This window comes from Sinomonas susongensis (genome assembly GCF_005877005.1).
In the GTDB taxonomy this organism is placed as follows: Bacteria; Actinomycetota; Actinomycetes; order Actinomycetales; family Micrococcaceae; genus Sinomonas; species Sinomonas susongensis.
The window spans coordinates 1-91,348 of sequence record NZ_SSNH01000012.1 but is presented as its reverse complement, the minus strand read 5'-3'; the positions used below and the strand labels follow the sequence as shown (position 1 = coordinate 91,348).

The 91,348-nt window shown below is 69.1% G+C and carries 91 protein-coding genes, 2 tRNA genes, 2 other RNA genes, 2 pseudogenes and 1 riboswitch; of the genes and pseudogenes, 47 read left to right on the top strand and 50 right to left on the bottom strand.

Features of this window, described 5'->3' with window-relative positions; genetic code table 11:
• Positions 1-215: 215 nt before the first annotated feature.
• Positions 216-1,409, bottom strand: a complete 1,194-nt coding sequence (locus E6A21_RS15220) for a TerC family protein (RefSeq protein WP_138445001.1) — start codon at positions 1,407-1,409, stop codon at positions 216-218.
• 310 nt (positions 1,410-1,719) lie between these two features.
• Between E6A21_RS15220 and E6A21_RS15215 the strand changes: the two genes are divergently transcribed.
• Positions 1,720-3,711, top strand: coding sequence for a S53 family peptidase (locus E6A21_RS15215; RefSeq protein WP_138445000.1), 1,992 nt, complete (start codon positions 1,720-1,722; stop codon positions 3,709-3,711).
• A 99-nt stretch (positions 3,712-3,810) separates the two neighbouring features.
• On the opposite strand, the gene E6A21_RS15210 is transcribed toward E6A21_RS15215, so the two are convergent.
• Entirely contained in the window at positions 3,811-4,872 is a 1,062-nt protein-coding gene (locus E6A21_RS15210) for a LacI family DNA-binding transcriptional regulator (RefSeq protein WP_246036555.1), read from the bottom strand.
• A 144-nt stretch (positions 4,873-5,016) separates the two neighbouring features.
• On the opposite strand from E6A21_RS15210, the gene uriH reads away from it, so the two are divergent.
• From uriH to E6A21_RS15180, 6 genes are all read left to right on the top strand, one after another.
• Positions 5,017-6,003: a uridine-preferring nucleoside hydrolase UriH gene (gene uriH / locus E6A21_RS15205; RefSeq protein ID WP_138444999.1), complete on the top strand. Its 987-nt coding sequence runs from the start codon at positions 5,017-5,019 to the stop codon at positions 6,001-6,003.
• A complete protein-coding gene (uriT, locus tag E6A21_RS15200; RefSeq protein WP_138444998.1) occupies positions 6,000-7,421 on the top strand; it encodes a uridine transporter UriT in 1,422 nt (473 codons plus the stop codon). The genes uriH and uriT overlap by 4 nt, the downstream gene beginning before the upstream one ends.
• Complete coding sequence (locus tag E6A21_RS15195) at positions 7,418-8,368, top strand: ribokinase (RefSeq protein WP_138444997.1); 951 nt, start codon at positions 7,418-7,420, stop codon at positions 8,366-8,368. Before uriT ends, E6A21_RS15195 begins: the two co-directional genes overlap by 4 nt.
• Positions 8,369-8,484: 116 nt before the next feature.
• On the top strand, positions 8,485-9,507 hold the full coding sequence (gene fbaA / locus E6A21_RS15190; protein WP_138444996.1) for a class II fructose-bisphosphate aldolase: 1,023 nt from the start codon (positions 8,485-8,487) through the stop codon (positions 9,505-9,507).
• A gap of 18 nt (positions 9,508-9,525) precedes the next feature.
• On the top strand, positions 9,526-9,954 hold the full coding sequence (locus tag E6A21_RS15185; RefSeq protein WP_138444995.1) for a DUF3151 domain-containing protein: 429 nt from the start codon (positions 9,526-9,528) through the stop codon (positions 9,952-9,954).
• Positions 9,955-10,229: 275 nt separating this feature from the next.
• A complete protein-coding gene (locus tag E6A21_RS15180) occupies positions 10,230-10,865 on the top strand; it encodes a maltokinase N-terminal cap-like domain-containing protein (protein ID WP_138444994.1) in 636 nt (211 codons plus the stop codon).
• Positions 10,866-11,086: 221 nt separating this feature from the next.
• On the opposite strand, the gene E6A21_RS15175 is transcribed toward E6A21_RS15180, so the two are convergent.
• The gene (locus E6A21_RS15175; protein ID WP_246036557.1) at positions 11,087-11,752 is read right to left on the bottom strand and encodes a FadR/GntR family transcriptional regulator; all 666 of its coding nucleotides are present in this window, start codon (positions 11,750-11,752) and stop codon (positions 11,087-11,089) included.
• 252 nt (positions 11,753-12,004) lie between these two features.
• On the opposite strand from E6A21_RS15175, the gene E6A21_RS15170 reads away from it, so the two are divergent.
• Positions 12,005-12,526, top strand: a complete 522-nt coding sequence (locus E6A21_RS15170) for a gluconokinase (protein ID WP_138444992.1) — start codon at positions 12,005-12,007, stop codon at positions 12,524-12,526.
• On the opposite strand, the gene E6A21_RS15165 is transcribed toward E6A21_RS15170, so the two are convergent.
• The 16 genes from E6A21_RS15165 to E6A21_RS15090 form a co-directional block, all read right to left on the bottom strand.
• Positions 12,523-13,752, bottom strand: coding sequence for an NAD(P)/FAD-dependent oxidoreductase (locus tag E6A21_RS15165; RefSeq protein WP_138444991.1), 1,230 nt, complete (start codon positions 13,750-13,752; stop codon positions 12,523-12,525). The two genes, E6A21_RS15170 and E6A21_RS15165, sit on opposite strands and share 4 nt — an antisense overlap.
• 3 nt (positions 13,753-13,755) lie before the next feature.
• A complete protein-coding gene (locus E6A21_RS15160) occupies positions 13,756-14,112 on the bottom strand; it encodes a non-heme iron oxygenase ferredoxin subunit (RefSeq protein WP_138444990.1) in 357 nt (118 codons plus the stop codon).
• A complete protein-coding gene (locus E6A21_RS15155) occupies positions 14,109-14,903 on the bottom strand; it encodes a GvpL/GvpF family gas vesicle protein (RefSeq protein ID WP_138444989.1) in 795 nt (264 codons plus the stop codon). Before E6A21_RS15155 ends, E6A21_RS15160 begins: the two co-directional genes overlap by 4 nt.
• Entirely contained in the window at positions 14,900-15,223 is a 324-nt protein-coding gene (locus tag E6A21_RS15150) for a gas vesicle protein K (RefSeq protein WP_138444988.1), read from the bottom strand. Before E6A21_RS15150 ends, E6A21_RS15155 begins: the two co-directional genes overlap by 4 nt.
• The gene (locus E6A21_RS18330; protein ID WP_138444987.1) at positions 15,201-16,289 is read right to left on the bottom strand and encodes a gas vesicle protein; all 1,089 of its coding nucleotides are present in this window, start codon (positions 16,287-16,289) and stop codon (positions 15,201-15,203) included. The genes E6A21_RS15150 and E6A21_RS18330 overlap by 23 nt, the downstream gene beginning before the upstream one ends.
• A complete protein-coding gene (gene gvpJ / locus E6A21_RS18325; RefSeq protein ID WP_138444986.1) occupies positions 16,290-16,988 on the bottom strand; it encodes a gas vesicle protein GvpJ in 699 nt (232 codons plus the stop codon).
• Positions 16,989-17,057: 69 nt separating this feature from the next.
• The gene (gvpO, locus tag E6A21_RS15135; protein WP_138444985.1) at positions 17,058-17,762 is read right to left on the bottom strand and encodes a gas vesicle protein GvpO; all 705 of its coding nucleotides are present in this window, start codon (positions 17,760-17,762) and stop codon (positions 17,058-17,060) included.
• A gap of 3 nt (positions 17,763-17,765) precedes the next feature.
• Positions 17,766-18,014: a gas vesicle protein GvpG gene (locus E6A21_RS15130; protein ID WP_138444984.1), complete on the bottom strand. Its 249-nt coding sequence runs from the start codon at positions 18,012-18,014 to the stop codon at positions 17,766-17,768.
• Positions 18,014-18,763, bottom strand: coding sequence for a GvpL/GvpF family gas vesicle protein (locus E6A21_RS15125; protein WP_138444983.1), 750 nt, complete (start codon positions 18,761-18,763; stop codon positions 18,014-18,016). Before E6A21_RS15125 ends, E6A21_RS15130 begins: the two co-directional genes overlap by 1 nt.
• Before the next feature lie 2 nt (positions 18,764-18,765).
• Positions 18,766-19,167, bottom strand: coding sequence for a gas vesicle protein GvpJ (gene gvpJ, locus E6A21_RS15120; RefSeq protein WP_138444982.1), 402 nt, complete (start codon positions 19,165-19,167; stop codon positions 18,766-18,768).
• Between the two features lie 73 nt (positions 19,168-19,240).
• Positions 19,241-20,494 (bottom strand): SRPBCC family protein, encoded by a 1,254-nt coding sequence (locus tag E6A21_RS15115; protein ID WP_138444981.1) that lies wholly within the window; start codon positions 20,492-20,494, stop codon positions 19,241-19,243.
• Between the two features lie 24 nt (positions 20,495-20,518).
• Positions 20,519-21,271 (bottom strand): hypothetical protein, encoded by a 753-nt coding sequence (locus E6A21_RS17975; protein ID WP_171041432.1) that lies wholly within the window; start codon positions 21,269-21,271, stop codon positions 20,519-20,521.
• Between the two features lie 504 nt (positions 21,272-21,775).
• The gene (locus E6A21_RS15105) at positions 21,776-22,513 is read right to left on the bottom strand and encodes an SDR family NAD(P)-dependent oxidoreductase (protein ID WP_138444979.1); all 738 of its coding nucleotides are present in this window, start codon (positions 22,511-22,513) and stop codon (positions 21,776-21,778) included.
• Between the two features lie 124 nt (positions 22,514-22,637).
• A complete protein-coding gene (locus E6A21_RS15100; RefSeq protein ID WP_138445008.1) occupies positions 22,638-23,306 on the bottom strand; it encodes an ABC transporter ATP-binding protein in 669 nt (222 codons plus the stop codon).
• 104 nt (positions 23,307-23,410) lie between these two features.
• Positions 23,411-24,934 carry an ABC transporter permease gene (locus E6A21_RS15095; protein WP_138444978.1) on the bottom strand — a complete coding sequence of 508 codons (1,524 nt, stop codon included), beginning with the start codon at positions 24,932-24,934 and terminating at the stop codon, positions 23,411-23,413.
• Positions 24,935-25,185: 251 nt separating this feature from the next.
• Positions 25,186-26,223 carry a LacI family DNA-binding transcriptional regulator gene (locus E6A21_RS15090; protein WP_138444977.1) on the bottom strand — a complete coding sequence of 346 codons (1,038 nt, stop codon included), beginning with the start codon at positions 26,221-26,223 and terminating at the stop codon, positions 25,186-25,188.
• A gap of 272 nt (positions 26,224-26,495) precedes the next feature.
• Here E6A21_RS15090 and E6A21_RS15085 point away from each other — a divergent pair, with 272 nt between their 5' ends.
• From E6A21_RS15085 to E6A21_RS15055, 7 genes are all read left to right on the top strand, one after another.
• The gene (locus E6A21_RS15085; RefSeq protein WP_138444976.1) at positions 26,496-27,698 is read left to right on the top strand and encodes a Gfo/Idh/MocA family protein; all 1,203 of its coding nucleotides are present in this window, start codon (positions 26,496-26,498) and stop codon (positions 27,696-27,698) included.
• 27 nt (positions 27,699-27,725) lie between these two features.
• Positions 27,726-28,739 carry a sugar phosphate isomerase/epimerase family protein gene (locus E6A21_RS15080; protein ID WP_138444975.1) on the top strand — a complete coding sequence of 338 codons (1,014 nt, stop codon included), beginning with the start codon at positions 27,726-27,728 and terminating at the stop codon, positions 28,737-28,739.
• A complete protein-coding gene (locus E6A21_RS15075; RefSeq protein ID WP_138444974.1) occupies positions 28,736-29,434 on the top strand; it encodes a ThuA domain-containing protein in 699 nt (232 codons plus the stop codon). Before E6A21_RS15080 ends, E6A21_RS15075 begins: the two co-directional genes overlap by 4 nt.
• Positions 29,435-29,436: 2 nt before the next feature.
• Entirely contained in the window at positions 29,437-30,582 is a 1,146-nt protein-coding gene (locus E6A21_RS15070; RefSeq protein WP_138445007.1) for a Gfo/Idh/MocA family protein, read from the top strand.
• Between the two features lie 165 nt (positions 30,583-30,747).
• Positions 30,748-32,070: an ABC transporter substrate-binding protein gene (locus tag E6A21_RS15065; RefSeq protein WP_138444973.1), complete on the top strand. Its 1,323-nt coding sequence runs from the start codon at positions 30,748-30,750 to the stop codon at positions 32,068-32,070.
• A 72-nt stretch (positions 32,071-32,142) separates the two neighbouring features.
• Positions 32,143-33,117, top strand: a complete 975-nt coding sequence (locus tag E6A21_RS15060) for a carbohydrate ABC transporter permease (RefSeq protein ID WP_138444972.1) — start codon at positions 32,143-32,145, stop codon at positions 33,115-33,117.
• Complete coding sequence (locus tag E6A21_RS15055) at positions 33,114-34,001, top strand: carbohydrate ABC transporter permease (RefSeq protein ID WP_138444971.1); 888 nt, start codon at positions 33,114-33,116, stop codon at positions 33,999-34,001. The genes E6A21_RS15060 and E6A21_RS15055 overlap by 4 nt, the downstream gene beginning before the upstream one ends.
• A 140-nt stretch (positions 34,002-34,141) precedes the next feature.
• On the opposite strand, the gene E6A21_RS15050 is transcribed toward E6A21_RS15055, so the two are convergent.
• Complete coding sequence (locus E6A21_RS15050; RefSeq protein ID WP_138444970.1) at positions 34,142-34,963, bottom strand: hypothetical protein; 822 nt, start codon at positions 34,961-34,963, stop codon at positions 34,142-34,144.
• On the bottom strand, positions 34,960-36,030 hold the full coding sequence (locus tag E6A21_RS15045; protein WP_138444969.1) for a Gfo/Idh/MocA family protein: 1,071 nt from the start codon (positions 36,028-36,030) through the stop codon (positions 34,960-34,962). Before E6A21_RS15045 ends, E6A21_RS15050 begins: the two co-directional genes overlap by 4 nt.
• 81 nt (positions 36,031-36,111) lie before the next feature.
• On the opposite strand from E6A21_RS15045, the gene E6A21_RS15040 reads away from it, so the two are divergent.
• Positions 36,112-36,798 (top strand): TetR/AcrR family transcriptional regulator, encoded by a 687-nt coding sequence (locus E6A21_RS15040; RefSeq protein ID WP_171041431.1) that lies wholly within the window; start codon positions 36,112-36,114, stop codon positions 36,796-36,798.
• A gap of 56 nt (positions 36,799-36,854) precedes the next feature.
• A complete protein-coding gene (locus tag E6A21_RS15035; protein WP_138444967.1) occupies positions 36,855-37,754 on the top strand; it encodes a glycosyltransferase family 87 protein in 900 nt (299 codons plus the stop codon).
• Here the strand turns inward: E6A21_RS15035 and E6A21_RS15030 are convergent.
• Positions 37,751-38,965 carry an ROK family transcriptional regulator gene (locus E6A21_RS15030; protein WP_246036553.1) on the bottom strand — a complete coding sequence of 405 codons (1,215 nt, stop codon included), beginning with the start codon at positions 38,963-38,965 and terminating at the stop codon, positions 37,751-37,753. The genes E6A21_RS15035 and E6A21_RS15030 overlap by 4 nt on opposite strands.
• Positions 38,966-39,086: 121 nt before the next feature.
• On the opposite strand from E6A21_RS15030, the gene xylA reads away from it, so the two are divergent.
• The 3 genes from xylA (at position 39,087) to E6A21_RS15015 (ending at position 43,072) form a co-directional block, all read left to right on the top strand.
• Positions 39,087-40,274: a xylose isomerase gene (gene xylA / locus E6A21_RS15025; protein ID WP_138444966.1), complete on the top strand. Its 1,188-nt coding sequence runs from the start codon at positions 39,087-39,089 to the stop codon at positions 40,272-40,274.
• Between the two features lie 74 nt (positions 40,275-40,348).
• Entirely contained in the window at positions 40,349-41,788 is a 1,440-nt protein-coding gene (locus E6A21_RS15020) for a xylulokinase (protein ID WP_138444965.1), read from the top strand.
• A gap of 39 nt (positions 41,789-41,827) precedes the next feature.
• The gene (locus E6A21_RS15015) at positions 41,828-43,072 is read left to right on the top strand and encodes a D-arabinono-1,4-lactone oxidase (protein WP_138444964.1); all 1,245 of its coding nucleotides are present in this window, start codon (positions 41,828-41,830) and stop codon (positions 43,070-43,072) included.
• Positions 43,073-43,233: 161 nt separating this feature from the next.
• Here the strand turns inward: E6A21_RS15015 and E6A21_RS15010 are convergent, their stop codons facing one another.
• A complete protein-coding gene (locus tag E6A21_RS15010) occupies positions 43,234-44,097 on the bottom strand; it encodes a DUF1206 domain-containing protein (RefSeq protein ID WP_138444963.1) in 864 nt (287 codons plus the stop codon).
• A 176-nt stretch (positions 44,098-44,273) separates the two neighbouring features.
• On the opposite strand from E6A21_RS15010, the gene E6A21_RS15005 reads away from it, so the two are divergent.
• The 4 genes from E6A21_RS15005 to E6A21_RS14990 all read left to right on the top strand — a co-directional run bounded on the left by E6A21_RS15005 (position 44,274) and on the right by E6A21_RS14990 (position 47,617).
• Complete coding sequence (locus tag E6A21_RS15005) at positions 44,274-45,560, top strand: adenylosuccinate synthase (protein WP_138444962.1); 1,287 nt, start codon at positions 44,274-44,276, stop codon at positions 45,558-45,560.
• A gap of 237 nt (positions 45,561-45,797) precedes the next feature.
• Positions 45,798-46,349 (top strand): RNA polymerase sigma factor, encoded by a 552-nt coding sequence (locus tag E6A21_RS15000; protein WP_138444961.1) that lies wholly within the window; start codon positions 45,798-45,800, stop codon positions 46,347-46,349.
• Positions 46,346-47,251: a hypothetical protein gene (locus E6A21_RS17970; protein ID WP_171041430.1), complete on the top strand. Its 906-nt coding sequence runs from the start codon at positions 46,346-46,348 to the stop codon at positions 47,249-47,251. The genes E6A21_RS15000 and E6A21_RS17970 overlap by 4 nt, the downstream gene beginning before the upstream one ends.
• Before the next feature lie 9 nt (positions 47,252-47,260).
• Positions 47,261-47,617, top strand: a complete 357-nt coding sequence (locus E6A21_RS14990) for a VOC family protein (RefSeq protein WP_138444960.1) — start codon at positions 47,261-47,263, stop codon at positions 47,615-47,617.
• A 15-nt stretch (positions 47,618-47,632) separates the two neighbouring features.
• On the opposite strand, the gene E6A21_RS14985 is transcribed toward E6A21_RS14990, so the two are convergent.
• Positions 47,633-48,403 carry a FadR/GntR family transcriptional regulator gene (locus E6A21_RS14985; RefSeq protein WP_138444959.1) on the bottom strand — a complete coding sequence of 257 codons (771 nt, stop codon included), beginning with the start codon at positions 48,401-48,403 and terminating at the stop codon, positions 47,633-47,635.
• A gap of 202 nt (positions 48,404-48,605) precedes the next feature.
• Between E6A21_RS14985 and E6A21_RS14980 the strand changes: the two genes are divergently transcribed.
• The 5 genes from E6A21_RS14980 (at position 48,606) to E6A21_RS14960 (ending at position 52,897) form a co-directional block, all read left to right on the top strand.
• Positions 48,606-50,015: an MFS transporter gene (locus E6A21_RS14980; RefSeq protein ID WP_212745953.1), complete on the top strand. Its 1,410-nt coding sequence runs from the start codon at positions 48,606-48,608 to the stop codon at positions 50,013-50,015.
• Positions 50,016-50,121: 106 nt separating this feature from the next.
• Positions 50,122-50,559 carry a CoA-binding protein gene (locus E6A21_RS14975; protein ID WP_138444957.1) on the top strand — a complete coding sequence of 146 codons (438 nt, stop codon included), beginning with the start codon at positions 50,122-50,124 and terminating at the stop codon, positions 50,557-50,559.
• A 32-nt stretch (positions 50,560-50,591) separates the two neighbouring features.
• Entirely contained in the window at positions 50,592-50,990 is a 399-nt protein-coding gene (locus E6A21_RS14970; RefSeq protein ID WP_138444956.1) for an MmcQ/YjbR family DNA-binding protein, read from the top strand.
• Between the two features lie 39 nt (positions 50,991-51,029).
• On the top strand, positions 51,030-51,797 hold the full coding sequence (locus tag E6A21_RS14965) for an SDR family NAD(P)-dependent oxidoreductase (protein ID WP_138444955.1): 768 nt from the start codon (positions 51,030-51,032) through the stop codon (positions 51,795-51,797).
• A gap of 95 nt (positions 51,798-51,892) precedes the next feature.
• Positions 51,893-52,897 (top strand): aldo/keto reductase family protein, encoded by a 1,005-nt coding sequence (locus E6A21_RS14960; protein ID WP_138444954.1) that lies wholly within the window; start codon positions 51,893-51,895, stop codon positions 52,895-52,897.
• Between the two features lie 24 nt (positions 52,898-52,921).
• On the opposite strand, the gene E6A21_RS14955 is transcribed toward E6A21_RS14960, so the two are convergent.
• From E6A21_RS14955 to E6A21_RS14940, 4 genes are all read right to left on the bottom strand, one after another.
• A complete protein-coding gene (locus tag E6A21_RS14955; protein ID WP_138444953.1) occupies positions 52,922-53,422 on the bottom strand; it encodes a CoA-binding protein in 501 nt (166 codons plus the stop codon).
• Positions 53,419-54,792, bottom strand: a complete 1,374-nt coding sequence (locus E6A21_RS14950) for an O-acetylhomoserine aminocarboxypropyltransferase/cysteine synthase family protein (RefSeq protein WP_138444952.1) — start codon at positions 54,790-54,792, stop codon at positions 53,419-53,421. Before E6A21_RS14950 ends, E6A21_RS14955 begins: the two co-directional genes overlap by 4 nt.
• Positions 54,792-56,060, bottom strand: coding sequence for a dimethylsulfone monooxygenase SfnG (sfnG, locus tag E6A21_RS14945; RefSeq protein ID WP_138445005.1), 1,269 nt, complete (start codon positions 56,058-56,060; stop codon positions 54,792-54,794). The genes E6A21_RS14950 and sfnG overlap by 1 nt, the downstream gene beginning before the upstream one ends.
• 212 nt (positions 56,061-56,272) lie before the next feature.
• A complete protein-coding gene (locus E6A21_RS14940; protein WP_138444951.1) occupies positions 56,273-57,262 on the bottom strand; it encodes an ArsR/SmtB family transcription factor in 990 nt (329 codons plus the stop codon).
• A 93-nt stretch (positions 57,263-57,355) separates the two neighbouring features.
• On the opposite strand from E6A21_RS14940, the gene E6A21_RS14935 reads away from it, so the two are divergent.
• The 4 genes from E6A21_RS14935 to E6A21_RS14920 all read left to right on the top strand — a co-directional run bounded on the left by E6A21_RS14935 (position 57,356) and on the right by E6A21_RS14920 (position 59,944).
• Complete coding sequence (locus E6A21_RS14935) at positions 57,356-57,712, top strand: hypothetical protein (protein ID WP_138444950.1); 357 nt, start codon at positions 57,356-57,358, stop codon at positions 57,710-57,712.
• Positions 57,713-57,849: 137 nt separating this feature from the next.
• Positions 57,850-57,962: riboswitch (SAM riboswitch) on the top strand.
• Positions 57,963-58,000: 38 nt separating this feature from the next.
• Positions 58,001-58,486, top strand: a complete 486-nt coding sequence (locus E6A21_RS14930; RefSeq protein ID WP_138444949.1) for a flavin reductase family protein — start codon at positions 58,001-58,003, stop codon at positions 58,484-58,486.
• Positions 58,487-58,608: 122 nt separating this feature from the next.
• The gene (locus tag E6A21_RS14925) at positions 58,609-59,523 is read left to right on the top strand and encodes an oxygenase MpaB family protein (RefSeq protein WP_138444948.1); all 915 of its coding nucleotides are present in this window, start codon (positions 58,609-58,611) and stop codon (positions 59,521-59,523) included.
• Positions 59,524-59,650: 127 nt separating this feature from the next.
• Positions 59,651-59,944 (top strand): DUF503 domain-containing protein, encoded by a 294-nt coding sequence (locus tag E6A21_RS14920; protein WP_138444947.1) that lies wholly within the window; start codon positions 59,651-59,653, stop codon positions 59,942-59,944.
• A gap of 116 nt (positions 59,945-60,060) precedes the next feature.
• Here E6A21_RS14920 and purL read toward each other — a convergent pair whose 3' ends face one another.
• The 5 genes from purL to E6A21_RS14895 all read right to left on the bottom strand — a co-directional run bounded on the left by purL (position 60,061) and on the right by E6A21_RS14895 (position 65,331).
• The gene (purL, locus tag E6A21_RS14915; protein ID WP_138444946.1) at positions 60,061-62,391 is read right to left on the bottom strand and encodes a phosphoribosylformylglycinamidine synthase subunit PurL; all 2,331 of its coding nucleotides are present in this window, start codon (positions 62,389-62,391) and stop codon (positions 60,061-60,063) included.
• On the bottom strand, positions 62,388-63,173 hold the full coding sequence (gene purQ / locus E6A21_RS14910) for a phosphoribosylformylglycinamidine synthase subunit PurQ (protein ID WP_138444945.1): 786 nt from the start codon (positions 63,171-63,173) through the stop codon (positions 62,388-62,390). The genes purL and purQ overlap by 4 nt, the downstream gene beginning before the upstream one ends.
• A gap of 2 nt (positions 63,174-63,175) precedes the next feature.
• Entirely contained in the window at positions 63,176-63,475 is a 300-nt protein-coding gene (gene purS / locus E6A21_RS14905) for a phosphoribosylformylglycinamidine synthase subunit PurS (RefSeq protein ID WP_138444944.1), read from the bottom strand.
• 84 nt (positions 63,476-63,559) lie between these two features.
• Positions 63,560-64,486, bottom strand: a complete 927-nt coding sequence (locus E6A21_RS14900; RefSeq protein WP_138444943.1) for a 3-methyladenine DNA glycosylase — start codon at positions 64,484-64,486, stop codon at positions 63,560-63,562.
• 344 nt (positions 64,487-64,830) lie between these two features.
• A complete protein-coding gene (locus E6A21_RS14895; RefSeq protein WP_246036549.1) occupies positions 64,831-65,331 on the bottom strand; it encodes a MarR family winged helix-turn-helix transcriptional regulator in 501 nt (166 codons plus the stop codon).
• Between the two features lie 85 nt (positions 65,332-65,416).
• On the opposite strand from E6A21_RS14895, the gene E6A21_RS14890 reads away from it, so the two are divergent.
• Together E6A21_RS14890 and E6A21_RS14885 are read left to right on the top strand one after the other, a co-directional pair.
• Positions 65,417-65,641: a hypothetical protein gene (locus E6A21_RS14890; RefSeq protein ID WP_138444942.1), complete on the top strand. Its 225-nt coding sequence runs from the start codon at positions 65,417-65,419 to the stop codon at positions 65,639-65,641.
• Positions 65,642-65,715: 74 nt separating this feature from the next.
• Positions 65,716-65,964, top strand: coding sequence for a hypothetical protein (locus E6A21_RS14885; RefSeq protein WP_425471564.1), 249 nt, complete (start codon positions 65,716-65,718; stop codon positions 65,962-65,964).
• A gap of 100 nt (positions 65,965-66,064) precedes the next feature.
• Here E6A21_RS14885 and E6A21_RS14880 read toward each other — a convergent pair whose 3' ends face one another.
• The 6 genes from E6A21_RS14880 to E6A21_RS14855 form a co-directional block, all read right to left on the bottom strand.
• A complete protein-coding gene (locus E6A21_RS14880) occupies positions 66,065-67,378 on the bottom strand; it encodes an aspartate kinase (protein ID WP_138444941.1) in 1,314 nt (437 codons plus the stop codon).
• Positions 67,379-67,466: 88 nt separating this feature from the next.
• Positions 67,467-68,489 carry an isopenicillin N synthase family dioxygenase gene (locus E6A21_RS14875; protein ID WP_138444940.1) on the bottom strand — a complete coding sequence of 341 codons (1,023 nt, stop codon included), beginning with the start codon at positions 68,487-68,489 and terminating at the stop codon, positions 67,467-67,469.
• 65 nt (positions 68,490-68,554) lie between these two features.
• Entirely contained in the window at positions 68,555-69,154 is a 600-nt protein-coding gene (recR, locus tag E6A21_RS14870; protein ID WP_138444939.1) for a recombination mediator RecR, read from the bottom strand.
• A gap of 53 nt (positions 69,155-69,207) precedes the next feature.
• Positions 69,208-72,228 carry a DNA polymerase III subunit gamma and tau gene (locus E6A21_RS14865; RefSeq protein WP_138444938.1) on the bottom strand — a complete coding sequence of 1,007 codons (3,021 nt, stop codon included), beginning with the start codon at positions 72,226-72,228 and terminating at the stop codon, positions 69,208-69,210.
• A gap of 53 nt (positions 72,229-72,281) precedes the next feature.
• Positions 72,282-72,378, bottom strand: an RNA gene (gene ffs, locus E6A21_RS14860) — signal recognition particle sRNA small type.
• Positions 72,379-72,420: 42 nt separating this feature from the next.
• A complete protein-coding gene (locus E6A21_RS14855) occupies positions 72,421-73,035 on the bottom strand; it encodes a hypothetical protein (protein ID WP_138444936.1) in 615 nt (204 codons plus the stop codon).
• Between the two features lie 171 nt (positions 73,036-73,206).
• Here E6A21_RS14855 and E6A21_RS14850 point away from each other — a divergent pair, with 171 nt between their 5' ends.
• Both E6A21_RS14850 and E6A21_RS14845 read left to right on the top strand, forming a co-directional pair.
• Positions 73,207-73,926 (top strand): response regulator, encoded by a 720-nt coding sequence (locus E6A21_RS14850; RefSeq protein WP_138444935.1) that lies wholly within the window; start codon positions 73,207-73,209, stop codon positions 73,924-73,926.
• Positions 73,923-75,290, top strand: coding sequence for a HAMP domain-containing sensor histidine kinase (locus E6A21_RS14845; RefSeq protein WP_138444934.1), 1,368 nt, complete (start codon positions 73,923-73,925; stop codon positions 75,288-75,290). Before E6A21_RS14850 ends, E6A21_RS14845 begins: the two co-directional genes overlap by 4 nt.
• Here the strand turns inward: E6A21_RS14845 and E6A21_RS14840 are convergent.
• A complete protein-coding gene (locus E6A21_RS14840; protein ID WP_138444933.1) occupies positions 75,247-75,582 on the bottom strand; it encodes a YqfO family protein in 336 nt (111 codons plus the stop codon). The genes E6A21_RS14845 and E6A21_RS14840 overlap by 44 nt on opposite strands.
• 144 nt (positions 75,583-75,726) lie before the next feature.
• Here E6A21_RS14840 and E6A21_RS14835 point away from each other — a divergent pair.
• Together E6A21_RS14835 and E6A21_RS14830 are read left to right on the top strand one after the other, a co-directional pair.
• Positions 75,727-75,811 (top strand) — tRNA-Ser (locus tag E6A21_RS14835).
• A 342-nt stretch (positions 75,812-76,153) separates the two neighbouring features.
• Positions 76,154-77,266 (top strand): M23 family metallopeptidase, encoded by a 1,113-nt coding sequence (locus E6A21_RS14830; protein WP_138444932.1) that lies wholly within the window; start codon positions 76,154-76,156, stop codon positions 77,264-77,266.
• Positions 77,267-77,389: 123 nt separating this feature from the next.
• Here E6A21_RS14830 and E6A21_RS14825 read toward each other — a convergent pair whose 3' ends face one another.
• On the bottom strand, positions 77,390-78,280 hold the full coding sequence (locus tag E6A21_RS14825) for a Cof-type HAD-IIB family hydrolase (RefSeq protein WP_246036547.1): 891 nt from the start codon (positions 78,278-78,280) through the stop codon (positions 77,390-77,392).
• Positions 78,281-78,451: 171 nt separating this feature from the next.
• Between E6A21_RS14825 and E6A21_RS14820 the strand changes: the two genes are divergently transcribed.
• On the top strand, positions 78,452-78,751 hold the full coding sequence (locus E6A21_RS14820) for a type II toxin-antitoxin system VapB family antitoxin (protein WP_043122642.1): 300 nt from the start codon (positions 78,452-78,454) through the stop codon (positions 78,749-78,751).
• Positions 78,752-78,765: 14 nt separating this feature from the next.
• Positions 78,766-79,416 (top strand): LytR C-terminal domain-containing protein, encoded by a 651-nt coding sequence (locus E6A21_RS14815; RefSeq protein ID WP_138444930.1) that lies wholly within the window; start codon positions 78,766-78,768, stop codon positions 79,414-79,416.
• Between the two features lie 12 nt (positions 79,417-79,428).
• Here the strand turns inward: E6A21_RS14815 and E6A21_RS14810 are convergent, their stop codons facing one another.
• The 5 genes and pseudogenes from E6A21_RS14810 to E6A21_RS14795 form a co-directional block, all read right to left on the bottom strand.
• The gene (locus E6A21_RS14810) at positions 79,429-80,037 is read right to left on the bottom strand and encodes a TetR/AcrR family transcriptional regulator (protein ID WP_138444929.1); all 609 of its coding nucleotides are present in this window, start codon (positions 80,035-80,037) and stop codon (positions 79,429-79,431) included.
• A gap of 203 nt (positions 80,038-80,240) precedes the next feature.
• Positions 80,241-80,456: pseudogene (locus E6A21_RS18205) on the bottom strand (transposase); the annotation flags it as partial.
• 746 nt (positions 80,457-81,202) lie between these two features.
• Positions 81,203-83,092: pseudogene (locus E6A21_RS14805) on the bottom strand (DNA polymerase III subunit gamma and tau); the annotation flags it as partial.
• A gap of 53 nt (positions 83,093-83,145) precedes the next feature.
• An RNA gene (gene ffs, locus E6A21_RS14800) (signal recognition particle sRNA small type) lies at positions 83,146-83,242 on the bottom strand.
• Positions 83,243-83,284: 42 nt separating this feature from the next.
• On the bottom strand, positions 83,285-83,899 hold the full coding sequence (locus E6A21_RS14795) for a hypothetical protein (protein ID WP_138444936.1): 615 nt from the start codon (positions 83,897-83,899) through the stop codon (positions 83,285-83,287).
• A gap of 171 nt (positions 83,900-84,070) precedes the next feature.
• On the opposite strand from E6A21_RS14795, the gene E6A21_RS14790 reads away from it, so the two are divergent.
• Both E6A21_RS14790 and E6A21_RS14785 read left to right on the top strand, forming a co-directional pair.
• On the top strand, positions 84,071-84,790 hold the full coding sequence (locus tag E6A21_RS14790) for a response regulator (protein WP_138444935.1): 720 nt from the start codon (positions 84,071-84,073) through the stop codon (positions 84,788-84,790).
• Positions 84,787-86,154: a HAMP domain-containing sensor histidine kinase gene (locus tag E6A21_RS14785; RefSeq protein ID WP_138444934.1), complete on the top strand. Its 1,368-nt coding sequence runs from the start codon at positions 84,787-84,789 to the stop codon at positions 86,152-86,154. Before E6A21_RS14790 ends, E6A21_RS14785 begins: the two co-directional genes overlap by 4 nt.
• Here the strand turns inward: E6A21_RS14785 and E6A21_RS14780 are convergent.
• On the bottom strand, positions 86,111-86,446 hold the full coding sequence (locus E6A21_RS14780) for a YqfO family protein (RefSeq protein ID WP_138444933.1): 336 nt from the start codon (positions 86,444-86,446) through the stop codon (positions 86,111-86,113). The genes E6A21_RS14785 and E6A21_RS14780 overlap by 44 nt on opposite strands.
• Positions 86,447-86,590: 144 nt before the next feature.
• Between E6A21_RS14780 and E6A21_RS14775 the strand changes: the two genes are divergently transcribed.
• Both E6A21_RS14775 and E6A21_RS14770 read left to right on the top strand, forming a co-directional pair.
• Positions 86,591-86,675, top strand: a tRNA-Ser gene (locus E6A21_RS14775).
• Between the two features lie 342 nt (positions 86,676-87,017).
• Positions 87,018-88,130 (top strand): M23 family metallopeptidase, encoded by a 1,113-nt coding sequence (locus E6A21_RS14770; protein WP_138444932.1) that lies wholly within the window; start codon positions 87,018-87,020, stop codon positions 88,128-88,130.
• Between the two features lie 141 nt (positions 88,131-88,271).
• Here the strand turns inward: E6A21_RS14770 and E6A21_RS14765 are convergent, their stop codons facing one another.
• Positions 88,272-89,162: a Cof-type HAD-IIB family hydrolase gene (locus E6A21_RS14765; RefSeq protein WP_246036547.1), complete on the bottom strand. Its 891-nt coding sequence runs from the start codon at positions 89,160-89,162 to the stop codon at positions 88,272-88,274.
• A gap of 171 nt (positions 89,163-89,333) precedes the next feature.
• Between E6A21_RS14765 and E6A21_RS14760 the strand changes: the two genes are divergently transcribed.
• Together E6A21_RS14760 and E6A21_RS14755 are read left to right on the top strand one after the other, a co-directional pair.
• Positions 89,334-89,633, top strand: coding sequence for a type II toxin-antitoxin system VapB family antitoxin (locus E6A21_RS14760; protein WP_043122642.1), 300 nt, complete (start codon positions 89,334-89,336; stop codon positions 89,631-89,633).
• 14 nt (positions 89,634-89,647) lie between these two features.
• A complete protein-coding gene (locus E6A21_RS14755) occupies positions 89,648-90,298 on the top strand; it encodes a LytR C-terminal domain-containing protein (protein ID WP_138444930.1) in 651 nt (216 codons plus the stop codon).
• Between the two features lie 12 nt (positions 90,299-90,310).
• On the opposite strand, the gene E6A21_RS14750 is transcribed toward E6A21_RS14755, so the two are convergent.
• A complete protein-coding gene (locus E6A21_RS14750; protein WP_138444929.1) occupies positions 90,311-90,919 on the bottom strand; it encodes a TetR/AcrR family transcriptional regulator in 609 nt (202 codons plus the stop codon).
• A gap of 203 nt (positions 90,920-91,122) precedes the next feature.
• The coding region (locus tag E6A21_RS17965) for an IS30 family transposase (protein ID WP_171041428.1) at positions 91,123-91,348 on the bottom strand (226 nt) is incomplete at its 5' end.

Below are 91,348 nucleotides of genomic sequence, written 5' to 3'. Positions count from 1 at the left end.
GCCATCGCCTTCGAGATGAACAACCGGCCACGCAAGACACTAGGCTTCAAAACACCACGAGAAGTCTTCCTCGAAGACATCGAACAGGCCGTTGCCAACATGCCTTGAATCCGCCATCTTTCCCAATCGGTTTTGGGGGCGGCGCGTCGCCCGGACTCGGCGTCGGTGGCCGAATAAACGGGCTGGACGCGCGGGCCCCTTGGACGCGGCAGCCCCTAGCCGGTCGTCCTCAGGTACTCGGTGTGTCGCGCCTGGGCCTCGCGCACCTTGGCCCGGATGGCCTCGACGTCCTTCGCCCTGTCCCGGTACTTCCTGTCCATCAGCTCGATGGCTGCGACCTCGCGGGCGAGGTCCCCGTAGATGCGCTCGCGCTCGTTGGGGTCGGCGGTGTACCCGAGGTCGAGGTAGCTCTCGGCGTGCCGGCGCGCGTTGTTGATCGCGGTCTGCGCCTTGCCGGCGGGACTCAGGAGGGACGCGACGATGGTCAGCGCGAGGACGCCGATGATGACGCCGAGCGAGAGGCCGGTCGTGACCTCGAAGACCTCCACGTGATGGCCCCCGTTGATGAACGGGAGCGTGTTCTCATGCAGCGCATGGAGCACCAGCTTCACACCGATGAACGCGAGGATTGCGGCGAGCCCGTACGAGAGGTAGATGAGACGGTCGAGCAGGCCGTCGAGGAGGAAGAAGAGCTGCCGGAGGCCCATGAGCGAGAACGCCGTCGCCGTGAAGACGATGTACGCGTTCTGGGTGAGCCCGAAGATCGCGGGGATCGAGTCGAGCGCGAAGAGGACATCCGTGCCGCCGATGGCCACCATGACCAGGAGCATCGGCGTGAGGACGCGGCGGCCGTTCTCGATCGTGAAGAGCCTGTCTCCGTCGTAGTTCTGCGACGTCCGCAGGAACTTTCGTGCGAGACGCACGACGACGTTGTCCGCTTCGTCCTCTGCGTGGCTCGCGGGCCTGAGGAGATGGCCCGCTGTCAAGAGGAGGATCACCCCGAAGACGTAGAAGATCCAGGCGAAGCTGTTGATGAGCGCGACGCCGAGGAAGATGAAGACCGTCCGCGCGACGAGCGCGAAGACGATCCCGAACAGCAGGACCTTCTGCTGGTCCTCGCGCGGAACCCTGAAGCTCGCGAGGATCACGAGGAACACGAAGAGGTTGTCCACGGAGAGCGCCTTCTCCGTGATGAAGCCGGCGAAGTACTGGCCGCCCAGCTCGGTGCCGCCGACGGCGAGCACGACGATTCCGAACAGCACCGCGGCGCCGACGTACACCGACGACCACAGGGCCGCTTCCCTGAGCGTGGGCACGTGGGCCTTGCGGATATGGAAGACGTAGTCGAAGGCCAGAAGGGCCAGGATCACCAGGACGGTGATGGTCCAGACGAGAGGAGAGACGGACATTGAGTCCCTTTCGCAGGTAGGCGTGACCGCCACAAGTCTTTCCACCCGTCCGCTGAACGATTCGTCCGCTCGAACAGGCCGCCGCACCCGGCCAGGCTCCCGTGCCCGACGTGTTGACGTGTGCGGCGCACTGGATACTCCCCTGCGCACTTTCAAGGGTACCGGGCGCGCCGCCGATGCCAAATTCACAGGCATTTCACAAACTCATGGCAAACTCTCAGGTTTTCCGCCCTGACTGCAAAGTCTGTTTCAGGTCTAGTCTCGCTCCCAACCGGGATATTCACGAGAGTCCCGTGATGGGAGAAGATCCATGGCTGGACAGCACCGTTCCCCTCGGCTTTCGCTCCGCATCCTCGCCGCGGCCGCCGCCATCGCCTGCACGGCGGGCCTCGCGACGGCGGCCTCCGCGGTCGCCTCGCCGCCCAACCCACCGCCGTCGAACTCCAAGGCCTACCCGGGCTCCGTCCCGCCGTGGGCCGGCTCGAGGACGAAGACGGGCAACCCCCTCAGCAACACGACGGTCGAGGGAGAGATCTACTTCAGCCTCCGCGACCTCGCGGGTGCGAAGGCCACCGCCGACGGCGTCTCCACCCCGGGCAGTGCCGCCTACGGGCAGTACCTCACGCCGCAGCAGTGGATCGACACGTACGCCCCGACCCAAGCTGCCTTCGATGCGACTGTCAGCTGGCTCAAGTCGCAGGGCATGACCGTCACGGGCACTCCGCAGAGCCGGCTCTACGTCGTCTTCCGCGGCACCGTCGCCCAGATCAACGCGGCTTTCAGCACGAGCGAGCAGAACTACAGCTTCGGGGGCCAGACGCTCATCGGTCCTGCCACTGCCCCGTCCGTCCCCGCCGATCTCGGCAGCGCGATCCAGGGCCTCTCGATAGATCAGGGCCGGCTCCTCACCCACCCGACGAATGCGACTCCCGATTCCGGTGAGGCCGCCCCCGCGGCGAGCAAGCCGATCCAGCCACCGCTCAGCGTGCCCTGCTCCGACTACTGGGCGCAGAAGACGGCCACGCTGCCCGAGGCATACGGGACAACGAGCTTCCCGACCTTCATCTGCGGCTACACGCCGACTCAGCTGCAGGGTGCCTACGGGATTTCACCCGCTGGGACCGTGGACACGACGGCCGGTGCCGGCCAGAAGGTTGCGATCATCGACGCGTACGCGTCACCGACCATCGTTCAGGACACGAACACGTGGTCGGCCGCGAGCAGCGTCCCGCAGCTCACGACGGGCCAGTACCAGCAGATCGTCCCCGACTCCCAGATGTTCCTCGACAAGGACCTGTGCCAGGAGCCGAGCGGGTGGCAGGGCGAGCAGACCCTCGACGTCGAGGCGGTCCACGGCATGGCCCCGGCCGCCGACATCCTCTATGTCGGCGGCAACAACTGCGGCGGCGGCCTGGACCTCGCGATGTCGACCATCCTCGACGGCCACCTCGCGAACATCGTCTCCAACAGCTACGGCAACGTCGGCGAGGCGCTCTCCGCGAACGCGCTCATGGGTGAGCAGAACATCCACCTGCAGGCAGCAGCCGAGGGCATCGGGCTCTACTTCTCGAGCGGCGACTCGGGCGACGAGGTGGCCAACCTCGGCTACGCCTCGCCCGACTTCGCGGCGAGCTCGCCGTACGTCACCGCCGTCGGAGGCACGAGCCTCGCGGCCGGCCAGAACGGCAGCTACCTCTTCGAGACCGGCTGGGGCACTGCTCGCCAGCGGGTGGTCCCCGACTCGACGGGCCAGCTCGTCTACGCCGGCTCGCTGCCCGGACCGTTCCGCTTCGGGGCGGGCGGCGGCACGAGCGCCGTCTTCGCGCAGCCCGCGTACCAGGCCGGCACCGTCCCGGCGTCGCTCGCGCAGGGCCACCGGGTCTCGCCGGACGTCTCGTCCCTCGCAGACCCGTACACCGGCTACCGCATCGGCTTCAGCCCCATCACCAACGACAACGTCCTCAAGACCGGCTCATTCGCCTTCGAGGGGATCGGCGGGACTTCGCTCGCCTGCCCCTTGACCGCGGCGCAGATGGCCGTCGCGCAGGCCGCGTCCGGGAAGGTCATCGGGTTCGCCAACCCGACGATCTACGCCGCGGCGGCTTCCGGCGGCGCGCAGCGCGATGTAGCTCCGCCCTCGCAGGAGAAGGCTGTCGCGTTCTCGAGCACCGTCAGCGGCAACACCTACCTGGTGGGGATGAACCACGACTCGTCCCTGTTCACCGCACCGGGCTACGACGACGTCACGGGCGTCGGCAGCATGACCGAAGCCTTCGCCCAGCAGGTGGCGGCGCTGCACTGACCCGCGGCACACGAGGCCTGCTCTTCCCTTGGGAGAGCGGATGGAGGGCGACGACGGCGCGTGCAGCGCCGTCGTCGTCTTGTGTTCTGAACGTGGGGCCTAGGCGTTCCCGGCCGTCGAACTCCGCACGACGAGCTCGCTGCCGAGCACAGCATCGCGTCCGAGCAGGCTCCGCCCGTCGGTCCGGGACTCCCCGTCCGTGCCCTCGATGAGGGCTCGCAGCGCGCGTCCGGCCGCGGCCCCAAGCTCGCCGGAGGGGAGGCGCACGCTCGTGAGCGGGGGGCTCGTATGCCGTGAGTAGGGCAGATCGTCGAAGCCCGCGACCGCGAGGTCCTCGGGGATGGCGAGTCCGGCTGAGCGGGCGGCCTCGAGCACTCCGTACGCGTGGGTGTCCGTGCAGCACACGGCGGCAGTCACCCCGGCCGCCCGCCACTCTGGCCACGCCGCGGCGAATGCCCGCCGGGCGTCGTCGATCGCGGTGAGGGAGCGCGTGGCGTGGCTCGCCTCCATCCCGAGGTCCGCGGCCGCGGTGAGGAACGCCTCGCGCCGCACTCGGAACGTGGCCGCATCGATGACGCTGTCGACGTACGCGACGTGCCTGTGGCCGAGGCTTGCGAGGTGCCCGGCCAGCTCCGCGGCTCCGCCGGCGACGTCGAGATTGACGGTAGGCCAGGGCGTGTCGATGCCGGGCGCGTCGAGCAGGACTGCGTTCGTGCCCGGGGGGATCCCGTCGGCGAGCTCGGCGGACGGCGCGTCGATGAGGAACCCCGCCGGGCGCAGGGAGAGCAGCCTCCGGATGGCTTCCGGCCCCGCTTGGCTGCCCGGATCGTTCGCCGAGAGGAGGAGCTCGTAGCGCTCGCCGAGGGCGGCGCGGGCGGAAGCCGTGAGGTCCGCGTAGAACGGGTTCGAGATGTCCGTGGCGATGAGGACGACGACGGGGCTGAACCCCTTCGAGAGCGAGCTGCCGGCCGTGTCCACGATGTAGCCGAGGCGTGCGACGGCGGCCTCCACCTTCGCCTGGTTGGCGGCGGAGATGCGTCCTGCCGCCTTGCCGCTCACGACGAGGGAGACGGTTGCGGTCGAGACGCCGGCCTCACGCGCGACCATTGCCGCCGTGACCCGCCGCGATCCTTCGCTGCCCGTGCCAGCTGCCGAAACCATGGACGTCATCTTAGGCAGATACCGACTCTCCCAAGACATCAAGCGTTTGACGTTAAACGCTTGACGGAGTCAACGGCGCCTGCCAGAATCGTGAGGTATCCCACCGGCCGCCCAGGCCGATCCCCAACGATGTGGAGCCAACGCATGCCACCCATCCCCCGCAGCACCACCGCGCGGAAGATCATCCTCGACTGCGACCCCGGCCATGACGACGCCGTGGCCCTCCTCCTCGCCCACGGCAGCCCGAACATCGAGCTCCTCGCCGTCACGACGGTCGTAGGGAACCAGACCCTCGAGAAGGTCACGCGCAACGCCCTCGCCGTGGCCGCGATCGCCGGGATCACCGACGTTCCGTTCGCCGCCGGCTGCGCCCGTCCGCTGGTGCGCTCGATCGAGACGGCCCCCGACATCCACGGAGACAGCGGCCTCGACGGGCCTGAGCTGCCCGAGCCGGCCTTCGACCTCGATCCGCGCCACGCCGTGGACCTCATCATCGACACGGTCATGGCGCATGAACCCGGGACGGTGACGCTCGTTCCGACCGCCGGACTCACGAACATCGCGATGGCCGCGCGCAAGGAGCCGCGCATCGTGGAACGCGTCCGCGAGGTCGTCCTCATGGGGGGCGGCTACCACGTGGGCAACTGGAGCGCGGTGGCCGAGTTCAACATCAAGATCGACCCGGAGGCCGCGCACATCGTCTTCAACGAGTCCTGGCCCGTGGTCATGGTGGGCCTCGACCTCACCCACCAGGCCCTCGCGACGCCCGACGTCGTCGAGCGCATTGCCGCGATCGGCACCAAGCCGGCGAAGTTCGTCGTCGAACTCATGGACTTCTTCGCCGCGACGTACAGGGACGCACAGGGCTTCGACTATCCGCCCGTCCACGATCCGTGCGTGGTCGCGTACGTGATCGATCCGGGCGTCATGACGACGCGCCGCGTCCCCGTGGACATCGAACTCACCGGGACGCTCACGCTCGGCATGACGGTCGCCGACTTCCGGGCGCCCGCCCCGGCCGACTGCACCACCTCCGTGGCCATGGACCTCGACCGCGAGAAGTTCTGGGACCTCGTGGTCGACGCCATTGCCATGATCGGCGAGCCCTCTGCGGAGGTGACGGCAGCATGAGCCTCCGCGTCGGGACCCCCTCCTCCACCAAGAGCGTCGGCGTCCTCACCGCCGCCCTCCTCGTCGCCTGCATCGCGTTCCAGCTCAACGCGTCGATGCTCAGCCCGGCCCTCGTCTCGATGGGGAACGAGCTCCACGCCGACCAGGCCACGATCGGCCTCACCCAGACCTGGTTCTTCACGGCAGCCGCACTGTTCTCCCTGTTCCTGCCCCGGCTGAGCGATATCGTCGGCCGCAAGCGGGTCCTCGTGGCCATGATGGCGCTCATGGCCATCGGGTCCGTCGTCGCCGCCCTGGCTCCCGACGTGAGCTGGATCTTCGTCGGCCGCATCATCCAGGGCGTGTCCGGCCCCACCGTGCCGCTGTGCCTCATCATGCTCCGCTCGGCAACGGACGACCCCCGCCGCTACGGCTCCCTCCTCGGCATCATCACCGCCGTGAACGGCGGAGTGGCCGGCATCGACTCGTTCGTCGGAGGGTTCTTCACCGAGCACTACGGTTTCCGCAGCCTGTTCTGGATCATGGTGGTCCTCGCGCTGGTCGCGGCAGTGCTCGTCGCCGTCATGGCGCCCGAGAGCCGTCCCGCGCAGGGCACGTCGATGGACTGGACCGGTGTGTTCTTCATCGTCGTGGCGGTCGGCGCGATCCTCACCGCGCTCAACGAGGCGGCAAACCTCGTCGGGGCCTTCGATCCCGGGACGCTCGTCACGGCGCTCGTCCTCGCGGTCATCGGAATCGCCGCCTTCGCGGGATTCTGGGCGGTCGAGAAGAGGTCATCGCACCCCATGGTCGCCGTCGTCCATCTGCGGGAGCGCGCGACGTGGGCCCCGCTGCTCACGACCGTGCTCACCATGACCGGCATCTTCGCGGTGATCAACGGCATCGTGCCCGCGTACGTCCAGGCTTCAGCGCCGGGCTTCACGGTCGGCCCCACCGAGATGTCCCTCCTGATCCTCACGCCCTACGCCCTGCTCGGCTGGATCGCCGGACCGTTCAGTGGACGCCTGGCCCCCACGCTCGGCTACCGGAGGGTGCTGCGGATCGGACTCGTCGGGAGCCTCGTGGCGCTCGCCGTCATTGCGGTCCTGGGGCTCGGAAGCCTGCCGCTCATGGTGGCAGGCACGGCACTCCTCGGCATCGCCTACGCGGGCACCGCCAACATCATGCTCAACGGGCTCGGCGTCGTGCTCTCGCCCCGAGGCAACCCGGGCTTCCTGCCCGGCATGAACGCGGGCGCGTTCAACCTCGGGGCGGGGCTGAGCTTCCTCATCCTGCCAGCCGTGCTCCAGGCCACCTCGGCGCTCGGGGCAAGTGCCTCCTACTTCGTGGTCGTGGCGGTCGGCTTCGTGATCACGCTCGCGGCGCTCGGGGCCTCCTTCCTCATCCCGCGCCCCGCGGAGGCCGAGGTCGAGCGGTGAGCGGCGTCGTCGTCGTCGGCTCGCTCAACGCGGACCTGACGCTCTACACCGAGTGCCTCCCCCGCCCGGGGGAGACCGTCACCGGCACCGGCTTCGCCGTCCATCCGGGCGGGAAGAGCGCCAACCAGGCGGTCGCGGCCGCGCGCCTCGGCGCGGCCGTGCGCCTGGTCGGTGCCGTCGGCGACGACGCGCACGGGGCGATGCTCATGGCCTCGGCAGAGGAGGCAGGCGTCGACACGAGCGGGATCCGGAAGCTCGCGGGCGTCCCGACGGGCATCGCGGGCATCATGGTCGACGCGCGGGGCGAGAACAGCATCGTGATCGTCCCCGGGGCGAACGGCAGCCTCTCGCCAGACGACGTCGCCGAGGCGTCGGCGGCGTTCGACGGCGCGGCAGCCGTCTGCCTGTGCCTCGAGGTCGCCCAGCCGACTGTCCTCGCCGCGGCACGCGCGGGCCGGACGGCCGGGGCGGCCGTGATCCTGAACCTTTCGCCCTACGCCGACATCCCCCGTGAACTCGTCGAGAGCGTCGACATCCTCCTCGTCAACGCACACGAGGCGGCCCAGCTCCTCGGCCTCGACGCCCTCGACACCGCCGGACAGGATTGGGCTGCGCTGGCCGAGCGCTTCGCCCGTGCCGGTTTCGGCAGCGTGATCGTGACGCTCGGGTCCGAGGGCGCCGTCGTGCTCGACGCGAGCGGTGGGGCGAGCCCCGCCGTCGTCCGCGTGGCGGCAACGCCCGTCGCGGCAGTGGACACGACCGGGGCCGGGGATGCGTTCACGGGCGCCCTCGCGGCCCGGCTCGCGGCCGGTGACGGGCTCGCCGACGCCGCTCGGTACGCCTCCGTCGCTGCTGCCCTTGCGACCACCCGCCACGGCACCCAGGCCGCCTACGCGGGCGCCCGGGACGTGGAGGCGATGAGGGCGAGGGCAGGTGCCCGTCCCTAGGCGCCCTGTCATGTGGCGGGAGGCACGGCACCGCCCCGGCACCGCTCGCTAGGATGTGAAGTGGCCAGCACACCGCCGCGCAGTTTTGCCGCACGGACCTGAATCGAGGACATTCCATGCCTATCGCCACCCCTGAGAAGTACGTCGAGATGATCGACGCCGCCAAGAACGGCGGCTACGCGTTCCCGGCGGTCAACGTCACTTCGTCCCAGACGCTCAATGCGGCGATCCGCGGCTTCGCCGAGGCTGGCTCCGACGGGATCATCCAGGTCTCCACGGGCGGCGCGGCCTACTGGTCCGGCGCTTCCGTCAAGGACATGGTCGCCGGTTCGCTCGGCTTCGCGGCGTTCGCGCGCGAGGTCGCGAAGAACTACGACGTCAACATCGCCCTCCACACCGACCACTGCCCCAAGGACAAGCTCGACGGCTTCGTCCTGCCGCTCCTCGCGGCCTCGGAGGCCGAGGTCAAGGCCGGCCGCGACCCGCTGTTCAACTCGCACATGTGGGACGGCTCGGCCGAGACGCTCGAGGAGAACCTGCGCGTCGGGAAGGACCTCCTGGCCCGCACGTCTGCCGCCAAGATGATCCTCGAGGTCGAGATCGGCGCGGTCGGCGGCGAGGAGGACGGCGTCGAGAACGCGATCAACGAGAAGCTGTACTCGACCGTCTCCGACGGCCTTGCCACCGTCGAGGCCCTCGGCGCGGGCGAGAACGGCCGGTACATCACCGCGCTCACGTTCGGCAACGTCCATGGCGTCTACAAGCCGGGCAACGTCAAGCTCCGGCCCGAGATCCTCAAGGAGATCCAGGCCGAGGTCGGCGCCAAGATCGGCAAGGACCGCCCGTTCGACCTCGTGTTCCACGGCGGCTCGGGCTCGAGCGGGCAGGAGATCGCGGACGCTGTCTCTTTCGGCGTCATCAAGATGAACATCGACACCGACACGCAGTACGCCTTCACTCGCCCTGTGGCCGGCCACATGTTCAAGAACTATGACGGTGTCCTCAAGGTCGACGGCGAAGTCGGCAACAAGAAGACCTACGACCCGCGGGTCTGGGGTGCTTCGGCCGAAGCCGGCATGGCTGCCCGTGTCGTCGAGGCGGCCCGGCAGCTCGGTTCCGAGGGCAAGTCCATCAAGTAGCCCTCAAGAGGACCGACAATGAGCGACGAATTCCGCACCAACCTCCTCGGCCCTGAAGCCACGCGGCTTCCGGCCGAGACCGAGGTGTACCAGGCGCTTGCTACGGGGCAGTCCCCGCGCGAGCTCGTGGTGAAGCATCCCGAATCCTCACTCCTGTGGGCGCTCCTCTCGGAGGACGCGTGGTCAGCCGGTGATGTGGTCGAGGCCTATGCGTTCGCCCGCGTCGGATACCACCGCGGTCTCGACGCCCTGCGCCGCAACGGCTGGCGCGGGGCCGGGCCCGTGCCGTGGGAGCACGAGCCGAACCAAGGGCTCCTTCGGGCCCTGTACGACCTCGGGCGGGCGGCGTCCGCAATCGGGGAGGACGGCGAGCCCGAGCGGATCGAGAAGTTCCTCGACGAGTCGGACCCGACCGCCAGGAAGGCGATCCGGGAGCTCGGCCACTAGGAGCTGGGCGACGAGTGGGGTGCGGACCGCCACCCGTCCCCACCGACCGTCTCGGGTACGGACAATCCTGCCCCTGACCGTCTCGGGTACGGATAATCCTGCCCCAGACCGTCTCGGGTACAGATAATCCTGCCCCTGACCGTCTCGGGTACAGACAATCCTGCCCCTGACCCTTTCGGGTACGACGACGGAGGGTCCCTTCCCTGGGAAAGGCACCCTCCGTCGTCGTTCTCGGGGACAGGAAAGCCGCGGGCGCCCATGGCAGTATGAGCCGCGTGGCAGTCATTCATGAAGCAACCCTCGTCCCCGGCAAGCTCGAGCTCCTTGGGCAGTGGCTCGAATCCCAGCCTTGGGCTCACATCGAGGAGAGTTCAGAGCCCCTGTCGCTCGCGCGCCTGGGCACTTATCGCTTCGACGACCCGGAGGGAGAGGTCGGGATCGAGGGATTTCTCCTTGGTGGCTGCGGCGCCGTGCTTCACGTGCTGCTGACGTACCGTGGGGCTCCCCTCAAGGGCGCGGAAAGTGCGCTGCTCGGGACGATGGAGCACTCTGTCCTCGGCAGACGCTGGGTCTACGACGGTCTTGGCGATCCCGTCGCGGTCGCCGCACTGGCGAAGGCGGCCCGGGGCCAACAGGAGCAAGCCGTGCTCGAGCTGCACGCTGGGGCAGACGTTGTGGGGCGCCGCGAATCCGATGTGCGGCTTCGGTTCTCGGTTGATGGAAGCCGATCGGTACCGGGAAGCCAGTCGGCGGATGGGGCCCCTGGCGCAGCCACCGACGCTGTCGAGCAGCTGAGTGTCGGCGGCGGCCTCCTTCGTGTCGCTCGGAGACTCGGCAGGTACGTCGTCGGCAGCCCCGCGCTCGTTGCGGAATGGTCCGATGAAGCGGACGTCATCGCTGCGTTTGCCTAGACGACGGCCGTTTCTGTACCCGAGATGGGTTGGTGGGGGTAGGTTGTGTACCCGAGATGGGTCGGTGGGGGCCGTTTATGTACCCGAGATGGGTTGGTGGGGGGCGTTTGTGTACCCGAGATGGGTCGGTGGGGGCCGTTTATGTACCCGAGATGGGTTGGTGGGGGGCGTTTGTGTACCCGAGATGGGTTGGTGGGGGCAGTTTCTGTACCCGAGATGGGTTAGGCGTTGAGGTGGAGTGCGGCGCGGACCTCGTGGAGTACCTCGCGCATCGCGGACTCGGCGCGCGCGGCGTCCCCGTCGGCGATGGCCTGAGCCACCCGGTGATGGGCCTCCAGCGCCTCGTCCCGGGGATGAAACGGCATGAGTCCCTGACGGGTCCGGCTCGTGAGCACTTCGGAGACCATGCCGTCGAGGGCCGCGAACATCTCATTGCCGCTGCTGCGCAGGATGAGCCGGTGGAACGCGATGTCGGCCGCGAGGAAGGCCTCGAGGTCGCCGCCCTGGCCGAGGCGCTGGAGCTCGGCAGCCAGACGCACGAGCTCGAGGCGTTGGGTGCCGCTTGCCCGCCGTGCCGCCCCCCCGGCCGCGACGGGTTCGACGGCGATGCGGAGCTCGGTCAGCGACGCGTACTGTTCGTCGCGCCGGTCTGACGCGAGTCGCCAGTGCACGAGCTGGGGGTCGTAGACGTTCCACCGCGACGGGTCCTGAACCACGATCCCGACCCTGCGCCCCGACGTCACGAGGCTCATCGTCTCGAGCACACGCATCGTGTCACGGGCAACCGTGCGCGAGACGCCGTGCTCGCGCTGGAGCTCCTCGAGGGTGAGCCGCCGGCCGGCCTCGTACCGTCCCGAGCAGATCGCCTCGCCCACTGCGTCGAGCACGCGGCGGTGGAGGCCGACTGGGTCGGAGGGAGCCGCCGGGGTCGGGGCGAGCGGAGCGTCGTCGGCCGTCCCTTGAGGGGCGAGCGCGCCGTCGTCGTTCGCTGGGGGAGTGTTCACCGGTGCCGACCTTTCGAGTGAGTAGTCTCACGCAAAAGTATTACCTATTTCACCTAATGGTGATATCTTTGACAGGCGGCGCAGGCCGCATGGGCGCTTCTTCGGAAGCCAACGACGTCTTCTGCGGAGGTAGCAATGGAATCCCTGCATGTCGTGGTCATGGGTGTGGCCGGAGCCGGCAAGACGACTGTGTCGGCAGCACTGGCCGATCGGCTGGGCTGGGTCCTGGCCGAGGCTGACGAGTTCCACCCCCAGGCGAACGTCGACAAGATGGCGAGCGGCGTCCCCCTCACGGACGAGGACCGCTGGCCGTGGCTCTGCAGCATCCGCGACTGGATGACCGCCCAGGCCGCCGTTGGCCGCAGCACCGTCCTGACCTGCTCGGCGCTCAAGCGCAGCTACCGCCGGCTCCTCGACACCGCCGACGGCAGGGTCATCTTCGCTCACCTCGACGGCTCGCCTGAACTCCTTGCCGAGCGCATCGGAGGCCGGACCGGCCACTTCATGCCGACGGGCCTGCTCCCGAGCCAGCTCGCAACGCTCGAGCCCCTGACCGCGGAAGAGTACGCGACGGGAAGCCTGCGCCTCGACATCGCGCAGTCCCCCGAGAGCCTCGTCAACGCGATCCAAGCCACCCTCCACCTGCCCGTCGCCTAGGGCAGGAGCCTCCGAGCGGGCACCGCGGGGTCAGCGAGGGCTGCCCGGTCCGGGGTGAGGCCGCGGTCCATGATGCGCCGCGCCGCGCGGATCAGGAGCGGAAGGTCGACGGCGGCGGCTCCGAGGAGATGCCCGTCGTCGGCGAGGAGAAACGCTGCTTGGGGGACGCCATCGACCTCGCGCAGCACGGTGCTCCCGCCAGCGCGCCCGTCCAGCGTCCCGACCGCCTCGACGTGCACCCCGTAGCGATCCGACCAGAACCAGGGCGCTCCCGTCTCCGGGGGCGCCTGGCCGAGCATGCTCGCCGCGGCCGCCTGCCCCGAGCGGACGGCCGCCTCCCAATGCTCTGCCCTGCGGGCGAGGATCCCATCCGGCTTCCGAAGCCGCGAGACGTCGCCCGCCGCGAACACAGCGGGGTTGGTGGTCGCCCCGGAAGCGTCGACGAGGACGCCGTCGTCGACCTCGATCCCAGCCTCGGCCGCGAGGCGAGACGCGGGCACGATCCCGATTCCCGCCACGATGGCGTCGGCCTCTAGAGCGGAACCGTCGGCGAGCCGGACGACGTGCGACCCGTCGCCGGACGCGGAGATGCCGAGGGGAACCGACGCGATGCTGCGCACGCCATGCTCGGCGTGCATGGCGTGGAGCCGCCGCGCGAGTGCCTCGCCGACCGCGGGGACGAGCGGCGGGTCGACAGGATCCACGAGCGTCACCTGGGCCCCGAAGCTGACGGCGGCTGAGGCGACCTCCGTGCCGATGAGCCCGGCACCGACGACGACGACGCGCGCCTCGGGCACGAGGATGCCGCGGAGAGCGTCGGCGTCAGCGCGGTCCCGCAGCGTGTACGCCGCCTCCCCGCCGGGAATGGCGAGCGGCCGGGGGCGTGCGCCTGTGGCGAGGAGGACGCGGTCCGCGCGGAGCAGCGTGCCGTCGCCCAGCTCCACCGCGGCCTCAGCGGGCCGCAGCGCGACGGCCCGCTCCGCGACAACTTCGACCTCATGCTCGGCGTACCACCCCTCAGCCGCCAGGGCGATCTTCGCGGCATCCTCGGTTCCGAGGAGGTAGCCCTTGCTGAGGGGCGGACGGTCGTACGGCGCGCCCTCGGGCGAGAGGAGGGTCAGTGCGCCGTCATAGCCGCGCGCCCGCAGCTCGCTCGCCGCGCTGAACGCCGCGACCCCTCCGCCCACGGCCACGATCCGACGAGCGGATCCACCTGCCGGCTGCACGCCTCAGTCGGCGGCGCGGGCCGGGTCGGCGGCCACGCCCGGGTAGAGGACGACGCGGCCGTCCTCGACGGCGACCTTGTGCGTGCGAGCGTCCTCGGTCGCGGGCAGGCAGAGCACCTTGCCGGTGCGGAGGTTGAAGCTCGAGGAGTGCAGCGGGCACTCGACCGTGTCGCCCTCGATCCATCCCTCGGCGAGCGAGGCCTCCTCGTGCGTGCACGTGTCGTTGAGCGCGAAGAAGCAGCCTGATTCGGTGTGGAAGACGGCGATAGGGTCGACGAAGCCCGAATCCTCGGGTTCGACCACCCGCGCCGTGCCCGCTTCGATTTCGTCCGGGCTGCCGACGTCGATTCCCTCACTCATGCGGTCCACTCTACCGACGGCACGTCGGGCACGTCGGCGAAGGAAAACGGGGGCCACGGACCCAAGAAAGTCACACGAACGCCCGGCTCCTCCGCCTCGATATCCCCGAGCTCGGTACCGAGGCGGGGAATGTCCTCCTCGTCTGCGAGGACGGCGACGTTCAGCACGGTGACGCAGCCCTCAGGCGGATGGCCCCGGACGTTCTCCGTGAGGTCCCGGGCAAGCCGCGCGAGCCGGCGCCGATACTCGGGGTACAGCCGATCGGCGGCCTCCTCCGCGCTTGCCCTGCGGAGCGATTCGAGCCGCCTCCGGAGCAGGCGCTGGACTCCTGGCGGCCTCTCCCCGAGGTTCTCTTCGAGCTCGCGCACTTCGGCGCTCCCCACGCTCGAGGCGTCCTCGCGGAGCGAGATCTCGACGCGCAGCTCGACGAGCCCGCGCAGGGCCTCAAGCCGGCGCACGAGCGCAGGCGCGGAGCGATCGAGCCAGTCGACGAGCCGATCCTCGGCCGAGGCGCCGTCTCCCGGCGAGACGATGACGTTGAAGCCCATGGGCAGCACTGCCTTTGTCGCCGCCCAGCATCGCTCGATCACCTCCCCGTGCTCGAGGACCCGGCGCTGTGCGGCCTCGTCGGACCCGCTGTACGGCGGTTCGCCGTGACGGTGGGCGACGGCGGCCACACGCCCGCGGGCCGACAAGAGTTCGAGCGGGGCGCCGTCGATGCCCCGCCCGAGGGAGGCGGAATCGAGTCCCGGAGGGACGACGGCGTAGACGTACAGGCCTTCGGCGGTCATCCGAGTTCCTCCCGGCCTTCGTCCCAGCGCCCCGGATTCGTGACCTTGTCAACCAGATCCGCCACGATGTCGTCCAAGCCGCGCCGCAGCTCCTCGACCGACTCGTTGATCCCGTGGTCGCGCTTGAGCTGTGCCATTGCCTCGTCGAGCTCGAGGAGGGCATTCCCGAGGCGATCCTGTTCCTCCTCCGTGAGCGACCCGCCCTCGATGCGGCGCACGGCCTGAGCCTCGAGTGCCTCCTGGATGACCTCGACGAGCGTCACGACGAGCGTCAGGACCCCGTTCTTCAGGTTGTCCTCATCGATTCTTAGTGTGCTCATGGTCCACCTCCTCGGGTGTCAGCTGCCTGAGCCAGCCGAGCCACTGGTCTGGCTGCGCGGTCGCGAGGCGGACGACCTCTGATCGAGTCTCCACCTCGAGGGGCTGCAGGCCCTCCGGGACGTCGGAGGCGTCTTGGCCATTCCCGCCCCGGACCGCGAGGACGTCCGACGGCGGCAGCCTCACCGCCGGGCGGCGGTCGCCGTCGCCGCGCCATGTGAAGCCCGCGCTCCGGTCACAGCGTCCCGTTCCCCGGCGCCATGCTTCGCCGCCGGCTCTGGCCTCCGCGAACCAGAGCTCGCCCTCCCCGACGGTCGTGTCCGCCCGGTTCGGGACAGGGGTGGCGGTGCCCTCGGCTGGCGTGATCTCGGTCGGTCTGCCGTTAGTCGGCCTGCCCTCGGTCGGCGTGCCCTCGGTCGGTCTGCCCTGGGCCCTGCCGGACTCCCCGGTATGCGCACCGCGTGTCTGCTCGAGCAGTTCCCGGAGCTGGTCAGGCCTCGCGGCAGTGAGGTGAGCGGTGCCGCCGTCGTCCGTCCTGACGACGAGGCGCGAGGCGGCTTCGCCGCCGACCGTCCGCTCGCTGACGATCCCGACGTGGGAGATCCTCCCGAGCGGCGCCTCCCAGAGCAGCGCGGCAGGCTCCCGCCGGTGCACGATGAGCCTCTGGGTCGTCAGGTAGACGGTGCCCGGCTGCCAGAACCCGTTCGGAGGCTCGTCGCGGAACGACGAGCCGGGCATGCGCGTGACGACTTCTTCATGTTCGCCGAGCACCAGCCCCGCGGGGAGGGAACGGCGGGCCCAAGCGCGAGTGCGCTCGTCCCAGTCGTCCATCATCCCGTACTCGAGGAGGGTCTCCATTCCGGCGAGTGCCGCTCGGAGGCTGATGCCGATGAGGGGCACCTCCGCGACCGTGATGATCGCGTCGAGGTCGAGGTACACCCCCTTCGTGAGCAGGGTGTCGAGGAGACGCGACAGGGTGGCTTCCGAGTCGCGGCTCGGGGTGAGGGCCCGAGGGCGTGCGCTGCCCTGCGGCTCGTCGCGCGGCGGCTCGCCGGCGTCGCGCGGCATCTAGCCCTCGCCCTCCGGGCCGGCTTCGCTGTGGGCGCCCGACCCCTCTTCCTCGGCCGTCCCTCCTCTGGCCGTCTCGTCGCCGTCGGCCGTCTCACTGCCATCGGACCGCCCACCGCCGTCGGACCGCTCACCGCCGTCGGCCGGCTCGCCGTGCGAGCTCGCGCCGTCGGGCCCGCTGCCCTGGATGGCGATCGCGCTCTTCCACCCGCACCACGGACAGAATTCATACAGCAGCTGGTCGACGGGCGCAGGCTTCCCGCACTGCGGGCACGTCTCCTTGCGCTCCATGACGTCGTTCCACGCGGCAGTGTTCCGGTTCGTGCCCGAGGGGAAGTCGAGGCCGTAGCGGGCCGCCGTGTCGAACGAGGCGAGCGCAGCCCGGATCCGGATGCCGAGGAGTTCGACCCCTGCGAGTGAGACCGTGATGTCCGCGTTGATGACGAGGCCCTTGTCGAGGAGGGTCTCGATGACGTGCGTGAGGGTGCCCTCGCGGCTCCGTTCGGGCTGGAGGGGTGGGCGGGACGACGCCGGACGCTGCGCGTAGGGCGCCGACGACTGGCCGCGCGAGGAATAGGGGACGACGTCGGAGCGCGACGGAGAGGGGGAATTGGCCTCGCCGGGTGAGTTGGGCGCGCCCGAGCGCCCCGTCCGGGGCGCAGAATGCCCGGGCTCGGAACGCTCGCCTTCACTGCTCATCCGATTGCTTCCGCCTGTCTGTTGCGCCGACTCCCACTCTTCTCTGGCTGGTTGATGTTGATTCGGGGGTCACTTGCCGCTCGGGCGTCCCCGCTGATAGCGCGGTCCCCGCGAGTAGCTCACGAGCTCTCCTTGGGGATCGACCTCGACGGAGTACTCCGCCATGATGTCCGCCGAATCCGGGAAGTGGGCGCTCTCCACGACTTCAAGGATCACGGTGAGGTTGCCGTTCTCGTTGCGGGACATCCCGACCACGGCCTCGATCTCCCGTGTCGTGAGCTGCTGGAGCTGAGCGACCGCGCTCTGGGCCAGGCGCGTCGTGCTGAGCTTCTGCGGGGACGGCTGCTCGCGCTCCTGCTCGGGCTGCTCGTTCTCCCGCTCCTCGGGTTCGTGCTCCTGCTCGTCGGGTTCCTGCTCGCGCTCGTCCCGGTTGCGGTCCTCACGCCCTTGCGAGCGGTCGTCGTCGTCGGACCTCTCCTCGGCTGGCCTGCGCCTCGGCGGAGCCTCGGAACGCTCACCCTGCTGCTCGCGCCCCTCCTGCTGCTCACGCCCCTCCCGCTGCTCGCGTCCCTCCCGTTCCTCGGGTCTGGGACGGCGGGGGCGTTCGGGGCGTTCGTCCTGCTGCTCACGTCCCTCCCGTTCCTCCGGTCTGGGACGTGGCCGGCTGGGCCGCTCGTCGGGCGGTCTCGTCCGGCGTGGCGCCTCCTCCCGACCGCGTTCGCGCGCGGGCTCGCGGCGACGGGGCGGAGCCGGGCGTTCTTCTTCGTCTGCCATTGCTCAGCGTCCCTCCCTCCGCCGCGCATTGCCCTCGAGGAGGCGGGCCACGAGCTCCCGCTCGAGGTCTGCCGCCTCCTCTTCGGAAATGCTTCCCTCGTCACGGGCCCGGGCAACTGCCTCGAGCTCGCGGCGTATCGTCCCCGGGTCGTAGTACTGGCGCTCTGCCTCCTCCTGGAGGCGCTCGGCCACCCAGACGACCCCGCGCGCGGGAGCCAGCGGCAACCCGAAGAGGCCCGAGATGAGACCCATCAGACCTCCCCGGTGAAGTCGTAGGGCGCCTGCGGGCCGATGAGGCGGAAGGTGATGCGGCCGGCGCTCTCCTGGGCGAGGGACTCAGCTGCCTGTTCGAACTCGGCCTGGCGTTCCCGCTCGACGAGTGCCGCCAGATCGAGGATGTCCTCGGCCTGACCGATTTCCCGTTCGACCGTCTCCCGGGAGAGAGGTTCGAGAACCGAGCGGATGCGCGGCGCTTCGGCCTCGGCCTTGCGCTGGAGTCCCTGCACGATGAGTTCCCCGAGACGGATCCGCTCGTCGCGGGTCTCGTCTTCCGACGTCCCCGAGATAGCCTCCCGGAGCGAGGCTATCTCGGCCTCCTCCCGAATGAGCTCGCCCAGTACGGTGTCCCGGACGAAGCGCGCGTGAAGGGAGAACTGGGCGGCGTCGCCTATTCGGCGCAGGTTCTCCTCGTACAGGCCGTACTGCGGCTCCAGGACTTCGTCCGTGAGGGTCTCGACGTTGGGGACGACGGTCCCGAACACCATCGGAAGGACGGGGGCCGACGCGGCAATTCGGTCCAACACCGAGCTGTGCGCCAACAGGTCGTCCGGGGTGCCGATCGCCTCGGGATCCGGAAGCGGGGACACGAGTGCCGCATGCGCGTCCGAAGGGACGGTCATGATCTCTTCCCCCTGGAGGCCGGTGAGCCGGGGAATCTTGGCCTCCGCGGGAACGACGCCGTACACGTAGAGGTTCACGGAAATCTCCGATACGGGCTCCATTCCTACCCTTCATCCCTCCGCCGGCGGGAAGAACGCGCCTCTTCCTTGTCGTCGTCCTTGTCCCGGTCTCCGACCAGGGCGTCCTTGACGCCGCCGATCATGCCCTTGGTCTTGCCGTGGGAGCCCCCTTCGGACATGTCGCTGATCATGTCGGGAAGCCCTTTGCCGCCCTGCTGTGCGAGATCAAGGCGATTGGTGGCCTCGGCGAAGCGAAGGTAGGTGTCGACGCTCGCGATCACGATCCTCGCGTCGATGGTGAGGACCTCGATGCCAACGAGCGATACGCGAACGTACGCGTCGATGACGAGGCCCTTGTCGAGGATGACGTTGAGGACGTCTGCGAGGGAACTGGAATGCGGGCGATCGAGGTAACCGCCTCGCGGCTGCATGGCCGTGTTGCTCATGGTCCACTCCTAGCTTGGCTCTAGCGCGAAGGATTGCGGTGGGGCGTGATTGTGTCGGCTTCGGCGGTGGGACTCATCGGCGTCCACGGCTTCCGGAGGGCTCGCGGTCGTGGCTGCTGCCCTGATCGTCGGCCTCCTCGTCAGGCTCCTCTTCGTCCTCGTACTCGTCCTCGGGCTCTTCCTCTTCCTCGTCTTCGTACTCGTCCTCGGACTCCCCTTCGCCCTCGTCCGTTTCGGCGTTCCGCTGCCCGTCGCGAGTCTCGCCCTCGTCGTACTCGTCGTCGTATTCGTCTTCGGGCTCTTCCTCGGTTCCTTCGGTCTCCTCGCCCTCGGACTCGCCGCCTTCACCCTCCTCGTCGTATTCGTCGTACTCGTCCTGGCCCTCTCCCTCCTCGGGTTCCTCTTCGCCCCGCTGCTGATCCTCCTCGGCCTGACGCTGCTCGTCGGCTTGGCGCTGCTCCTCTTCCACGACCTCCTCGTGCGTGCGGACGATCTCGCCGTCACGGATCTCGCCGCGCCAGCCCTCGGCTGCCTCGGGATCGAGGATCGTCGACGTCATGACGTGGCGGACATAGCGCTTCAGCTCGACCCGCACACGCCGGCCGACAGCACGCCAGATCTGGCCTGTCTTCTCGAATAGTCCCTGCGGGTAATACTCGACGACGGCACAGATCTTCGTCAGGCGCGGTCCGTATTCGTGGAAAGTGACCGCCCCGTCAAGATGGCCCTTTTGCCCCTTCGACTTCCAGATGATCCTGTCGTCGGGAACCATCTCCTTGATCTGGGATTCCCAGGTGCGGTGGGAGAGGAATACCTGGCCCTTGAATGAGACCTTTCCGTTGTCCCTGTCGTGCTCGACGTTCTTGACCTTCTTCATGAAGTCGGACCACTCTTCGAATTCGGTCCACTGGTTGTAGGCGACCTTGACGGGAACACCTACGTCGACCCATTCGACGATATTGACCAGCTTCTGCTTCCGGCTGCCTCGGCCTCCCCTGCCGCCCGTGAGAGCTTGGGCGCCAGCGGCGACGGTGTCCTTCACCTTGTCCTTCACGCCGGTCAGCGCTCCCCCGACGGCGGCCATAGCAGGGCTCTTGCCCTGCAGCTTCGCCTTGATGCCCTCGCTGACCGCCTTGTCCTTGATGCTGGTCCCCGAGGACTTGCCCTCAGTGAAGTCACTGAGCTTTCCGGTAAGGCCCTCGACACGGTCACTGACCTTGCCGATGCCATTGTTCACGAGCGAGGACGCGAAGCTGCCCGCCGCGTCCTTCAGGCCGCCCAGACCGAGCTTGTCGGTCAGGGTTCCGGAGTCTGCCTTTGCCTCCATGGCGTGTCTCCTCTGACGACAGGTCTATTCGGACGACGGCTTGGAGGACCGCCCGGACGAGGTCGCACGCCGGGGACCTCCCCGCCGTTCAGCGGCGGGACGCGGCCCTGACGGACGGGGGCGGGCAGGGCGCTGGACTGGCTTCTGGCCGCCAGAACTGCTGCGGCCGTTCGGGGAGTCCTCGCCTTGGTCCGAGCCGTCACTGTCCGAGCCGCCGCGATCTTCACGAGCGGCCGGCTGCTCGGGCTCTTCCTCGGGCTCTTCTTCCTCGTCCTCTGGACCCTGCTCCTCGTCCTGGGGCTCCTCGCCGCCCTCTTCCTCGGGTTCTTCGGGCTCCTCGCCTTCGTCCTGGGGCTCTTCGCCCTTTTCCTCCGGCTCCTCGTCCTCCTGCTCCTCGTCCTGCGGACCCTGATCCTCGTCCCGGGGCTCTTCGTCCCGTGGCTCTTGGTCCTCGGGCTCCTCGGCCTCGGGTTCCTCCTCCTCGGGCTTGCGTCCCTTGGGCCGCTTGCGCAGCGCAGCAGCGGCGAGTCCTGCCGTGGACCCGACGGTCTGCCCTGCGGCGCCGGTTGCGGATCCGGCTGCCTGGCCTGCGGCGCCGGTCGCCTTTCCGGCGGTCTCCGTCGCGGTTCCGGCTGCCTGTCCGGCGGCCTCCTTGGGAGCCTTGAGCTTTTCCGCCCGGTTCTGCAGATTTTCGCTGAGGGATCCGACGCCCTTGGCCGCCGCGGTCATGGCCGCGCCTCGGGCGGCCTGTGCGAGGGTTCCAGTGATCTGGTCCACGAGATGCTTTGCCTCGGGGGACGAATCGAGGGCCTTGGTAGCCCTACCGACAATGTCACCGCGGTGGGCCATCAGTTGTCGGCCTCCAAGGGCCCCGGCCACCGTTATGGCCAGTCTCAGTTTTTTGGTCCTGCCCAGCAGGTAGCCGCCGAGCAATACGGCTGTTAATTTCGCCCTACCGTCCACGGGAGCCTCCATCCGTGTTAAGGCTGCATTAGATATGTATTTGCTCCGTCCAGGGCGGCGGCTCAGGCGGAGTCGGGCTCGAATGCGGAGCTATGCGCCGGAAAGCGAATGGCCTTCCAGCGTGACCTCACGATCCCACACGGCCTCTCTGCTCGCTAGGGTGCAATGGCGAGCCGAGGCTGCTGAAGGGCCTCGCGTACATGCACCCCTGTTACCCGCAGGCGGTGAGCCAAATCAAGCGATTGCGGTGCGACGAGTCTGGACTTTTCCCGTGGCTGGGCGTATTTGACGGCTTGGGGGCAGGCCGGTATTCCCTTCTCAGGCCGGCGAGCCCTCGCCCTCATAGGAGCCGCCGAACCTCGCCGGGATGAGGTCAGCTCGTTCCGCCCCTGACCGCACGAGATCGAGGATCACCTCGGCGACCTGCTCCGCCGTCTGCGGTTGCGGGCCTCCCGCGTGCCTCGCCGGACCGGCACCTGCGCGGAGAACCTGGTGGAACTCCGTCGCCGTGATGAAGGGGTAGACGGTGGAGACAACAACGCCCTCGTCCGCGAGCTCAGCCCGCGCAACACTCGAGAGCATGCTGAGCGCTGCCTTCGACGCCGCGTATGCGCCCACACCGGGCACCGGCCGCAGCACGGTGCCCGAACTGACATTGACGATGCTGCCGGAGCCCTGCGCACGCATGGTGGGGAGCACGGCCTGCATCGCAGCAAGCGGCGCCACGACGTTGAGTTCGAGGATCGCCCGGAAATCGTCGGGTGCCACGTGCTCGAGGGGTTCATGGAGGCCCTGGCCCGCATTGTTCACGAGGACGTCGATCCGTCCGTAGCGGTCGAGCGCCGCATCGACGAGCCCACGGATCTGGTCGCTGTCGGTCACGTCGCATCGAACGGCGATCGCGTCGGGGAGCTCCTCGGCGAGCGCCGCGATCCGCTCATAGCGCCGTGCCGCGAGGACGAGCCGAGCGCCCGCGGCCGCGGCCTCCCGCGCCGTCGCCGCTCCGATTCCGGAGGACGCGCCAGTCACGATCACCACTGCCTCGTTCAATTCCACCTTCGGATCCTCTCACAAGGGTCGAAACCCGGATCTCCGCACGACGAAGCGTCGAACACGGGGCCGGAAACGGCGGGCGGCGGCCTCCGAAAGGAAGCCGCCGCCCGCCGTCGTCCGTTTGCGCCTAACGCTTCTCGGTCAGCTTTCCGCCCGCGATCCGCAGGCGCCGCTCGGCGCGGCGGGCGACTGAGGAATCGTGCGTGACGAGCACGATCGTCAGGCCCTCGCGCCACAGCCCCTCGAAGAGGTCCATGATTTCGTCGCGCGTGCCTTCGTCGAGGTTGCCCGTCGGCTCGTCGGCGAGGAGGACCTTCGGCTGCTTCGCGAGCGCCCGAGCGATCGCGACGCGCTGCTGCTGGCCGCCGGAGAGCTCGCCCGGCCGGTGGCCTGCACGATCAGCCAGGCCGACCGACGCGAGAGCCTGAGTGGCACGTTCCCCGCGCTCCGCCGGCTTGAGGCGCAGCGGCTCGAGGCCCATCTCGACGTTCTCCTGAGCGGTGAGGGTAGGGATCAGGTTGAACGACTGGAAGACGAAGCCCACCTCGGTCGCCCGGATGTCGGCGAGTTCGCGGTCGTGGAGGCGGGAGATCTCCCGGCCCGCGAGTCGCACGGTGCCTTCCGTGGGCCGGTCGAGCGCACCGAGCATCTGGAGGAGCGTCGACTTCCCGCCGCCCGTCGGCCCCTGGACCGCGACGAGCTGGCCTGCCGGGATCGAAAGGGACACGCCGTCGAGCGCGCGGACCTCCCGCTTGTGCTGCTTGTACGTCTTGCCGACGTCCTCGAGCTGGAACATCGGGGCCTTGGTGGTCTGGCCCTCGGGAGCTGCCGCGACGGCAGGGTTCTGAATGCTGGTCTGATCCTGCACGGGTTCCTCCGCTGCTTTGTTCTCGATGCTCATCAGGCCAGGCTCCTCAGGGCTTCTGCGGGCTGCAGGCGAGCTGCGCGCCAGCCGCCGACGACGCCGGCGATCAGGCCGCCGAGGATTGCGATGCCCACCGCGATGAGGACGACGGCGGGGGTCACCGGGGCGCCCAGCGCGACGTGCGTTGCCGAGCCGCCGAAGCCGGCGAAGCCACCGCCCCCGCCGCCGCCGAAGCCGCCGCCCCCGTTCTGGGCCGCTGACCCTGCGGCGCTGCCCGCCTGCCGGGCAGCACCGCCGAAGGTGCGGCCACCGCTCGTCCCCGCGCTGAGCGTCGGGGCGAACATGTTGATGACCAGGACCGCGATCAGGCCCACTGCGATGCCCACGACGCCGCCGATGAGCGACTGGACGATCGACTCGCCCGCGACCTGGCGCACGATGCGGCCGTTGCGCCAGCCGATCGCCTTGAGCGTTCCGAACTCGCGGGTGCGGCGGGAGACGCCGGAGAGGGTGAGGAGCGCCGCGAGCAGGAAGGCCGCGGCGAGGACGGCCACAGAGAGCCACGTGCCGAGGCCCGAGATGAGGCCGGACGCCGTGGAAAGCGATCCGGAGACGTTCGAGGCGAGGTCGGCCTGGGTGTTGATCGTCTGCGACGGCAGCGCCTTCTGGAGGTCCGTCTTGAGGGTCGAGACCTGGTCCGAGGACGCAGCCTGGACGTACACGGTGCTGACCTTGCCGGTCTCGGTCGAGAGGGTCTGGGCGACGTCGAGCGGGATGTAGACGTCCGAGGCCGTCTGCGAGTCAGAGCCGGTGGCGGAGACGATGCCTACGATCGTGAAGTTCTGGCCGCCCACGTTGATCGTGCCGCCCAGCGAGAGGTTCGCGGTGGTCGCGTACGAGGAATCGACCACAGCGTTGTGCTGGCCGACGTCCTGCGCGCCGAGCGCGCGGCCCTTCGAGACCGTGGCCGAGGCGAGGGGCCCAACAGTACCTGCGTTGCCGTCGACGCCGAGCACGCTGAAGGAGTCGACGCCGAAGTTGCCGCCGAAGCCGCGACGGGTCGTGCCGCTCTGCGACTCGCCGGTCTGCGAGGGGGCCGTCGGCGCCGCCGTGGGGGCAGCGCCAGTGCCGTTCTGCTGCGCCACCTGGCCGTTGAGCGTGACGTTCGTGAGTGAGAGGGCCGCTGACGCGGCCTGCACGCCCGAGGTCTTCTGCACCGTGGCGAGCGAGGTTGAGTCGAAGGTCGCCGACCCGCGGCCGGAGATGAGACGGGACTGGTTGACCGACGTCGACGAGCCCTGGCTGCTGTCATTGCCTCCGTTGAACTGGAAGCGCGGGCCCTGGGTCCCCGAGCCGGGAGCCGCGGGGGCCTGGGTGACGGTGATGTCCGTCCCGACGCCGTACACGCTTGCCAGGGCTGCCTTCTGGGCGTCCCGGACGCCCGCAGAGAGGGCGTTGACGACGATGACAAGGGCAATGGCTAGTGCCAAGGCGATGGCGATGATGACGGTCTGTTTCCGTCTGCCTGACAGCTCGCGCCGCAGGTACCGAGCAAACATGGGTTCCTCCGTTGCGCGGACCCTCGCCGCGCCTACACCGACGGTAGGAAGGGACCCTATGGGGCGGACAGAAGGATGCTGTGCCCCCGCTGTGTACCCTCCCGTCTCTCCATCGTCTCGGGTACAGATACCCCTTCTTTTGAGCGTTTCGGGTACAGATGATCGCCCCCTTCTGTACCCGAAACGCTTGGGGGAGGGGAGTTGGTGTACCCGAGACGGTTGGGGGAGGGGAGTTTCTGTACCCGAAACGGTCAGGGGGTGGGGGTGGAGATGGGGGCCGTCGACTCGCGGACCACGAGCTGTGTCGCGAGCTCGACGCGGTGCGAGTCGAGCTGCTCCCCGCGGGCCTGGCGCAGGAGGGTCCGCAGGGCCGTGCGCCCCATGTCGTGGAGCGGCTGCGCGACCGACGTGAGCGCGGGGACCGAGTCCTCGGCGAGAGCCGTGCCGTCGAAGCCCACGAGGCTCAGCTCCTCGGGCACGCGGATCCCGCGCTGCCGGGCTTCGCGGAGCACGCCGACGGCGATCGAATCGCTCCCGGCGAAGATGGCGGTGGGTCGCTGGTCCAGTGCAAGGAGGGCGGTGAGGCCCTCGACGCCGTGCTCGGGGCGGAACTTCCCGTGGAGGATCAGCTCCGGGTCGACCTCGATGCCGGCCGACATGAGCGCGGACAGGTAGCCGTGGAGCCTGGCCTGGCTGCATTCGGCGGAGTCGGGCCCTCCGAGGTAGGCGATCCGACGATGCCCGAGGTCGAGCAGGTGTTCGGCGGCCGCCCTGCCCCCGGCCCAGTTGGTTGCCCCGACGCTCACGACGTCGGATGAGGGCGGGTTGAGCGGGTCGATGACGACGACGGGGACGCGCCGCCGGTGGAAGGCGGCCAGGTGCGACTCGGTGAACGCCGACGTGACGACGATGATGCCGGAGCGGTCCTCGTCGACCGTGTGCTGGGCTCGCCGCTCGAAGTCGAGGCCGCTCGACGGCGCACTCCCGGTGACGCTCAGCACGACCTCGACGCCGGCGGAGGCGGCCTGGGCGAGGATGCCGTCGAGCACGGACGAGGCGTAGTTCGAGTCGATCGAGTCGAACACGGCCTCGACTACGGAGGTGCGCGCCGTCGTCCGGCGCTGGGCCGGGGACTGGTAGCCGGTTTCCTCGAGGGCCGCGAGCACTTTGGCGCGGGTCTCCGCGGCGACGTCCTCGCGCCCGTTGACGACCTTCGACACCGTGGGCGTCGAGACGCCCGTGAGACGTGCGATTGCGGCGAGGGTGGGCTTCCTGCCCGTGAGGGTCATGAGGATCCTGAGCTTTCGAAAGGATTTCGCTGTGCACAGTCTGCGAGACATGTCCTCATCCGTCAACGCGCGGAATCTGATTCGTTTAGGTTCTGAACTTTTTCGCGGAAACCCCTTGACCGTGACGCGAGTCACGTCCTACCGTGACTTTGCTGCCGACAAATCGGCGAAAAGTTTCGATCGCCAGCGACCGGCAGCACGGAGCGCGTTCCGACCTCGTCGGGTACCGCTTTGACGAGACGTCGGATGAGCCTCCGTGGGAAGGGAGCAACATGACAAACCCGAAGCCGCTGCGCGTGGGCATGGTCGGGTACGCCTTCATGGGAGCTGCACACTCCCACGCGTGGCGGACGGCGCCGCGGTTCTTCGACCTGCCGCTGGCCCCCCAGCTGGCAGCGGTCGCGGGACGGGATCCCGAGCGTGTCGCGGCTGCCGCTTCGAAGCTGGGCTGGGAGTCGACGGAGACGGACTGGCACCGGCTGATCGAGCGGGACGACATCGACCTCATCGACATCTGCACCCCCGGGGACACCCATGCCGAGATTGCGATCGCGGCCCTCGAGGCGGGAAAGCACGTGCTGTGCGAGAAGCCGCTGGCGAACTCGGTCGCCGAGGCGGAGCGGATGACGGCGGCTGCAGACGCGGCCGCTGCCCGCGGCGTCGCGTCGATGTGCGGCTTCTCGTACCGCCGCACGCCTGCGCTCTCCCTGGCCAAGCGGCTCGTGGACTCAGGCGCGCTGGGGACGATCCGGCACGTGCGGGCCCAGTACCTCCAGGATTGGCTCACTGACGAGAACGCCCCGCTGACGTGGCGCCTCGACAAGGCAAAGTCGGGCTCGGGCTCCCTCGGGGACATCGGGGCCCACATCATCGACGCGGCCCAGTGGGTCACGGGCCAGAGCATCACAGGGGTTTCGGCGCTGCTGGAGACCTTCGTGAAGGAACGGCCCGTGGGCGGGGACTTCGTGGGCCTGGGCGGCCACGGCGGGACCGAGGGGCCGAAGGGCCCCGTGACGGTCGACGACGCGGCGATCTTCTCCGCGCGGTTCGACGGGGGCGCCCGCGCGGCTGGGGCGGGCTCGGCGGGGGCGATCGGCGTGTTCGAGGCGACGAGGTTCGCGCTGGGCCGGAAGAACGCCATGCGGCTCGAGCTCAACGGCTCGAAGGCCTCGCTCGCCTTCGACTTCGAGGACATGAACTCGCTCTGGTACTACGACGCCGCTGAGGAGCCGAACGCCGGCTTCCGGCGGATCCAGGTCACAGAGCCCCAGCACCCGTACACCGGCCACTGGTGGCCCGTGGGCCACGGGCTCGGCTACGAGCACGCGTTCACCCATCAGGTGGTGGACCTCGTCGAGGCGATCGCGGCCGGGAAGCAGCCCGCGCCGTCGTTCGCCGACGCCCTCCAGGTTCAGCGCGTCCTGGAAGCTGTCGAAACGAGCGCCGCGGACGAGTCGCGCTGGACCAAGGTCTGAGGCTGCGAAAAGGTTTTAGGAGGAGCAATGACACGACCGATCACCCTGTTCACCGGCCAGTGGGCCGACCTGCCATTCGAGGAGGTCGCGCGCCTTGCTGGGGAGTGGGGCTTCGACGGGCTCGAGATCGCCTGCTGGGGCGATCACCTCGACCCCGTCCGGGCCGCGGAGGACGACGCGTACGTCCAGGACCGGCTCGACATCCTCAAGCGCAATGGGCTCGAGGTGTTCGCGATCGCGAACCACCTCACCGGCCAGGCTGTGTGCGACGACCCGATCGACGAGCGGCACCGCGGGATTCTCCCCGACGCCGTGTGGGGCGACGGCGACCCCGAGGGCGTGCGGACGCGGGCGGCTGAAACGATGAAGGCAACGGCGCGGGCGGCCGCGCGGCTCGGGGTCAAGACCGTGACCGGGTTCACGGGATCCTCGATCTGGAAGGCCGTCGCCATGTTCCCGCCCGTCCCCGACGGGATGATCGAGGCCGGGTACCAGGACTTCGCCGACCGGTGGAACCCGATCATGGACGTCTTCGACGAGGTCGGGGTCCGGTTCGCGCTCGAGGTCCACCCGTCCGAGATCGCGTACGACTACTGGACGGCCAAGCGGACCCTCGAGGCGATCGGCGACCGCGAGGGCTTCGGGCTCAACTTCGACCCCTCGCACTTCATCTGGCAGGACCTCGACCCGGTCATGTTCCTGCAGGACTTCGCGGAGAAGATCTTCCACGTTCACGTCAAGGAGTCCATCCGCCAGCTCAACGGGCGCAACGGCCGGCTCGGCTCGCACCTCGCGTGGGCTGACCCGAGGCGTGGCTGGGACTTCGTCACCGCCGGGCACGGGCACGTGCAGTGGGAGCCGATCTTCCGGACCCTGAACGCCATCGGGTACGAGGGGCCCACGAGCATCGAGTGGGAGGACGCCGGGATGGACCGCCTCATCGGTGCACCCCAGGCGCTTGCGCTCGTCAAGGAGCTCGCGCAGATCTCCCCGCCGGCCGTGGCGTTCGACGCGGCCTTCAGCAGCAAAGGAAACCAGTGACGACGACGAAGAACGCGCTTGTCGTGCGCGGGGGCTGGGACGGGCATCAGCCCGTCGAGGCCACGGACCTGTTCATCCCGTACCTGAAGGACCACGGCTACGAGGTCAGGGTCGAGGAGTCGCCGAAGGTCTACGCGGACGCCGAGTACATGGCCGGGGTGGACCTGGTGATGCAGTGCATGACGATGTCCACGATCGAGAAGGAAGAGTTCGAGGGGCTCCGCGCGGCCATCGAGAGGGGCACGGGCCTTGCGGGCTGGCACGGTGGGATCGCGGACTCGTACCGGAACACCTCGGACTACCTGCACCTGATCGGCGGCCAGTTCGCGTGCCACCCGGGCAAGCACCCCGACGAGCGCATCGGCGAGCAGTCGGACAACTACGTCCCGTACACCGTGAACATGCTGCCCGCGGCGGCGTCGCACCCCATCACTGAGGGGATCGGGGACTTCGACCTCGTCACGGAGCAGTACTGGGTCCTGTCCGACGACTACATCGACGTCCTGGCCACCACGACGCAGAAGGTGCGGGAGTGGGACCCGTGGCACCGCGAGGTCACTTCCCCCGCGATCTGGACTCGCGAGTGGGGTGCCGGACGCATCTTCGTCTGCACACCCGGACATCGGGTAGAAGTCCTTCAGGACCCGAACGTGCGCACCATCATTGAGAGGGGCCTGCTGTGGGCGAGCCGGTGAACATGGACCAGCCGCTGAGGATCGGCATCGTCGGCTGCGGGAAGATCGTGGCCCAGTACCTCACGAGCTTCCGCCGGCTCCGCAGCGTGCGCCTCGTTGCGGTCGCGGACATCGACATGGGCCGGGCGCAGGCCGTGGCCTCCGAATGGAACGACGGCGGGGCGGACACCGAGGTGCGCGCCGTCAGCGTCGAGGAGCTCCTGGCCTCGCCCGACGTCGACCTCGTCCTAAACCTCACCATCCCTGCCGCCCACGCCGACGTCGCGCTCAAGGCGATTGCTGCGGGCAAGTCCGTCTACGGGGAGAAGCCGCTCGCCGCGACGACGGCGGAGGGCCGCCGGGTGCTGGACGCGGCTCGGGAGGCGGGTGTGGTCGTCGGCTGCGCGCCGGACACCGTGCTAGGGACCGGGATCCAGACCGCGCGGAAGGCGATCGACGACGGCCTCATCGGCTCGCCGGTCGCGGCGACGGCGACGATGGTCACCCCGGGCCACGAGCGGTGGCACCCGAATCCGGACTTCTACTACCTGCCCGGCGGGGGCCCGCTGCTGGACATGGGGCCGTACTACGTCTCGGCCCTCGTGACTCTCCTCGGCCCCGTCGTCTCGGTGATCGGCGCCGCGAGCCACACGCGCTCGGAGCGCGAGATCGGGTCCGGGCCCCGTGCGGGGGAGAAGATCCCCGTGGAGATCGACACCCACGTCACCGGGGTCCTGACCCACGAGTCGGGAGCGCTCTCGACGCTCGTGATGAGCTTCGACGCCGTCGCGACCAACTCGTCGAACATCGAGGTCCACGGCTCGGACGGGACGCTCGCCGTCCCGGACCCGAACCACTTCGACGGCGACACCCGGCTGTTCCGCCTCGGCGGCTCCGAGTGGGAGACGCTGCCCGTCTCGGCGGGGTACACCGACTCAGGCCGCGGCTACGGGATCGCGGATCTCGCGACGACCCCGGAGGGGGAGGAGCCGCGGGCGGGCGGGGCCCTCGCGTTCCACGTGCTCGATGTCATGGAGTCGCTGCTCGACTCGGCGCACAGCGGCAAGTCTGTCGCCGTGACGAGCCGTGCTCCGCGTCCGAGTGCCGTCCCGCTCACGGATCTCGGTGCAGCGGCGGAATCCGAGTCGGGGACACCCAGGAAAGCGTGAGCCATGGCTTTCTGAACAAGATCAGCGCAGCATAAGCACAGCAGCATAAGCGGTGCAGCACATTTCGATCTCGACGAAGAGTCTTATCTCGATGAAGAGCTTTATCTCAATGAAGAGCATGGAATCGGCGGCAGCTGCTGCTGATTCATTCGGAAGGAGTCATCAATGACCAATTCATTCACCGGCTCGAACGTCAGCCGCCGTAGCTTCATCGGCCTGGCGGGCGCTGCCGCATCAATTCCGCTCCTCGCTGCATGCACTGGTGGCTCGAGCAGCGGCGGCGGCGGCAGCAAGACGCTCAAATTCTGGAATATGCCGTGGGGCAATACCTCCTTCAACCCGCTCGACAAGAAGATCACGGAGGCGTACAAGCCGGCGAATGGCCTGCCCGCGGCGTCCTACCAGGAGATCCAGTGGGCGAACTTCACCCAGACGTTCTCCTCTGCCGTGGCCTCCAACACCGGTCCGGCTGTCAGCTCCGGCGGCGGAACGCAGGCGTTCCAGTTCGAGTCGCAGGGCGCTATCGCCTACGCGGACAACCTGCTGAACAGCTGGAAGAACAACGGGCTGTACGCCGACTTCCTGCCCGGCCTGCTCGACGCCATGAAGGTCCCGAAGGGCTACGCGGCCGTTCCCTACAACCTTGACATGCGCGTCCTCTGGTACAGCAAGTCGCTCCTTGCCCAGGCAGGGGCGAACGTGCCCACGGACTGGCAGTCGTTCCTCGACACCTGCGCGGCACTGAAGAAGATCGGTGTCTACGGCTACGGCACGAGTGCCGGCGCTGGCAGCTTCACCGGCGGCCACATCCTGGTCAGCTGGATGATCAACAACGGCGGTGGCCTGTTCGACCAGAACCAGCAGCCGAACTGCGTCACGCAGGAGAACATCGACGCGATGAACTTCGTGCTCGAGTGCGTGAACAAGGGCTACGTCGACCCGGCCAGCCCCACCTACACGAGCGCGAACGCGCAGTCGCAGTGGAAGGCGAAGAAGTTCGGCATGGGCTTCGATACTGCCGGCCTCGCGCAGAACGTCGGCGGGGCCGCGCTCGACGATCTCGTGGTGGCGAGCCCGCTCACCAGCCCGAACGGCAAGAAGGGCGCCCTGTACTTCCCGAACAACATCATGATGTACAAGAACACCCCGAGCCAGGAGGGCTCCGAGGCGTTCCTGACGTACTACTACCAGAACATGAGCCCGCTCTGGACTCAGGCCACTGGCATCGGGCTGCCCCCGCTCAAGTCGATCACCCAGACGAAGGAGTTCCAGGCGAACGCCAACAACGTCAAGGTCATCAACGAATGGCAGCCCATTTCCAAGACCTGGGCGGCACCGGGCGGCACGGCGCTGTTCCTCGGCGTCACGACCGTTGACGGCACCCCGGCAATGGATACCTTTACCCAGTCGATTCTCGGCGGCAAGACCGATGCGAAGACGGCCCTGACGAATCTTCAGAACGCCATCAAGGCGAACATGAAGTCCTAAGGAATGAGTGGGTTCCCCAAAAGCAATTCAGGGGAACCCACTCGGCCTATCGTCGCCAGAGAGAGAGAAGTAATGTCGACAAGCTCCATCGCCGACCAAGTGGGCCGCGCAAAGCGCGGCGTCGGCGTCTCGGGCAGCGGCCGCTCGGCCGGGCCGAGAAAGAATAGGCGTCTCCGCGCCAAGGGCTGGACCTATATCATCTTCACAGCCCCTGCGCTCGTCCTCCTGCTGCTGATCAACCTCTACCCGGTGATCTATGCCGCATACCAGTCCCTGCGGAATGGCACCCTCATCCAGGGTGGCGACTTCGTCGGATTCACGAATTACATCGACACGCTCGTTTCGGGAAACCTGAGTCCTGCCTTCTGGCAGGCGGCGCTGTTCACGCTCATCTTCACCCTCGTCGGCGTCTTCGGCAGCTGGGTGATCGGACTCGTGCTGGCGCTGCTCCTGAGAACCCGCATTCCGGGCGGGGGCGTGTTCAAGGTGCTCCTGCTGCTGCCGTGGATCGTTCCCGTCGTCGTGTCGGCGTTCTCGTGGAACTGGCTCGTGGCCACCCCGCAGAGCCCGTTCCCGATGCTGGCGCAGAGCCTCGGGCTCGGCAACGTGCTCTTCCTGGCGAATCCGACCCTGGCCAAGGTCACGGTGTGCGTGTTCAAGGTCTGGATCAGCTTCCCGTTCATGATGATGATGATGAGCTCGGCGCTCGCCTCCGTGGACAACAACGTCTACGAGGCAGCTAAGGTCGACGGCGCGGGCAGCTGGCAGGCCTTCACCCAGATCACGCTCCCGCTCATCTCGCGTTCGACGTACATCAGCTGGATCCTGATGACGATCTTCTGCGTCAACGACTTCCCGACGATCTTCCTGCTGACCGGTGGTGGCCCTGTCGGCTCCACCACGTCGCTTGTCGTCCTCGCCTACCGGACGGTGTTCGAGAACTTCCAGGTCGGCCCGGGCGTCGCGATCGCCTTCATGACCACCATCGTCCTGATCGTGGTCTCCGTGATCCTCTACCGTCAGATTCGAAAGGCGAGCGTCGAATGACCGTCGAAACCGTACGCGCGTCGGCTCAGTCGACTCCCCGCGGGAGGAAGGCCCCGCGGCGGCAGCCGGACGAAGCCGGAATGCGCGGGCGCTGGTGGCGCTTCCTGCTCATCCTCGTGATCACCGTCGTCGTCCTCGTGCCGATCGTGGCGATCTTCTTCCTCTCGCTGCAGCCCTCCCTCGGCAGCACGAGCACCTCGGCGTTCACCTTCGAGAACTTCACGAACGTGTTCACGCAGACGGGCGTGCTGACCTGGCTGAACAACAGCCTGGTGGTCACTGTCGTGACAGTCATCGTCTCGGTCGTCGTCGCCGCGCCGGCCGGATACGTCCTGTCCCGCGGCCGCAACAGGCTCGTCTCGGGATTCTCGCTCGTGCTGTTCATCGTGCAGTCGCTCCCGGTGGTCACCGCCGTCATCCCGCTGTTCATCCTGTTCGCTCAGCTCGGACTGGTCGACAACCTGACCGGCGTCATGATCATCTACGTCGGTTCCACCATGTCCGTCGCGATCTGGATGATGGCGGCCTACTACGACTCCATCCCGATCGCGCTGGAGGAGGCGGCGTGGATCGACGGTGCTTCCGTGTTCGGCGGATTCACCCGGGTGGTGCTGCGGAACTCGCTTCCGGGCATCCTCTCGACGGCGGTCTTCGCCTTCCTGCTCGCGTGGAATGACTATCTGGTCGCGCTGGTCTTCCTGCGTTCGGATGTCAACTACACGTTCCCGGTAGGCCTGGAGACGTTCTTCCAGCAGAACGCCACCGACTGGGGTCCCGTTTCGGCCTGCGCAGTCATCATGATGCTCCCGCCGATCCTCCTGTTCTCCGTGCTGAACAAGTACTTCAGCGTCGGCGGCATCGGAGGGTCGCTCGCGGGACGCTGACGCCCAGCCGAGACCCGACCAAGGCCGAGGCCCTCAGGACTGGTGTGGTGATGAACCACCCGCCTGAGGGCCCTCGGCCCTTTTCTGCCCTCGGCTCTACAGCAGCTCAGCCGTGCGCCGATCCGACCGCCCGGAGCGCCTCACCCTCTGCCGCCGGCCGCCTCAGGCCGGCCTCCGGTGACGATCGCAACGTCGGCAGCGAAGGAGCTCAGGTCCTCGCACGCCTCGCCGGCTTCGGCGAGGGCATGCAGCCGCCGCCAGGCGGCTCGGTGCGCGGACTCCCATTGGGTCGGCAGGAGCGTCGCCCCGTCCGGACCCGAGACTGTGACCCTACCGGGTGCGGCCGTTTCCGACGCTGGCACGGCGAGCGTCACCGCGTCGCGGGGCTTGATGATGCGCAGCGTGGCGGATGACGGGAGGGCGTCGCTGAGGATGGCGGAGAGGCTTGCCCGTGCACCGCTGGCGAGGTGGGCGAGCGCATCGTAGCCGTGGCGGTTCCGCCGGGCATGGGAGAGGCTCACGACCGGGTCCACGGCCGCGCGGATGAGCGCGAGCTGCGCAAGCAGGACCTGGTCGACGTCGACTCCCACCGGGGCGTTGACGCGCGCCTCGAGAAGGCTGTTCTCATCGTTGACTGCGGCGAACCGCGGCGCGGCCGCCGCAACCGCAGGGTTGTGGGCCCACTCCGTGTCGAGGACGACCGGGACCCCCGAAGCTTCCGCCCTGTCCCTGAGGGCGGTCACGTCTGCGGCGGAAGGACGGATGACCATGACACCCCTGGCGCCGGCTTCGATCGATTCGAGAGCCTTCTCGGTCCAGCCCGGGGTGCCGGCGACGGCGACGAGGTCGGAACCTGCGCCGTCCGTGGGGTGGAGCGAAACCGGCAGGGAGGAGATGACCTGGGGCACGCCGCCGCCCGCGTCGGCTTCGGGCGAGGACAGGACGGTGAGCTGCTGTGTCATAGGGATGCCTCTTTCGTGGATGTGGTTGCCCGGACTGCGGCCGAGGCCGTGTCGGCGATTTCGAGGGCGAAGGTGAGGTCGTGGATGAGTCCGGTGACGTCGACGGGCGCTGCCTTCCCGCGCGCGAGATCGGCGAGATAGCGCCATTCGGATTCGTAGCCGTTGGCGAGGTAGGGGCCGTACACCTCGGACTTGCCACCGCGGCTGATGGTCGCGGTGGCAGAGCCCGCCTGGACGTACGACGGCGTGAAGTCGATGCGCAGTGAAGCGGTGTTGCTGATCGCCTCGAAGGTCCACTCGGGCTCCCAGCTCTGGGTGTTGATCCCGAAGACCTGCACGTTCCTTTCGCCGACGCGCAGGTTGAGCAGATAGCCCGACGGGTCCGGAACCTGGCACGAGAGGACTTCCAGGTCGGTGAAGTCCGGGCAGAAGGCGCGCACGAGAGGGAGGTCGTGGATCGCGAGCCCCATGATGCCGCCACGGACCATGCCGGCGGCGACGTCGGGGTCGCGGCGATCCTGGCGTGGCGACTCGGGGCGGGTGATGACCTCCGTGGCGAAGTCCTCGAATCGGGGGTTGGGCGGCAGGACGATCGAGTAGCGGATCGTGTGCGTCGTCTCGACCAGATCGCCCCAATGCTCCTTTGCGGCGAGCCACCCGGGGTCGAACGTGTGCATCGCGCCGACGATGATCGGGACGCCGGTCTCCTGGGAGACGGCTGCGATCTGCTCGGCCTCAGCCTGGCTCATGGCGAAGGGCTTCTCGCACAGGACTGCCTGCTTTCCAGCCCGGCAGGCCGCGATGACCTGCTGGGCGTGGAACTGGTGCGGGCTGCACACGACCACGATCTGCACCCTCTCGTCTGCGAGCAGATCTTCCATGCTCGTGGTCCAGGCGGCGCCGACCCTTCCGGCGACCGACTCAGCAATCGCAGGGTCGACGTCCATGATCTTGGCGACGTGGAACACGTCCCGCAGCCGCGAGAGGGTCGGCAGGTGGATTGCCTGGGTCACGGGCCCGGCACCGAGGATGCCGACGCCCAGGGTACTTGATGTCTTGGTTTCCATGATCTAAAAGGTATGTATGAATTTACCTTTAGCGCAAGGGATCGGCGGGCGGCTGTTCGGTCCGCCGGTAGGCTCCAAGGCATGACCTCCTCCTCCCTCGGGCCTTCCGGGCCCCAGCAGCGCAGCCCGCGGGGGGCCCAGCAGCGCAGTCCCCAGCAGCGCAGCCCGCGGGGGCCCTATAAGAAGGGGATCGAGCGCCGGCGCGAGGTGGTCTCGGTGGCGATGGAGGTCTTCGGGCGGCATGGTTTCAAAGGCGGCACCCTGCAGCAGGTTGCCGAGCGCGTCGGCCTGACCCCCGCCGCGATCATCAAGCTCTTCGGGAGCAAGGAGCGCCTCCTGATCGCCGTCCTCGAGCACTGGGACGTGGTCACCTCCGAGGTGATCGGCTCACCGAATCGGGGCTACGAACTTCTGGACGCCTTCAAGAAGCTCATGAACTACCACACGCAGCACCGAGGCCTGCTCGAGCTCTACACGACGATGGCGGCGGAGGCGACCTCCGTTGACCACCCCGCACATCAGTTCATGACGGAGCGCTACCGCGCCACCTTGGCCACCATGCGCGGCCTCTTCCGGGACGCCGTCGAAGACGGCCGCTTCCGCCCCATGACAGAGGGCGAGGTCTCGGGCGAAGCGGAGTGCCTCCTCGCAACCATGGACGGGCTGGAGATCCAGTTCCTCCTCAACCCGGCCTTCGACCTCGAACGCTCCTTCGCGGCGTTCGTCGACCGCCTGGTCGCACGCCTGTCCCTCGCCGGGCCTTCCTGACCCACACGGCAGTTCCCTCTCCCGGAGGGCATCCCTTTCATGGCAGCATCGGTCGCATGGTCCCCAGCAACGGCGCCCAGCAGGGGACGCAGGCGCCGGTTGAGAGCGCGGGCAGCATCTTTGCCGCGAGGTATCCCTTGGTGGTGCGGGCTGCCGCCATTCTGATCTGGCCTCTGAGCCTCATGGCGATCTTTGTGTCGGTCCGACACTTCGTCCTGGGCGGCCAGATCGGCCAGGACTCACATGCCTACTGGCTAGCCGCGAGGGGGTCTGTCCTCTATCAGGCGAGCCCGGGGGAACGAGACGCCTATCTGTGTTCACCGGCGTTCGCCCTTCTCGTCAAACCGCTCGCCTTGCTGCCATGGCCGGCGTTCCAAGCAGCATGGTTTGCGCTTGAGAGCGCGGCCGCGTGGTGGCTCGTCAGACCGTTGCGTCTGCGGTGGGCCCTCCCGGTGCTGTTGTTGTGCTTACCGGAGCTCATCGTCAGCAACATCTACATCCTGCTTGCCGTTTCCGCCGTCGTAGGGCTGAGGCGTCCGGCCGCATGGTCTTTCCCCATCCTCACGAAGGTCGCGCCCGGAGTGGGACTGCTGTGGTTTGCTGGCCGGGGCGAATGGAGGCGGCTGCTGGAAGGAGTTGCGTTTACAGCGGTGATCGTTGGGATTTCCTATGCGCTCGAACCGCAGGCCTGGCAGGGATGGGTCGAGTTCCTCGTCTACAACCGGAATGGAACGCCGGATAGCAGCCTCAGTTTTTTCATGCGCAGTTGCGTGGCACTGGCTCTGGTCTTCTACGGGGCCCGGAAACGCTGGCCGTTCTTGATAGCTCCGGCGATGATATTGGCGTCTCCCGTTCTGACCCCGGTGATTCCCTTCACGATTCTGGTCGCTGTCCCGAGGCTGCTCTTGATCGAGGTGCCGCGATGCGGCTCGCGGCCCGCGGCCGCCACACCTTAGGCCAGCAGCTCGTACGGCGCTGCCAGAGCCCGCCGCAGGGCCGCTCCGGCAGTGCCCCTGAGGGCTGCCGTCGTGCCCAGCTCCGAGAATGCGACGGCCTCTTCTGCGATGACTCCCGGGGCGAAGGCCTCGAGGCTGCTGAGCAGTGCGGGCCGGATCCAGGGTGCGAGTGCCGCGAAGTGGCCGCCGAGCACGACTGCGGAGACGTCGACCACCCGCGCGGAGGAGACGATGGCGATGCCGAGGTAGTGCGCAGCACGTTCGACGGCGGTGATCGCCTGGGTGTCCCCGGCGTCGAGCGAGGCCTGCAGCGCGGCCATGCGGGCCGCCGTCGTGCTTCCTCCGTCGGTGATTCCCGCGGCGGCGAGGATCGCCTCCTGCCCCGCGACCGTCTCCAGGCACCCGCGCCCCCCGCATGAGCATCGCTGCCCCGTGGGCTCGACGACGATGTGCCCCACCTCGCCCGCGTGGCCGCCGGGGCCGGAGAACAGCTCTGACCCCATGACGAGGCCGCCGCCCACGCCGACCTCGCCGGAGACGTAGAGATAGGACCCGAGGGAGGTCCCCCGGCCGTACCAGAGCTCGGCGAGGGCCGCGCTGTCGGCTTCGTTGGAGAGGACGACGCCGAACGGCGCCCCGGGGACGAGTCCTCCGAGCGCGGGGGCCAGGTCTGCGTTCCGCCAGCCCAGGTTGGGGGCATTGAGGATGGTCCCGCGCGATGGATCGACGAGGGCCGGCACGGCGAGGCCGCCGCCGAGGAGCGTCATGCCGGCGTCGTCAGCTGCGGAAACGCACCGCTCGACGATCCGGGAGAGCTCGGCGACGACGTCGTTCGGCCCCCTGCCGCGGTTCACGGTCTCGGCGACCTCATGGTAACGGAGCGATCCGTGGAGGTCCACAACCCCGACCGCAAGGTAGTCGACGTTGACCTCGGCGCCGAGCGCCCCGCGCCGCGCGTCGAGGGCGAGGCCCACGCCGGGCCGCCCCCGCTCGCCGGCGCGCGTCACCCCGAGCTCGTCGACGAGTCCCGTCTCGAGGAGCTCGGCAACGAGGCTCGAGACCGAGGCCTTCGTCAGCCCGGTCGCCGCAGCTATCTCAGCACGGGTCGCCGGTTCCTCGGGCCCGATACGCCCGAGGACGAGCGCGAGATTGCGGCGTCGCACGTCGCCCACGCGCCCGGGCGCCTTCGTTGCGCCGTCCTGCTCGCGCACGCTCACTCCTTCCGAAAGACCGTTGACCAAGTTCACCACGACCTATATAGTTTAGAACACATACTAATTCTTCTTCCGCTCGGAAGCATCCCCCTTTCTCCAAGACCAATGAGGTGTCAACATGGCTGCAACACCAACCCCTGAAGACAAGTTCACCTTCGGACTCTGGACGGTCGGCTGGACTGGGAACGACCCGTTCGGCGTCCCCACCCGCGCCGACGTCGACCCGGTCGAGGCGGTCCACCAGCTCGCCGAGTTCGGCGCCTACGGGATCACGTTCCACGACAATGACCTCATCCCGTTCGGCGCGACCCCGAACGAGCGCGAGCTCATCCTCAAGCGCTTCCGCTCCGCGCTCGAGGAGACTGGCCTCAAGGTCCCGATGGTCACGACCAACCTCTTCAGCCACCCGGTCTTCAAGGACGGCGGCTTCACGTCCAACGACCGCTCGGTGCGCCGCTTCGCACTCGCCAAGGTCCTCCACAACATCGACCTCGCCGCCGAGCTCGGTGCGGAGACGTTCGTGATGTGGGGCGGCCGCGAGGGCGCCGAGTACGACGGCTCCAAGGACATCAACGCCGCGCTCGACCGCTACCGCGAGGGCGTCGACACCGCCGCCGCCTACATCAAGGAAAAGGGCTACGGCCTGCGCATCGCGCTCGAGCCCAAGCCGAACGAGCCGCGCGGCGACATCCTCCTGCCCTCGGTCGGCCATGGCCTCGCGTTCATCGCCCAGCTCGAGAACGGCGACATCGTGGGCCTCAACCCCGAGGTGGGCCACGAGCAGATGGCCGGCCTGAACTTCACACACGGCATCGCGCAGGCGCTGTGGGCCGGCAAGCTCTTCCACATCGACCTCAACGGCCAGCGCAGCATCAAGTACGACCAGGACCTCGTCTTCGGCCACGGCGACCTCACGAGCGCCTTCTTCACCGTGGACCTGCTCGAGAACGGCTTCCCGAACGGCGGCCCGCGCTACGACGGTCCCCGCCACTTCGACTACAAGCCGTCCCGCACCGACGGGTACGACGGCGTGTGGGAGTCGGCCCGCGCGAACATGCGGATGTACCTGATCCTCAAGGAGCGCGCGACGGCGTTCCGCGCCGATCCGGAGGTGCAGGACGCCCTGCGCGCCTCGGGTGTCTTCGAGCTGGGCGAGTCGACGCTCGCGTCGGGCGAGACCGCCGCCGACCTCCTCGCCGACACGTCCGCTTTCGAGTCGTTCGATGCCGACAAGGCCGCTCAGCGTTCCTTCGCGTTCATCAAGCTCAACCAGCTCGCGCTCGAGCACCTCACGGGCGCTCGCTGACGCCCATTCCCCGCCGCCGCTCGTTGGGCCTGCCGCCACCCCAGGGCGGCAGGCCCCGTCCCTAAGGAGCAGACATGCCCCTCGTAGCCGGAGTCGACAGCTCGACGCAGTCCTGCAAGGTCGTGGTGCGCGACGCCGAGACCGGAGCGCTTGTGCGCTTCGGCTCGGCGCCGCACCCGGCGGGCACGGAGGTTCATCCCGACGCCTGGTGGGACGCACTTCAGGCCGCGGTCGCGGCGGCGGGCGGACTCGACGACGTCGCCGCCATCTCGGTGGGCGGCCAGCAGCACGGCATGGCGTGCCTCGACTCGGAGGGCGAGGTCGTGCGCCCCGCACTCCTGTGGAACGACACGCGCTCGGCGCGAGCGGCGTCGGACCTCGTCAAGGAAGCGGGCGACGGCGATATTGCCGCCGGCGCCCGCTGGTGGGCCGAGCAGACCGGCACCGTCCCCGTCGCGTCCATCACCGCGACCAAGCTCCGCTGGCTCGCTGAGAACGAGCCCGAGAACGCCGCGAGGACCGCGGCCGTGTGCCTCCCGCACGACTGGCTCTCGTGGCGGCTCGCGGGCCACGGGCCGGCGAGCCAAGGACTCGATGGTGCCATTGACTCTCTCGTCACCGACCGCTCCGACGCCTCCGGCACCGGCTACTTCTCGCCCGTGACAGGCACGTACCTTCCCGAGGTCCTCGAGCGGACCCTCGGCCACGTGCCCGTGCTCCCGCGGGTCCTCGGGCCCCTCGAAGCCGGGGGAAGGGCGGCGGCCCTGCCGCAGGCGGATGCCCTCGTGGGCCCCGGCGCCGGAGACAACGCCGGGGCCGGGCTCGGCGTCGGAGCCGCCCTGGGGGACGTCGTCGTCTCGATCGGCACCTCGGGGACCGTCTTCGCCGTAGCCGACCGCCCGACGTCGGACGTCTCCGGGCTTGTTGCCGGATTCGCCGACGCAACCGGGCACTACCTCCCGCTCGCGTGCACGCTCAACGCCTCACGCGTCCTGGACGCGACCGCCGCGCTGCTCGGCGTCACCCTGCCCGAGCTCACCGAGCTCGCGCTCGCAGCACCGGTCGGGGCCGAGGGCCTCACACTCGTGCCTTACTTCGAGGGCGAGCGGACCCCCAACCTGCCGGACGCGACCGGCTCCCTGCACGGCCTCACGCTGCGGAACTACACCCCGGCGAACCTCGCGCGGGCCGCGGTCGAGGGCATAGTGTGCTCCCTCGCGGACGGCCTTGCGGCCCTCACCTCGCTGGGAGTCGCAGCCGAGCGGATCATCCTCGTGGGCGGTGGCGCGCGCTCGGAGGCCGTCCAGCGGGCTGCGGCCGGGATCTTCGGCCTGCCCGTGCTCGTGCCGGAGCCGGGGGAGTACGTGGCCGACGGCGCCGCACGGCAGGCGGCCGGGATCCTCCTGGGGCGGTTCCCCGAGTGGGAGAATGCGGGCACGACGACGGTCACCGCCCCCGCTGCTCCCGAAGTCCTCGAACGGTACCGCGCGGCCGCCGCGCTGAGCCATCACTGAACTCCGGTCATCATCACTGACCCCGATCTGAAGGAAAGCATGAAGAACTGGGCTGGGAATCTGGAGTACTCGGCGGCGTCGGTGGCCCGACCGGAGTCGGTGGAGGAGCTCGCCGAGCTCGTCGCCCGCTCCGAGCGGGTGAAGGCCCTCGGGTCGCGGCACTGCTTCAACGACGTCGCGGACACCTCGGGAGTGCAGGTCGTGCTGGACCGCCTTCCCGGCGCCGTCGAGGTGGACTCGGAACGGCGCGTGGCGCGGGTCCCAGGCGGAATCACCTACGGCGACCTCGGGCTCGCGCTCGAGCGGGAGGGCTGGGCGCTGCACAACATGGCGTCGCTGCCGCACATCTCAGTCGCCGGCGCCGTGCAGACGGGCACCCACGGTTCCGGCGTCTCGAGCAAGGCGCTCTCCTCCGCGGTGAAGGCGGTGGAGTTCGTCCGAGCCTCGGGGGAAGTCGAGCGGATTTCAGAGGACGACGGCGAGGAGTTCCTCGGGAGCGTCGTCGGCCTGGGTGCGCTGGGGATCGTGACGGCGCTCGAGCTCGCCGTCGAGCCGACCTACAAGGTGCGGCAGCAGGTGTTCGAGGACCTTCCGTGGGAGACGGTGCTCGAGGACTACGACTCCGTGGCCGGCGACGGCTACAGCGTCTCGCTGTTCACGGACTACGCCGGGGACACGGTGCCGCAGGTGTGGCGGAAGGTGCGGCTGGATGCCGAGCCCGGGCCCGCCCCCACCCAGTTCCACGGCGCCCGGCCCGCGACCCGCCCGAGGCACCCGCTGCCCGAGATGGACGCCGTGAACTGCACCCAGCAGCTGGACGTGCCGGGACCGTGGTTGGATAGGCTTCCGCACTTCCGGCACGAGTTCACGCCGAGTGCTGGCGACGAACTGCAGACCGAGTACCTGCTGCCGCGCGCGCACGCCGCTGCGGCGTTCGAGGCCGTTCGCGGGCTCGCGGGCAAGTTCGCCCCGCTCCTGTTCGTCTCCGAGGTGCGTACGATCGCCGCGGACGAATTCTGGCTCAGCCCCGCCTATCGGCAGGACAGCGTCGCGCTGCACTTCACGTGGCGGCTCATGCAGGCCGAGGTCGAGGCGTTCCTCCCGGAGCTCGAGTCGGCATTGGCCCCGTTCGCGGCCCGTCCCCACTGGGGAAAGGTCTTCACGGTGCCGACTGCCCAGCTCGCGGAGCTCTACCCGCGGTTCGAGGACTTCCGCGACCTGGTGGCCAAGCGCGATCCGGACGGCAAGTTCCGGAACGCCTACCTCGACCGCGTCCTCGCCTAGCCCGTTTCGGGTACGCCAAGTCGGCTGCTGAGGCGTCTCGGGTACGCCAAGTCGGCTCCTCAGGCGTTTCGGGTACAGATGTGCACCGCGTTGACGTCTCGCGTGGGGTGTTGGTGTACCCGAGTGGGTGTGGGGTGGGGTGTTGGTGTACCCGAGACGGATTAGAAGTGGGCGTATCTCGCCCTTGCCGCCGAGTACACGCCGTAGCAGGCGAGGCCGATCGCAACCGCGCCCAGGAGCCACCCGCCGAACGGCTGCGCTGCCAGCCCCTTGAGGGCGCCGTCGAGGCCCGACTGCTGCTGGGGATCGTGCCGCACCGTCGCGACGAGAACCAGGACGCCGAGCACCGCGAGGGCCACGCCCTTCGCGACATACCCCACGCTGCCCATGATCTTCACCCAGCTGGGGACTGACGGAAGGGGCTGGGCGTCCTTGCCGAGGAATGACTGGGTGAATCCCCGGTACCCGAAGTACCCTGCGGCGCCGAGCAGCACGAGCCCCGCGATGACGAGGACGACGACGCCGAGCGGCACCGCGAGCAGCGTCGCGGTGATCTCGCGCGACTGTTGGCTCGAGTTCTTCCGGTTGCCCAGGGCGAACGTCACGAACAGTGCGGCGAGCGCGGCGTAGGCGACGCCGGTCCCCGCGGGTCCGAGCCCCTTGGTGGGCTTTCCATGACGTCGCCATTCGGCGAAGAACTCGAAGAACATCCAGAGCGCGAGCGCTGCGCAGCAGAGCGTCCCGGCCCCGAGGATGACGGGTCCGCCGGGGGCTGAGGCGATCTGCCCGACGGCGCCCGACTCGTCGGCATTGCTGCTGCTCCCCCCGAGGGCCACCTGCCCGGCAATCCACGCGATGAGGATGTGCAGGAGGCCGACGAAGGCGAATCCGACGCGGGCCACCCCCGTCGCCCAAGGAGACCGCGAGGCCTCGTCCGCCCCGTGCTCGACCGTGCGGGCGCCGTCCTTCGCTGCGTCGCGGGTCTTGTCGCCCGGGCCCCGATGCTCGTCGCCGGAGTTTCCCATACGTGATGGTTTCCCCGTCTTCGGCATCTCACGCCCTGCTTCGGTAGACTTGGGTGGCAAGAGCCCCGGCACTCTTGCCACGCAGCTTCACCGCGAGTCGAGCTGCACGCAGGAGTCGGGGCTTTCGCATGAAGGCTGTCGGCCAGACGGACCGTAGGCGTACCGGGGAGGAATCCATGCCAGCAATCGTGATCGTCGGAGCCCAGTGGGGCGATGAGGGCAAGGGCAAGGCGACGGATCTGCTCGGACACCGCGTCGACTACGTGGTCAAGCCGAACGGCGGCAACAACGCAGGGCACACCGTCGTCGTCGGCGGCGAGAAGTACGAGCTCAAGCTCCTTCCCGCCGGCATCCTCAGCCCCAACGCGATCCCGATCATCGGCAACGGCTGCGTCGTGAACCTCGAGGCGCTCTTCGAGGAGATCGAGGGCCTCGAGGCCCGGGGCGGCGACACCTCCCGGCTCCGCGTCTCGGCGAACGCCCATCTGGTGGCTCCGTTCCACCAGACCCTCGACAAGGTGACGGAGCGCTTCCTCGGCAAGCGCGCGATCGGCACGACGGGCCGCGGCATCGGGCCGGCGTACATGGACAAGGTGGCGCGCCTGGGCATCCGGGTGCAGGACGTCTTCGACGAGTCGATCCTGCGCCAGAAGGTCGAGGGTTCCCTCCATCAGAAGAACGAGCTCCTCGTCAAGGTGTACAACCGCCGCGCCGTGAGCGTCGACGAGACGGTCGACTATTTCCTGGGCTTCGCGGACCGCCTCCGCCCCCTCGTCGTCGATTCCACCTATGAGCTCAACAGGGCGCTCGACGACGGGAAGGTCGTCCTCATGGAGGGCGGCCAGGCGACGTTCCTCGACGTCGACCACGGCACCTACCCGTTTGTGACGTCGTCGAACCCGACCGCGGGCGGCGCCTCCGTCGGCTCGGGGATCGGGCCGACCCGCATCTCCCGGGTCATCGGCATCATCAAGGCCTACACGACGCGTGTGGGTGCGGGGCCGTTCCCGACCGAGCTGTTCGACGAGATGGGCGCCTACCTCCAGAAGACCGGGGGCGAGTACGGGGTCAACACGGGCCGGCCTCGTCGCTGCGGCTGGTACGACTCGGTCCTCGCGCGGCACGCCTCGCGGGTCAACGGCTTCACCGACTACTTCCTCACGAAGCTCGACGTGCTCACGGGCATCGAGAAGATCCCGGTGTGCGTGGCATACGACGTCGACGGCGTGCGGCACGATGAGATGCCCATGACGCAGACCGAGTTCCACCACGCCAAGCCGATCTTCGAGTACTTCGACGGTTGGACGGAGGACATCTCCGGCGCTCAGACCCTCGACGAACTCCCGGCGAACGCGCGCGACTACGTCCTCGCCCTCGAAAAGCTCTCGGGCACCCGCTTCTCCGCGATCGGCGTCGGCCCGGACCGGGACCAGACGATCGTGGTCCGCGACCTCATCGACTGAGCCACTCGGCCTGCCGGAGGCCGGAAGCTGCCGGAAAAGAATTCGCCAAAGAAATTCTTCTGCCGCGTAACCCCCGGGCCCTCCCGAGCGATGACATGGATGGAAGCCGGGCCGGAATCTGTCCCCCATCATGTTCCAGCCCGGCTTCTCCCATGTCTCCAGCAGTCGGGACGAGAACACCTGCTTGCCCGTACACTGAGACGGCCAATGGGGAGTTCTCGACGAGAGCGGGGATCAGTGACGGATTCGCTGACGGACCACGACCTTGTCGCGGGCGTCCTGCCGGAGACGGAGCTGTTCTCCCGCGTCTACCAGAGCCTTGCCCCCGCCGTCCTCGGCTACGTCGGGGCCCGAGGTGTAGAGGACCCGGAGGCACTCATGCAGGACGTCTTTCTCAGCGTCCTTCCCCGAATCGGCGAGATCACCGGCGGTGTCGCCGGGCTTCGGACCTTCGTCTTCTCCGTCGCGCACGCACGGGTGGTCGACCACTATCGCCGGGTCGAGCGGAGGCCGCGGAGCGTGGACTACGATCCGCTCCTCGACATGCGTGCGGTTCCGTCGGCGGAGGCGGAGGCGCTCGTGCGCACGGGACAGACGGATGCCCACCTGCTCATCGGGTCGCTCAAGCCCGAGCAGAGGGATGTGCTGATGCTGCGGATCGTGGGCGAGCTCAGCGTGGATGATGTCGCGAGCGTGCTCGGCAAGACGCCTGGGGCGGTCAAGCAGCTTCAACGGCGGGGACTCAAGGTCTTGCGCGAGATGGTCTCGGAAGGGGTGATGGCACAGTGAGCAGGGAACCGATTCGTGACTCGGTGGCGGATCTCCTCGCCGATTCCGGTCTTGCGGACGACGGCGTGCTCGCCCATGCGCTCGAGTCTCTCCGCGCGCTGTGCCCGCCCGAGGCCCCCGAGCCGAGCGGGGCGCTCGCGGATCTCCTGCGGTATGGGTCGGAGGCAGTGGGAGCAGCCGCGCCGAGCCGTGCCGCACATCGTGCGGCCGAGGCTGCCGCGGGAAATCTCTCCCCTCGCGTGGCCCCTGCCGTTCCCCTCCCTCCGCGGAAGCTGCACCGTGGCGCCGCCATCAGCGCGGCGGTGATCGCCGGGGTCGGCCTGAGCGCCTCCGGGGTGGCCGCGCTCGGGGGCGTGGACTATTCCGCGAACCCACCGCAGGCGGAGGTGCGCAGTTCAGCGGCTGCTCCCGCCGAGGCCGACGCCTCGGTTCCCGGCCAGGCATCGAAGTCCCCTGACGCCACCGTTCACCAGGCTCAGGCCTTCGCCGCTGCGGCAAGCGGCGGTTCCGTGGCTCACGAGCAGCCCGCCGCCCCCTCCCGCGGGGCCAGCGACAATGCCCTAGCGGGCGACGGGGCCGCGGCGAGCTCTCACGCCGTCGCCCCCTCCGCGGCCGTGTGGCGGTCCGAGCGTTCCGGCGCCGCCCGGGCCGCTGCGGCCGCCGCTGACGACGCGTTGGCCGGAATCGGGCGGGACGATGCCGCTGTGACGGCCAGCCAAGGCGCCCCACGGCACCGCGCGGATTCTGCTCCGAGCCGTGGACGGCACGTCGCGCAAGAGGCCGCGGCGGTTGCCCAGGCGCTCGTCGCGGCGGGAGCCGAGCCCATCAAGGAGGCTGTGGCTCTCGGCCAGCAGGTCCGCACGGTGGCGCCATCTCTCGCGGGGCTCGGGTCCCGGCACTAGAGTGTCGCCATGGCGATCGCCCGTTTCCCCAGCGTTGTCATCGACTGCCCCGATCCAGGCGAGCTGGCAAGGTTCTACGGTGCCCTGCTCGACTGGAAGGTGAACGTCGATTCGGACTGGGCCGAAGTCCGCGCCGACTACGGGGACGCCATCTGCTTCCAGAGGGTCGAGGACTACCATCCGCCGCGCTGGCCCAGCCAGGACCAGCCCCAGCAGATGCATCTGGACGTGGTCGTCGACGACCTCGATGCGGGCGAATCTGCCGTCGTCGAGCTCGGTGCCACGAAGCACGAGCATCAGCCGGGTGAGACGTTCCGGGTCTTCCTCGACCCGGCCGGGCACCCATTCTGCCTCTGTCTGGCCTAGCGGTCGGCCTGGTGCCTAGCGCCCCTCGGTCTTCTCCGCTGAAGGCCCCCCCAGTGCGCCGAAGCGCTCGCTGACCTCGGACATCGTGCGGCTCATGAGCGCCAGCATGGCGTCATGCGCCGCATCGGGGTCCGAGCGCTGGATCGCGACTGCCACGTTCATGTGCTGTTCGAGCGCCTCCGCGTGCGGTCGTTCGGGCATGAGCCCGTGGTGGGTCCGGCCCGCGAGGACCTCTTCCACGAGGGGGTACAGGGCCGTGAACATCTCGTTGCCGGAGGCAGCGAGCACGAGGCGATGGAACTCGATGTCCAGTTGGAGGAACCGTTCGCCGTCCGTGTCCTGGCCCGCAGCCCACAGCTCGCCCGCAAGGGCGAGGATCTCAGCGGCTCGCTCCTGCGGTGCGCGGAGGGCGGCGAGCCGCGCGGCCTCCGGCTCGACGGCGGTGCGGAGCTCGGTGAGCGAGCGCAGCTGGGCGAACCGTCCGGAGGAGTCGAGCCGCCAGCGGATCACCTGGGGGTCGTAGACGTTCCACTCGCTCGTGGGCAGGATCTGGACGCCGATGCGCCGCCGCATCGCGACCAGCCCCATCGAAGCGAGCACTCGGACTGCCTCGCGCACCACAGAGCGGGAGACGGCATAACGCTCCTCGAGCTCCTCGATCTGCAGGACGCTGCCCTCGGCCAGAGCCCCGTCTGCGATCGCGGAGCCCATGCGCTCGAGCACCCTGGCATGCAGGCCGCCCGCGAGGGCTCCGCCGGGGGGTTTGAGAGGGCCTGCTACCGGCATGGAATCTCCTGTAGATCAGCGACGATCGCGTTGCTACATCATAGCTGTTGCACAAGTCACGGTTTTAGATATGATCTATGACGCATCTGGGACACGAGAAACAGATGTAAACCACCCCCCATCAAGGAGTGACTATGGCGTCAACTCACACCGCCTCGCCGGCAGGTGCAGCGTGCGCCGGTTGCCAGCAAGAAAGGCGATGATGGACCAGACCACCATCCGACGGTTGTCCGACGAGGCAACCGAAGTCCTTCTGAACAAGGACGGCACCACGTCCAGCCGCCGCGGCGGCTGGATGATGATTGCCACGATCCTCATCGAGGCGTGGGATCTGTATGCGATCTCGTTCGTCCTCGTCTTCATCAGCGCCGAGTACCACCCGACCGCGGTCCAGCTCGGCCTCGTGACGGCCGGCGTGCAGGGCGGCGCGCTCATCGGTGCGCTGATCGGCGGCTATGTTGCCGACCGATTGGGCCGCAAGCGCGTCTTCATCCTCACGATGGTGCTCTTCATCGTGCTCGCGCTGGTCCAAGGGTTCTCCACGAACGTCTGGGACCTGATCATCATCCGGTTCCTGATCGGCATCCCGCTCGGCAGCGACATCTCCAACGGCTACGCCTACATCATGGAGTCCATGACCAAGGGCGCCCGCGAGGTCATGGGCAGCCGCTGGCAGTTCATGTTCGGCCTCGGCGAGGTCTTCTCCATCGTCGTCATCACGATCATGTACATGACGGGCATGGACCACGCCATCCTGTGGCGCGTCGCCCTCGCCATCGGCGCGCTCCCGGCCTTCATCCTCCTGCTCGCGCGCCTCGACCTGCCGGAGACCCCGCTCTCGCTCATCCAGCGCGGCCAGTTCGTCAAGGCCAAGGAGGTCTCCCAGCGCCTCTTCAACGACTCGCTCGACATGCTCCCGAACGAGAACGTCGTCATGGAGAAGCCCAAGGTCGGGGACTTCCTCAAGGTCATCTGGGCTGACAAGACCAGGCGCCGCGCGACCATCTTCGGCTGGATCTCCAACGCCTGCCAGGGTGCCGAGTTCACGGCGTTCGGGTTCTACCTCCCGGTCATCCTCGTCACCGCCGGCGTCGGCGTTGCCGGCAGCGGCCACACGACGAACATCACGGGCACCAACTTCGTCACCGCGGCGATCTACGTCCTCGCGACGATCTCTGGTCTTACCGCTCCGATGATGATCTCCAAGATCGGCCACCGCGGCGTTGCCATGTGGGGCTACGGCCTCGCCTTCGCCGGTCTCGTGATCGGTGCCTTTGCCCTGGGCGCGAACATCCAGTGGCTCATCGTCCTGGGTGCCTGCACCCTCATGTGGGGCCACTACTGGGATGCCTCCAACGGCATGACCATCACCTCGATGGTCGCCCCGGCCCGCTTCCGCGCCACCGCGTCCGGCTTCGGCTACGTGTTCGTGAAGGGTGCCTCGTTCTTCGGCGCCTTCGTGTTCCCGATCATGACCGCCTCGTGGGGCAAGGTCGGCGCGACGCTCGCCGTCGCCGTCCTCTCCCTCATCGGCTTCCTCGCCGCGAAGTTCATCCTCCCGGAGCTCTACGGCTACGTTGACCAGGAGGGGAAGGCCGTCGCCGAGGTCTAGCACCAGGCTTCTGTAACGGTTCCTTCGACGGCGGCACGGTCCATTGGGGCCGTGCCGCCGTTCTCGTCCCAGCGTGGAGGGACGGTTCCCGGCGTAGAGTGGCGCTATGGGACATGTCAACGATCCCGCCGTCATCGAACGCCTCATGGACACCCACGGCCGTTGGGCCGTCGTCGGCCTCACCCAGAACCAATGGCGCGCCGCCTACTCGGTCGCAGAATTCCTGCGCGACGACCTCGGCCAGCAGATCATCCCCGTGAACCCGCGCGCCGAGGAGGTCCACGGCGAGAAGGGCTACGCGAAACTCGCCGACATCCCCGCGGAACTCCACCCGCTCGACGTCGTGGACTGCTTCGTGAACTCGCAGCGGGTCGGCGACGTCGTCGACCAGGCCATCGCGGCGGGAGCGAAGGCCGTGTGGCTCCAGCTTGGGGTCATCGACGAAGCGGCCGCCGAGCGCGCGAAGGCCGCGGGCCTCGACGTCGTCATGAACGCGTGCCCGGCCCAGGAGGCCTGGCGCCGCGCGCGCCGCCATCAAGCCTGACGCCTCACCCCCGACGCCGTTAGGCTGTGCCCATGCATGCGGAAGCTGCGAGAGAGCTCTGCCTCTCCTTCGCCGGAGCCTACGAGGACTACCCGTTCGGGCCGGAGATCGCCGTCTACAAGGTGAGGTCCGCCGCCTCGGTTGGCTCCGCCGTCGAGGGCAAGATGTTCGCGGCGATGCGGCCCGACGTCCAGCCCCCCTCCATATCGCTCAAGTGCGAGCCCGCCCTCGCCGTCCGGCTGCGGGCGGTCCACCCCGAGATCACCGGCGCATGGCACATGAACAAGAAGCACTGGAACGCCGTCCGGCTTGACGGCGAGCTCACCGATGATGCAGTGCGCGACATGATCGAGGACTCGTACGATCTCGTGGTCGCCTCCCTCCCCAAGGGGCAGCGCGAGGCGCTCGGGTGGGCCGGACTCGCGCGATAACGCTCCACCAATCCGGGGACAAGGAGACGATCTACAGCAATGAAGGTTCTCGACCGATTCGACCTCTCCGGCCAGACGGCCGTCGTGACCGGTTCCACGCGGGGGCTCGGCCGTGCCTTCGCCCAGGCGCTGTCCGAAGCGGGCGCGAACGTCGTCGTCGTCGGCCGCAGCGCGTCCGAGGCCGAAGCGGTGAGCTCGGAGCTCACGGACCAAGGGGCCCGGTCCATCGGAGTCGCCGCCGACGTCACGTCCCGCAAGGACATCGAGCGACTGCTTGAACGGACCGCCGCGGAATTCGACCGGGCGGACATCCTGGTCAACAACGCAGGCGTGTGCATCCACAAGGCAGCGGTGGACGTGACCGACGAGGAATGGCGCCACGTCATGGACGTCAACGTGGACGGGCTCTGGATCACAAGCCAGGTGTTCGGGCGCCACATGATCAGCCGCGGTGGTGGATCCATCATCAATGTCGGTTCGATGTCCGCTGCAATCGTGAACCGCCCTCAGTGGCAGCCGGCCTACAACGCGTCCAAGGCCGCAGTGCATCACCTCACCCGCAGCCTGGCCGCCGAATGGGCCCCGCACAACGTCCGAGTCAACGCTCTCGCTCCCGGATACATGCGCACGGACATGTCGCCCATCGACGACCCGCAGTTCCATCGGTACTGGATCGAGGACACTCCCCAGCAGCGGGCTGGCGAGCCGGAAGAGCTGGGCGGGGCGATCGTCTTCCTCGCCAGCGCCGCCTCGAGCTTCATGACGGGTTCCGTGCTCACGGTCGACGGCGGGTACAGCGTCTTCTAGGTCTCGGAAGCCTTGATCGTCCCTTGGCCCAAGGCTTATAGTTCAGAAGGTATACTAATTCGCCCCACTCGATGTGGGTGCGAGAGGGGAAGACCATGGAATTCAGGTACCTTGGCAACTCGGGCTTCAAGATCTCCGAGATCATCTACGGAAACTGGCTCACGCATGCGTCCCAGGTCGACGACGAGACCGCCGGCAAGAGCATCCACGCGGCTCTCGACGCCGGCATCTCGAGCTTCGACACGGCCGATGCCTACGCCAATACGGCGGCCGAGGCCGTGCTGGGCAACGCCCTCAAGGGCGAGCGCCGGGAAAGCATCGAGATCTTCACGAAGGTGTACTGGCCTACCGGCCCCGGTGGCAAGAACGACACCGGCCTGTCGCGCAAGCACATCATGGAGTCGATCAACGGTTCGCTCGAGCGGCTCGGCACCGATTACGTCGACCTGTACCAGGCGCACCGGTTCGACTATGAGACGCCGATCGAGGAGACGATGCAGGCCTTCGCCGACATCGTCCGTCAGGGCAAGGCGCTCTACATCGGTGTGAGCGAGTGGAACGCGGAGCAGATCCGCGCCGGGCACAAGCTGGCCACGGAGCTCGGGTTCCAGCTCATCTCAAACCAGCCTCAGTACAACATGCTGTGGCGCGTCATCGAGCGGGAGGTCGTTCCCACCTCCGAGGAGCTAGGGCTCTCGCAGATAGTGTTCTCGCCGATCGCCCAGGGCATCCTGACCGGAAAGTACGTGCCGGGCCAGCCCCTGCCTGAGGGATCGCGGGCAACGGACGAGAAGGGCGGGAAGAACATGATCTCGCGGTGGATGCGAGACGACATCCTCACCGCCGTGCAGAACCTGAAGCCGATCGCCGACGAACTCGACCTCACCTTGGCCCAGCTCGCCGTGGCGTGGGTGCTGCAGAACCCCAACGTCGCCGGCGCCATCGTCGGCGCGAGCCGCCCCGAGCAGATCGCTTCGAATGCGGCCGCCGCCGGTGTCAAGCTCGAGGCTTCGGTGCTGGCCAAGATCGACGAGGTCATCGGCTCCGTGGCCGAAACCGACCCGACGCTGACCCAGTCCCCCGCCAGCCGGGTGGCCTGAAACCGGGCAGGCAGGTGCTGGCGTCTAGGCCAGCACCTGCCGCCTGCTCGAGATGACGCCGGTGTTGAAGCCCGCGAGGTGCAGGCCGCCGTGGAACCGGGCGTGCTCGATCTTGACGCAGCGGTCCATGACCACGTTGATCCCTGCCGCTTCGGCGTCCGCCGCGACGCCCTCGTGCCACGATCCGAGCTGGAGCCAGATCGTCTTGGCCCCGACGGATTTTGCCTCTTCGAGGACGCCTGGGAGGTCGTCGTGCCTGCGGAAGACCTCCACGAGGTCCGGGGTCTCGGGGAGGTCCGCGAGCGAGGGGTAGACCGGCTGCCCCAGAATCGTCTTGACGACGGGGTTGACGAAGTAGACGCGGTACTTCGTCGAGGAGAGCAGGTACGTCGCGACGAAGTAGCTCGCCCGGCTCGGCTTGTCGGAGGCGCCCACCATCGCGATGACCTTCGTCTCCCGCAGGATGCTGAGGCGCTCGACGGCGGAAGGCCCTGCCCACGTGCGCTGGCTGGCTGCAGTGCTCATTCGGCGACTCCCTTCGAAGCAGCGGCGACGCCCGGCACTGCGCACGCCTCGCCGTCGTAGGTCGGCTCAGCGAACTGATCCTCGGCCTGCTGGGAAGCCGCAAGCGCCTGGTCCAGATCCCAGATGATGTCCTCGACATCCTCTAGCCCCACCGAGAGCCGGATGAGGTCCCCGGGCACCCCCGCGGCGGCGAGCTGGGCGGACGAGAGCTGCTGGTGCGTGGTCGATCCGGGGTGCAGCACGAGGGTGCGAGCGTCGCCGATGTTGGCCAGGTGGCTCGCGAGCTGGAGCGCCTCGATGAAGCGGGCGCCGGCCTCGCGGCCGCCCTTGACCCCGAAGCTGAACACCGAGCCGACGCCGAGCGGCAGGAGCTCGGTGGCGCGTCCGTGCTGCGGGTGCGACGGCAGGCCGGCGTAGTTCACATAGGTGACACGTGCGTCCGCGTCGAGCCATTCCGCGACCCGCTGCGCGTTCGAGAGGTGGGCGTCCATGCGCTGCGGGAGCGTCTCCACACCCTGTAGGAGCTGGAACGCGGACTGCGCCGAGAGCGAGGGCCCGATGTCGCGCAGCTGCTCCGAGCGGAGCTTCGTGAGGAAGCCGTACTCGCCGAAGTTGCCCCACCAGGAGACGTTCCCATAGCTCGGCACGGGCTCGGTCATGGACGGGAACTTGCCGTTGCCCCAGTCGAACGTCCCGCTTTCGACGACGACGCCGCCCAGTGTGGTGCCGTGGCCGCCGAGGAACTTGGTCGCCGAATGGATCACGATGTCCGCGCCGTGCTCGATCGGCCGCAGGAGGTACGGGGGAGTGAGCGTCGAGTCGACCACGAGCGGGACGCCGTGCTCGTGGGCGACGGCGGCCAGGCCGGGGAGGTCGGCGATGTCGCCGGAGGGGTTTGCGACCACTTCGGTGTAGACGGCCTTCGAGTTGCCCCGGAGCGCGGCCTTGAAGTCTGCGGCTTCCGTGCTGTCCACGAACGTGGTGTCGATGCCGAAGCGGCGCAGCGTCACGTCGAGCTGCGTGATGGTGCCGCCGTACAGCTTCGACGACGCGACGATGTGGTCGCCCGCTTGGGCGAGAGCGGCGAACGTGATGAACTCCGCGGCCATGCCTGACGACGTCGCGACCGCACCAAGGCCGCCCTCGAGGGACGCGATGCGTTCCTCGAAGGCGGCGACCGTCGGGTTGCCGATGCGGGAGTAGATGTTGCCGTACTTCTGGAGCGCGAAGAGGTTCGCGGCGTCGTCGGTGTCCTTGAACACGAACGACGTCGACTGGTAGATCGGCACGGCCCTCGCACCGTGCTCGGCGTCCGGCGTGCCGCCTGCGTGGAGTGCTCTGGTGCGGAAGCCGAACTGGCGCTCGGCCATCAGGCGCCTGCCCCGGCCACGCCAGCGCCTGCGAGGCCCGCGTCGCCCCGGACGGCGTCGAAGTTCGTCACGGGGAGGAGCTCGGTATTGAGCTCGGTGCCGTTCTTCCGGGCGAGGTCCGCCTCGAGCTCGCGCACGATGGGGAGCACGTCGCGGCCGAACGCCTCGATCTCCTCCTGGAAGTGCAGGTAGCCGGTGAGGAAGAGGTTGACGCCGATCTTCTTGTACTCGACGATGCGTTCGGCGATCTGCTCGGGCGTGCCGATGAGCTTCGTGCGGAAGCCGTCGTTGTACTGGACGAGGTCCTCGAAGGTCGAGTCCTCCCACATGCCCTTGCCGTCCTTCGTGGACTGGCCGGCCTCCTTCACCGCCGCGGCGAAGCCTTCGACCGCCGGCCGGTGGGCCTTTTCGATGATCTCGCGGAGGGTGTCGTGGGCTTCCTTCTCGGTGTCGCGGGCGATGACGAAGCCGTTGAGGCCGAACCGCGGGGACGCCGGGGCCTTCCGGCCTTCCTTAGCTGCGGCGAGCACGCCGGCGATGTTCGCCTTGAAGCCCTCGATGTCGCGGCCGTTCGAGAAGTACCAGTCCGCCGTACGGCCGGCCGCTGCCTGCGCCGCGGTCGAGTTGCCACCGAAGAAGATCTCGGGGTGCGGACGCCCCTCGACACTCACCGGGGCCGGGTTCAGCGTGAAGTCCTTGATGTTGTAGTACTTCCCGGACTGCGAGTAGCCCTGCTCCGTCCACAGCCCGCGGAGCGCGTTGATGAACTCCTCGGTGCGGACGTAGCGCTCGTCGTGCTCGAGCCACTCGAGGCCGAAGTTCACGAACTCGTCCTTGAGCCAGCCTGAGACGATGTTCACGGCCGCGCGTCCGCCCGAGAGATGGTCTGCCGTGATGATGAACTTCGCGAGGACCCCGGGGTGCCACATGCCGGGGTGGACCGCCGCGATGACCTTGAGCCGCTCGGTCGCCCCGAGGAGGGCGAGCGAGAAGGACGTGGCCTCGTGCTGCTTGTCCGCGCCGTAGCTCGCGCCGTAGCGGGTCTGCGTGAGGGCGTATTCGAAGCCGCAGTTCTCAGCGGTCCGCGCCAGCTTGCGGTTGTACTCGAACTCCCAGTGGGTGCGCTGCTCGATCGTGGAGACGACGAGGCCTCCCGAGACGTTGGGCACCCAATAGGCGAACTTGAGGGGGGTCTCGAAATCGATGACGTGATCGGACACGGCTGCGCTCCTTGAACTCGGGCGCGACGAGAGCGGGGCACTCACCATCGCTTCTGGCAGTAGCACCTTTGGCACGGCTGGCATGATTCGCCGACGGTCCAGGGTTGCTGCGGCGTCGCAGATCCAGATCTCTCGGCCGCTCAGGATGGGTCATTGAGATTCTCCTGAATAGGGGCGTAACGATGCAAACCATTTCGTCACGGAGGGTCTCGACTTGATTCATCCGAACATCCTTCGATCGGGAACCTCGCCGCGGTTCCTCACGCCCTCGCGAGCAGCTGCTCGCCCACCTTCCCCCGCTGATAGAACACCTCGCGGCCGGCCCGCACCGGCTCGGTAAGCCCGGACTCGGCGAGGACCTTCAGATGACTGCTGACCGTCCCGGCCGCGAGGTCGAGCGCACAGGCGAGCTGCGTCGTCGTCATCGGGACGTCGAGCTGCGCGAGGATCTGGGCACGCGTGCGCCCGAGGAGCCGGGAGATGGGGCTCTCCTGCGTCTCCCGCGTCTTCTCCCACAGTCGCCCCACGCCGCGCGGCGCGTACGTGATGGTCGGGACGAACGGCGCCGTGTTGAGTACGAGCGTGGAGGGCCAGACGAACGCCGTCGGCACGAGGACAAGCCCGCCGCCGGGCTTCGGGCGGTCGGTGGCCTCGCAGTCGCGCATGATCTCGAGGCCCTGCTCGCCAAGCCGGATGCTCGGATGCAGGGTCTTGAAGACCTCCTGAATGCCGTAGTGCGCGAGATTCTCGAGCCGGGAATCGATGTCCGCGAGCAGCACCGAGCGCAGGCGCGGCCAATAGGGCTCGACGGCGGTCGCCCAGTACCAGCTCAGGGCGGCGGTCACGCGGCGGATGCCGGCGTCGACGTCGTCGTGGAGCTCTGCCAGGACACGCCTCGCGTAGTCCGGGAGATCGCGCTTCTCGAGGAACCCGATGTCACGGAGCCAGAGCTCGGCTGGAACGGCCGCGACGGCGGCGAGTGTCTCCGGGAACGAGTCCTGCCGCGTCGGCGTCGGCGTGAGCGAATCGGCGATGAAGCCCTTCGGCTGCACGAGCGTCGTGAGGAGGCGGAGGTGGTCCTTCGCCTTCCGGTCAGGGGAGTCGGCGAGGCGCTTCTTCGCCTCCTCGATCCATGGCCGGTGCACGGGCGTGCCCTGCTGGAGGGCGCGCAAGCTCGTGACGGTCTCCCACATCGGCGAGGCATCGAAACGCACGCGAGTGAGGTCTTCGCTCGTGAGTCGGATGAGCATGGTTCCAGCGTAGGAATCCGGCTGGCCGGGGTCGAGGATTCGAGGAGGACCGAATCGTTTCGCCCCGCTCGGAGCACGCGCACACTGCTGGACATGAGCACGGCAACCACTCGCACCCCCTCGTCACACGCCCTCGAATCCCGGGCAGCGGCCCCCGCCCCGGTCCGCCACCCGCTCCGCCCGGAACCCCGCCGTCCCATGCGGACGCCGCATGACCGGGTGCTCGCGGTCGCTCCCTTCGTCGCGCCCACCGCGCTTCCAGACCATGCGGGTGATCTGCTGGGCCTGCCGGATCTGGGCGGGCTCCGCCGGGCCGCCCGGCGAGCGTGGGCTTGGCTGCGTGAGTCGCTCGACGCAGCGGCGGCCATCGACGCCCGCCTCCGCGAACGGCGCGACGACGACGCCGTCCGCCTGGCCCGCGCGGGCGCATCGCCGACTCGCGTCTTCTGACGCAGAAGTCCTCAAGCCAAAGCTCGCCGCGCCACACAGCGTCACGGAGAGTCACGACCGGACGACCAATAAGTTGTGTTTCCGTGTTACGGAATCGCTTTACGAGCCAAAGAGGCTGTCCCTAGGCTGAAGGGCAGGATCAAGAGCCCCGGTGCAAAGCTCTGGCTGGCCGGGCGGCAACCCTCTCCCGTAAGTGGGGTGCCCCAGATGAGGATCCGGTCGCGGCGAGAGTCCGCGGCAAGTACGGCGCCCGGAACCGGGCGTCCGGCCGAACGCTGGAGGAGCGCCATGACCGTCCCATCCGTGGACCAGGCCGTCAACGGCACGGAACTCCGCCGCGCCATGGGCCACTGGGCCACGGGGATCGCGGTCGTCACCACCCAAGTCGACGGCACGTTGGCCGGCCTCGTGAGCAACTCGTTCACGTCCGTCAGCCTCGAGCCCGCCCTGGTCTCGTGGGCCGTGGACAAGCGCTCGTCGTCGTTCGAGGCCTGGAACACGACCGACAACTTCGCCGTGCACATCCTGTCCGAGGCAGACCGCCGTCTCGCGCAGCGATTCGTGGCGAAGGGGACGGAGAAGTTCGCGGGACTGGCCTGGGAGCCCGGCGTGCTGGGCTCGCCTATTGTGGCCGTCGATGTCCCGCGTATCGAGTGTCGCCTCTGGCAGCGGGTGGACGCGGGGGACCATGTGATCCTGATCGGCGAGGCAGTCAGCGTCTCGGATCCGGAGAGCTTCCGTCCCCTGACCAACCACGTGTACTGGGCCAAATAGCTGTTCGGGGCCAAGCAGCACCGCTGGCCGCGGCCGGGATGAGGGCGCCCTCGTCCTGGCTGCGGGCAGCGTTGCCCACCACGGCGTTGCCGACGGAGCCTCGACTGCGCCACGCTTGATGCGTGAGCCTTGATGTCCTCTCGCCATTGCGCCGCCGCCTCCAGCTGACGTTCTCGGGTCAGACCGAGGGCATCCCCGAGTGGGAGCTGGCTCTGGCGGAGGGCGACGACGCCGGCTACTTCCCGCCGGACTCGCTCACGTGGCGGGTCAATGGCGGCATGACCCCCCTCATGGGCGGCATCCGTGCCCTTCTCACGCAGGCGCTGCACCCCGGCGTCCTCGCCGGCGTCGTGGACCATTCCCACTACCGCGAGGACCCGCTCGGGCGCCTCGCGGGAACGATCCGCTGGATCTACACGGTGACGTATGGGGACACCGGTGCCGCCGAGCGTGCATGCGCATACGTGCGGCGGCTGCACGAAGCCGTAGTCGGCGAGTACGTCGACGGGCGTGGCGTCCGGCAGACCTACGCCGCCAACGCCCCCGAGCTCGCAGAGTGGGTCCACATCGCGTTCGCGGATGCCTTCCTCGGCTCCTACGAGTACATCAGGGGCCCACTTCCGGTTGCCGAGGCGGACGCCTACGTCGCCGAATGGGCGCGGGCAGGCGAGCTCATGGGGGTGCCGGAGCCGCCGCGCTCCGTCTCCGCGCTGCGGGAGCGGATGGGGGAGTACGACGACGGCGCGAGCCTGGCGGGCGGCCCGCGCGTCGACGACGTGGTCGGCTTCCTCCGGCGCCCACCGCTCGACCCCATGCTCGTTCCCGGGCATCGGCTGCTCTTCGCCGCGGCCGTCGACTCGATGAGCGACCGGCATCTCGAACTGCTCGGGCTGCGACGCGCGTCCGTCGGCCCTCTCCGGCTGCCCGTCCGCCCCGCCGCCCAGGCGACCCTCGCCGTCGTCGGCCGCACACTGGGGAGCACCGGCCCGAGCGAGGCCGCTGCCCGCCGTCGTCTGACCCGCCTCGGCGTCCTCTAACCCCCCTCCTCGTTTCGGGTACGCCAACTGCGCCGCCTCCTCGTTTCGGGTACGCCAACTGCGCCCCCTCCTCGTTTCGGGTACGCCAACTGCGCCCCCTGCGCCGTAGCCCGGGAAGAATGGCCGCATGTGGATCGCGTGGATAGAGTTCGACATCCTCTTGGGCGACGTGCACTCGCTCAAGGAGAAACGCGCGGTCGTCCGGCCCATCGTCGCTGAACTGAGGCGGCGGTTCGACGTTTCGGCTGCGGAGGTCGGCGACCAGGACCTGCATCGCCGTGCCCGCATCGGTGCTGCCCTGGTCTCGCCGGATCGCGCGCACGCGGTCGAGGTGCTCGACGCCGTCGAACGCCTCGTGGCCGCACGCCGGGAAGTGGACCTCCTCAGCGCCCGGCGGCGGGAACTGCACAGCGAGGACTGAGGGCTGACGATCTAAGGCCGACGACATGAAAATGCCCCGCCTTTCGGACTTCGCCCCCTGCTGTTTCGCAGGGTTGGGTCCGAAAGGCGGGGCATTTCCGGCCCACGTCGGGAGGCTCAGCCGAAGTACTTCGGCAGCGTCCCCTCGTGGGCCTCGCGGAGTTCCGCGATGGGCAGTTCGAAGAGGCCCTGCACCTCGAGCGAGGTCGCCAAAACGTCGACGACGCCGAGACGCAGTACCGGGAACTGGCGCGCGTTCGCCATGTCGTTGAAGCGCACCTCCTCCGAGCGCGGGACGGCGACGACGGCGCGCGCCTGGGACTCAGAGAACAGCGCCGTGAAAGCGTCAACCCCGTCGCGCTCGCACAGGTCGTCCAGCGCGACGCGGGCGCCGACGCCGAAGCGCAGCACCATCTCGGACAGGGCCGCCGCGAGGCCGCCCTCGGAGAGATCGTGTGCGGAATCGACCATGCCGTCTCGCGACGCGTTGATGACGATCGCGCCGAGCGTCTTCTCCGCCTCGAGGTCGAGCTTCGGCGGGAGGCCGCCGAGGTGCCCACGCAGGTTGGCGAACTCGGAGCCGTCGAGCTCGTCGCGCGTCGTCCCGAGGAGGTAGACCGCCTGACCGTCCGCGTTCTGCTGCCAGCCCGACGGCGTGCGGCGGGCGACGTCGTCGAACTTGCCGAGGACTCCCACGACCGGGGTGGGGTGGATCGCCGTCGTGCCCGTCTGGTTGTAGAGCGAGACGTTGCCGCCCGTCACCGGGATGCCGAGCGTCTGGCACGCGTCGGCCAGGCCGCGCACGGCCTCCGCGAACTGCCACATGACCTCCGGATCCTCAGGCGAGCCGAAGTTCAGGCAGTCCGTGACAGCCATCGGGACTGCGCCCGAGGTGGCGACGTTGCGGTACGACTCCGCGAGGGCGAGCTGCGCGCCGGCGTAGGGGTCGAGGTACGCATAGCGGCCGTTGGCGTCGGTGGAGATGGCGACGCCGAGGCCCGTCTCGTCGTCGACGCGGACCACGCCTGCGTCGTCGGGGGAGGCCAGCGTCGTGTTGCCGCCGACGTAGCTGTCGTACTGCCTCGTGACCCACGACTTGTCGCACATGTTCGGCGACGCCATGAGCTCGAGCACAGCGGCCTTGAGCTCCTCGCCCGAGGCGGGCAGGCTCTTCCCGGCCGACGACGCGCGGAAACCGTCCTTCTGGACGTCATCGAGCCACTCGGGCCGGTGGAAGGGCCGGTTGTAGACCGGTCCCTCGTGGGCCACGGTGCGCGGGTCGACGTCGACGATCGTCTCGCCGTCCCACGTGATGACGAGCCGGCCCGAGTCGGTGACTTCGCCGAGCCACGAGAACTCGACGTCCCACTTCTCCATGACCTTCTCGAACTCGGCCACGTTCTCCGGAGTAACAACCGCCATCATGCGCTCCTGCGACTCGGACATGAGGATCTCGCCCGGAGTCAGGGTGGGGTCGCGGAGGAGGACGCTCGTCAGCTCGACGCGCATGCCGCCGTCGCCATTCGAGGCGAGCTCCGACGTCGCGCACGAGATGCCGGCCGCGCCCAAGTCCTGGATGCCCTCGACGAGCGAGTGCTTGAAGAGCTCGAGGCAGCACTCGATGAGGACCTTCTCGGCGAACGGGTCGCCGACCTGGACGGCGGGGCGCTTCGACGGCTTGCTGTCGTCGAACGATTCGGAGGCGAGCACGGACGCGCCGCCGATGCCGTCGCCGCCGGTGCGGGCGCCGAACAGGACCACCCGGTTCCCCACGCCAGACGCGTTCGCGAGGCGGAGGTCCTCATGCCGGAGGACGCCGACGGCGAGCGCGTTCACGAGCGGGTTCGCCTGGTAGACGGAGTCGAACACGACCTCGCCGCCGATGTTGGGCAGGCCGAGGGAGTTGCCGTACCCACCGATTCCGGAGACGATCCCGTGCACGAGGCGCGGCGTGTCCGGGTGGTCGATCGCGCCGAAGCGGAGCGGGTCCATGACGGCCACGGGACGCGCGCCCATCGAGATGATGTCGCGGACGATGCCGCCGATGCCGGTCGCCGCACCTTGGTACGGCTCGACGAAGGACGGGTGGTTGTGGGACTCGACCTTGAACGTGACGGCCCAGCCGTCGCCGAGGTCGGTGACGCCGGCGTTCTCGCCGATGCCCACCATCATGTCCTTCTTCATCTCGTCGGTGAGCTTCTCGCCGAACTGGCGGAGGTGCACCTTCGACGACTTGTAGGAGCAGTGCTCGCTCCACATGACCGAGTACATTGCGAGCTCGGCGGCGGTGGGGCGGCGGCCGAGGAGCTTGACGATCTCCTCGAACTCGTTCTGCTTGAGGCCCAGCTCGGCCCAAGGCAGCTCGACGTCGGGGGTCCCGGCCGCGTGCTCGACGGTGTCGATGTTGAACTTGGGCGCTGTCTGCACTGTCCTATTCCCTGCGGTCATTTTGCGTCCACCAGTTGGCTCAGGACGGACGCGAAGAAGCCAAGCCCATCGGTGCTGTAGTGCCCGTCGGCGCCGAGGGGGCCGAATCCGGGCTCGACGGCGTGTTCGGGGTGCGGCATGAGCCCCAGGACGTTCCCTGCAGCGTTCGTGATGCCGGCGATCCCGCGCCGAGAGCCGTTCGGGTTCCAGCCCACGTAGCGGAACGCGACACGTCCCTCGCCCTCGAGCTCGTCGAGGGTCTTCTCGTCGGCGACGTACTGGCCGTCCTGGTTCTTGAGGACCACGGTGATCTCCTGGCCCTCCTCGAACTGATTGGTCCAGGCCGTCCGATTGTTCTCGACACGCAAGGCCTGGTCACGGCAGATGAACTTGAGGTGGTCGTTCTTGATCATCGAACCGGGCAGCAGGTGCGCCTCGGTGAGGATCTGGAAGCCGTTGCAGATGCCGAGCACGGGGAGAGGATTCGAGGACGCCGCCCCCGAAGCTGCTTTTGTGATCTTCGACATGAGCGGCGCGAACCGAGCGATCGCGCCGGCGCGCAGATAGTCGCCGTAGCTGAACCCGCCGGGGAGGACGACGGCGTCGACGTCGCCGAGCTCGCTGTCCGCGTGCCAGAGCGCGACGGGAGTGCCGCCCGCGAGCTTCACGGCGCGGGCTGCATCCCGGTCGTCGAGGGTTCCGGGGAAGGTCACAACCCCGATGCGGGCACCGGAAAGGGGAGTGCCCGAGAGCGCCGCGCCGGCGGCCGTGCCGACGTCGCCGATGAGGGGAGTCTCGCTCATGCTCACTCAGCCTCGGCCGGAGCGGCCACGTCCTCGGAGGCCGCGGCGGCAGCCTCGTCGAGGACCTCGACGTTCACGACGTCCTCGATCACCGGGTTGGAGAGCATCGTCGCGGCGGCCTCGCGGGCCTGCTCGAGGATCTCGTCGGTGACCGGGCCTTCGACCGTGAGCTCGAAGCGCTTCCCCTGCCGCACGCCGCTGAACGCGGTGAACCCGAGTCGCGGCAGCGCCCCCACGATTGCCTTTCCCTGAGGGTCCAGAATCTCGGGTTTCGGCATGACATCGACAACGATCCGGGGCATCAATGGGCTCCTGGTGATTGAAGGGAGGTGCAGCTCCATTCTACCGGAGCAGGGCAAAGCGACTGGAATCGCGGCGTCGTCCGGCTAGGGAAGGGCCGCGACCAAGGGCTCGATCGCCGTCGCCAGCCGCTCCCGCAGCACTGCGGCCTCGGCCGCGAACTGCCGCTGCTTCTCGACGTACTCCGCCTTGCCCGCGGGCGTCTCAATCGCGATGGGCGCGTACCCCCAGCCGGAAAGGTCGTAGGGGGAGGCCTGCATGTCCATCTCCCGGACCCGCCACGCGAGCTCGAAGCAGTCCATGAGGAGCTCGCCGGGGACGGCCGGCCCCAGCTTGTACGCCCACTTGTACAGGTCCATGTTCGCGTGGAGGCATCCGGGCTGCTCGAGCGTGCGCTGGGTCTCGCGGGTGGGCTGGAACTCGTTCCTGGGCGCGGCGTCTGGCGTGTAGAAGCGGAAGGCGTCGAAGTGCGTGCAGCGGATGCGGTGCTCCTCGACCACCCGGTCCGTGCCCTCGGCGCCCAGCCGCAGGGGAAGGTATTCGTGGCGGATGCCGAACTTCTCGGAGTGGTACACCATCGCCCATTCGTGCAGCCCGAAGCAGCCGAACTGTCCCGGCCGCTGGGCAGTGCCGCGCAGGATCAGGGGGCAGAAGCGCAGGGTCTCCTCGCGCTCGCGAAGGTAGCCCTCGGCGTCGAGCACGACGGCGGTCCCTCCGGCCGTGAGGCCGCTCGCTTCCCGCTCGGCGTCCGTGAGTGCGCGGTAGTTCTTCCAGCCGAGCCGCTCGGCTGCGGCCTCCCCGGAAAGGACGACGCCGGCACCCGGGTGCCAGCGGGCGAGCTGGGCGGGCTTGTGCGTGTAGTAGGTGAAGAGGAAGTCCTCGACGGGATGCTTCTTCCGGGCGTTCCGCCGGGCGACGAACGGTTCGCTGAAGCCTGCAGCCCGGCGGGCGTGCGCCTCGGCGCGGGGGAGCCACTCGTCCTGGGTGAGGACGGTGCTGACGGAAGAGTGCACTGGTCCATTATCCCCGCGCGGACTGTCGCCGAACTCCCCAGCTTCTGCGCCGGTTTCCCCAGCTTCTGCGCCAGTTTCCCCAGTTTCTCCGTCGGGTTCCCCAGTTTTAGGGTTCAACCCGCGGCTGGGCGGCCATCTTGGCGGCGAGTCGTGCCGCCGTCGTCGTCAGAACTGGGGAGGCCGGAGCAAAACTGGGGGGGCCGGTGCAAAACCTGGGGAGGCCGGAGCGAAAACTGGGGAGGGCGGAGCAAAAACTGGGGAGGCCGGAGCAAAAACTGGGGAGACCGGCCGGGGGCGCCGGAATGCGGGAGCTCCGCGGGTACTGTGCGGCGGCAGCGGAGGCGTCAGCTGCGCTTGGCCGCGTCGGTGTCCCTGCTCGCCTGCGCTGCGGTGATGAGCCTCATCATCGATCGGTGGAGCTCTTCGGCCTCTTCCCTCGTGATGCCGAGGCGCGCCATCATCGTGACCGGCACCGCGAGGGCCTTCTCGCGGAGGGCTCGGCCTGCCGGTGTGAGGGCGACGTCGAGGGCGCGCTCGTTGCCGGCCTGACGGGACCGCGTCACGAGCCCCGCTTCCTCGAGTCGCTTGAGCAGCGGCGTCATTGTCGCGGGCTCGAGGAGGAGGGCTTCGCTCACGTCCCGCACGGTGCGTGGGCTCCGCTCCCAGAGGGCGAGCATCACGAGGTACTGGGGGTGGGTCAGGCCCATGGGTTCGAGCACGGGTCGGTAGGCGGCGACTACGCTGCGGCTCGCGACGCTCAGAGCGAAGCAGAGCTGGCGCTCGAGCAGGAGGTCCTCTTCGGCCTGGGGCTCGCCCTCCGTCTGGCTCTCGGTCAAGGTGCTCACGGCTTCCTCCTGATATTTAGTACGCTAATAATGAGGGTACTATGGATGTGCATCCCGAGGATGCGCACCCTACGGAGGAGGGACTATGGCCCACGAGAACTTTTCCCAGCGGTTCATGCGTGCCACCGGCAAGCTCCGCTTCTTCTTCGGCCCGGCCCACCGAGGAACGACCGAAGGCGAGATGACGGCCGCGAACAAGGAACTCCTCGCGGAACGCGAAGCCGAGGCCCAGCAGTGGGAGACGGTGACGCGGCCCGACGGCAGCACCTATGTCGTGCCGAAGGATCCTGGCGACCGCTCCCTGCGCTGAGGTTCCGCCCTTCGACCCCTGAGGCGTCAGGTCACACCCCGGCGTAGAATGGCTGCGGCGGAAGGGGGTGAGACATGCCCGATTCCCAGGAGAAGAAGTTCCGGACCCCGAAGGTGCATGAGCACCATGCGCTCGACAGGTTCATGCATATGACCGACGAGGCGGTGAGGATCCTGGTCCAGCCGCAGCGCGGAGACCTTGAATCCCCCGTGCTCCACAAGCACGACGTCTACGAGGATGCATCGGAGGAGGACCTCCGCGGATTCGAGATCGTCACAGACGCTGAGGGCCACCACTACGCGGTGAGAAAAGAGCACCACTGACGCGGTGCCCGCCGGCTCGCGATACGAGAACCCTTGAAGAGACGAGACCGCAGGTTTGCACCTGCGGTCTCGCTGTCTGTCCGCGTTCGGGTGGGGTGGGCTAGCGCCCCGTGCCGCCGTAGACGGTCGCCTGAGTGTCGACGTCGAGGTCGAACGCCGTGTGGATCGCGCGCACGGCGGCGTCGAGGAGGTCCGCCCGGGTCACGACCGAGATGCGGATCTCCGACGTGGAGATCATGTCGATGTTGATGCCCGCGTCCGAGAGGGCCTTGAAGAAGGTGGCCGAGACGCCGGGGTGCGAGCGCATCCCGGCACCGATGAGTGAGAGCTTGCCGATCTCGGCGTTGTACTCGACGTCTTCGAAGCCGATCTCGCCCTGGGCGGCCTTGAGGGCGTTGAGCGCGTTCGCGCCCTCGATGATCGGGAGCGTGAAGGAGATGTCCGTCTTGCCGCGGCCGAACGTCGAGACGTTCTGCACGATCATGTCGATATTCGAGTTCGCCCTCGCGATGACCTGGAAGATCGCCGCAGCCTTGCCCGGGATGTCCGGGACGCCGACCACGGTGACCTTGGCCTCGGAGCGGTCGTGCGCGACACCGGAGATGATGGGCTGTTCCAAGGCGACTCCCTCGCTGATCGTGAACTTGTCCTCGGGGGAGGGCAGCACCCACGTCCCCTCGTTGAGGCTGAACGAGGACCGCACGTGCAGCGGAACCCCGAAGCGGCGCGCGTATTCGACGCAGCGCAGGTGGAGGATCTTGGCGCCCGAGGCGGCGAGCTCGAGCATCTCCTCGCTCGATATCGTGTCGATCTTCCGGGCGGAGGGCACGACGCGCGGATCGGCCGTGTAGACCCCGTCGACATCCGTGTAGATCTCGCACACGTCGGCGTCGAGCGCCGCGGCGAGCGCGACCGCCGTCGTGTCCGAACCGCCGCGGCCGAGAGTCGTGATGTCGCGGCTCTCCCGGCTCATCCCCTGGAAGCCCGCGACGATGGCGATGTTGCCCTTGTCGAGCGACGTCCGGATGCGGTGGGGGTCGACGTCGATGATGCGCGCCTTGCCGTGCGTGCCGTCCGTGATCATGCCGGCCTGCGAACCCGTGAACGACTGCGCCCTGTGGCCGAGCTTGTCGATGGCCATCGCGAGGAGGGCCATCGACATGCGCTCGCCCGCGGAGAGCAGCATGTCCATCTCGCGGGCGGGCGCGCTGTCGGTGATCTGGGCGGCGAGGTCGAGGAGCTCGTCTGTCGTGTCGCCCATTGCGGAGACGACGACGACGACTTCGTGCCCCGCCTCGTGATAGTCCACGACCCGTTGGGCTACCCGCTTGATGCCCGCGGCGTCCGCGACGGACGAGCCGCCGAACTTCTGGACGACGAGTTGCTTGGCGGGCAGCACAGGCGGCAAGGACATGCGGGCACACTCACAGGCGATGTAGGAAGCGAAGGAGATTCGCGGAACATTCTATCGCCACGCCCGCACGTCCATGCCTACTGTGACGTCAGCGCGCGAGCTCCGGGTAGTGGAGCCGTGCGGTCTCGGGGTGGGCCCGGAGCCAGCCCTTGAGGACGTTCTCGCCATAGGTCGCGAGCATCGGGTTGTCGGGATCGTCCGAGACGCCGCGCGCCTCGGCGGCGAGCTCGTTCGGAAGCTCAACCTTGTCGATCACCGCGTCGAGGCGCGGCGACCAGAAGAACGGCACCGAATAGCGGTCGACGCCGGGTGGCGGCGCCGTGACGCGGTGGATGGTCGCCATGAGGTACCCGTCGGTCGCGACCTCGAGCATCTCGCCGAGGTTCACGACGAGTGCGCCCGGAGTCGGGGGCACGTCGATCCATTCGTCCTGGCCGTAGGGCTTGACTTCGAGGCCACCCACGGAGTCCTGCAGGAGGAGGGTCACGAAGCCGTAGTCTGCATGCGAGCCGACCCCTTGGTCGCCCGCCTCGGGGACGACGCCGCCCACGTAGTGCACGAGCTTGCCCATCCAGGCGGGCGTGCCCGAGAACTTCTCGTCGAAGTAGTCCTTGGGGAGCCCGATGGCCTCGGAGATGCCGGAGAGGAGTTCGGCCCCGACATGGGACATGAGCTCAGCCCACTCCATGGCGGCCTTCTCGAGCTCTGGGTATGCGGCCGGCCACTGGTTGTGCCCCTGCAACCGAAGGTACGGCTGTTCCGCCGGCACGTGCGCGAGCGGTTCCCGGTCCGGCCCGTAGTCGATCTGCTCGCGGGAGTCGGCCCGGCCCTGGGTCACCTCGGTGCCAAGCCTCGTGTACCCGCGGAACTGGGCCGAGGACCGGTTGTCCAGGGCGAGGCGGTCCTCGAGCGGGAGCCGGAAGAATTCCGCGACGGTGTCGAGGAGCTCCTGGTCCTGGCCCGGCCGTCCGCCATAGCCGACTACCTGGAAGAAGCCGACGTTGTGGGCGGCATCTCGGAGAGCATCGAGGAAGTCTGGTGTGAACTGCCCCTTCTCGTCCTTCGCGGTGGCGAGGTCGAGGATGGGCACGGAAGTTCGTGGTGCGCTCATGCTTCCAGCATGCTCCTGCCACGGTTGCGGGCGTAACATTTTGTCACAAATCCCACATCGTGGGCTCAGCCGATGGCGCTGCGCCTGCCCTCGAACGCGCGCCCGAGCGTGATCTCGTCCGCGTATTCGAGGTCGCCGCCGACGGGGAGTCCCGAAGCGAGACGGGTCACCTTGATGCCGATGCTCTGCAGTATTCGGGCCAGATACGTCGACGTCGCCTCCCCCTCGAGATTGGGGTTCGTGGCGATGATGACCTCCGTGACGGCTTCGTCGTTGAGCCGGCCGAGGAGTTCGCGGATGCGGAGCTGGTCGGGGCCGATCCCCGCTATGGGGTTGATCGCGCCGCCGAGGACGTGGTACCGGCCTCGGAATGCACGGGTGCGCTCGACCGCCACGACGTCCTTCGACTCCTCCACCACGCAGATGACGCTCGGGTCCCGGCGGGGATCGCGGCAGATCGAACAGGTCTCCTGCTCCGACACGTTGCCGCAGATCTGGCAGAACTTGACCCGTTCCTTGACGATCGTGATGGCGGTGGCGAGGCGCTTCATGTCGTCCGCGTCGGCCTCGAGGATGTGGAAGGCGAGTCGCTGAGCGGATTTCGGTCCGATGCCGGGGAGCCTGCCGAGTTCGTCGATCAGATCCTGGACTGCGCCTTCATACACCCCACTACGCTACCGCCTCCAGCCGCCGAGGCAGCGCCCGGCGCGGTTGGCGGCTAACGCGGCGGGATGACTGTGCCGTCCAGCGACCGCTCTTCGACGAGCTTGCCGCCGAGGATCCGCTCGACAGCCGCGCGACCGAACAGGCCCGACGCCTCGACGGTCTCGTCGTCCGCGCTGGGAATGTCCTCGACCACCGGCTGCGCCCGGACGCTCGCCGCTTGGACCTTCGCCTGCTCCTGCGCCCGCTGCTGTGCTGCGCGCCGCGAAAGGCGCTGGTACATGCTCAGGTTCTGGCCGGCGTCGTCCGCGGGGCCCTCGGAGCGGGTGGGAGCGGGCGGCTGCGCAGTGGCGGGCGCGTACGACGACGGCTTTCCCCCTGCCGCCGAGGGCGGCGCCGTTTCAGCGTTCGCTCCCGTGTTCGGCTCGCTCCCGACAGACCAGACGCCGGGGGAAGACTCGCGGGCGTAGGCCCAAGGATCGCGCCCAGCAGGCTCGCTGCCGCCCGTCTCCACAGGCTTGGCCTCGGACCGGCGAGACGACGACGGCTCGACGGGGCCAGACGGACGACGCCGTCCCTCGTCTTCCGGGAGCGGCTCGTCCCAGTCGGCCGGTGGCTCGTCGTCCGCGTACGGGATGTCCGCATAGGGATCATCGGAAGGTCGGGGGCTTGTCGCAGGCCCGGGCTGCGGCCGCTGTGGTTCCTCGCCCTCCCGCCCGTCACCGCCTGTCTGCCCGTCGCGGCTGTTCTGCCCGCGGCGGTCTGGTTCTACCGCGGCTGCCGGTGGGGTCGGCTCGGGCTCGGGCTCGGGCTCGGGTGAGGCGGCTCCGGCCGCGGCCACACGAGATGGCTGGCTTTCGACGGACCCCTCCGCCGGGGCCGCGGGGCCACCTGCGGGGGCCGGGGCGAGGCCCCAAGTGATGTCGGCCGCGCTCGGCGCAGGTGGTGCAGTGGGTGCAGTGTCGGCGCTCGGAGGAGCCAGCGCGGGCGATGGCGGCACAGGCGAAGGAGCCGGGGCGGGCGATGGAGTCGGCGCGGCCGCTGCTGCGGCGCCACGACGCCCTTCCGGAACGCTGCCGGTTTCGGGCGCGGGGGAGCCCGGGAGACTGTCAGCCGGCGCTTTTGGGCCCGGCTCAGCTCCCCTCGCTCCGGCGGGAACCGGACCGTTCCCGCCGGTGGTCGCGTCGATCTGGACCTCGACACCGAGCACCTTCTGGACCGCACTGCGCACGTTGTCCGCGTGGTCGCCGCGAGAGAACGAGTTGACGGACCCTGAGTTGGCGAACGCGAGGGTGAGGGTCCTCCCATCGAACCCGGCCACGTTCGCGTTCTGGCTCACGAGGATCCAGGTGAGGCGCTTGATCGCTGTGAGCGCCTCCAGGATCTCGGGCCAGGCGCGCCGGAACATCTCCACGCTGCCCGAACCGCCGTGGGCAGCGCCCGCCGGCGCACTCGGCTCCGGTTCAGGCTGCGTCCGCGGGGGAACATCGGCCGCGGCAGGCTCCGGGGACGCGGGAGTGGGCGTCTGGGCCTGCGGCCCCGCGACACGGGGCTCGGGGGCCGGGCGCTCGGGGACCTGGCGCTCGGGAGCCGGGCGCTCGTGAACCTGAGGCTCGGCAATGCTGCGCTCCGGGCTGCCGGGGCTGGGGGTGCTGGGCGCGGGGCTGCTGGGGCTGGGGCTGCTGAGCTCGGGGGCGCTGGGCGCGGGGGCGCCGGGACCGGGGGTGCTGGGCGCGGGGGTGCTGGGCGCGGGAATGCCGCGACCAGGCTCTGTGGATGCCGGAACCGGAGCGGCAGGGCGCGTGTCGTCCACTGGAACTGCAGCAGCCGCCGGGCCAGCAGCCGCCGGGCCAGCTGGCACGGCCTGCGGCGGGGCCTCGGAGTCCGGAACCGTACCGCCCGGTCCATGCTCGAACGAGAGCCGACGCTCGAGGCGGTCGAGCCGCGCGGCCAAGCCGTTGTCGCTGTCCGCGCCGGGCAGCATGAGCCGCGCGCAGAGGAGCTCGAGATGGAGCCGGGGCGACGTCGCCCCCGTCATCTCGTTGAAGGCCGCGTTCGTGATGTCGGCTGCCCGCGAGAGCTCCGCCGAGCCCAGGGACTGCGCCTGCGTCCTCATGCGTGCAAGCTGGTCGGCCGGCACGCCGCGGAGGATCGACTGCGCAGCCTCCGGGAGGGCCTGGACGATGATGAGGTCGCGGAACCGCTCGAGGAGGTCCTCGACGAACCGGCGCGGGTCGTGGCCGGTCTGGATGACCCGGTCCACGGCCCGGAAGACGGTCCCGGAATCGCCCGCGGAGACGGCGTCGACGACGTCGTCGAGCAGCGCGGCGTGCGTGTACCCCAGAAGGGCGACGGCCAGCTCGTAGTCGATGCCACCCGTGCCAGCTCCGGCCATGAGCTGGTCGAGCACGGAGAGCGAGTCTCGCACGGACCCCCCGCCCGCGCGGACGACCAGCGAGAGGACTCCCGGCTCGACGGCCACATGCTCCTCGGCGCAGAGCTTCTCGAGGTACGCCATGAGCGGCTCGGGCGGCACGAGGCGGAACGGATAGTGGTGGGTACGCGAGCGGATGGTGCCGATGACCTTGTCGGGCTCAGTCGTCGCGAAGATGAACTTGATGTGCTCCGGCGGCTCCTCGACGATCTTGAGCAGCGCGTTGAAGCCGGCCGACGTGACCATGTGGGCCTCGTCGATGATGAAGATCTTGTAGCGGTCCCGGACGGGGGCAAAGGTCGCCCGCTCGCGGAGGTCCCGCGCGTCGTCCACACCGCCGTGGCTCGCGGCGTCGATTTCTATGACGTCGAGCGAGCCGGATCCGCCGCGCGCGAGCTCGACACAGCTCGGGCAGACTCCGCACGGCTCGGGGGTCGGGCCCTTCTCGCAGTTGAGGCAGCGGGCGAGGATTCGGGCCGAAGTGGTCTTGCCGCAGCCGCGCGGACCGGAGAAGAGATAGGCGTGGTTGACGCGGTTCTTCCGGAGCGCCGTCATGAGCGGTTCGGTGACATGCTCCTGCCCGATCACGTTCTGGAACGTGTCCGGCCGATACCGGCGATAGAGGGCAGTCGGAGAAGTCACAGAGAAAACCCTACCAATCAGGACTGACACCCCAAGCGGGTTATCCACAGGTATGAAAAGGCCCCTCATGCACCCGCCAGAGCCCACCTACCCTTGCTACCTTCCGGTCCTGGGGGAGTTCAGCAGGATGACGCCACATGAGGGGCTGGGTTCCATCTTAGCGGAGTTCCACGGGTGCCTCGAACCGGCCCGTCAGCTCCCGGTGGTCGCGCTCGGAGTGGTCGCGCTCGGCGCCGGGGTGCTCGGTGCCGAGGTGCCCGGCTTGGGTGTCTTCGGAGCAGCCGGCGCCTTCTGGATCGCCTGCGCGACCTTCTGGACGGCGGAGCCGTACGTGCCGTCGAGGGCCCCCTTCTTGATCGTCTGGGCGTCCGCGACCTCTTGGCCAGCGGGCGCCCCGGCAAGCGTCCACAGGTCCTGCCGCAGCTTGGCCGGCAGACGGCGGAATGCGGCGGGGAAGCGGTTGGCAACCGCACGGGCGGCTGCTTGGGCGTGTGGGCCGTACTGGGCTGTGCCGTCCTGTCGGATGACGACGGCGAGAGCCCTGCGCAGGGCGGCCCGGTCCGTCTGCTGGGTCTTCGCCGGCGCGGACGCAGAAGGCGACGGCGACGCCGTCGAATTCGCGGCCGGCACGACGAGGGCGGCCGGCTGGGCGGCGTCGTTCTGCGGCTGGCGCGCGTCGAGGGCGACGGCGATGCCTCCTCCGGCGAGGAGGGCTGCGGCGAGCGCGGAGGCGGCACCCGCCTTCCAGCGGCGGCCGGTGCTCTTCCGCTGTGGGGCGTCCCAGGGTCCGTCTGTTCTCTCGTCCATGGCCTGTCCTTTCTCGCGGGTTCTTCCGGAAGGTCCTCCGGGTTCGGGTTCGATCTTCCCCACGCACGGCAAGGGCCCCTGTTCGGCCAATGTTCGGGGACTGTAAAGTCTCGCTGCGGCGACCCGCCTACGGTCCGGGAGCGGCGTCGTGCATTTGAAGGGTGCGCTTGAATGGTTCCCGTGGACAACTCGGTCGAGGGGCGCGGGCTCGTGCTCGTGGTCGAGGACGAGCACGCCATCGCGGACCTCGAACGCCTCTACCTCGCCCGCGCCGGGTTCGGGGTGCACGTCGAGCGCGACGGCGCCGTCGCGCTCGCACGGGTCCGCCAGCTGCGCCCCGTTGCCATCGTCCTCGATGTGGGCCTGCCGGGTCTCGACGGCGTCGAGGTCTGCCGCCGCCTCCGCGAGGAGGACGACTGGACCCCCGTGATCTTCGTGACGGCCCGCGACGACGAGGTGGACCGCGTCCTCGGCCTCGAGCTCGGTGCCGACGACTACCTCACCAAACCCTTCTCCCCGCGCGAGCTCGTCGCCCGGGTCCGCAGCGTCCTCCGGCGGGCGGCCGGTCCGCAGGCGCCGCGTGTCCTGACAGTGGGTCTCGTACGGGTGGACGCGGGCCGGCGCACCGTCGAGGCGGACGGGCGGCCGGTGCAGCTCACCGCGCTCGAATTCGACCTGCTGGCCCACCTCATGACCCAGCCCGGGCGCGTGTTCAGCCGCGAGCAGCTCCTCTCGGCCGTCTGGGGCCAGGCCGACTACAGCGGGGGCCGGACGGTCGACGTCCACGTCGCGCAGCTCCGCGCCAAGCTCGGAGACGCGAGCCCGATCAGGACCATCCGTGGGGTCGGCTACAGCGTGTCGGTGGAGGGCTCGGGCGGCGTGGGTCCGTGAGGAAGTGGCTGCGCTCGCTCTACGCGCGCGTCACCCTGGTGACTGCCGCCGTGGCGGCGGTGGCGACCCTCGTCGCCGGGCTCGTGGGCGCGCAGCTCATCCGGTCGGCCGCCGTCGACCAGGCCCGCGCGAGCCTCGCGCGCCAGGCGCAGGCGCTCAGCACGTCCGGCTCGGTGACCGATCTCGCTTCCCTCCGCGAGCTCGCGGTCGGCGAGGCGGGCCGGATCGCACTCGTGAGCCCGGCCGGCATCGTGAGCGGCGCTGGCCGGGGGTTCGTGAGCCGGGCGGCTGTCTCGAGGGTCCTCGCGGGCAAGTCCTTCTCGCAGACCGAGACGGTGAACGGGACGCCGGTCGTCGTCGAAGCCCGGCCCCTTGCGGCTGGCGGCGGTCTAGTGCTCGTCGAGCCGGTCTCGGCCGTGAACCAAGCCGCGGTGCCGCTCGTGACACGGCTTCTGTGGGCCCTGCTCATCGGCTTCGGCTGCGCCGTTGCGGGCGGCGCACTCGTGGCCCGATGGGTCGCGCGGCCGCTCGTGCACGTCGCGTCCGCGGCCCGTCGGCTTGCAGGCGGCGAGCGCGGTGTGGCGGTCGACGCCGGCGGCCCGGCCGAGGTGGGGCAGGTTGCCCATGCCCTCGATGCCCTTGACGCCTCGCTGGCCGCGAGCAAGGCGCGGCAGCGCGAGTTCCTCCTTTCCGTCTCACACGAGATGCGGACGCCGCTCACTGCCGTTCGAGGCTACGCAGAGGCGCTCGCCGACGGGATGATCCCCGCCGGGGACGTGCGTCGGGTAGGCCAGACGCTCGGCGCCGAGGCCGACCGCCTCGACCACTTCGTGAGCGACCTGCTCGAGCTGGCCCGGCTCGAGGCCGACGACTTCAGGGTGGACCTCCAGCTCGTCGACGCCGCCGCGATCCTGCCCGCGGTCCTCGAGGCGTGGCGCGGTGCGGCCGAGACCGCAGGGGTGGTTCTGCGTTCCGAACTGCAGGGACCCGTCCCCGTCGTGACGGACGCGCGCCGGCTGCGGCAGCTCCTCGACGGGCTTGTGGAAAACGCCCTCCGTGCCGTTCCCGCCGGAGCGCCCGTGGTGCTCGCGGGGCGGCGGGAGGACGGCGCCGTCGTCCTCGAAGTGCGCGACGGCGGCCCCGGGCTGAGCGAGGACGACCTCGCCCACGCGTTCGAGCGAGGCGCGCTCCATTCGCGCTATCAGGGGGAGCGGCCGGTCGGGACGGGGCTCGGGCTCTCGATCGCGCAGCGCCTCGCGGGCCGGCTCGGGGGGCAGCTCGTCGCCGGAAGGGCGCCGGAAGGCGGGGCGTGCTTCGCCGTCAGGCTTCCGGCGGCCGGCTCACATCCACAGGGAACGTCATGAACGCGGGCGTTTCGTACGGGTGGGCCGCAAGGAGTGCGCGGACGATCGCGTTCCGTCCGCCGCGAGGGTAGATCGCCTCGATCCGGGTCTCGGGAACCTGCACCTGCTCTCCTACCGTCCCGATCGCCGGCTGTGCGCCGTCCAACGGGGCGAAGCGCCCGGTCCCCTCGACGCTGAAGCTGCACCCGGCGTAGTTGCCGAGGCGACCCGCCCCGGCGCTGGCGATGGCTGTTCGGAGGGCGTCGGCGTCGGCGGTCGGGACGTAGACGACAAGGCAGTCGAACTCCTCCATGCCGCTCAGTCTCGCACGGGCTCGTTGCGGGCAGCGGCTCGTTCGGGGCGCGGGCTCGATTCGGAGCATCCGGAAACCTCGGGTATTCTAGAGTCTGCTCTGCACAGGGGCGCTCCCTCGGGCGCGGCTTTGCGCGGGCAATCTGGAGGATTCGCCTAGCGGCCTATGGCGCACGCCTGGAACGCGTGTTGGGTTCACGCCCTCGGGGGTTCAAATCCCCCATCCTCCGCATCGAGTGGTGAAGCGGGACATCCATCAGGATGAGCCGCGACACTCACGACACCCCCGGTCTTCGGACTGGGGGTGTCGTGCTTTGGGCTGACTATCTGGAGCTGCTCCGGACCCGCAGCCTCTTCCGGAACGAGCATTGCGCCTGCCTGGCGCTCCTGAGCTCCTCAGCTGGCGCCGATCTGCTCAGCCGACTCCATTTTCTTGACAGGCTGTAGAAGCGCTGTGTGACTGTTTAAACATCTAGCGCTTTCGCATCGGCCCAACTGACAATGGTGCCATTCGGCGCGAGTTTTCTTGGATAGTTCATGCCGAAAAACGCCATGACTGATTGGGGAGTCACATGGAGCAGCAAAGAGGTGCAGGCCGCCAGATTGGCCGTCGAGGCTTCGTGGGGCTGTCCATTCCCATAGCCTGTGCGCTGTGCGGCGCAACCAGGGCGTTCGCCGATTCCGGGGACACCGTGCGCGCAGACCCGAACGCGAAGCTCACCTTCGACCGCTCCTCCGTCAGTTCGATTCCGGCCGGCAACCACTCGGGCACGGTCATGGTGGCCTCCGCAGACCTTCCCCGGCCCGTGAAGGGTCAGCTCTACGCGCCCCTCGAAGCGCTCGTCCCCACGTCGCCCTTCGGCTACCGCATCAACCCGCTGACCGGCCTGCCCGGCGAGTTCCACTGGGGGCAGGATTTCGGGGCGGGCGAGGGCACCCGGGTGTATGCGGCCGACGCCGGCGTGGTCCAGGCGGCGGGGTGGCATCCCTGGGGCGGTGGGAACCGGGTCGAGGTCAACCACGGCAACGGCTTGGTCACGACGTACAACCACATGCACGCCTGTGCGGTGAAGGCCGGAGACTCGGTGCAGCCGAGTCAGGTGGTCGGTCTCGTGGGCCACACTGGCAGCGCCACCGGATCCCATCTGCACTTCGAGACCCATCTCAACGGGGTGTACGAGGACCCGATGAAGTGGACGTTCATCGGGATCAAGCAGACCGACCCCGTCGCGAACCTGACTCTCACCGACTACACGCCGAAGGACGGCCAGACGCCCGCGAGCCAGAACTGGAGCGTGCCCACGACCCTCGACGAGCCGGCCCCCGGCGAGACCATCCAGAAGGCCCCGGCGCCAACACCGACCGCTCCTGGGCCGGCAGCCTCGCCGTCGCCCCAGTCGTCCTCGACCGCGTCCTCGTCGGGCGCGAGCTCGGGCGGCGGGTCGGCCTCGAACTCTGCTTCGAGCCCCTCTTCGACCAGCACGTCGTCGTCCCCTGCGCCGAGCCCCACAGCCGATCCCACGCCCACGCCGAGCCCGACGCCGAGCCGCACGCCGTCCTCGAGCCCGACGCCGTCGCCTACGGCGACGGCCACTGTCTCGTCGTCGCCGGCCACCTCGGCCACCGCGCCGACGACGGCGACACCTACCGCGACGGCCACGGCAACACCGACCCCCACGCCGTAGGGCGTCACGGGCAGTGCCTGACGCAGTACCCCGGACCGCCGCTCGGCCCGGCTCAGCCCTGTGGCACGGCTCAGCCCTGTGCACGGCTCAGCCCTGTGGCACGGCTCAGCGCGTGGCTATAGTTCAGTGTGTGGTCACAGCCGCCTTGCGCCACTCGCGCAGGAAGGCGAGCCCGGCGTCGTCGTGAATCACTTCGGAGCCGAGCCCGAGGTAGCCGGCTGTGAGGATTTCATATGGTTTCTCGGGCACGCCGTCCTCCGGCCGGACGTCAACGTGGGAGACCTCGTGGTCGTTGTGGTGCAGCCAGTCCGCCATCGCGTAGTCAGTCCGGGAATCGCCCATCGTGAACCACGATGCGGGCACGATCCCGTCACCCCGCAGGAGCTCGCAGGCGCGGCTCGCCCCGAGGTCCTTGCCGAGGCGCACGGATTCGATGTCGGTCGAGATGATGGTGGGGTCGACGCGGAAGTCGACTGTGTCGTCCTGGCCGGGAAGGTGATGATCGAGCCGTACCGCACCGATTCCACGCTGCGCCATGAGGGCCATCGCGTCGGCGTCGAAGTGCTCCTGGACGGCGCGGTACTCGCTGTTCGACACATCGACCCGCTGCTCGACCGAGACCATCGCCCGCTTGGTCTCGTCGAAGAACATGTAGTCCGCATACTTTTCCGCCACGAGGTTCCGGATCTCGTCGGCGAAGCCGGCGGGGACGGCAAGCTCACGGTCCACCCGGACAGGGGTCGCCCCCTCGCCAGTGAACGAGAACCACGTGGCCCCCTTCTCGCAGATCGCGTGAACCGTGAGCGAGGACGGCATCCCCTCGGCCAGCATCGGCTCCATCACCTGCTCCGCGATGAATGCGTCCGAACGTCCTGTGTTGAAGACGAGGGGAATCCCAGCCTCCCCGAGTTCGAGCAGGAGTGAGATGATCTCCGGCCTGACCGAGCGGCTCACCGGGCTCGCGATCGGGCCGTCGACGTCGAGAAGGAGGGCGAACGGGGGTCGGAGTTCCATGCGGCCCATTCTGTCAGGCGGCCGCCCAGTCCAAGCCCGGATGACGGACGACGGCGGCAGGTCGCCGTCGACCGTCATCCGTCGGAAGCGCTCCGTAACCGTTCGGCCACAATCCCTCCGGGGTGCGTGCCCGGTATGACGCTCCGGCAGGCGCCTGTCTACGCTAGTCGCGTGATCTTCAAAGCTGTGGGGGACGGGCGCCCCTACCCGGACCATGGGTACCACACGCCCAAGGACTGGGCCGCCCTCCCGCCCCGCCCGGTGCGGCTCGACGAGCTCGTCACGACCAAGCGCACGCTCGATCTCGAGGCCCTCCTCGCCGAGGACTCGACCTTCTTCGGCGACCTCTTCCCGCACGTCGTCCAGTATCAGGGTGTCCTGTACCTCGAGGACGGGCTCCATCGTGCGCTGCGGACGGCCCTGCACCAGCGGACGGCCATCCACGCCCGCGTTCTCGATCTCGACTCCTGAGCCGAGGCCGCGCCATGAGCCCCAGGCCCAAGGACCCCACCGTCTACCGCGGGCACCACGTGGTCAACGGGGAGGAACTGCGCTCGCAGTTCGAGGCCGAGCGGGACGAGCAGGAGCGTCGGCGGAGCCGCTGGCGCAAGATCCGACATACCGTCCTGCTCGTGCTCCTGCTGGCCCTCGTCGTCGCGGGCGGGACGGGAGCGTGGGCCATTCTGACCGGTCGCCTCGTGCTCTCGCCGCAGGCCGCGTCGCCCGGGCCGACCCCCGGCTGCCCCAGCGGGCCATTCGACTACGCGGCGCCGCAGTCCGTCCGCGTGAACGTGCTCAACGCGGCGGGGAAGGAAGGGCTCGCACGGACGGTTGCCGACCAGCTCACGCAACGGAAGTTCGCCGTCGGGAACGTGGCCAACTCCACGGCGACCGGGACGCCGCCTGCACTCATCGTTGCCGGCCCCGCGGGCGAAGCGGCCGCCTTCACGGTCCAGCGCAATGTGCCCGGGAGCCTGTTCGTGCTCGACAAGCGGGGCGACGCGAGCCTCGACCTCATCCTCCTGCCGACCTTCGCCGGGCTCAAGGACCCGGGCCTCGTCGACCAGACGCCGGGAGGACTCGTGTGCGTCGGCGCCACTCAGAGCCCCTCGGCTTCCGTCGCGCCCACCCCCTGATCCGGCGCGCGGTCAGGTCTTGATCGGGCGGCCGATCTCGTCGAAGCGTGCTCCGACACCGAGCTGGATGAAGCGCACTGTCGCCTCCGTGTGGCGATCCTGCCCGCGGTCAGCGCTCGCCGCGAGCGATCCGAGCACGAGCTGCGAGATCTCGTCGAGGTCGGCCTGGGGGATGTAGCCCTCCTCCATACAGGCCCGGAGGATGTCGCGAAGCACCGCGTTGAGCTCGCCGACGTGGTCCCCCAGCTTCGCGAACGACGACGCCGAGAGCACCGCCCGCATGGCCGGACCGGGCGGGAGGTGGCGGCGGGAAAGGTCCTCGACCTGGGCCCGGATGTATACGGCGAGGCGGTCGACGGGATTGTCGAGCCGGCCCAGCTCGTCCTTGAGGTCGGTGAGGAAGCGGCCGGTCTCGTCGAGTGCGTAGCCGATGAGGAGCTCTTCCAAGTCGGCGTAGTAGTTGTAGACCGCGGTCCGGCCGACGCCGGCCTGGCGCGCGACGTCGGTCATCGTCAGCCCCGGGAGTCCCCGCGTGAAGAGCAGCTCGCCGAACGCGTCGAGGATCCGGCGCTGCGTGAGCGCGCGCTGGGCGGCGTTGGACTCTGCCTGGATGCGGGGCATAGGCCCATTTTAAGGCCAGAGTGTCAGCAAAGGGGCGGTGCCTCGGTGTGGTCTCCCGATTCTGCTGCCCCGGGCCGGGGTCTGGCGAGCATGGAAGCACCCCGAAGCGCTGAGCGCGGTTCGTCCCGCCCACTTCTAGCCGCGCTGCCCTCGTGTTGCTGGGGACACGCCGCGCTCCTGACCGGTTGGCAGACATGGCGGATTCAAGGCATGTTGGCAACGGCCTGTTCGATGTCTTCGAGGAAGACTTCTCGTGGTGTTTTGAAGCCTAGTGTCTTGCGTGGCCGGTTGTTCATCTCGATGGCGATGGCCTCGAGGTAGGAGGGGTCGCTGGGGATCTTGCTGCCCTTGGGCAGGTACTGGCGCAGCAGGCCGTTGGTGTTCTCGTTTGTGCCGCGTTGCCATGGCGAATGGGGGTCGGGACGCCGGGGGAAGACTCGCGGGCGTAGGCCCAAGGATCGCGCCCAGCAGGCTCGCTGCCGCCCGTCTCCACAGGCTTGGCCTCGGACCGGCGAGACGACGACGGCTCGACGGGGCCAGACGGACGACGCCGTCCCTCGTCTTCCGGGAGCGGCTCGTCCCAGTCGGCCGGTGGCTCGTCGTCCGCGTACGGGATGTCCGCATAGGGATCATCGGAAGGTCGGGGGCTTGTCGCAGGCCCGGGCTGCGGCCGCTGTGGTTCCTCGCCCTCCCGCCCGTCACCGCCTGTCTGCCCGTCGCGGCTGTTCTGCCCGCGGCGGTCTGGTTCTACCGCGGCTGCCGGTGGGGTCGGCTCGGGCTCGGGCTCGGGCTCGGGTGAGGCGGCTCCGGCCGCGGCCACACGAGATGGCTGGCTTTCGACGGACCCCTCCGCCGGGGCCGCGGGGCCACCTGCGGGGGCCGGGGCGAGGCCCCAAGTGATGTCGGCCGCGCTCGGCGCAGGTGGTGCAGTGGGTGCAGTGTCGGCGCTCGGAGGAGCCAGCGCGGGCGATGGCGGCACAGGCGAAGGAGCCGGGGCGGGCGATGGAGTCGGCGCGGCCGCTGCTGCGGCGCCACGACGCCCTTCCGGAACGCTGCCGGTTTCGGGCGCGGGGGAGCCCGGGAGACTGTCAGCCGGCGCTTTTGGGCCCGGCTCAGCTCCCCTCGCTCCGGCGGGAACCGGACCGTTCCCGCCGGTGGTCGCGTCGATCTGGACCTCGACACCGAGCACCTTCTGGACCGCACTGCGCACGTTGTCCGCGTGGTCGCCGCGAGAGAACGAGTTGACGGACCCTGAGTTGGCGAACGCGAGGGTGAGGGTCCTCCCATCGAACCCGGCCACGTTCGCGTTCTGGCTCACGAGGATCCAGGTGAGGCGCTTGATCGCTGTGAGCGCCTCCAGGATCTCGGGCCAGGCGCGCCGGAACATCTCCACGCTGCCCGAACCGCCGTGGGCAGCGCCCGCCGGCGCACTCGGCTCCGGTTCAGGCTGCGTCCGCGGGGGAACATCGGCCGCGGCAGGCTCCGGGGACGCGGGAGTGGGCGTCTGGGCCTGCGGCCCCGCGACACGGGGCTCGGGGGCCGGGCGCTCGGGGACCTGGCGCTCGGGAGCCGGGCGCTCGTGAACCTGAGGCTCGGCAATGCTGCGCTCCGGGCTGCCGGGGCTGGGGGTGCTGGGCGCGGGGCTGCTGGGGCTGGGGCTGCTGAGCTCGGGGGCGCTGGGCGCGGGGGCGCCGGGACCGGGGGTGCTGGGCGCGGGGGTGCTGGGCGCGGGAATGCCGCGACCAGGCTCTGTGGATGCCGGAACCGGAGCGGCAGGGCGCGTGTCGTCCACTGGAACTGCAGCAGCCGCCGGGCCAGCAGCCGCCGGGCCAGCTGGCACGGCCTGCGGCGGGGCCTCGGAGTCCGGAACCGTACCGCCCGGTCCATGCTCGAACGAGAGCCGACGCTCGAGGCGGTCGAGCCGCGCGGCCAAGCCGTTGTCGCTGTCCGCGCCGGGCAGCATGAGCCGCGCGCAGAGGAGCTCGAGATGGAGCCGGGGCGACGTCGCCCCCGTCATCTCGTTGAAGGCCGCGTTCGTGATGTCGGCTGCCCGCGAGAGCTCCGCCGAGCCCAGGGACTGCGCCTGCGTCCTCATGCGTGCAAGCTGGTCGGCCGGCACGCCGCGGAGGATCGACTGCGCAGCCTCCGGGAGGGCCTGGACGATGATGAGGTCGCGGAACCGCTCGAGGAGGTCCTCGACGAACCGGCGCGGGTCGTGGCCGGTCTGGATGACCCGGTCCACGGCCCGGAAGACGGTCCCGGAATCGCCCGCGGAGACGGCGTCGACGACGTCGTCGAGCAGCGCGGCGTGCGTGTACCCCAGAAGGGCGACGGCCAGCTCGTAGTCGATGCCACCCGTGCCAGCTCCGGCCATGAGCTGGTCGAGCACGGAGAGCGAGTCTCGCACGGACCCCCCGCCCGCGCGGACGACCAGCGAGAGGACTCCCGGCTCGACGGCCACATGCTCCTCGGCGCAGAGCTTCTCGAGGTACGCCATGAGCGGCTCGGGCGGCACGAGGCGGAACGGATAGTGGTGGGTACGCGAGCGGATGGTGCCGATGACCTTGTCGGGCTCAGTCGTCGCGAAGATGAACTTGATGTGCTCCGGCGGCTCCTCGACGATCTTGAGCAGCGCGTTGAAGCCGGCCGACGTGACCATGTGGGCCTCGTCGATGATGAAGATCTTGTAGCGGTCCCGGACGGGGGCAAAGGTCGCCCGCTCGCGGAGGTCCCGCGCGTCGTCCACACCGCCGTGGCTCGCGGCGTCGATTTCTATGACGTCGAGCGAGCCGGATCCGCCGCGCGCGAGCTCGACACAGCTCGGGCAGACTCCGCACGGCTCGGGGGTCGGGCCCTTCTCGCAGTTGAGGCAGCGGGCGAGGATTCGGGCCGAAGTGGTCTTGCCGCAGCCGCGCGGACCGGAGAAGAGATAGGCGTGGTTGACGCGGTTCTTCCGGAGCGCCGTCATGAGCGGTTCGGTGACATGCTCCTGCCCGATCACGTTCTGGAACGTGTCCGGCCGATACCGGCGATAGAGGGCAGTCGGAGAAGTCACAGAGAAAACCCTACCAATCAGGACTGACACCCCAAGCGGGTTATCCACAGGTATGAAAAGGCCCCTCATGCACCCGCCAGAGCCCACCTACCCTTGCTACCTTCCGGTCCTGGGGGAGTTCAGCAGGATGACGCCACATGAGGGGCTGGGTTCCATCTTAGCGGAGTTCCACGGGTGCCTCGAACCGGCCCGTCAGCTCCCGGTGGTCGCGCTCGGAGTGGTCGCGCTCGGCGCCGGGGTGCTCGGTGCCGAGGTGCCCGGCTTGGGTGTCTTCGGAGCAGCCGGCGCCTTCTGGATCGCCTGCGCGACCTTCTGGACGGCGGAGCCGTACGTGCCGTCGAGGGCCCCCTTCTTGATCGTCTGGGCGTCCGCGACCTCTTGGCCAGCGGGCGCCCCGGCAAGCGTCCACAGGTCCTGCCGCAGCTTGGCCGGCAGACGGCGGAATGCGGCGGGGAAGCGGTTGGCAACCGCACGGGCGGCTGCTTGGGCGTGTGGGCCGTACTGGGCTGTGCCGTCCTGTCGGATGACGACGGCGAGAGCCCTGCGCAGGGCGGCCCGGTCCGTCTGCTGGGTCTTCGCCGGCGCGGACGCAGAAGGCGACGGCGACGCCGTCGAATTCGCGGCCGGCACGACGAGGGCGGCCGGCTGGGCGGCGTCGTTCTGCGGCTGGCGCGCGTCGAGGGCGACGGCGATGCCTCCTCCGGCGAGGAGGGCTGCGGCGAGCGCGGAGGCGGCACCCGCCTTCCAGCGGCGGCCGGTGCTCTTCCGCTGTGGGGCGTCCCAGGGTCCGTCTGTTCTCTCGTCCATGGCCTGTCCTTTCTCGCGGGTTCTTCCGGAAGGTCCTCCGGGTTCGGGTTCGATCTTCCCCACGCACGGCAAGGGCCCCTGTTCGGCCAATGTTCGGGGACTGTAAAGTCTCGCTGCGGCGACCCGCCTACGGTCCGGGAGCGGCGTCGTGCATTTGAAGGGTGCGCTTGAATGGTTCCCGTGGACAACTCGGTCGAGGGGCGCGGGCTCGTGCTCGTGGTCGAGGACGAGCACGCCATCGCGGACCTCGAACGCCTCTACCTCGCCCGCGCCGGGTTCGGGGTGCACGTCGAGCGCGACGGCGCCGTCGCGCTCGCACGGGTCCGCCAGCTGCGCCCCGTTGCCATCGTCCTCGATGTGGGCCTGCCGGGTCTCGACGGCGTCGAGGTCTGCCGCCGCCTCCGCGAGGAGGACGACTGGACCCCCGTGATCTTCGTGACGGCCCGCGACGACGAGGTGGACCGCGTCCTCGGCCTCGAGCTCGGTGCCGACGACTACCTCACCAAACCCTTCTCCCCGCGCGAGCTCGTCGCCCGGGTCCGCAGCGTCCTCCGGCGGGCGGCCGGTCCGCAGGCGCCGCGTGTCCTGACAGTGGGTCTCGTACGGGTGGACGCGGGCCGGCGCACCGTCGAGGCGGACGGGCGGCCGGTGCAGCTCACCGCGCTCGAATTCGACCTGCTGGCCCACCTCATGACCCAGCCCGGGCGCGTGTTCAGCCGCGAGCAGCTCCTCTCGGCCGTCTGGGGCCAGGCCGACTACAGCGGGGGCCGGACGGTCGACGTCCACGTCGCGCAGCTCCGCGCCAAGCTCGGAGACGCGAGCCCGATCAGGACCATCCGTGGGGTCGGCTACAGCGTGTCGGTGGAGGGCTCGGGCGGCGTGGGTCCGTGAGGAAGTGGCTGCGCTCGCTCTACGCGCGCGTCACCCTGGTGACTGCCGCCGTGGCGGCGGTGGCGACCCTCGTCGCCGGGCTCGTGGGCGCGCAGCTCATCCGGTCGGCCGCCGTCGACCAGGCCCGCGCGAGCCTCGCGCGCCAGGCGCAGGCGCTCAGCACGTCCGGCTCGGTGACCGATCTCGCTTCCCTCCGCGAGCTCGCGGTCGGCGAGGCGGGCCGGATCGCACTCGTGAGCCCGGCCGGCATCGTGAGCGGCGCTGGCCGGGGGTTCGTGAGCCGGGCGGCTGTCTCGAGGGTCCTCGCGGGCAAGTCCTTCTCGCAGACCGAGACGGTGAACGGGACGCCGGTCGTCGTCGAAGCCCGGCCCCTTGCGGCTGGCGGCGGTCTAGTGCTCGTCGAGCCGGTCTCGGCCGTGAACCAAGCCGCGGTGCCGCTCGTGACACGGCTTCTGTGGGCCCTGCTCATCGGCTTCGGCTGCGCCGTTGCGGGCGGCGCACTCGTGGCCCGATGGGTCGCGCGGCCGCTCGTGCACGTCGCGTCCGCGGCCCGTCGGCTTGCAGGCGGCGAGCGCGGTGTGGCGGTCGACGCCGGCGGCCCGGCCGAGGTGGGGCAGGTTGCCCATGCCCTCGATGCCCTTGACGCCTCGCTGGCCGCGAGCAAGGCGCGGCAGCGCGAGTTCCTCCTTTCCGTCTCACACGAGATGCGGACGCCGCTCACTGCCGTTCGAGGCTACGCAGAGGCGCTCGCCGACGGGATGATCCCCGCCGGGGACGTGCGTCGGGTAGGCCAGACGCTCGGCGCCGAGGCCGACCGCCTCGACCACTTCGTGAGCGACCTGCTCGAGCTGGCCCGGCTCGAGGCCGACGACTTCAGGGTGGACCTCCAGCTCGTCGACGCCGCCGCGATCCTGCCCGCGGTCCTCGAGGCGTGGCGCGGTGCGGCCGAGACCGCAGGGGTGGTTCTGCGTTCCGAACTGCAGGGACCCGTCCCCGTCGTGACGGACGCGCGCCGGCTGCGGCAGCTCCTCGACGGGCTTGTGGAAAACGCCCTCCGTGCCGTTCCCGCCGGAGCGCCCGTGGTGCTCGCGGGGCGGCGGGAGGACGGCGCCGTCGTCCTCGAAGTGCGCGACGGCGGCCCCGGGCTGAGCGAGGACGACCTCGCCCACGCGTTCGAGCGAGGCGCGCTCCATTCGCGCTATCAGGGGGAGCGGCCGGTCGGGACGGGGCTCGGGCTCTCGATCGCGCAGCGCCTCGCGGGCCGGCTCGGGGGGCAGCTCGTCGCCGGAAGGGCGCCGGAAGGCGGGGCGTGCTTCGCCGTCAGGCTTCCGGCGGCCGGCTCACATCCACAGGGAACGTCATGAACGCGGGCGTTTCGTACGGGTGGGCCGCAAGGAGTGCGCGGACGATCGCGTTCCGTCCGCCGCGAGGGTAGATCGCCTCGATCCGGGTCTCGGGAACCTGCACCTGCTCTCCTACCGTCCCGATCGCCGGCTGTGCGCCGTCCAACGGGGCGAAGCGCCCGGTCCCCTCGACGCTGAAGCTGCACCCGGCGTAGTTGCCGAGGCGACCCGCCCCGGCGCTGGCGATGGCTGTTCGGAGGGCGTCGGCGTCGGCGGTCGGGACGTAGACGACAAGGCAGTCGAACTCCTCCATGCCGCTCAGTCTCGCACGGGCTCGTTGCGGGCAGCGGCTCGTTCGGGGCGCGGGCTCGATTCGGAGCATCCGGAAACCTCGGGTATTCTAGAGTCTGCTCTGCACAGGGGCGCTCCCTCGGGCGCGGCTTTGCGCGGGCAATCTGGAGGATTCGCCTAGCGGCCTATGGCGCACGCCTGGAACGCGTGTTGGGTTCACGCCCTCGGGGGTTCAAATCCCCCATCCTCCGCATCGAGTGGTGAAGCGGGACATCCATCAGGATGAGCCGCGACACTCACGACACCCCCGGTCTTCGGACTGGGGGTGTCGTGCTTTGGGCTGACTATCTGGAGCTGCTCCGGACCCGCAGCCTCTTCCGGAACGAGCATTGCGCCTGCCTGGCGCTCCTGAGCTCCTCAGCTGGCGCCGATCTGCTCAGCCGACTCCATTTTCTTGACAGGCTGTAGAAGCGCTGTGTGACTGTTTAAACATCTAGCGCTTTCGCATCGGCCCAACTGACAATGGTGCCATTCGGCGCGAGTTTTCTTGGATAGTTCATGCCGAAAAACGCCATGACTGATTGGGGAGTCACATGGAGCAGCAAAGAGGTGCAGGCCGCCAGATTGGCCGTCGAGGCTTCGTGGGGCTGTCCATTCCCATAGCCTGTGCGCTGTGCGGCGCAACCAGGGCGTTCGCCGATTCCGGGGACACCGTGCGCGCAGACCCGAACGCGAAGCTCACCTTCGACCGCTCCTCCGTCAGTTCGATTCCGGCCGGCAACCACTCGGGCACGGTCATGGTGGCCTCCGCAGACCTTCCCCGGCCCGTGAAGGGTCAGCTCTACGCGCCCCTCGAAGCGCTCGTCCCCACGTCGCCCTTCGGCTACCGCATCAACCCGCTGACCGGCCTGCCCGGCGAGTTCCACTGGGGGCAGGATTTCGGGGCGGGCGAGGGCACCCGGGTGTATGCGGCCGACGCCGGCGTGGTCCAGGCGGCGGGGTGGCATCCCTGGGGCGGTGGGAACCGGGTCGAGGTCAACCACGGCAACGGCTTGGTCACGACGTACAACCACATGCACGCCTGTGCGGTGAAGGCCGGAGACTCGGTGCAGCCGAGTCAGGTGGTCGGTCTCGTGGGCCACACTGGCAGCGCCACCGGATCCCATCTGCACTTCGAGACCCATCTCAACGGGGTGTACGAGGACCCGATGAAGTGGACGTTCATCGGGATCAAGCAGACCGACCCCGTCGCGAACCTGACTCTCACCGACTACACGCCGAAGGACGGCCAGACGCCCGCGAGCCAGAACTGGAGCGTGCCCACGACCCTCGACGAGCCGGCCCCCGGCGAGACCATCCAGAAGGCCCCGGCGCCAACACCGACCGCTCCTGGGCCGGCAGCCTCGCCGTCGCCCCAGTCGTCCTCGACCGCGTCCTCGTCGGGCGCGAGCTCGGGCGGCGGGTCGGCCTCGAACTCTGCTTCGAGCCCCTCTTCGACCAGCACGTCGTCGTCCCCTGCGCCGAGCCCCACAGCCGATCCCACGCCCACGCCGAGCCCGACGCCGAGCCGCACGCCGTCCTCGAGCCCGACGCCGTCGCCTACGGCGACGGCCACTGTCTCGTCGTCGCCGGCCACCTCGGCCACCGCGCCGACGACGGCGACACCTACCGCGACGGCCACGGCAACACCGACCCCCACGCCGTAGGGCGTCACGGGCAGTGCCTGACGCAGTACCCCGGACCGCCGCTCGGCCCGGCTCAGCCCTGTGGCACGGCTCAGCCCTGTGGCACGGCTCAGCCCTGTGCACGGCTCAGCCCTGTGGCACGGCTCAGCGCGTGGCTATAGTTCAGTGTGTGGTCACAGCCGCCTTGCGCCACTCGCGCAGGAAGGCGAGCCCGGCGTCGTCGTGAATCACTTCGGAGCCGAGCCCGAGGTAGCCGGCTGTGAGGATTTCATATGGTTTCTCGGGCACGCCGTCCTCCGGCCGGACGTCAACGTGGGAGACCTCGTGGTCGTTGTGGTGCAGCCAGTCCGCCATCGCGTAGTCAGTCCGGGAATCGCCCATCGTGAACCACGATGCGGGCACGATCCCGTCACCCCGCAGGAGCTCGCAGGCGCGGCTCGCCCCGAGGTCCTTGCCGAGGCGCACGGATTCGATGTCGGTCGAGATGATGGTGGGGTCGACGCGGAAGTCGACTGTGTCGTCCTGGCCGGGAAGGTGATGATCGAGCCGTACCGCACCGATTCCACGCTGCGCCATGAGGGCCATCGCGTCGGCGTCGAAGTGCTCCTGGACGGCGCGGTACTCGCTGTTCGACACATCGACCCGCTGCTCGACCGAGACCATCGCCCGCTTGGTCTCGTCGAAGAACATGTAGTCCGCATACTTTTCCGCCACGAGGTTCCGGATCTCGTCGGCGAAGCCGGCGGGGACGGCAAGCTCACGGTCCACCCGGACAGGGGTCGCCCCCTCGCCAGTGAACGAGAACCACGTGGCCCCCTTCTCGCAGATCGCGTGAACCGTGAGCGAGGACGGCATCCCCTCGGCCAGCATCGGCTCCATCACCTGCTCCGCGATGAATGCGTCCGAACGTCCTGTGTTGAAGACGAGGGGAATCCCAGCCTCCCCGAGTTCGAGCAGGAGTGAGATGATCTCCGGCCTGACCGAGCGGCTCACCGGGCTCGCGATCGGGCCGTCGACGTCGAGAAGGAGGGCGAACGGGGGTCGGAGTTCCATGCGGCCCATTCTGTCAGGCGGCCGCCCAGTCCAAGCCCGGATGACGGACGACGGCGGCAGGTCGCCGTCGACCGTCATCCGTCGGAAGCGCTCCGTAACCGTTCGGCCACAATCCCTCCGGGGTGCGTGCCCGGTATGACGCTCCGGCAGGCGCCTGTCTACGCTAGTCGCGTGATCTTCAAAGCTGTGGGGGACGGGCGCCCCTACCCGGACCATGGGTACCACACGCCCAAGGACTGGGCCGCCCTCCCGCCCCGCCCGGTGCGGCTCGACGAGCTCGTCACGACCAAGCGCACGCTCGATCTCGAGGCCCTCCTCGCCGAGGACTCGACCTTCTTCGGCGACCTCTTCCCGCACGTCGTCCAGTATCAGGGTGTCCTGTACCTCGAGGACGGGCTCCATCGTGCGCTGCGGACGGCCCTGCACCAGCGGACGGCCATCCACGCCCGCGTTCTCGATCTCGACTCCTGAGCCGAGGCCGCGCCATGAGCCCCAGGCCCAAGGACCCCACCGTCTACCGCGGGCACCACGTGGTCAACGGGGAGGAACTGCGCTCGCAGTTCGAGGCCGAGCGGGACGAGCAGGAGCGTCGGCGGAGCCGCTGGCGCAAGATCCGACATACCGTCCTGCTCGTGCTCCTGCTGGCCCTCGTCGTCGCGGGCGGGACGGGAGCGTGGGCCATTCTGACCGGTCGCCTCGTGCTCTCGCCGCAGGCCGCGTCGCCCGGGCCGACCCCCGGCTGCCCCAGCGGGCCATTCGACTACGCGGCGCCGCAGTCCGTCCGCGTGAACGTGCTCAACGCGGCGGGGAAGGAAGGGCTCGCACGGACGGTTGCCGACCAGCTCACGCAACGGAAGTTCGCCGTCGGGAACGTGGCCAACTCCACGGCGACCGGGACGCCGCCTGCACTCATCGTTGCCGGCCCCGCGGGCGAAGCGGCCGCCTTCACGGTCCAGCGCAATGTGCCCGGGAGCCTGTTCGTGCTCGACAAGCGGGGCGACGCGAGCCTCGACCTCATCCTCCTGCCGACCTTCGCCGGGCTCAAGGACCCGGGCCTCGTCGACCAGACGCCGGGAGGACTCGTGTGCGTCGGCGCCACTCAGAGCCCCTCGGCTTCCGTCGCGCCCACCCCCTGATCCGGCGCGCGGTCAGGTCTTGATCGGGCGGCCGATCTCGTCGAAGCGTGCTCCGACACCGAGCTGGATGAAGCGCACTGTCGCCTCCGTGTGGCGATCCTGCCCGCGGTCAGCGCTCGCCGCGAGCGATCCGAGCACGAGCTGCGAGATCTCGTCGAGGTCGGCCTGGGGGATGTAGCCCTCCTCCATACAGGCCCGGAGGATGTCGCGAAGCACCGCGTTGAGCTCGCCGACGTGGTCCCCCAGCTTCGCGAACGACGACGCCGAGAGCACCGCCCGCATGGCCGGACCGGGCGGGAGGTGGCGGCGGGAAAGGTCCTCGACCTGGGCCCGGATGTATACGGCGAGGCGGTCGACGGGATTGTCGAGCCGGCCCAGCTCGTCCTTGAGGTCGGTGAGGAAGCGGCCGGTCTCGTCGAGTGCGTAGCCGATGAGGAGCTCTTCCAAGTCGGCGTAGTAGTTGTAGACCGCGGTCCGGCCGACGCCGGCCTGGCGCGCGACGTCGGTCATCGTCAGCCCCGGGAGTCCCCGCGTGAAGAGCAGCTCGCCGAACGCGTCGAGGATCCGGCGCTGCGTGAGCGCGCGCTGGGCGGCGTTGGACTCTGCCTGGATGCGGGGCATAGGCCCATTTTAAGGCCAGAGTGTCAGCAAAGGGGCGGTGCCTCGGTGTGGTCTCCCGATTCTGCTGCCCCGGGCCGGGGTCTGGCGAGCATGGAAGCACCCCGAAGCGCTGAGCGCGGTTCGTCCCGCCCACTTCTAGCCGCGCTGCCCTCGTGTTGCTGGGGACACGCCGCGCTCCTGACCGGTTGGCAGACATGGCGGATTCAAGGCATGTTGGCAACGGCCTGTTCGATGTCTTCGAGGAAGACTTCTCGTGGTGTTTTGAAGCCTAGTGTCTTGCGTGGCCGGTTGTTCATCTCGATGGCGATGGCCTCGAGGTAGGAGGGGTCGCTGGGGATCTTGCTGCCCTTGGGCAGGTACTGGCGCAGCAGGCCGTTGGTGTTCTCGTTTGTGCCGCGTTGCCATGGCGAATGGGGGTCGGCGAAGTAG

Bases quoted from the DNA above. Each gene is read 5' to 3' on its own strand.
- E6A21_RS15220 (WP_138445001.1), bottom strand. From the start codon at position 1,409: ATGTCCGTCTCTCCTCTCGTCTGGACCATCACCGTCCTGGTGATCCTG.
- E6A21_RS15215 (WP_138445000.1), top strand. From the start codon at position 1,720: ATGGCTGGACAGCACCGTTCCCCTCGGCTTTCGCTCCGCATCCTCGCC.
- E6A21_RS15210 (WP_246036555.1), bottom strand. From the start codon at position 4,872: ATGGTTTCGGCAGCTGGCACGGGCAGCGAAGGATCGCGGCGGGTCACG.
- uriH (WP_138444999.1), top strand. From the start codon at position 5,017: ATGCCACCCATCCCCCGCAGCACCACCGCGCGGAAGATCATCCTCGAC.
- uriT (WP_138444998.1), top strand. From the start codon at position 6,000: ATGAGCCTCCGCGTCGGGACCCCCTCCTCCACCAAGAGCGTCGGCGTC.
- fbaA (WP_138444996.1), top strand. From the start codon at position 8,485: ATGCCTATCGCCACCCCTGAGAAGTACGTCGAGATGATCGACGCCGCC.
- E6A21_RS15185 (WP_138444995.1), top strand. From the start codon at position 9,526: ATGAGCGACGAATTCCGCACCAACCTCCTCGGCCCTGAAGCCACGCGG.
- E6A21_RS15170 (WP_138444992.1), top strand. From the start codon at position 12,005: ATGGAATCCCTGCATGTCGTGGTCATGGGTGTGGCCGGAGCCGGCAAG.
- E6A21_RS15160 (WP_138444990.1), bottom strand. From the start codon at position 14,112: ATGAGTGAGGGAATCGACGTCGGCAGCCCGGACGAAATCGAAGCGGGC.
- E6A21_RS15155 (WP_138444989.1), bottom strand. From the start codon at position 14,903: ATGACCGCCGAAGGCCTGTACGTCTACGCCGTCGTCCCTCCGGGACTC.
- E6A21_RS15150 (WP_138444988.1), bottom strand. From the start codon at position 15,223: ATGAGCACACTAAGAATCGATGAGGACAACCTGAAGAACGGGGTCCTG.
- E6A21_RS18330 (WP_138444987.1), bottom strand. From the start codon at position 16,289: ATGCCGCGCGACGCCGGCGAGCCGCCGCGCGACGAGCCGCAGGGCAGC.
- gvpJ (WP_138444986.1), bottom strand. From the start codon at position 16,988: ATGAGCAGTGAAGGCGAGCGTTCCGAGCCCGGGCATTCTGCGCCCCGG.
- gvpO (WP_138444985.1), bottom strand. From the start codon at position 17,762: ATGGCAGACGAAGAAGAACGCCCGGCTCCGCCCCGTCGCCGCGAGCCC.
- E6A21_RS15130 (WP_138444984.1), bottom strand. From the start codon at position 18,014: ATGGGTCTCATCTCGGGCCTCTTCGGGTTGCCGCTGGCTCCCGCGCGC.
- E6A21_RS15125 (WP_138444983.1), bottom strand. From the start codon at position 18,763: ATGGAGCCCGTATCGGAGATTTCCGTGAACCTCTACGTGTACGGCGTC.
- gvpJ (WP_138444982.1), bottom strand. From the start codon at position 19,167: ATGAGCAACACGGCCATGCAGCCGCGAGGCGGTTACCTCGATCGCCCG.
- E6A21_RS15115 (WP_138444981.1), bottom strand. From the start codon at position 20,494: ATGGAGGCAAAGGCAGACTCCGGAACCCTGACCGACAAGCTCGGTCTG.
- E6A21_RS15100 (WP_138445008.1), bottom strand. From the start codon at position 23,306: ATGTTCCAGCTCGAGGACGTCGGCAAGACGTACAAGCAGCACAAGCGG.
- E6A21_RS15095 (WP_138444978.1), bottom strand. From the start codon at position 24,934: ATGTTTGCTCGGTACCTGCGGCGCGAGCTGTCAGGCAGACGGAAACAG.
- E6A21_RS15090 (WP_138444977.1), bottom strand. From the start codon at position 26,223: ATGACCCTCACGGGCAGGAAGCCCACCCTCGCCGCAATCGCACGTCTC.
- E6A21_RS15085 (WP_138444976.1), top strand. From the start codon at position 26,496: ATGACAAACCCGAAGCCGCTGCGCGTGGGCATGGTCGGGTACGCCTTC.
- E6A21_RS15080 (WP_138444975.1), top strand. From the start codon at position 27,726: ATGACACGACCGATCACCCTGTTCACCGGCCAGTGGGCCGACCTGCCA.
- E6A21_RS15070 (WP_138445007.1), top strand. From the start codon at position 29,437: ATGGACCAGCCGCTGAGGATCGGCATCGTCGGCTGCGGGAAGATCGTG.
- E6A21_RS15065 (WP_138444973.1), top strand. From the start codon at position 30,748: ATGACCAATTCATTCACCGGCTCGAACGTCAGCCGCCGTAGCTTCATC.
- E6A21_RS15060 (WP_138444972.1), top strand. From the start codon at position 32,143: ATGTCGACAAGCTCCATCGCCGACCAAGTGGGCCGCGCAAAGCGCGGC.
- E6A21_RS15055 (WP_138444971.1), top strand. From the start codon at position 33,114: ATGACCGTCGAAACCGTACGCGCGTCGGCTCAGTCGACTCCCCGCGGG.
- E6A21_RS15050 (WP_138444970.1), bottom strand. From the start codon at position 34,963: ATGACACAGCAGCTCACCGTCCTGTCCTCGCCCGAAGCCGACGCGGGC.
- E6A21_RS15045 (WP_138444969.1), bottom strand. From the start codon at position 36,030: ATGGAAACCAAGACATCAAGTACCCTGGGCGTCGGCATCCTCGGTGCC.
- E6A21_RS15040 (WP_171041431.1), top strand. From the start codon at position 36,112: ATGACCTCCTCCTCCCTCGGGCCTTCCGGGCCCCAGCAGCGCAGCCCG.
- E6A21_RS15035 (WP_138444967.1), top strand. From the start codon at position 36,855: ATGGTCCCCAGCAACGGCGCCCAGCAGGGGACGCAGGCGCCGGTTGAG.
- xylA (WP_138444966.1), top strand. From the start codon at position 39,087: ATGGCTGCAACACCAACCCCTGAAGACAAGTTCACCTTCGGACTCTGG.
- E6A21_RS15020 (WP_138444965.1), top strand. From the start codon at position 40,349: ATGCCCCTCGTAGCCGGAGTCGACAGCTCGACGCAGTCCTGCAAGGTC.
- E6A21_RS15015 (WP_138444964.1), top strand. From the start codon at position 41,828: ATGAAGAACTGGGCTGGGAATCTGGAGTACTCGGCGGCGTCGGTGGCC.
- E6A21_RS15010 (WP_138444963.1), bottom strand. From the start codon at position 44,097: ATGGGAAACTCCGGCGACGAGCATCGGGGCCCGGGCGACAAGACCCGC.
- E6A21_RS15005 (WP_138444962.1), top strand. From the start codon at position 44,274: ATGCCAGCAATCGTGATCGTCGGAGCCCAGTGGGGCGATGAGGGCAAG.
- E6A21_RS14990 (WP_138444960.1), top strand. From the start codon at position 47,261: ATGGCGATCGCCCGTTTCCCCAGCGTTGTCATCGACTGCCCCGATCCA.
- E6A21_RS14985 (WP_138444959.1), bottom strand. From the start codon at position 48,403: ATGCCGGTAGCAGGCCCTCTCAAACCCCCCGGCGGAGCCCTCGCGGGC.
- E6A21_RS14980 (WP_212745953.1), top strand. From the start codon at position 48,606: ATGGACCAGACCACCATCCGACGGTTGTCCGACGAGGCAACCGAAGTC.
- E6A21_RS14975 (WP_138444957.1), top strand. From the start codon at position 50,122: ATGGGACATGTCAACGATCCCGCCGTCATCGAACGCCTCATGGACACC.
- E6A21_RS14970 (WP_138444956.1), top strand. From the start codon at position 50,592: ATGCATGCGGAAGCTGCGAGAGAGCTCTGCCTCTCCTTCGCCGGAGCC.
- E6A21_RS14965 (WP_138444955.1), top strand. From the start codon at position 51,030: ATGAAGGTTCTCGACCGATTCGACCTCTCCGGCCAGACGGCCGTCGTG.
- E6A21_RS14960 (WP_138444954.1), top strand. From the start codon at position 51,893: ATGGAATTCAGGTACCTTGGCAACTCGGGCTTCAAGATCTCCGAGATC.
- E6A21_RS14955 (WP_138444953.1), bottom strand. From the start codon at position 53,422: ATGAGCACTGCAGCCAGCCAGCGCACGTGGGCAGGGCCTTCCGCCGTC.
- E6A21_RS14950 (WP_138444952.1), bottom strand. From the start codon at position 54,792: ATGGCCGAGCGCCAGTTCGGCTTCCGCACCAGAGCACTCCACGCAGGC.
- sfnG (WP_138445005.1), bottom strand. From the start codon at position 56,060: ATGGTGAGTGCCCCGCTCTCGTCGCGCCCGAGTTCAAGGAGCGCAGCC.
- E6A21_RS14940 (WP_138444951.1), bottom strand. From the start codon at position 57,262: ATGCTCATCCGACTCACGAGCGAAGACCTCACTCGCGTGCGTTTCGAT.
- E6A21_RS14935 (WP_138444950.1), top strand. From the start codon at position 57,356: ATGAGCACGGCAACCACTCGCACCCCCTCGTCACACGCCCTCGAATCC.
- E6A21_RS14930 (WP_138444949.1), top strand. From the start codon at position 58,001: ATGACCGTCCCATCCGTGGACCAGGCCGTCAACGGCACGGAACTCCGC.
- E6A21_RS14920 (WP_138444947.1), top strand. From the start codon at position 59,651: ATGTGGATCGCGTGGATAGAGTTCGACATCCTCTTGGGCGACGTGCAC.
- purL (WP_138444946.1), bottom strand. From the start codon at position 62,391: ATGACCGCAGGGAATAGGACAGTGCAGACAGCGCCCAAGTTCAACATC.
- purQ (WP_138444945.1), bottom strand. From the start codon at position 63,173: ATGAGCGAGACTCCCCTCATCGGCGACGTCGGCACGGCCGCCGGCGCG.
- purS (WP_138444944.1), bottom strand. From the start codon at position 63,475: ATGCCCCGGATCGTTGTCGATGTCATGCCGAAACCCGAGATTCTGGAC.
- E6A21_RS14890 (WP_138444942.1), top strand. From the start codon at position 65,417: ATGGCCCACGAGAACTTTTCCCAGCGGTTCATGCGTGCCACCGGCAAG.
- E6A21_RS14885 (WP_425471564.1), top strand. From the start codon at position 65,716: ATGCCCGATTCCCAGGAGAAGAAGTTCCGGACCCCGAAGGTGCATGAG.
- E6A21_RS14880 (WP_138444941.1), bottom strand. From the start codon at position 67,378: ATGTCCTTGCCGCCTGTGCTGCCCGCCAAGCAACTCGTCGTCCAGAAG.
- E6A21_RS14875 (WP_138444940.1), bottom strand. From the start codon at position 68,489: ATGAGCGCACCACGAACTTCCGTGCCCATCCTCGACCTCGCCACCGCG.
- E6A21_RS14855 (WP_138444936.1), bottom strand. From the start codon at position 73,035: ATGGACGAGAGAACAGACGGACCCTGGGACGCCCCACAGCGGAAGAGC.
- E6A21_RS14850 (WP_138444935.1), top strand. From the start codon at position 73,207: ATGGTTCCCGTGGACAACTCGGTCGAGGGGCGCGGGCTCGTGCTCGTG.
- E6A21_RS14840 (WP_138444933.1), bottom strand. From the start codon at position 75,582: ATGGAGGAGTTCGACTGCCTTGTCGTCTACGTCCCGACCGCCGACGCC.
- E6A21_RS14830 (WP_138444932.1), top strand. From the start codon at position 76,154: ATGGAGCAGCAAAGAGGTGCAGGCCGCCAGATTGGCCGTCGAGGCTTC.
- E6A21_RS14825 (WP_246036547.1), bottom strand. From the start codon at position 78,280: ATGGAACTCCGACCCCCGTTCGCCCTCCTTCTCGACGTCGACGGCCCG.
- E6A21_RS14815 (WP_138444930.1), top strand. From the start codon at position 78,766: ATGAGCCCCAGGCCCAAGGACCCCACCGTCTACCGCGGGCACCACGTG.
- E6A21_RS14810 (WP_138444929.1), bottom strand. From the start codon at position 80,037: ATGCCCCGCATCCAGGCAGAGTCCAACGCCGCCCAGCGCGCGCTCACG.
- E6A21_RS14795 (WP_138444936.1), bottom strand. From the start codon at position 83,899: ATGGACGAGAGAACAGACGGACCCTGGGACGCCCCACAGCGGAAGAGC.
- E6A21_RS14790 (WP_138444935.1), top strand. From the start codon at position 84,071: ATGGTTCCCGTGGACAACTCGGTCGAGGGGCGCGGGCTCGTGCTCGTG.
- E6A21_RS14780 (WP_138444933.1), bottom strand. From the start codon at position 86,446: ATGGAGGAGTTCGACTGCCTTGTCGTCTACGTCCCGACCGCCGACGCC.
- E6A21_RS14770 (WP_138444932.1), top strand. From the start codon at position 87,018: ATGGAGCAGCAAAGAGGTGCAGGCCGCCAGATTGGCCGTCGAGGCTTC.
- E6A21_RS14765 (WP_246036547.1), bottom strand. From the start codon at position 89,162: ATGGAACTCCGACCCCCGTTCGCCCTCCTTCTCGACGTCGACGGCCCG.
- E6A21_RS14755 (WP_138444930.1), top strand. From the start codon at position 89,648: ATGAGCCCCAGGCCCAAGGACCCCACCGTCTACCGCGGGCACCACGTG.
- E6A21_RS14750 (WP_138444929.1), bottom strand. From the start codon at position 90,919: ATGCCCCGCATCCAGGCAGAGTCCAACGCCGCCCAGCGCGCGCTCACG.